This window comes from Mycobacterium sp. SMC-2 (assembly GCF_025263485.1).
Lineage (GTDB): Bacteria > Actinomycetota > Actinomycetes > Mycobacteriales > Mycobacteriaceae > Mycobacterium.
This window is the reverse complement of record NZ_CP079863.1, coordinates 5,261,872-5,374,276: the sequence shown is the minus strand read 5'-3', so window position 1 is coordinate 5,374,276 and position 112,405 is coordinate 5,261,872. Positions and strand designations below refer to the sequence as shown.

The 112,405-nt window shown below is 66.7% G+C and carries 115 protein-coding genes, 7 pseudogenes and 1 riboswitch (2 of these 123 running past the window's edge); of the genes and pseudogenes, 60 read left to right on the top strand and 62 right to left on the bottom strand.

All coding sequences use genetic code 11. The annotated features are described in order from the left end of the window. Positions 1-217, bottom strand: partial view of a Zn-ribbon domain-containing OB-fold protein gene (locus KXD96_RS25245; protein ID WP_260741329.1) — the 5' end (the start) only. 230 nt of this gene lie to the left of the window's left edge; 217 of the gene's 447 nt are visible here — the first part of the coding sequence; it begins with the start codon at positions 215-217; its stop codon lies beyond the left edge, outside the window. Positions 218-348: 131 nt separating this feature from the next. Here KXD96_RS25245 and KXD96_RS25240 point away from each other — a divergent pair, with 131 nt between their 5' ends. Next, a complete protein-coding gene (locus KXD96_RS25240; protein ID WP_260741327.1) occupies positions 349-783 on the top strand; it encodes a nuclear transport factor 2 family protein in 435 nt (144 codons plus the stop codon). Between the two features lie 6 nt (positions 784-789). On the opposite strand, the gene KXD96_RS25235 is transcribed toward KXD96_RS25240, so the two are convergent. The 4 genes and pseudogenes from KXD96_RS25235 to KXD96_RS25220 all read right to left on the bottom strand — a co-directional run. Then, positions 790-1,965: an acyl-CoA dehydrogenase family protein gene (locus KXD96_RS25235; RefSeq protein ID WP_260741323.1), complete on the bottom strand. Its 1,176-nt coding sequence runs from the start codon at positions 1,963-1,965 to the stop codon at positions 790-792. Then, the gene (locus tag KXD96_RS25230; RefSeq protein ID WP_260741321.1) at positions 1,949-2,947 is read right to left on the bottom strand and encodes an acyl-CoA dehydrogenase family protein; all 999 of its coding nucleotides are present in this window, start codon (positions 2,945-2,947) and stop codon (positions 1,949-1,951) included. The genes KXD96_RS25235 and KXD96_RS25230 overlap by 17 nt, the downstream gene beginning before the upstream one ends. Before the next feature lie 11 nt (positions 2,948-2,958). Beyond that, the gene (locus KXD96_RS25225; protein ID WP_260741319.1) at positions 2,959-4,314 is read right to left on the bottom strand and encodes a cytochrome P450; all 1,356 of its coding nucleotides are present in this window, start codon (positions 4,312-4,314) and stop codon (positions 2,959-2,961) included. Between the two features lie 53 nt (positions 4,315-4,367). Continuing rightward, positions 4,368-4,559 (bottom strand): annotated as a pseudogene (locus KXD96_RS25220) (ferredoxin); the annotation flags it as partial. Between the two features lie 204 nt (positions 4,560-4,763). Between KXD96_RS25220 and KXD96_RS25215 the strand changes: the two are divergent. From KXD96_RS25215 to KXD96_RS25205, 3 genes are all read left to right on the top strand, one after another. Then, positions 4,764-6,278, top strand: coding sequence for an aldehyde dehydrogenase family protein (locus KXD96_RS25215; protein ID WP_260741314.1), 1,515 nt, complete (start codon positions 4,764-4,766; stop codon positions 6,276-6,278). Further along, complete coding sequence (locus tag KXD96_RS25210) at positions 6,275-7,480, top strand: CaiB/BaiF CoA-transferase family protein (RefSeq protein ID WP_260741311.1); 1,206 nt, start codon at positions 6,275-6,277, stop codon at positions 7,478-7,480. Before KXD96_RS25215 ends, KXD96_RS25210 begins: the two co-directional genes overlap by 4 nt. 582 nt (positions 7,481-8,062) lie before the next feature. Beyond that, on the top strand, positions 8,063-9,241 hold the full coding sequence (locus tag KXD96_RS25205; RefSeq protein WP_260741310.1) for an amidohydrolase family protein: 1,179 nt from the start codon (positions 8,063-8,065) through the stop codon (positions 9,239-9,241). A 53-nt stretch (positions 9,242-9,294) separates the two neighbouring features. On the opposite strand, the gene KXD96_RS25200 is transcribed toward KXD96_RS25205, so the two are convergent. After that, the gene (locus KXD96_RS25200) at positions 9,295-10,560 is read right to left on the bottom strand and encodes a cytochrome P450 (protein WP_260741308.1); all 1,266 of its coding nucleotides are present in this window, start codon (positions 10,558-10,560) and stop codon (positions 9,295-9,297) included. Between the two features lie 234 nt (positions 10,561-10,794). Between KXD96_RS25200 and KXD96_RS25195 the strand changes: the two genes are divergently transcribed. Further along, positions 10,795-12,333, top strand: coding sequence for an acyl-CoA synthetase (locus KXD96_RS25195; RefSeq protein WP_260745546.1), 1,539 nt, complete (start codon positions 10,795-10,797; stop codon positions 12,331-12,333). Here the strand turns inward: KXD96_RS25195 and KXD96_RS25190 are convergent. The 5 genes from KXD96_RS25190 to KXD96_RS25170 form a co-directional block, all read right to left on the bottom strand. Next, on the bottom strand, positions 12,326-13,132 hold the full coding sequence (locus tag KXD96_RS25190; protein ID WP_260741307.1) for an NAD(P)-dependent oxidoreductase: 807 nt from the start codon (positions 13,130-13,132) through the stop codon (positions 12,326-12,328). The two genes, KXD96_RS25195 and KXD96_RS25190, sit on opposite strands and share 8 nt — an antisense overlap. Further along, entirely contained in the window at positions 13,129-13,944 is an 816-nt protein-coding gene (locus KXD96_RS25185; protein WP_260741305.1) for an NAD(P)-dependent oxidoreductase, read from the bottom strand. Before KXD96_RS25185 ends, KXD96_RS25190 begins: the two co-directional genes overlap by 4 nt. After that, positions 13,941-14,834, bottom strand: a complete 894-nt coding sequence (locus KXD96_RS25180) for an alpha/beta hydrolase (RefSeq protein ID WP_260741303.1) — start codon at positions 14,832-14,834, stop codon at positions 13,941-13,943. The genes KXD96_RS25185 and KXD96_RS25180 overlap by 4 nt, the downstream gene beginning before the upstream one ends. Further along, entirely contained in the window at positions 14,831-16,486 is a 1,656-nt protein-coding gene (locus tag KXD96_RS25175; RefSeq protein ID WP_260741298.1) for a thiolase C-terminal domain-containing protein, read from the bottom strand. Before KXD96_RS25175 ends, KXD96_RS25180 begins: the two co-directional genes overlap by 4 nt. Before the next feature lie 120 nt (positions 16,487-16,606). Further along, complete coding sequence (locus KXD96_RS25170) at positions 16,607-16,918, bottom strand: hypothetical protein (RefSeq protein WP_260741295.1); 312 nt, start codon at positions 16,916-16,918, stop codon at positions 16,607-16,609. Positions 16,919-17,109: 191 nt separating this feature from the next. Here KXD96_RS25170 and KXD96_RS25165 point away from each other — a divergent pair, with 191 nt between their 5' ends. From KXD96_RS25165 to KXD96_RS25155, 3 genes and pseudogenes are all read left to right on the top strand, one after another. Next, positions 17,110-18,030 (top strand): NAD(P)-dependent oxidoreductase, encoded by a 921-nt coding sequence (locus KXD96_RS25165; RefSeq protein WP_260741293.1) that lies wholly within the window; start codon positions 17,110-17,112, stop codon positions 18,028-18,030. Positions 18,031-18,041: 11 nt separating this feature from the next. Continuing rightward, positions 18,042-18,785 carry a hypothetical protein gene (locus KXD96_RS25160; protein WP_260741291.1) on the top strand — a complete coding sequence of 248 codons (744 nt, stop codon included), beginning with the start codon at positions 18,042-18,044 and terminating at the stop codon, positions 18,783-18,785. Between the two features lie 99 nt (positions 18,786-18,884). Continuing rightward, positions 18,885-18,998, top strand: a pseudogene (locus KXD96_RS25155) (LLM class F420-dependent oxidoreductase); the annotation flags it as partial. Here KXD96_RS25155 and KXD96_RS25150 read toward each other — a convergent pair. Both KXD96_RS25150 and KXD96_RS25145 read right to left on the bottom strand, forming a co-directional pair. Continuing rightward, a complete protein-coding gene (locus KXD96_RS25150; RefSeq protein WP_260741289.1) occupies positions 18,999-19,295 on the bottom strand; it encodes a ferredoxin in 297 nt (98 codons plus the stop codon). Next, complete coding sequence (locus KXD96_RS25145) at positions 19,292-20,599, bottom strand: NADH-ubiquinone oxidoreductase-F iron-sulfur binding region domain-containing protein (protein WP_260741287.1); 1,308 nt, start codon at positions 20,597-20,599, stop codon at positions 19,292-19,294. The genes KXD96_RS25150 and KXD96_RS25145 overlap by 4 nt, the downstream gene beginning before the upstream one ends. A 36-nt stretch (positions 20,600-20,635) precedes the next feature. On the opposite strand from KXD96_RS25145, the gene KXD96_RS25140 reads away from it, so the two are divergent. Further along, positions 20,636-21,109: a hypothetical protein gene (locus KXD96_RS25140; protein ID WP_260741286.1), complete on the top strand. Its 474-nt coding sequence runs from the start codon at positions 20,636-20,638 to the stop codon at positions 21,107-21,109. A 5-nt stretch (positions 21,110-21,114) separates the two neighbouring features. On the opposite strand, the gene KXD96_RS25135 is transcribed toward KXD96_RS25140, so the two are convergent. From KXD96_RS25135 to KXD96_RS25100, 8 genes and pseudogenes are all read right to left on the bottom strand, one after another. Further along, entirely contained in the window at positions 21,115-21,981 is an 867-nt protein-coding gene (locus KXD96_RS25135; RefSeq protein ID WP_260741282.1) for an alpha/beta fold hydrolase, read from the bottom strand. Between the two features lie 15 nt (positions 21,982-21,996). After that, positions 21,997-22,407 (bottom strand): Rieske 2Fe-2S domain-containing protein, encoded by a 411-nt coding sequence (locus KXD96_RS25130; protein WP_260741279.1) that lies wholly within the window; start codon positions 22,405-22,407, stop codon positions 21,997-21,999. Position 22,408: 1 nt separating this feature from the next. Beyond that, complete coding sequence (locus tag KXD96_RS25125) at positions 22,409-23,554, bottom strand: amidohydrolase family protein (protein ID WP_260741278.1); 1,146 nt, start codon at positions 23,552-23,554, stop codon at positions 22,409-22,411. A gap of 29 nt (positions 23,555-23,583) precedes the next feature. Further along, complete coding sequence (locus KXD96_RS25120) at positions 23,584-24,675, bottom strand: amidohydrolase family protein (protein ID WP_260741274.1); 1,092 nt, start codon at positions 24,673-24,675, stop codon at positions 23,584-23,586. 229 nt (positions 24,676-24,904) lie between these two features. Further along, positions 24,905-25,798 (bottom strand): NAD(P)-dependent oxidoreductase, encoded by an 894-nt coding sequence (locus KXD96_RS25115; RefSeq protein WP_260741273.1) that lies wholly within the window; start codon positions 25,796-25,798, stop codon positions 24,905-24,907. 3 nt (positions 25,799-25,801) lie between these two features. Continuing rightward, positions 25,802-26,182, bottom strand: a complete 381-nt coding sequence (locus tag KXD96_RS25110) for a carboxymuconolactone decarboxylase family protein (protein ID WP_260741271.1) — start codon at positions 26,180-26,182, stop codon at positions 25,802-25,804. 249 nt (positions 26,183-26,431) lie between these two features. Beyond that, a pseudogene (locus KXD96_RS25105) lies at positions 26,432-26,740 on the bottom strand (aldehyde dehydrogenase family protein); the annotation flags it as partial. Beyond that, positions 26,634-27,274 (bottom strand): annotated as a pseudogene (locus KXD96_RS25100) (aldehyde dehydrogenase family protein). The pseudogenes KXD96_RS25105 and KXD96_RS25100, both read right to left, overlap by 107 nt. Before the next feature lie 135 nt (positions 27,275-27,409). On the opposite strand from KXD96_RS25100, the gene KXD96_RS25090 reads away from it, so the two are divergent. From KXD96_RS25090 to KXD96_RS25070, 5 genes are all read left to right on the top strand, one after another. Then, a complete protein-coding gene (locus KXD96_RS25090; RefSeq protein ID WP_313901597.1) occupies positions 27,410-28,072 on the top strand; it encodes a TetR/AcrR family transcriptional regulator in 663 nt (220 codons plus the stop codon). Positions 28,073-28,154: 82 nt separating this feature from the next. After that, positions 28,155-29,501, top strand: coding sequence for a hypothetical protein (locus KXD96_RS25085; RefSeq protein WP_260741264.1), 1,347 nt, complete (start codon positions 28,155-28,157; stop codon positions 29,499-29,501). Then, positions 29,498-30,895: an acyl-CoA reductase gene (locus KXD96_RS25080; RefSeq protein ID WP_260741262.1), complete on the top strand. Its 1,398-nt coding sequence runs from the start codon at positions 29,498-29,500 to the stop codon at positions 30,893-30,895. Before KXD96_RS25085 ends, KXD96_RS25080 begins: the two co-directional genes overlap by 4 nt. A 203-nt stretch (positions 30,896-31,098) precedes the next feature. Then, positions 31,099-32,097 carry an acyl-CoA dehydrogenase family protein gene (locus tag KXD96_RS25075; protein ID WP_260741260.1) on the top strand — a complete coding sequence of 333 codons (999 nt, stop codon included), beginning with the start codon at positions 31,099-31,101 and terminating at the stop codon, positions 32,095-32,097. After that, positions 32,081-33,256, top strand: coding sequence for an acyl-CoA dehydrogenase family protein (locus KXD96_RS25070; RefSeq protein WP_260741256.1), 1,176 nt, complete (start codon positions 32,081-32,083; stop codon positions 33,254-33,256). The genes KXD96_RS25075 and KXD96_RS25070 overlap by 17 nt, the downstream gene beginning before the upstream one ends. Before the next feature lie 24 nt (positions 33,257-33,280). On the opposite strand, the gene KXD96_RS25065 is transcribed toward KXD96_RS25070, so the two are convergent. From KXD96_RS25065 to KXD96_RS25035, 7 genes are all read right to left on the bottom strand, one after another. Beyond that, a complete protein-coding gene (locus KXD96_RS25065) occupies positions 33,281-33,853 on the bottom strand; it encodes a hypothetical protein (protein WP_260741254.1) in 573 nt (190 codons plus the stop codon). Next, complete coding sequence (locus KXD96_RS25060) at positions 33,850-34,704, bottom strand: hypothetical protein (protein ID WP_260741251.1); 855 nt, start codon at positions 34,702-34,704, stop codon at positions 33,850-33,852. The genes KXD96_RS25065 and KXD96_RS25060 overlap by 4 nt, the downstream gene beginning before the upstream one ends. Positions 34,705-34,754: 50 nt before the next feature. After that, positions 34,755-35,201 (bottom strand): hypothetical protein, encoded by a 447-nt coding sequence (locus KXD96_RS25055; protein WP_260741249.1) that lies wholly within the window; start codon positions 35,199-35,201, stop codon positions 34,755-34,757. 108 nt (positions 35,202-35,309) lie between these two features. After that, a complete protein-coding gene (locus tag KXD96_RS25050; RefSeq protein ID WP_260741246.1) occupies positions 35,310-36,674 on the bottom strand; it encodes a cytochrome P450 in 1,365 nt (454 codons plus the stop codon). A gap of 21 nt (positions 36,675-36,695) precedes the next feature. Beyond that, on the bottom strand, positions 36,696-36,890 hold the full coding sequence (locus KXD96_RS25045; RefSeq protein WP_260741243.1) for a ferredoxin: 195 nt from the start codon (positions 36,888-36,890) through the stop codon (positions 36,696-36,698). Between the two features lie 37 nt (positions 36,891-36,927). Next, positions 36,928-37,803, bottom strand: coding sequence for a mycofactocin-coupled SDR family oxidoreductase (locus tag KXD96_RS25040; protein ID WP_260741240.1), 876 nt, complete (start codon positions 37,801-37,803; stop codon positions 36,928-36,930). Between the two features lie 49 nt (positions 37,804-37,852). Next, entirely contained in the window at positions 37,853-38,554 is a 702-nt protein-coding gene (locus KXD96_RS25035) for an SDR family NAD(P)-dependent oxidoreductase (protein ID WP_260741237.1), read from the bottom strand. Between the two features lie 280 nt (positions 38,555-38,834). Between KXD96_RS25035 and KXD96_RS25030 the strand changes: the two genes are divergently transcribed. The 11 genes from KXD96_RS25030 to KXD96_RS24980 all read left to right on the top strand — a co-directional run bounded on the left by KXD96_RS25030 (position 38,835) and on the right by KXD96_RS24980 (position 51,466). Then, complete coding sequence (locus tag KXD96_RS25030) at positions 38,835-40,373, top strand: aldehyde dehydrogenase family protein (RefSeq protein ID WP_260741234.1); 1,539 nt, start codon at positions 38,835-38,837, stop codon at positions 40,371-40,373. Further along, positions 40,370-41,575 carry a CaiB/BaiF CoA-transferase family protein gene (locus KXD96_RS25025; protein WP_260741232.1) on the top strand — a complete coding sequence of 402 codons (1,206 nt, stop codon included), beginning with the start codon at positions 40,370-40,372 and terminating at the stop codon, positions 41,573-41,575. The genes KXD96_RS25030 and KXD96_RS25025 overlap by 4 nt, the downstream gene beginning before the upstream one ends. 211 nt (positions 41,576-41,786) lie before the next feature. After that, complete coding sequence (locus KXD96_RS25020; RefSeq protein WP_260741230.1) at positions 41,787-41,969, top strand: hypothetical protein; 183 nt, start codon at positions 41,787-41,789, stop codon at positions 41,967-41,969. Beyond that, positions 41,959-42,777: an ABC transporter permease gene (locus KXD96_RS25015; RefSeq protein WP_260741228.1), complete on the top strand. Its 819-nt coding sequence runs from the start codon at positions 41,959-41,961 to the stop codon at positions 42,775-42,777. Before KXD96_RS25020 ends, KXD96_RS25015 begins: the two co-directional genes overlap by 11 nt. Before the next feature lie 9 nt (positions 42,778-42,786). Next, entirely contained in the window at positions 42,787-43,632 is an 846-nt protein-coding gene (locus KXD96_RS25010) for an ABC transporter permease (RefSeq protein WP_260741226.1), read from the top strand. Between the two features lie 20 nt (positions 43,633-43,652). Then, positions 43,653-44,915 (top strand): MCE family protein, encoded by a 1,263-nt coding sequence (locus KXD96_RS25005; RefSeq protein ID WP_260741223.1) that lies wholly within the window; start codon positions 43,653-43,655, stop codon positions 44,913-44,915. Then, positions 44,912-45,934, top strand: a complete 1,023-nt coding sequence (locus KXD96_RS25000) for an MCE family protein (RefSeq protein ID WP_260741220.1) — start codon at positions 44,912-44,914, stop codon at positions 45,932-45,934. The genes KXD96_RS25005 and KXD96_RS25000 overlap by 4 nt, the downstream gene beginning before the upstream one ends. Further along, the gene (locus KXD96_RS24995) at positions 45,934-47,052 is read left to right on the top strand and encodes an MCE family protein (RefSeq protein ID WP_260741218.1); all 1,119 of its coding nucleotides are present in this window, start codon (positions 45,934-45,936) and stop codon (positions 47,050-47,052) included. Before KXD96_RS25000 ends, KXD96_RS24995 begins: the two co-directional genes overlap by 1 nt. Next, entirely contained in the window at positions 47,049-48,476 is a 1,428-nt protein-coding gene (locus KXD96_RS24990) for an MCE family protein (RefSeq protein ID WP_260741216.1), read from the top strand. The genes KXD96_RS24995 and KXD96_RS24990 overlap by 4 nt, the downstream gene beginning before the upstream one ends. Beyond that, positions 48,473-49,720 (top strand): MCE family protein, encoded by a 1,248-nt coding sequence (locus KXD96_RS24985; RefSeq protein WP_260741214.1) that lies wholly within the window; start codon positions 48,473-48,475, stop codon positions 49,718-49,720. The genes KXD96_RS24990 and KXD96_RS24985 overlap by 4 nt, the downstream gene beginning before the upstream one ends. After that, a complete protein-coding gene (locus KXD96_RS24980; RefSeq protein ID WP_260741213.1) occupies positions 49,721-51,466 on the top strand; it encodes an MCE family protein in 1,746 nt (581 codons plus the stop codon). It abuts the gene before it with no gap. Between the two features lie 71 nt (positions 51,467-51,537). Here the strand turns inward: KXD96_RS24980 and KXD96_RS24975 are convergent, their stop codons facing one another. The 3 genes from KXD96_RS24975 to KXD96_RS24965 form a co-directional block, all read right to left on the bottom strand. Continuing rightward, positions 51,538-52,059, bottom strand: a complete 522-nt coding sequence (locus tag KXD96_RS24975; protein ID WP_260741211.1) for a hypothetical protein — start codon at positions 52,057-52,059, stop codon at positions 51,538-51,540. Positions 52,060-52,192: 133 nt separating this feature from the next. Next, positions 52,193-52,810, bottom strand: a complete 618-nt coding sequence (locus KXD96_RS24970; RefSeq protein WP_260741209.1) for a hypothetical protein — start codon at positions 52,808-52,810, stop codon at positions 52,193-52,195. After that, on the bottom strand, positions 52,807-53,562 hold the full coding sequence (locus KXD96_RS24965) for a hypothetical protein (protein ID WP_260741193.1): 756 nt from the start codon (positions 53,560-53,562) through the stop codon (positions 52,807-52,809). The genes KXD96_RS24970 and KXD96_RS24965 overlap by 4 nt, the downstream gene beginning before the upstream one ends. A 217-nt stretch (positions 53,563-53,779) precedes the next feature. On the opposite strand from KXD96_RS24965, the gene KXD96_RS24960 reads away from it, so the two are divergent. Then, on the top strand, positions 53,780-54,163 hold the full coding sequence (locus KXD96_RS24960) for a hypothetical protein (protein WP_260745545.1): 384 nt from the start codon (positions 53,780-53,782) through the stop codon (positions 54,161-54,163). A 44-nt stretch (positions 54,164-54,207) separates the two neighbouring features. On the opposite strand, the gene KXD96_RS24955 is transcribed toward KXD96_RS24960, so the two are convergent. Continuing rightward, the gene (locus KXD96_RS24955; protein ID WP_260741190.1) at positions 54,208-54,810 is read right to left on the bottom strand and encodes a TetR/AcrR family transcriptional regulator; all 603 of its coding nucleotides are present in this window, start codon (positions 54,808-54,810) and stop codon (positions 54,208-54,210) included. 100 nt (positions 54,811-54,910) lie between these two features. Between KXD96_RS24955 and KXD96_RS24950 the strand changes: the two genes are divergently transcribed. The 4 genes from KXD96_RS24950 to KXD96_RS24935 are packed head-to-tail and all read left to right on the top strand — an operon-like array spanning position 54,911 to position 57,370. Next, complete coding sequence (locus KXD96_RS24950) at positions 54,911-55,696, top strand: hypothetical protein (protein ID WP_260741187.1); 786 nt, start codon at positions 54,911-54,913, stop codon at positions 55,694-55,696. Then, positions 55,693-56,511 carry a hypothetical protein gene (locus KXD96_RS24945; RefSeq protein WP_260741185.1) on the top strand — a complete coding sequence of 273 codons (819 nt, stop codon included), beginning with the start codon at positions 55,693-55,695 and terminating at the stop codon, positions 56,509-56,511. Before KXD96_RS24950 ends, KXD96_RS24945 begins: the two co-directional genes overlap by 4 nt. Then, complete coding sequence (locus tag KXD96_RS24940) at positions 56,508-57,086, top strand: cytochrome c oxidase subunit 3 family protein (RefSeq protein WP_260741183.1); 579 nt, start codon at positions 56,508-56,510, stop codon at positions 57,084-57,086. Before KXD96_RS24945 ends, KXD96_RS24940 begins: the two co-directional genes overlap by 4 nt. Further along, positions 57,086-57,370 carry a cytochrome C oxidase subunit IV family protein gene (locus KXD96_RS24935; RefSeq protein WP_260745544.1) on the top strand — a complete coding sequence of 95 codons (285 nt, stop codon included), beginning with the start codon at positions 57,086-57,088 and terminating at the stop codon, positions 57,368-57,370. The genes KXD96_RS24940 and KXD96_RS24935 overlap by 1 nt, the downstream gene beginning before the upstream one ends. Position 57,371: 1 nt before the next feature. Here KXD96_RS24935 and KXD96_RS24930 read toward each other — a convergent pair whose 3' ends face one another. Beyond that, positions 57,372-58,667 carry a cytochrome P450 gene (locus KXD96_RS24930; protein ID WP_260741179.1) on the bottom strand — a complete coding sequence of 432 codons (1,296 nt, stop codon included), beginning with the start codon at positions 58,665-58,667 and terminating at the stop codon, positions 57,372-57,374. Positions 58,668-58,873: 206 nt separating this feature from the next. Here KXD96_RS24930 and KXD96_RS24925 point away from each other — a divergent pair, with 206 nt between their 5' ends. Continuing rightward, positions 58,874-59,584, top strand: a complete 711-nt coding sequence (locus KXD96_RS24925; RefSeq protein ID WP_260741176.1) for a TetR/AcrR family transcriptional regulator — start codon at positions 58,874-58,876, stop codon at positions 59,582-59,584. Here the strand turns inward: KXD96_RS24925 and KXD96_RS24920 are convergent. Next, positions 59,500-59,928: a hypothetical protein gene (locus KXD96_RS24920; protein ID WP_396877405.1), complete on the bottom strand. Its 429-nt coding sequence runs from the start codon at positions 59,926-59,928 to the stop codon at positions 59,500-59,502. The two genes, KXD96_RS24925 and KXD96_RS24920, sit on opposite strands and share 85 nt — an antisense overlap. Then, a complete protein-coding gene (locus tag KXD96_RS24915) occupies positions 59,925-60,671 on the bottom strand; it encodes an enoyl-CoA hydratase/isomerase family protein (RefSeq protein ID WP_260741175.1) in 747 nt (248 codons plus the stop codon). The genes KXD96_RS24920 and KXD96_RS24915 overlap by 4 nt, the downstream gene beginning before the upstream one ends. A 110-nt stretch (positions 60,672-60,781) precedes the next feature. Between KXD96_RS24915 and KXD96_RS24910 the strand changes: the two genes are divergently transcribed. The 5 genes and pseudogenes from KXD96_RS24910 to KXD96_RS24890 all read left to right on the top strand — a co-directional run. Further along, on the top strand, positions 60,782-61,204 hold the full coding sequence (locus tag KXD96_RS24910; protein ID WP_260741173.1) for a lipoprotein LpqH: 423 nt from the start codon (positions 60,782-60,784) through the stop codon (positions 61,202-61,204). Positions 61,205-61,289: 85 nt separating this feature from the next. Beyond that, a complete protein-coding gene (locus KXD96_RS24905; protein ID WP_260741171.1) occupies positions 61,290-62,480 on the top strand; it encodes an amidohydrolase family protein in 1,191 nt (396 codons plus the stop codon). 108 nt (positions 62,481-62,588) lie between these two features. Next, complete coding sequence (locus KXD96_RS24900; RefSeq protein ID WP_260741168.1) at positions 62,589-64,013, top strand: FadD3 family acyl-CoA ligase; 1,425 nt, start codon at positions 62,589-62,591, stop codon at positions 64,011-64,013. Further along, positions 64,010-64,636 carry a fatty-acid--CoA ligase gene (locus KXD96_RS24895; RefSeq protein ID WP_260741164.1) on the top strand — a complete coding sequence of 209 codons (627 nt, stop codon included), beginning with the start codon at positions 64,010-64,012 and terminating at the stop codon, positions 64,634-64,636. Before KXD96_RS24900 ends, KXD96_RS24895 begins: the two co-directional genes overlap by 4 nt. Positions 64,637-64,648: 12 nt before the next feature. Further along, positions 64,649-64,813, top strand: a pseudogene (locus KXD96_RS24890) (bacterioferritin-associated ferredoxin); the annotation flags it as partial. Between the two features lie 39 nt (positions 64,814-64,852). Here KXD96_RS24890 and KXD96_RS24885 read toward each other — a convergent pair. Then, positions 64,853-66,532, bottom strand: coding sequence for an alpha-keto acid decarboxylase family protein (locus KXD96_RS24885; protein ID WP_260741160.1), 1,680 nt, complete (start codon positions 66,530-66,532; stop codon positions 64,853-64,855). Positions 66,533-66,589: 57 nt separating this feature from the next. Here KXD96_RS24885 and KXD96_RS24880 point away from each other — a divergent pair, with 57 nt between their 5' ends. Genes KXD96_RS24880 through KXD96_RS24865 form a run of 4 tightly spaced genes read left to right on the top strand, consistent with a single transcriptional unit; the run spans position 66,590 to position 69,141 of the window. Further along, on the top strand, positions 66,590-67,033 hold the full coding sequence (locus tag KXD96_RS24880; RefSeq protein WP_260741157.1) for an SRPBCC family protein: 444 nt from the start codon (positions 66,590-66,592) through the stop codon (positions 67,031-67,033). A gap of 5 nt (positions 67,034-67,038) precedes the next feature. Next, a complete protein-coding gene (locus KXD96_RS24875; RefSeq protein WP_260741155.1) occupies positions 67,039-68,118 on the top strand; it encodes a CaiB/BaiF CoA-transferase family protein in 1,080 nt (359 codons plus the stop codon). A 58-nt stretch (positions 68,119-68,176) separates the two neighbouring features. Beyond that, the gene (locus tag KXD96_RS24870; RefSeq protein WP_260745542.1) at positions 68,177-68,632 is read left to right on the top strand and encodes an SRPBCC family protein; all 456 of its coding nucleotides are present in this window, start codon (positions 68,177-68,179) and stop codon (positions 68,630-68,632) included. Between the two features lie 59 nt (positions 68,633-68,691). Continuing rightward, entirely contained in the window at positions 68,692-69,141 is a 450-nt protein-coding gene (locus KXD96_RS24865; RefSeq protein ID WP_260741153.1) for an SRPBCC family protein, read from the top strand. An 8-nt stretch (positions 69,142-69,149) separates the two neighbouring features. Here KXD96_RS24865 and KXD96_RS24860 read toward each other — a convergent pair whose 3' ends face one another. Then, positions 69,150-70,316, bottom strand: coding sequence for a pyridoxal phosphate-dependent aminotransferase (locus tag KXD96_RS24860; RefSeq protein ID WP_260741151.1), 1,167 nt, complete (start codon positions 70,314-70,316; stop codon positions 69,150-69,152). Between the two features lie 193 nt (positions 70,317-70,509). Between KXD96_RS24860 and KXD96_RS24855 the strand changes: the two genes are divergently transcribed. Further along, positions 70,510-71,721, top strand: coding sequence for an acetyl-CoA C-acetyltransferase (locus KXD96_RS24855; RefSeq protein ID WP_260741150.1), 1,212 nt, complete (start codon positions 70,510-70,512; stop codon positions 71,719-71,721). A gap of 4 nt (positions 71,722-71,725) precedes the next feature. Beyond that, positions 71,726-73,870, top strand: a complete 2,145-nt coding sequence (locus KXD96_RS24850) for a 3-hydroxyacyl-CoA dehydrogenase NAD-binding domain-containing protein (protein ID WP_260741147.1) — start codon at positions 71,726-71,728, stop codon at positions 73,868-73,870. A gap of 60 nt (positions 73,871-73,930) precedes the next feature. On the opposite strand, the gene KXD96_RS24845 is transcribed toward KXD96_RS24850, so the two are convergent. The 3 genes from KXD96_RS24845 to KXD96_RS24835 are packed head-to-tail and all read right to left on the bottom strand — an operon-like array spanning position 73,931 to position 76,668. Beyond that, positions 73,931-74,554 (bottom strand): bifunctional 2-polyprenyl-6-hydroxyphenol methylase/3-demethylubiquinol 3-O-methyltransferase UbiG, encoded by a 624-nt coding sequence (locus KXD96_RS24845; RefSeq protein WP_260741146.1) that lies wholly within the window; start codon positions 74,552-74,554, stop codon positions 73,931-73,933. Positions 74,555-74,578: 24 nt separating this feature from the next. Then, the gene (locus tag KXD96_RS24840; protein WP_260741144.1) at positions 74,579-75,436 is read right to left on the bottom strand and encodes an LLM class F420-dependent oxidoreductase; all 858 of its coding nucleotides are present in this window, start codon (positions 75,434-75,436) and stop codon (positions 74,579-74,581) included. Beyond that, positions 75,427-76,668: an FAD-dependent monooxygenase gene (locus tag KXD96_RS24835; protein WP_260741140.1), complete on the bottom strand. Its 1,242-nt coding sequence runs from the start codon at positions 76,666-76,668 to the stop codon at positions 75,427-75,429. The genes KXD96_RS24840 and KXD96_RS24835 overlap by 10 nt, the downstream gene beginning before the upstream one ends. Positions 76,669-76,777: 109 nt before the next feature. Here KXD96_RS24835 and KXD96_RS24830 point away from each other — a divergent pair, with 109 nt between their 5' ends. Continuing rightward, on the top strand, positions 76,778-77,767 hold the full coding sequence (locus KXD96_RS24830) for an LLM class F420-dependent oxidoreductase (RefSeq protein WP_260741136.1): 990 nt from the start codon (positions 76,778-76,780) through the stop codon (positions 77,765-77,767). 4 nt (positions 77,768-77,771) lie between these two features. On the opposite strand, the gene KXD96_RS24825 is transcribed toward KXD96_RS24830, so the two are convergent. After that, positions 77,772-78,065 carry a putative quinol monooxygenase gene (locus KXD96_RS24825; protein ID WP_260741134.1) on the bottom strand — a complete coding sequence of 98 codons (294 nt, stop codon included), beginning with the start codon at positions 78,063-78,065 and terminating at the stop codon, positions 77,772-77,774. A 174-nt stretch (positions 78,066-78,239) separates the two neighbouring features. On the opposite strand from KXD96_RS24825, the gene KXD96_RS24820 reads away from it, so the two are divergent. Further along, positions 78,240-78,656: a Zn-ribbon domain-containing OB-fold protein gene (locus KXD96_RS24820; protein WP_260741131.1), complete on the top strand. Its 417-nt coding sequence runs from the start codon at positions 78,240-78,242 to the stop codon at positions 78,654-78,656. Between the two features lie 10 nt (positions 78,657-78,666). Next, positions 78,667-79,812 carry a thiolase family protein gene (locus tag KXD96_RS24815; RefSeq protein ID WP_260741128.1) on the top strand — a complete coding sequence of 382 codons (1,146 nt, stop codon included), beginning with the start codon at positions 78,667-78,669 and terminating at the stop codon, positions 79,810-79,812. Positions 79,813-79,882: 70 nt separating this feature from the next. On the opposite strand, the gene KXD96_RS24810 is transcribed toward KXD96_RS24815, so the two are convergent. Both KXD96_RS24810 and KXD96_RS24805 read right to left on the bottom strand, forming a co-directional pair. Then, complete coding sequence (locus KXD96_RS24810) at positions 79,883-81,532, bottom strand: DNA repair helicase XPB (RefSeq protein WP_260741127.1); 1,650 nt, start codon at positions 81,530-81,532, stop codon at positions 79,883-79,885. 54 nt (positions 81,533-81,586) lie between these two features. Next, positions 81,587-83,845 (bottom strand): helicase-associated domain-containing protein, encoded by a 2,259-nt coding sequence (locus KXD96_RS24805; protein WP_260741125.1) that lies wholly within the window; start codon positions 83,843-83,845, stop codon positions 81,587-81,589. A gap of 118 nt (positions 83,846-83,963) precedes the next feature. Between KXD96_RS24805 and KXD96_RS24800 the strand changes: the two genes are divergently transcribed. From KXD96_RS24800 to KXD96_RS24785, 4 genes are read left to right on the top strand one after another with little or no spacing between them, the layout of a single operon-like run. Further along, the gene (locus tag KXD96_RS24800; RefSeq protein ID WP_260741122.1) at positions 83,964-84,164 is read left to right on the top strand and encodes a hypothetical protein; all 201 of its coding nucleotides are present in this window, start codon (positions 83,964-83,966) and stop codon (positions 84,162-84,164) included. 8 nt (positions 84,165-84,172) lie between these two features. After that, positions 84,173-84,703 (top strand): cyclic pyranopterin monophosphate synthase MoaC, encoded by a 531-nt coding sequence (gene moaC / locus KXD96_RS24795; protein WP_260741119.1) that lies wholly within the window; start codon positions 84,173-84,175, stop codon positions 84,701-84,703. Further along, positions 84,700-85,182 carry a molybdenum cofactor biosynthesis protein B gene (locus KXD96_RS24790; protein ID WP_260741117.1) on the top strand — a complete coding sequence of 161 codons (483 nt, stop codon included), beginning with the start codon at positions 84,700-84,702 and terminating at the stop codon, positions 85,180-85,182. Before moaC ends, KXD96_RS24790 begins: the two co-directional genes overlap by 4 nt. Continuing rightward, on the top strand, positions 85,179-85,604 hold the full coding sequence (locus tag KXD96_RS24785) for a molybdenum cofactor biosynthesis protein MoaE (protein ID WP_260741115.1): 426 nt from the start codon (positions 85,179-85,181) through the stop codon (positions 85,602-85,604). Before KXD96_RS24790 ends, KXD96_RS24785 begins: the two co-directional genes overlap by 4 nt. Positions 85,605-85,681: 77 nt before the next feature. Here the strand turns inward: KXD96_RS24785 and KXD96_RS24780 are convergent, their stop codons facing one another. The 4 genes from KXD96_RS24780 to KXD96_RS24765 form a co-directional block, all read right to left on the bottom strand. Beyond that, on the bottom strand, positions 85,682-86,548 hold the full coding sequence (locus KXD96_RS24780) for a transglycosylase family protein (protein ID WP_260741112.1): 867 nt from the start codon (positions 86,546-86,548) through the stop codon (positions 85,682-85,684). Between the two features lie 12 nt (positions 86,549-86,560). Further along, a riboswitch (cyclic di-AMP (ydaO/yuaA leader) is annotated at positions 86,561-86,773 on the bottom strand. Between the two features lie 209 nt (positions 86,774-86,982). Continuing rightward, a complete protein-coding gene (locus tag KXD96_RS24775) occupies positions 86,983-87,261 on the bottom strand; it encodes a MoaD/ThiS family protein (protein ID WP_260741108.1) in 279 nt (92 codons plus the stop codon). A 4-nt stretch (positions 87,262-87,265) separates the two neighbouring features. Beyond that, complete coding sequence (gene moaA / locus KXD96_RS24770; RefSeq protein ID WP_260741103.1) at positions 87,266-88,345, bottom strand: GTP 3',8-cyclase MoaA; 1,080 nt, start codon at positions 88,343-88,345, stop codon at positions 87,266-87,268. Beyond that, a complete protein-coding gene (locus KXD96_RS24765; protein ID WP_260741100.1) occupies positions 88,342-88,746 on the bottom strand; it encodes a YccF domain-containing protein in 405 nt (134 codons plus the stop codon). The genes moaA and KXD96_RS24765 overlap by 4 nt, the downstream gene beginning before the upstream one ends. Positions 88,747-88,908: 162 nt before the next feature. Here KXD96_RS24765 and KXD96_RS24760 point away from each other — a divergent pair, with 162 nt between their 5' ends. The 3 genes from KXD96_RS24760 (at position 88,909) to KXD96_RS24750 (ending at position 92,509) form a co-directional block, all read left to right on the top strand. Then, positions 88,909-89,316: a cold-shock protein gene (locus tag KXD96_RS24760; protein WP_260741096.1), complete on the top strand. Its 408-nt coding sequence runs from the start codon at positions 88,909-88,911 to the stop codon at positions 89,314-89,316. Between the two features lie 99 nt (positions 89,317-89,415). After that, complete coding sequence (locus KXD96_RS24755; RefSeq protein ID WP_260741093.1) at positions 89,416-91,344, top strand: acyl-CoA dehydrogenase family protein; 1,929 nt, start codon at positions 89,416-89,418, stop codon at positions 91,342-91,344. A 91-nt stretch (positions 91,345-91,435) separates the two neighbouring features. Beyond that, positions 91,436-92,509: a glutathione S-transferase family protein gene (locus tag KXD96_RS24750; protein ID WP_260741089.1), complete on the top strand. Its 1,074-nt coding sequence runs from the start codon at positions 91,436-91,438 to the stop codon at positions 92,507-92,509. 18 nt (positions 92,510-92,527) lie between these two features. On the opposite strand, the gene KXD96_RS24745 is transcribed toward KXD96_RS24750, so the two are convergent. The 3 genes from KXD96_RS24745 to KXD96_RS24735 form a co-directional block, all read right to left on the bottom strand. After that, positions 92,528-93,394, bottom strand: coding sequence for an endonuclease domain-containing protein (locus KXD96_RS24745; protein ID WP_260741088.1), 867 nt, complete (start codon positions 93,392-93,394; stop codon positions 92,528-92,530). Between the two features lie 105 nt (positions 93,395-93,499). After that, a complete protein-coding gene (locus KXD96_RS24740) occupies positions 93,500-93,988 on the bottom strand; it encodes a DUF2771 domain-containing protein (protein WP_260741086.1) in 489 nt (162 codons plus the stop codon). Next, positions 93,985-95,637, bottom strand: a complete 1,653-nt coding sequence (locus KXD96_RS24735; protein ID WP_260745541.1) for an MFS transporter — start codon at positions 95,635-95,637, stop codon at positions 93,985-93,987. The genes KXD96_RS24740 and KXD96_RS24735 overlap by 4 nt, the downstream gene beginning before the upstream one ends. A 130-nt stretch (positions 95,638-95,767) precedes the next feature. Between KXD96_RS24735 and KXD96_RS24730 the strand changes: the two are divergent. Then, a pseudogene (locus KXD96_RS24730) lies at positions 95,768-96,544 on the top strand (DUF3027 domain-containing protein); the annotation flags it as partial. 182 nt (positions 96,545-96,726) lie between these two features. On the opposite strand, the gene KXD96_RS24725 reads toward KXD96_RS24730, so the two are convergent. Both KXD96_RS24725 and KXD96_RS24720 read right to left on the bottom strand, forming a co-directional pair. Then, a complete protein-coding gene (locus KXD96_RS24725; protein WP_260741083.1) occupies positions 96,727-97,182 on the bottom strand; it encodes an SRPBCC family protein in 456 nt (151 codons plus the stop codon). A 28-nt stretch (positions 97,183-97,210) separates the two neighbouring features. Continuing rightward, positions 97,211-97,486: a DUF2530 domain-containing protein gene (locus KXD96_RS24720; RefSeq protein WP_260741082.1), complete on the bottom strand. Its 276-nt coding sequence runs from the start codon at positions 97,484-97,486 to the stop codon at positions 97,211-97,213. A 188-nt stretch (positions 97,487-97,674) separates the two neighbouring features. On the opposite strand from KXD96_RS24720, the gene KXD96_RS24715 reads away from it, so the two are divergent. The 3 genes from KXD96_RS24715 to KXD96_RS24705 are packed head-to-tail and all read left to right on the top strand — an operon-like array spanning position 97,675 to position 99,205. Next, positions 97,675-98,106, top strand: a complete 432-nt coding sequence (locus KXD96_RS24715) for a MarR family transcriptional regulator (RefSeq protein ID WP_260741079.1) — start codon at positions 97,675-97,677, stop codon at positions 98,104-98,106. Beyond that, positions 98,103-98,936, top strand: a complete 834-nt coding sequence (locus KXD96_RS24710) for an RNA methyltransferase (RefSeq protein WP_260741077.1) — start codon at positions 98,103-98,105, stop codon at positions 98,934-98,936. The genes KXD96_RS24715 and KXD96_RS24710 overlap by 4 nt, the downstream gene beginning before the upstream one ends. Beyond that, positions 98,933-99,205 carry a DUF2537 domain-containing protein gene (locus KXD96_RS24705; protein ID WP_260741073.1) on the top strand — a complete coding sequence of 91 codons (273 nt, stop codon included), beginning with the start codon at positions 98,933-98,935 and terminating at the stop codon, positions 99,203-99,205. The genes KXD96_RS24710 and KXD96_RS24705 overlap by 4 nt, the downstream gene beginning before the upstream one ends. Here KXD96_RS24705 and KXD96_RS28835 read toward each other — a convergent pair. From KXD96_RS28835 to serC, 3 genes and pseudogenes are all read right to left on the bottom strand, one after another. After that, positions 99,145-99,283: pseudogene (locus tag KXD96_RS28835) on the bottom strand (gamma-glutamyl-gamma-aminobutyrate hydrolase family protein); the annotation flags it as partial. The gene KXD96_RS24705 and the pseudogene KXD96_RS28835 sit on opposite strands and share 61 nt — an antisense overlap. 39 nt (positions 99,284-99,322) lie before the next feature. Then, entirely contained in the window at positions 99,323-100,093 is a 771-nt protein-coding gene (gene sepH, locus KXD96_RS24700; protein WP_260741069.1) for a septation protein SepH, read from the bottom strand. 118 nt (positions 100,094-100,211) lie between these two features. Continuing rightward, the gene (serC, locus tag KXD96_RS24695) at positions 100,212-101,330 is read right to left on the bottom strand and encodes a phosphoserine transaminase (RefSeq protein ID WP_260741063.1); all 1,119 of its coding nucleotides are present in this window, start codon (positions 101,328-101,330) and stop codon (positions 100,212-100,214) included. A 244-nt stretch (positions 101,331-101,574) separates the two neighbouring features. Here serC and KXD96_RS24690 point away from each other — a divergent pair, with 244 nt between their 5' ends. After that, the gene (locus KXD96_RS24690) at positions 101,575-102,600 is read left to right on the top strand and encodes a diiron oxygenase (RefSeq protein WP_260741058.1); all 1,026 of its coding nucleotides are present in this window, start codon (positions 101,575-101,577) and stop codon (positions 102,598-102,600) included. Positions 102,601-102,621: 21 nt separating this feature from the next. Next, positions 102,622-104,313, top strand: a complete 1,692-nt coding sequence (locus KXD96_RS24685) for an FAD-dependent oxidoreductase (protein ID WP_260741057.1) — start codon at positions 102,622-102,624, stop codon at positions 104,311-104,313. 86 nt (positions 104,314-104,399) lie between these two features. On the opposite strand, the gene KXD96_RS24680 is transcribed toward KXD96_RS24685, so the two are convergent. After that, positions 104,400-104,849 (bottom strand): VOC family protein, encoded by a 450-nt coding sequence (locus KXD96_RS24680; protein ID WP_260741054.1) that lies wholly within the window; start codon positions 104,847-104,849, stop codon positions 104,400-104,402. Between the two features lie 130 nt (positions 104,850-104,979). Then, entirely contained in the window at positions 104,980-106,101 is a 1,122-nt protein-coding gene (locus KXD96_RS24675; RefSeq protein ID WP_260741051.1) for a citrate synthase 2, read from the bottom strand. Between the two features lie 71 nt (positions 106,102-106,172). On the opposite strand from KXD96_RS24675, the gene pdxH reads away from it, so the two are divergent. Then, positions 106,173-106,832 carry a pyridoxamine 5'-phosphate oxidase gene (pdxH, locus tag KXD96_RS24670; protein WP_260741047.1) on the top strand — a complete coding sequence of 220 codons (660 nt, stop codon included), beginning with the start codon at positions 106,173-106,175 and terminating at the stop codon, positions 106,830-106,832. Positions 106,833-106,999: 167 nt separating this feature from the next. Further along, entirely contained in the window at positions 107,000-108,292 is a 1,293-nt protein-coding gene (locus KXD96_RS24665) for a citrate synthase (protein WP_260741043.1), read from the top strand. Here KXD96_RS24665 and KXD96_RS24660 read toward each other — a convergent pair. The 5 genes from KXD96_RS24660 to KXD96_RS24640 all read right to left on the bottom strand — a co-directional run. Further along, positions 108,289-109,860 (bottom strand): NAD(P)/FAD-dependent oxidoreductase, encoded by a 1,572-nt coding sequence (locus tag KXD96_RS24660; RefSeq protein ID WP_260745540.1) that lies wholly within the window; start codon positions 109,858-109,860, stop codon positions 108,289-108,291. The genes KXD96_RS24665 and KXD96_RS24660 overlap by 4 nt on opposite strands. After that, positions 109,857-110,120 (bottom strand): DUF2630 family protein, encoded by a 264-nt coding sequence (locus KXD96_RS24655; RefSeq protein WP_260741042.1) that lies wholly within the window; start codon positions 110,118-110,120, stop codon positions 109,857-109,859. The genes KXD96_RS24660 and KXD96_RS24655 overlap by 4 nt, the downstream gene beginning before the upstream one ends. 130 nt (positions 110,121-110,250) lie before the next feature. Further along, positions 110,251-111,591 carry a HAMP domain-containing sensor histidine kinase gene (locus KXD96_RS24650; RefSeq protein ID WP_260741039.1) on the bottom strand — a complete coding sequence of 447 codons (1,341 nt, stop codon included), beginning with the start codon at positions 111,589-111,591 and terminating at the stop codon, positions 110,251-110,253. Between the two features lie 14 nt (positions 111,592-111,605). Further along, positions 111,606-112,316, bottom strand: a complete 711-nt coding sequence (gene prrA / locus KXD96_RS24645) for a two-component system response regulator PrrA (RefSeq protein ID WP_260741037.1) — start codon at positions 112,314-112,316, stop codon at positions 111,606-111,608. A gap of 16 nt (positions 112,317-112,332) precedes the next feature. After that, a protein-coding gene (locus KXD96_RS24640) for an MFS transporter (protein WP_260741035.1) crosses the window boundary here: on the bottom strand, positions 112,333-112,405 show its end. It continues 1,184 nt past the right edge of the window; 73 of the gene's 1,257 nt are visible here — the last part of the coding sequence; its start codon lies off the right edge, out of view; the stop codon is at positions 112,333-112,335.

Genomic DNA, 112,405 nt, shown 5'->3' with positions numbered 1-112,405 from the left:
AGATCACGCCTCGACCGGTGGTCTCGACCGCATCGAACTGCTCGGCCTGGCAATGCGCGCAGCAGATCTCGGGAGGGTACTGCATTTGATGGCAGGCGCGGCAGCGCTGCAGGACAAGTCGATGGTCGGCGGCCGCCGCCCAGTAGAAGCGGGTGACATCATCGGGTGCGGGCACCGGACGCGGGTCGGCTTGTGCCCGCACGACTGTCTGAGTCACAACACTTCCTCACCGCTTAGCAACTCTATGTATCGAGCTAACCGTAGACATCCTACCTAGTCAACTATATTGCTGTCTCAGTAAGTCCCGACGCAGCACCGACCAACAACGCACCGTGGAAGGCGACCGACATGCCGATGACGTTTCGACGCAAGGTCGACATTGTGACCGACTACCTGAGCAAGATCGGTTCGCTCGATTTCGACGCTGCCGGGCAGCACCTGGCCGACGATGCGGTGATGATGGTGCCGTTCGCACCGTCCGTGGAAGCGGTGCCCCCGTTGGTGGGCAAGGGGGCAATCCTCGACCAGATGCGCGGTGTGATGCAGGAGGCATTCGTGCGCATGGACTTCACGATCGACGAGTGGTACGACGTCAGCGATTCCGATGCGCTCGTCGCCGAGTACCACAGCGTCTGCCCACTAAAGGGCCCGCGAGGGCAGCGAGGGGAATACCGGAACTCCTACGTCGGCGTGTTTCGCTTCGCCGACGACAAGATCACCCTGCACAAGGAGTACTTCAACCCGATCGAGTTGACCGCCCTCGCGGCGCCCGGCGGGGAGTAGACGAACCTAACGTTGCGGCAGACCCAGCACGCGTTGGGCGATGATGTTGCGCTGGATGTCCGAGGTGCCGCCGGCAATGGTGGCCGAGAAGCTGCGCGCGTGCCGGTCGAACCAGCTGGCGAAATAATTATCGGGATTCATGTGCGCGTAGGGGCCCGAGGTCCCGGGATGGATCAGCCCGTCGACGCCGGCGGATGCCAGGGCATGCTCTGTCGCCCGCGTTTCGGCTTCCGAGCCGAGCAGTTTGAGCACCGATAGCGCGGGTGTGTCCTGTTCACCGCGCGCGGCGCGCGCCAGCGCCGCCGAACCCAGCAGCCGCAGCGCCTGATGGTCCATCAACAACGTGGCGTGCTGGTCGCGCTCGAGCGCGGTGGTCGGGCGGAAGTCGGCGATGACGTTTTCCAATCGTTCGGCCTGTGCCAGCCACATCATCGTGCGTTCGTGTCCAAGTGATCCGTTGGCCACTCGCCAGCCCTCGTTGAGCCCACCGACTAGGTTCTCGGCGGGGACCCGCACGTCGGTGAAGAACACCTCGTTGAAATCCAGATCGTCCATGGCGCAGATGTGCGGGAATGGCCGCCGCACGACGCCCGGGGTATCGGTCGGGATCACCAATGCGCTGATGCCCTTGTGCTTTGGGGCATCGGGATCGGTTCGCACGAACGTCAGTAACACATCGGCGTCGTGGGCGCCCGAGGTCCACACCTTCTGGCCATTGACCACGAAGTGGTCGCCGTCGCGCACCGCGCGGGTTCGTAGCGACGCGAGGTCGGAGCCGGCGCTGGGTTCGCTCATCCCCAGGGAGGCGGTGATTTCCGCCCGCAGAATCGGCACCGCCCAGCGGTGCTTCTGTTCATCGGTGCCGAACGAAAGCAGCGACGCCGCAACGATATCCACACCCTGCGGGTTGTGGCTGTGGTAGACCCGTCGGCGCGACAGCTCCTCGAGGTACACGAATTGCTGCAGGATGGTCGCGTTCCGTCCGCCGAACTCGGGCGGCTGGCCGGGCAGCAGCCAGCCGTTGTCGAACAACAGCCGCTGCCAGCGACGCGCCCACGACGGCATGTGCGAAACCGACCGCGGTCGCTCCTGCGTCTCGGACTCGGTGGGCAGGTGCTCGTCGAGAAAGGTTGCGAACTCGGCGCGGAATGCCTCGACGTCGGCGTCAAACGTGAGCTGCATGCCACTCCTCGGCAATCATGGCCCGATGCTCGGCCGCCCCGCCGAGCATCAACTCGCCGGCCTTGGCCCGCTTGAGCGCGAACTGCAGGTCGTTCTCCCAAGTGAAACCCATTGCGCCGAACGACTGCAGGCCGTGACGGAAAACCAGGGATTGGCATTCGCCGGCGGACGCCTTGGCCATCGCCGCTGCCAATCGTTGCCGGGGGTCGTCGGCGGAGATCGTCAGCGCGGCAAAGTAGGAAAGCACACGGGCCCGCTCGATGGCCACGTGCATGTCGGCCATCTTGTGCTGGACGGCTTGGAATGAACCGATCGGCACGCCGAACTGACGACGATCCCGGACATGCAACAGCGCTAGGTCCAGCACACGCTGGCACGCCCCGACCATTGTCATCGCCATGCCGGTCAGCGCGAGGTCATGGCAGCTCGCGGGGTCGCTGGGCAGCCGATCGGCATCGGACACGCGCACGCCCGCAAACGTCACGTCAGCCACGTGCAACACGGGATCGAAGGCGGAATTCCTTCTGGTGACGACTCTTTCGGCGGCGATCACGAACACACCGGCGGCGGTCACGACCGCCAGCTGCTGCACCCGATCACCGTCGAGAACGTGCCGCCCCGTTCCATGGAGCACCCAGCCGTCGGCGTCACGATGGGCCGTCACCCCGTCATAGACGGCCGCGCCCGGCTGCTGCGGGTCGTGCCGGTCGCCGACCAGCGGGGCGAACTGGGTCATCGTGGCCAGATACGGAGTGGGGTCCGTCGCGCGGCCGAGTTCCTCTAGCACGATGGCGAGCTCGACCGCGTTGGCCGGGTCGGTCAACTCCGTCCACCCGGCTTCGACGTAGACCTTCCAGAGCGGCATCGGATCGAGGCCCTGTTCGGCGACGGCGCGCACCAGGCTCGGAGGGCACTGCTTGGCCACCGCATCGCGCACGGTGTCCCGCCACAGCCGCTGGTCGGCATCGAACTCCAGTAGCATCCCGTTGCGCTCTAGTCGATCCGCGCGGATTCTTTGCGTTCGGTGATGGGTCGGGCCAGTTCCTGTTCGTCGCAGACCTTTTGGAGCTTGGCCAGGGTCTCGTCCAGGCGCGGGCCCAGGGGCCGGCCGGGGGTGAAGGTGGCAGGCAGGTGCCGCATACCCTGGATGACGCCGATGGTCTCGTAGTGCACGGTGCCCTCGGGATCGCAGCGGTAGTCGGGCATGCGGTCCAGCACCGCGTTGAGCATCGACTTGAACACCGTGCGCCCCAGATTGGATCCGATGCACCGGTGGATGCCGAGGCCGAAGCCGAAGTGACGGTTGCCTTTTCGGTCGAGGATGATCTTGTTGGGCTCGGTGAACACGGCCGGATCGCGGTTGGCCATGGCCCAGGAGATGTAGAGCCGTTCACCCTCCCTGAACCGGATGCCGTTGATCTCGACGTCTTCGGCGAAGGTGCGCCCGTCGCCGGGGGCGGGGGTGTAGAAGCGCAAGAACTCCTCGGTGGCCGGGTCCAGCAGGGTGTCGCGCTCGTCGATCAGGCGCTGACGCTGATCGGGGTTTTGGCCCAGCCACTCCAGCGAGTGCGCGGTCAACGCCGTCGTGGTGTCGAACCCGCCGCCGATGAGCAGCGTGAGCATGCCCAGGATCTCGATGTCGGGCGCGGGCTCGCCGTCGATGCGCAACTCGATGAGGGCGTTGATCAGCCCGGGACGGGGCGCCTGACGGATCTCGGCGACATTGGCCATCAGGTCGATCGCCATCTGTTGGTTCTGCTCGAGCACCTTGGGCGCTTCCGGGGAGTCGTCGGGGGTGTAGACCAGGGCGTGGGCGGGCTCGCTGTACATGGACCACTTGTCGAGCGGGACGCCCATCATGGCGAGGGTGATCACCGCCGGGGCGACGTTGGCCAGATCGTCGACGAAGTCGATGCGCCCGGACTCGATCTTCTCGTCGATGGCAGCGCGCACGATCTCGTCGATGAAGGGCTCCCAGCGCTTGACCGCCGCCGGGGACAGATAAGGGTTGAGCACGCTGCGGTACACGCGGTGCTCGGGTGGATCCATTTCCAGGATGCCCGCGCGGATCGGGATCGGCTTGGCCGGGATGGTGATGCCCTGGTAGCCCCGGCGTTCGTTGTTGAAGTCGTGGTCGTTAGAGATGTAGGGGCAGCGGGCCAGTTCGAACACCGCCTCGCTGCTGCTGGCCACCCAATGCCCGCCGTAGGTGTCCGACCACGCCACCGGGCACTTCTCGTGCAATTCCCGAGTGATCTTCTCGAACTCGAATCGGTACTCGGGGGTGTGCCGATCGTAGTGGTAGCTGTGTTCTTTGCTGCCGCTGTCGGTAACGATCCCGTCGGTCACGCGGTTACCTCCGTGGTCTTGGACTCGGCGCTGACGGCCGCACCGTTTTGCGACTCCTCGATCGAGATGGCCTGCTCGGGGCAGGACTGGGCCGCCTCGCGCACCAGGTCCTCCTGATCGGGCGGGACCAACTCGCAGACGGCCGAGGAACTGCCGTCGACGTCGCTGAGGACGAACATCTCCGGGGCGATCATGGCGCACAACGTATGCCCCTGGCAGCGTTGCGGGTCAACCCGAACCTTCACGGTTTCTCTCACCTTCCCTGCGGGGTGTTCGCCTAAGGCGCCTGAGTCGCTGGCCCGGCATGTACGACAGCAATCGTCGCGCCGAACAGTAGCTTTCGCGATCAGCTAACCGCAGATAGACGACCTAGTCAACTATTTTCTGTGCTACTGTCGGGCGCACCAGGTTCGGCGGGGTGAGAGGCCCTTTTTATCTCGGGAGGCTCGATGCCAGCGCAAGACACGACTGCCGCGAAGCTAACCGATGAGCATGGCACGGGCGGCGGTTCCCGGCCGGATGTCGACCGGCGGATGCTGATCGACGGGCGGTTGGTCGCCGCGGAGGGCGGCGAGAGTTTTCCGTCGTTGAACCCCGCAAACGGCAGCATCGTCGGTTATGCGCCCGACGGGACGGTGACCGACGCCCAAGCCGCGATCGCGGCGGCGCGGCGTGCGTTCGACACCACCAGCTGGTCGACCGATGTCGAGTTCCGCATCAGGTGTCTCGACCAGTTACACAAGGCGCTGCTCGAGCACAGCGAGGAGTTGCGAGAGCTGACCATCGCCGAAGTCGGGGCCACCCGCTCGCTGACCGAAGGGCCACACCTCGACGGGCCGATCAGCATCGCGCGCTACTACGCCGACTTGCTGATGACCTACCCGATGACCGAGGACCTCGGCGATATCGAATACCTGGGACAGCGGAATCTCCGCTGGGTAGAGAAAGAGGCCGCGGGGGTCGTCGGGGCGATCATCGCCTACAACTACCCGAACCAGCTGGCACTGGCCAAGCTGGTCCCGGCGCTGGCCGCCGGCTGCACCGTGGTGCTCAAAGGCGCCCCCGACACGTCGTTGATCACGCTGGCCCTCGGCGAGGTGATCGCCGAGCACACCGACATCCCGCCGGGTGTGGTAAACGTGCTCAGCTCACAGGATCCCGCCGTCGGGGCGGCGCTGACCACCAGCGCCGACGTCGACCTGGTAACCTTCACCGGCTCCACCGCAACCGGTCGCGCCATCATGGCCGCGGCCAGCGACACGGTCAAGCGGGTCTTCCTGGAGCTGGGCGGCAAGTCGGCGCTGATCGTGCTGGACGACGCGGACTTCGCCACCGCCGCGATGATGGCCGCCTTCATGATCACATCCCATGCGGGCCAAGGCTGTTCGCTTCCCACGCGGATGCTGGTGCCACGCGCGCATCACGACGAGCTGGTCGAGCTGGTCAAAGGCAACTTCGCGATGATCGCCTACGGCGACCCGGGCGATCCCGGCACCTACATGGGACCTCTGATCAGTGAGCGTCAGCGCGACAAAGTCGACGGCATGGTGCAGCGCGCCGTCGCCGCCGGCGCCACGCTGGTCACCGGTGGCAACAAGGTGGGCCCGGGCTTCTTCTATGAGCCGACTCTGCTCACCAACGTCGACCCGGACAGCGAGATCGCGCAGGACGAGGTGTTCGGTCCGGTTCTGGTCGTCATTGCCTACGACGATGACGACGACGCCGTGCGTATCGCCAACAACTCGATCTTCGGTCTGTCCGGTGCGGTGATCGGCGGCCATGACCGCGCCGTCGCAGTGGGGCGCCGCATCCGCACCGGCACACTATCGATCAACGGCGGCAACTACTCGGCACCGGACAGTCCGTTCGGCGGCTACAAGCAGTCCGGTATCGGCCGGGAGATGGGCGTCGCCGGGCTCGAGGAATTCCTGGAGCGCAAGACCTTCGCCGCGGTGGTCGGATGACGCCCCTGTCGGGAGTGCGCGTTCTCGAGGTCGCGATGTACGGCTTCGTCCCGTCGGCCGGGGCCGTTCTCGCCGAGTGGGGGGCCGACGTCATCAAGGTGGAGCATGCCGTCACGGGCGACCCGCAGCGCGGATTGCGCCAGACGGGCACGTTGGTGGTCAAGGGCGATCCCAATCCCAACGTGGACAACGCCAATCGCGGTAAGCGCAGTCTGGGCCTGGACATGTCGGTCCCGAAGGGGCGGGAGCTACTCGATGAGTTAGTCCGCCGCTCGGACGTTTTCCTGACCAGTTTCCTTCCCGCACAGCGCAAGAAGTTTCGCATCGACGTCGACGACATCCGGGCGGTCAACCCCGCCATCATCTATGCGCGCGGCAGTGCGTTCGGCCCCCGCGGCGCCGAGGCCGACAAGGGTGGCTACGACATGACCGCCTTCTGGTGCCGGGCCGGCGCCGCGGCCACCATCACCCCGCCGTCCTTGAAGGGCATGATCTCGCTGCCGGGACCGGCCTACGGGGACACCATTTCGGGCACCAACCTGGCCGGTGGGATCGTCGCCGCCCTCTACCAACGGGAGCGCACCGGAAAACCGTCCGTCGTGGACGTATCGCTGCTGGGCAGCGGGGTGTGGGCGATGGGCCACACGGTGGCGTTGACCAATCACCTCGGCGAGCGGCTGCTGGCACCCGAACCCGGCGTGCACGGTTCCCCGAACAATCCGCTGGTCGGCGTCTACGCGACTGCCGACGATCGCTATATCTCCTTCGTGATGCTGCAGCCCGCCAAGTTCTGGGCGGACGTCTGCCGGCACGTCGACCTGCCAGAACTGGCCGACGATCCGCGCTTCGACAGCGCCGAGCAGATCGCCGCCAACACGGCCGAGGCCGTCGAGGCGCTGGGCAAGGCGATCGCGACACGCACCCTCGCGGAATGGTCGGCGCGCTTTGCGACGTTGTCCGGGCCGTGGGCTCCGGTGCAGGACACCCTGCAGGTGGCGCGGGACGCGCAGGTCCGGGCCAACGAGTACATCGTGCAGGCCGGCGAGCTGGAGCTGGTCGCCAACCCGGTCCAGTTCGACGTCACCGCCCCGCACGCCGGGCCGGCACCGAGCTTCGCCGAGCAGACCGACCAGATCCTCGAGGAGCTTGGATTCGATTGGGACAAGATCATCGAGCTCAAAACGGCGGGTGCTGTCACCTAAATCGCGTGCGCGGGAGGACAGACGAGACCGCCGCGACACAGCCGTCGACAACAGCGGCATTACCGGTGCGCGGCTGAGTCTTCTGAAAACAAACCACGTCGGTGCACGGGCGCACGGCGGCGATCACAAGGTGTGGCCGCGCTGGGTGTGCTGCACCGCGCGACGAATTAAATAGTTGACTAGGTCGCCTATCTAGGGTTAGCTAGCGAGTGAGAGAGGCGGCCGTCCGGTTGGCAGGGTTGCGACGCAAACGGCAAAGAGGGCGTCGCCCTGGTGACCCCCGGCCGCCGGTCGCGGACGGAGGCCGGCCCGCCACCCCGAGTCATGGAAGGATCCCCTACCCACCACCCAATAGCTGCCCCGGGCGATCATTATCCGTTTGACGGAATTGGCAGGCGGAAAGCACCCCTCCGCTCGGAAACAACTAAATGCCCCGGAATGTGCACAGGAATATCGCGTGCGGCTTTACTGCCGCCGACATTCCTCATATTCGGCATGCAAAACTAAAAAAGCGCAGCAATAACTACGCCGTCACTCGCAGTGCCAACAAGATCGATCTCGCAAATAGAAAGGGCTATTTTCGTGACCTTTAAAGCTCTGCCGTACCCGGTGTTCGACGCCGACAATCACCTCTACGAGACCGAGGAATCGCTGACCAAGTACCTGCCCAAGCTGTATAAGGACGCGGTCCAGTATGTGCAGGTGAACGGTCGGACCAAGATCGCCGTCCGCGGGCACATCAGCGACTTCATCCCCAACCCGACCTTCGAGGTCGTCGCCCGGCCAGGGGCGATGGAGGAGTACTTCAAGCACGGCAACCCCGAGGGCAAGAGCCGCCGGGAGATTTTCGGGGAGCCGATGCGCTCGATCCCTGCGTTCCGCGAGCCCGGCCCTCGACTCGAGCTGATGAACGAGCTGGGCGTGGACCGTTCGCTGATGTTCCCGACGCTTGCGAGCCTGATCGAGGAGCGCATGCGCGACGACCCCAAGCTCATCCACGTGGTGGTTCACGCCCTCAACGAGTGGCTGGACGACGTGTGGGGCTTCAACCACCAAAACCGGATCTACACCGTGCCGGTGATCAGCCTGCCGATCGTCGAGAAGGCGATCGAGGAGCTCGATTGGGTGGTCAAGCGTGGTGCGCGGGCGATCCTGGTGCGTCCGGCACCGGTCCCCGGCTTCGGCGGGCCGCGCTCGTTCGCGGTGCCCGAGTTCGACCCGTTCTGGCAGCGCTGCGTCGAGCACGACGTGCTGGTCGCCATGCATGTCTCTGACAGCGGCTATTCGCGTTACAACGCCGAATGGGATGGCACGGATCGTGAGATGCTGCCGTTCCAGACCAACTCCTTTTACATGGTCAGCGAGTGGCGGCCGATCGAAGACGCGGTGGCTTCCTGGGTCTGCCACGGCGCCCTGTTTCGCAACCCGGGGCTGAAGGTCGCGGTCGTCGAAACCGGGGCGAGGTGGTTGCCGCCGCTGCTGGCACGCATCGCCGACACTTATAAGAAGGCACCGGAAACGTTCCTGGGCGACCCCGTGGAGGAGATCAAGAACCGCATCCACGTCAGCCCATTCCCTGAGGAGGGTGTCAACGACGTGATCGACCTCATGGGGGTGGATCGGGTGCTGTTCGGATCGGACTACCCGCATCCAGAGGGCCTGTCGCAGCCCACGCAGTACGCGAACGTGCTCGGACATCTCAACCAGGACGACCAGGCCAAGATCATGGGTGGCAACCTCGCCCGGCTCATGTCGGTCTGACCCAGGCGGGCCCACCGGCCGGCGCACACGTGGCGTCGGCCGGTGGTCACGTCCTACGTGATGGGCGTGAACTCGATGTGCAGTTCGGTGAGCCCGCGCATCATGAACGAGGGGTCGTAGCCGTAGCGCCGCGCATCGGCCGGCCCGTGGTGGGCCTCGGAGATCCTTATGTCGGCCATCCGCGCCAGAATGCGCTCGATGCTGATCAGGCCTTCGGCCCGGGACAAGGGGGCGCCGGGACAGGTATGGATACCACGCCCGAAGGCGATCTGCTCCCGGACGTTGGGACGATCGACGCGAAACTCGTCCGGGTTCTCGAAGTGGGCCGGGTCACGGTTGAACGCCCCGGGCAACAGCATGATCGTGGTTCCCGCCTGGGTGGGTACGCCGGCGATGGACACGTTCTTGCTCGCCAGGCGGAAGTGAGTCTTGATCGGGCTTTCCATCCGCAGCGTCTCCTCGATGAAGTTCGGGATCAGGCTGGGATCCTCGCGTAACTGCTGCTGCAGGTCGGGCCGCTCGCCGAGTACCTGCACCGCGAACGTCAGCATCTTGCTGGTGGTCTCCTGTCCGGCGGCGAACAGGAAGGCGGCCAACCGGACGACGTCGATGACCTCAGGTGTGGATTCGTCGGGGTACTTGGCCAGGGCCAGCGAGGTCAGCACATCGCTCCGGGGCTCGCGGCGGCGGTCCTCGATGTAGGTCACGAACTTCTGCTCGAGAAACTCCAGGGGATTGTGCGGGACCGTCTGGGTCTCGCCCATGTCGTTGTGCTGGGCCGCGAGCGCGGACAGGAAGGCCTCGTGATCCTCGGCGGGGACGCCCAGCAGGTCGGCGATGACTAGCAGAGACAGCGGCTGGGCGTACTGCCGGAAGAACTCGCAGTGGCCCGCCCCGACGAACGTGTCGATGGTGCGGTCGACCAAGGTCCACATGAACGACTCGTTCTCCTTGAGCCGCCGCGGCGTCATCAGCTTGCTGAGCAGCGCGCGAACCCGGGTGTGGTCCGGGGGGTCGAGGGTGCCCAAGAAGTCGCTGAACGGCATCTCGCTGCGATGCTCGATGATTTGCTCGGTGATGTCGTCGCCGGACGGCTGGAAGGGAAGCCCCGCGAAGGGCCCGATGACCGCGTTGCACGCGGAGAAGCTCTCCGCGTCGCGGTAGACCTCGATGGCCGCGTCGTATCCGGTGACCGCCAAGATGCCCTGCTGCTGATCGAACCGCGCCGGGCACTGAGCCCGCTGCTCCGCGTAGTAGGGATAGGGGTTGGTGACGAGCGACTCATCGGAAAAAAATTGGTTTGAATCGAAGTCACTCACCGGACGGGCCTCCTCAGTCTTGCTGACCACACGCAAGCGGTTATTGGATCGCGGAAATGCGTTTCCATCCCGAGAGTACAGAATGACGCCGACTAACATAACGGGTTCGGGCAACCAAATTCGGGGCATCTCCAGCCGCAAACTGTTAAACGCATGAGCGGCTCAGTCAAGGGCGCCGTATGTGTAGCATCATTTTCCGTGATCGAGCAAAACCAGTCCCCGCAGGCCGCTTCGATGGCACCGAGTTGGCATGCCGCGTCCGCGCCCCACCGCCCCGCCATCGTGATGGGATCCGATGGCGGCAGCGTGACGTACGCCGAGCTGGAAGAGCGGTCACGGCGCCTTGCTGCCGCGTTTCGTTCACGCGGCCTGAAAGTGGGCGATCACCTCGCCATCCTGTTAGGCAACGACCACACGTTCCTCGAGGTGGCGTGGGCCGCGCAGCGCGCGGGTCTCTACTACACCCCGATCAACGATCACCTGCGCCCCGGCGAAGTCCAATACGTGCTCGACGACTGCGGGGCGTCCGCGTTGGTATCGAGCCAGGCGCTCGCTGACGTCGTCGCCAAGCTGGACACCGCGCGCGTGCCCGTTCGCATTTCGGCTGACGGCGAGCTCCCCGGCTACGAAAACTACTACCAAGTCCTGTCCACCGCGCCGGCGGCGATCCTCGACGACGAGTGTGAGGGACGCGAGATGCTGTACTCATCGGGAACGACGGGGCGGCCCAAAGGTGTGCGTAAGCCGTTGCCCGGCAGACGATTCGGTGATCCGTCGTCCGTCCTTGCCGATATCGCCCGTGGGCTCACCGCGGGGGCCGGCGGGGATGCGGTGTATCTGTGCCCGGCGCCGCTGTATCACTCGGCGCCATTGGTCGGCTCGATGTCCTGGCAGCGGGTGGGTGGGACCGTCGTACTGATGGAGAAGTTCGATGCGCGCGAATGTCTCGGACTGATCGAGCGGTATAGAATCACCGATGCGCAGTTCGTGCCGACGATGTTTGTCCGCCTGCTCCGGTTGCCCCGCCGAGAGCGTGAGCACTACGACCTGTCGAGCCTACGTACTGTCCTGCATACCGCCGCCCCGTGCCCGGTCGCCGTCAAGCGGGAGATGATCGAGTGGTGGGGCCCAATCATTCACGAATACTATTCGGGTACAGAAGATCTCGGTGCCACATACATTTCGGCGCAGGAGTGGCTGGCTCATCCCGGTTCGGTGGGAAGGCCCATCGACGAATGCCACATCGTCGGCCCGGACGGCAACGAACTGCCGACAGGACAGGTGGGGGTGGTCTACTTCGCGGGCGGGCGCCACTTCGAATACCACGGCGATCCGGACAAGACCGCGTCGGTCACCCACGACAAGGGGTGGCGCAGCCTGGGGGACATGGGCTACCTGGACGCCGACGGTTACCTGTACCTCACCGACCGTGTCGCACACATGATCATCTCCGGCGGGGTGAACATCTACCCGCAAGAGATTGAGAACGTGCTCATCGCGCATCCGATGGTGGCCGACGTGGCGGTGATCGGCGTCCCGGATGACGAGATGGGGGAGGCGGTCAAAGCCGTTGTACAACTGACGGATTGCGTGGCTCCGGACACAGACCGCGCCGCGGAGCTGATCGGCTACTGCCGGAATGAGTTGGCGACGTACAAGTGTCCCCGCACCGTCGACTTCGTCGACGAGTTGCCGCGTGATCCCAACGGCAAACTGTACAAGCGGCTACTGCGCGACCGCTACTGGGCCGGGCACCAATCGCGGGTCATCTGACTGCTCGTCGCACATCACCGATCGCTTTGATGGCGTCGTCCAGCACACCGAGATCTGTGCCCAATTGTTCGGCGACGCCGCGGATGACGGCCACGTCTTTGCGCACGAACTCACCGGTCATCTCGATGAACGATGCGATGGAACCACTTGCGGCTACCAGGCTTAGCACGCGGCTGGTCGCGCTGCCCTCCGAAAGGGCGGTCAGCAGGGTGGACTCCGGCACGCCGAGGCGCTCGCTTAAACGCACTGCCTCCGCGAGCAGGCCGGTGTGACCCGCGAACAGGGCGTTGTTGACCAGCTTCACCTTTTGGCCGGCACCGCGGGGGCCGACGTGCAGGACCGGGTCGCCGTAGCAGCGCAGCACCGGCTGCACCCGCTCGACCGCGTCGTCGGCGCCGCCCACGAAGAGCGTGAGCTGGCCGGCCGCGATGTCGTGTGGGCCTCCGCTGACGGCCGCATCGGCGACGTCGACGCCTTCGGCGGATGCGGCGAGGGCATCGATGGTCTTCGGGCTTACGGTGGTGTGCACCACCAGCGCAGAACCGGCCGGCATGGCGGACAGCAGTCCGCCGTCCAGGCAGACCTCCCGCACTTGTTCATCGCTGAACACGCAGACCACCACGATTTCGGCCTGCGTACCCGCCTCGGCTGGGTCGCGGACCGCGTGCGCGCCGAGTTCCTCGATTTCGCACTGCGTTTCGGCTGTTCGGCCCACGACGCGAACGTCATGCCCGGCCGCTACCAGGCGGGCCACCATGGGGCGGCCCATCCGCCCCGCGCCGATGAACCCGACTTTCACCTTGGATGGCCCATGAGTGCCAGCGCGGCGTCGGCCGCATCGAGCACGGCGCCGCCGCTTGCCCCGGCGCGGTCGGCGAGGTCGGCGACGAGGCGGACGTCCTTCTGCAGCAGCGTCCCGGCCACCCCGGCGAGCCGCTCCAGCCCGCCGATGCCGCCGAGGGCGTTGAGCGCAAAGCTGTTCCCACTGCCACGGGAAACAACTTCCGCCAGACGGTCCGGGTCGACGCCCAGGGCACTTGCCAGCGACAGGGTGGTGGCCGCGGTGGCCAAGTGGGCGCTGAACAGCAAGTTGTTCAGCAGCTTGGTGGTTTGCCCGGAACCCAGCTCACCGAGGTGGACGACCGGATCGCCATAAGTTTCGAAGACCGCGCGGCAGCGTTCGACAACGTCGGCGTCGCCGCCGGTCATCACCATCAAACGGCCCTCCGCCGCCGCGGGACCCCCTCCGCTCACCGGCGCGTCGACGACCGAAACACCTTGGGCGCCAGCCCTCTTGGCGAGCTCGCGGCAGGTGTTGGGGTGCACGGTGCTGTGTATGGCGATGACGCTGCCCGGTTTCATCGCGGCGAGCACGCCACGCTCACCGCGAGTGACCTCATCGACGTCGGCGTCGGCGACGACACAGAGACAGACCAGATCACTGGCCGCGGCGAGCTCGGCCGGGGATTCGGCGACTTTTGCCGCGGTGTCAGCGAACGGCTCGAGGCTGGCGGGTCTGCGCGCCCACAGCGTCGTCTCGTAACCGCCCTCGACGATCCGCCTTGCCATGGGGCCGCCCTGACTGCCCAGGCCGATGAACCCGACTCTCATCCGGCCTCCAGGTCGTCCTCTGCGTCAACGGGATTCGCGCCGCCGGCCACGCATTCGTCGGCGAACGCAAACACCTTGGCGTGGTAGTCGGCGGCGGTGTGACCCAGGCTGATGTTGTGTCCCGCGTCGGGCTGCCGATGAACAATGAACCGCGGCGCTCCTGAGAACAGGCTCTCGATCTCGGCCATCGCGGAACTATCTTTCTCCCAAACCTTTTCGTGCTCGGCGACGCTGAATTGCACCGGAACGCGCACCGCGGGCGCGAGTGCCGGGAAGTCCTGGCGAGCCCAATTGGACACCATCTGGTCCTCGTAGGACGGCGCGGTCGGGGAGACCGTGGCCCCGTTGAGAACCTCGGGCGGATACAGGTTTTCCGGGTGCCACAGCAGCTCCCGCAGGCCGGCCGGGCGGCGTTCGCGCGTCGCGGCTTTCAGGATTTCCCGGGCCGCCGGGTGGTAGCGCCGGCCCGTACCGGCCAGTTCGATGCCCAGCAGATCGGCTCCGCGTGCGTCGGCGCCCATCCGCATCACGAGTTCGCAGCCGCCCGAATGGCCCATCAGAAACAGCCCGGCGCCGCGAGGTCGGTCTCCGAGGATGCGATCGACCGCCCCGTAGGCAAGGTTGACCCGCTGTTCGGGCAGGGCCATCGCCTCCGGATAGGGCGCGGAGCTCCCGTAGCCGGGGCGGTCGAGCGCCACCACGGTGAATCCCGCCGCCGCGCCGCTCCGCAACAGGGACAACGACGGGTGGCCCGGGCAGTCGAAATACATTGCGGTGGTTCCACCGCCGTGAACGGCCACGATCACGGCCTTGGGTTCGGGCGCTTCGGCGATCAGCGCCGACATCGGCACGCCGTCGACGATCACCAGCCTGGGCCGGGGGACGCTCATGAGTCCGCCCGCAGCAAAAGGACGCCGCTGGGGGTGAGGCCACCGCTGCTGACCACGCCGACGCGGGCGCCGGCGACCTGGCGGTCGCCGGCCTCCCCGCGCAGCTGGGTGACGGCCTCGTGGACCAGGCCCATGCCGTGGGTGCGGCCGTGGGACAGCTGGCCGCCGTGCGTGTTGAGCGGCAGCAGGCCGTCGCGGGCGATGTTCTTGCCGCCGTCGAGGAAGTCTTTGGCCTCGCCGATTCCGCAGAATCCCAGCGCCTCGATCCAGGACAAGCAGTTCATCGTGAAGCCGTCGTAGAGCTCGGCGACGTCGACGTCGGTCGGCCGCAACGAGGTGCGCGTCCACACGTGCGCGGCCTGGCCCAGCACCTGCGGCTCATGGGTGAGAGTGCTTTGGTCCCAGTCGATTCGCTCGATGATCTGCGTTCCCACCGCTTCCACCAGCACGGGCGGCTTGGCGAGGTCACGCGCAACGTCGACGGCGGAGACGATGACGGCGATCGATCCGTCGCAGGGCACGTCGCAGTCATAGAGGCCGAAGGGCGTGGTGATGGGCCGCGCGTTCAGGTAGTCGTCCATCGTCATCGGCGACCGGTAGATGGCGGTCGGGTTGAGTTCGGCGTTGGTCCGCTGGTTCAACGCGATCCAGCCCAGGGTCTCTTTGGTGGTGCCGTATCGGTGAAAGTGCCGCTGCGCGTTCATCGCCAAGGTGTGTGCCGCAGATGTCGCGCCGAATGGCATCTGCCAGCCCGACATCCGGCCCATCGACGGGCTGATCTTGCCCTGCTTCATCAACTCGCCGTGGGTGGCCTCCCACAGCGTGCGGAAACACAGCACGTGGCGGGCCAGGCCGCCGGCGACCGCGAGCATGGCAGCGATCAGCGATCCGCCCGGGCCGAACGTTTCCATGGCGCCGTTGTGCCACGTCGGCCGGATGCCGAGCGCCGCCTCCAGCGCGGTCACGCCGCCTTCTCCGAAGCCGCCGACGTTGATCGCGCCGGGATAGGTCGACAGGCCGTCGATGTCGGCATACGTCAGGCCGGCGTCGGCGATGGCCGCTTCGCATGCTTGCACCGTCAGCGCCAGCGGCAGCTGCATCAATCGGCGTCCGATCGCCGACATGCCGACCCCGGTCAGTGCGACCTTGTCTTCGAACTTCTCCGGCGTCAGCATCGGGTGCACGTGTTCGCCGAAGCGCTCCGGCGCTATTTCGTCGGCGGGCAGCGGACCGGGTTCGGCGTCGGGTACCGGTCGGAACAGCGGAAACCACACGTCCTCGACTCGCTCGAAGACGACCTCGACCTGTTGGCCGAGTTCGAGCTGGTCGGGCTGGCATTCGATGATGTTGGTCGTCAGCCGAACGCGCGGATCTTCGGCGATGGCCACCTGCGCGATCACGTAGGGCGCGGCCAACCCGGGCAGACTGAACCGCTCATTGATGGTAAAGCCGGCGAGCGTTGCCCTGCCGGAGACCGCTCGCACCCCGACATCAAGTGAGCGGCAATACCGGCATACCGGCGCCGGCGGATGAACGAGCGATCGGCAGGCCTTACATTCCTGCAGCCGCAGCGTGCCGTCGGCTCCCGAGGTCCAGAAGAACTCGTTCTCCTGCGTGATCAGGGGCAGCGGACGTCCCGGTGCTGCTGACACGTCACCTCCGCGAGTCGAACGGACCCGGGAGTGCGACGTGGTAGGCCCGTTATACGAATCGGAGAATTACGTTATCACCCGCACGCAGGTGCGATCGAGACGGTATTGGCAGGGCACCCGTCAGAGCGGCACCCAGACGCCGTTCAGGTAAATGCCCCACTGGTGAAAGCCGACGCTCCACATCGGCGGCTCCGATGTCCACCATGGCTGTGGCGGAGGGGGCGGTACATCCTGCCCGGCGAACGACGGCCCGTACGGCGGTGGGGGCGTGTACCACGCCGGTGCCGGCGGTGGCGGTTTGCACTCACGGGTCGCCGGATTGAACGACATGTTGGGATCGCACTGTGCCGAGCTGATTCCCGGCGTCGCGACCGCCATCGCGACGAAGGCGACCGCTAAGACGGCGGTCAGACGACGAAGAAACCACCTCATGGTGCGCCTCCCATCGGGGCCATGCTGGCCTGGCGGGTCTCAGCTTATTCCGTTGAGACCACCAGGACCATGCCAAGAAAACGGGGCACACCCAGCCGCCCTCCCATGGGATTTCCTTGCGGCCGGGCGTTATGCTGCCCAACGACATATCAAGTACTTCACATTTGCCTCGGTCATGATTGGAGGGCTGGTTGCTCGGCGCGGAGAAGATCCTGATCACCGGGGCGACGGGCAAGATCGCGTTTCCCATAGCGAGGGCTCTGGCGGCTTCGAACGAGGTGTGGGGCGCCGCACGCCTCAAAGACCCCGCCGACCGGGAAAGGCTTGTCGGCGCGGGCATCAAACCCTTTGCGCTGGACATCGGCGCGGGCGACTTCTCCGGTCTCCCAGAAGATTTCAGCTACGTCTTCCACGCCGCCGTGGACCCCGGCGCCGGCGACTGGAACCGCTGCGTCGAAACAAACGCGCAGATGTCCGGCGAATTGCTCCACCACTGCCGCGCCGCCAAGGGTTTCGTGTTGTGTTCAACCGGCTCGATTTACGCCTACCAGGGACAGCGCCCACTGACCGAGACCGATCCGCCCGGCGTGCCGCTGCGCGCAAACTACAGCTTCTCCAAGGTCGCGGCGGAGGCGGTGTGCACCTGGATCTCCAGGCATCATCGAATCCCGCTGACCATCATCCGGATCTGCTCGACCTATGGGCCTCAGGGCGGCGCACCCGCCGATCGCCTCGACGCGATGTTGGCGGGCAAACCCATTCGGCTGCATCCCGACAAGCCGAACAACTACAACCCGATCTACGAAGACGACTATGTCGAACTAGGCATCCGCGCCATGGAAGTCGCCGCGGTGCCGCCGGTCGTGGTTAACTGGGCGGGCAGCGAGACGGTCAGCGCCGAGGATTACTGCACCTTCATGGGCCGGTTGATCGGTGTCGAGCCCGTCTTCGAATACACGCCCCAAGCGCACACGCCGTTATGGCCGGACGTCACCCGGATGCACGAGGTGCTCGGCCGCACGAAAGTGCCTTGGCGCGAGGGCTTCAGGCGCATGATCGCTGTGCGGCACCCGGAACTCGTGTTGGGCGAACACGATTCGACGAGTTCGTGAGGGCGAACGCGATGCAGCTTTCTGGGACCCCATCGGACGAGGTCGCCGAGATCCTCGCCACCGGGCGTGGAGAGATCACCACGCTGTTCGTGTCGATGGCGACCCGCCATCCCGACGGACTGGACGCCGAGTACCTGCGTTGGCACACCCTCGACCACCGACCTGAGCAGCACCGCTTGGCCGCGGTGCGCGCCTCGCTGCGGTTGGTGTCGACGCCGGCCTGCCGCTCCGCGCGGGCGCTCCGCGGTGGGCCGTTGGACGCGGTCGACCACGTGATGACGTACTTCTTCACCGACCCGGCCGGGCTGCGCGGGTTCAACGAGCTGTCCACGGCGCTCGGAAACGCCGGCCGCAAAATCCCTCTGCTCCCGCCGGTGGAGCGCGGCGTCTACGAGGTGCAGGCCAAGGTGGCCGCGCCGCGGGTCAAGGTGGGATCGGACGTCCTGCCCTGGCTGCCCGTGCGGGGCGGGTTCCTGTTGGTCGAGCGGGGATCGGCAGCGACGGACCCACTCGTGGAAGTGGCCGGCGTCGCCGGCGTCTGGTCGGCGGCGTCGCGCCAGGTCGACGCGAACCTGGCGAGCGCTCGAGGGGGTCAATCGATCACGTATTGCTTCCTCGACGAGGACCCGGTCGCGACCGCGGAGCGGCTGCGGCCGGTGCTGTCAGCCCGCTGGGACGAGTCGGGTGTCGAACCGCTGTTCGCCGCACCGTTTTTCGCGGTGGTGCCGTTCGAGTGGGACCGCTACGTGCCATAGCTGTGGGGCCGCAGACGCGTCGGCATGATGGTTGGCTCCGACAAGGAGCGCTCGCGGGCCGACCGGCTGGCCGGGGTGGTCGCCGACGCGCCGCGATGCGGGTGCACGGATCTCGCGGCGCGAATCGTCCCCCTGGGCAAGGACGCAACCGAACGCGCCGCGTCGCGACGTCGGGCCCAGGAGTTCCTCTCGTCGCTCAGTGCCGCTTTGTGATCAGCGGGTGAATCCCCACTCCGCCTCGTTCTCTTCGGTTTTGAGGTGCTCGGCCGGGTCCTCCACGTCGGTGAGCGGCGGGTGGGGGGCCGGGGAGGTGCGTTCCCCGATCTCCGCGATGGCGTGCACCGGACAGTCCATCAGCGCGCGCATGACCGCGTCGCGATCCGACTCCGCCACGGTGCCGTCGCCGATGAGGGACGCATAGCCCCAGTCGTCCAGCGAGAAGTATCCGGGCGCGTACTTGGCGCAGATACCGAAGCCGTCGCAAATAGTGCGGTCCAAGCGAATTTTCATGCGAGCCTCACCGTTTCCGCCTCGTAGGGACGGTCGGCGCGGAACGCTCCGCGGGCGCAGTCCGGGCACGTGCCATCGAGATGCGCGGTGACTTCGCCCGGGAACTGAGCGAGCAAGCTGGCGGCCACATTCGTGGCGGCGTCCAGCGTCGCACAGGCGCCGCGCCCCCGCAGCAGCACCGACCAACGGCGCAGCCGTTGGACGTCTTCAGCCGTCGCGGCGTCGTCGCGCAGCGCACACGCGACGGCCGCCATCGCCGCCGTCCCGTTGAAGCACGAGCCGCATTGCCCGGCGTTTTCACGGTCGAAGTAGGCCAGCACCGACGCCGCGACGGCGACGGGGCAGTCGTCGGTGATCACCGAGATCGCGCCGCAGCCCAAACCACTGCCGAGTCGCCGCATCGTCTCGTGGTCCAGAGTTGTCTCCAGCACGGAGCGGTTGAGCAGACCGGCGAAATAGCCGCCCATCAGCGCTCCACGCACATGGTCCGGCGAAACACCATGCAGGGCAAGAAGTTCAGTGAATGGCAAGCCGAGCGGGAGTTCGTAGAGGACGGGTGTCCGGCCCGCCCCGGTGATGGTGGCCAGGAAGGTGCCCGGGGACAGCGACGTACCCTGCGAGCGGAACGCCGCCGAGCCGTGGCGCTGCAGGAAAGGCAGATTGGCCAGCGTCTCGACATTGCTCACCAACGTCGGCCGCTCATCCACACCGGATTCGAACGGGCGTGGGGGCTTGTCCGTCGGCTTGGCCGGGCCGCCGTTGATGGCGCGGACGGCGGCGGTTTCCTCGCCGGCCACATATCCGGGCTGCACGGTTGACATTTCGACCGTCACATTGCCGAGGGCGGCGGGATCGAGTTCGCCGAGCGCGGCCCCGACACTGTGTGCCGCTTCCGGGTCGGACACATAGACGTATGCGCGCTCGGCGCCCACCATCGCCGCGGCCAACCTGAGCCCGTCCAGGATCAGGTGGGGGCGGTTGCGCAGCAGCCATCGGTCCTTGACCGAAGCCGGTTCTCCCTCTTCGCCATTCGCGACGACCACGGCCCCGTCGGCGAGGCGCCCGTTATCGCGCACCGTACGCAACTTGACCGCGAGCGGGAAGGCCGCACCGCCGCGGCCGACCAGCCCGCTGGTTTCCACCTCGCTGAGCAATCCATCGGAGTCGGCAAGCGGGCGGTATCCGCCGAGGTTCCGATACGCCGCGAGGTCCTCGCGCCCCTGCCCGGCTCGTTCGAACAGCAGCCGGGTTTCATGGCCGGGGAAGCTGGCGGTGGTGATGGTGGTGGATTGCGCGGTGCTCACGGTTGGCCTGCCATCGTCTTGGTTAGGCTTGCGCACATGCGAACTGCGGTGGTGCGCGTCAATGTCGACCCGGAGCGCGTGTCCACGCCGGCGCGGCTACGAGACGGCATGGCAGCGCTCCTCGAGCTCGCCGCACAGGCGGGCGCCGGCGTGGTCGAGAACGACCTCGCGGCCATGCCCGTCGCCCGCCGTGAAGTCGAATTGCTGATCGCCGCCGAAAGCGGCGACGCGGCCAGGAGCGTCGCGATAGACCTCTGCGCCAAAGCGTTCGGCGGCTCCCCGGTTCCGGGCGTCGTCACCTTCATCAGCCGGGGAACCGACGATGACGCTCACGGTGTGCTGTCCGGGTTCGGGCTCACCGGCGACATCGAGCGGACCCCGGGCGACGACGGTTTCGACATCGTGCACGTGACACTCCGGGAGAAGGACCTCGAACGCATTCCGGAGAGTCGAATCCATACCGCGCTGGAGGCGTCGCTTAACTGCGAGGTTCACATTCGCACCGTGTAGGGACATCACGAGCCCAGGAACTCGAGAATCGCGGGCGCGGCCTGCACCCACGTGTCGAACATGTTGAAGTGCTGAACCCGCCCCGCCGCGCGGTCCTCGGCGGCACGCTCCCACGCGTCCTCCGGCCACGGCGGATCGATGAGCTTCGATCCCTTGATCAGGCAGCTGACCTCGAGCGACGTCCGCTTCGGGTGATCCATGTCGTTCTCGCCGCCCCGAATGATCAACGTGGGAACCTTGATCCGGTCGAACATCTCGTCCTCCACGCCGGGGATCGTCTGCCCCGGCTTGGACACGAACGCGTTGAGCCAGCGCAGCATGACCTTGAGGAACTCGTCTTTGTCGAAGTCGAGGAACCGCTGCTTGTTGTTCGGGTTCTCCTCGATGCGGTCGCGCCATTCCTGCACCTTCACCACACCCTCCATGCCGGTGCCCCGCACCGCGAGAATGCTGGGGATGATGTAGAAGGAGCCCAGCACAAAGGTGCCGTAGATGCCGCCGACGATGTTCCACACCACGAGCTTGGTGACCATCTCGGGGTAGAGCATCGTGGTGAGCATGGAATCCCTTGCGCCGCCGGAGCCGCCGGCAAGGATGCAACGCTCGAAGCCCAGCCCGGTCACCAGCTTGTGCAGCGTCTCGGCGCGCATGTGGGATTCGCTCTGCCCGTAGAACTGCACATCGGAGGCGCCGCAATTGGGCCGGTCCCACAGCAAGACGCGGTAGCCGCCGGCGGCGAGCGCATCGGCCAGTGGGCGCAGGCCCTCGATCTCCTTGCTGAACCGGCCACCCGGCGTCAACGCGATGAGATCGCCCGACTCACCGAGGATTTCGTAGACAACGTTTCCCCCGTTGATCTCGATAGAAGGCACCCGATTCTCCTGTGACTAGGCCTGCACCAGAACGTCGTTGCCGACGACGCGCACCGGATAGGTGCGGATGCTCCATTCCGGCTTGACCGCGGTCGTCCCGGTCGCCAGCTCGAAACCCCATTGGTGCCAGGGGCAATAGATGAACTCCAGGTCGCGCACCATCACCGAGTCACCCGCAGCCGTCTCGTCGACGATCGTGCGCCCCCTCGCGCGGCCCGAGCACAGCGGACCGCCTTGGTGCGGGCAGTAATTCGCGATCGCATAAAAGCTGCCGTTGACGTTGTAGACCCCAACACCATGCCGCCCGATGGGGACCAGCTTGTGCTTGCCGGGAGGTATCTCATCCACGGTTGCAACGACATGCTCGCGGCCCTGGGCGAGACGGGGTTCGGGCAGCTTGGCTGCCCCATTGTCTTCGCGGGTCAACTCAGAGCACCCGGGTCTGACCCTCGAGGACCGGAACGGTCTCGGGCAGGTGGTAGGTCGCGATGCCGTTCTTGTACATCACCGCGTCGCGGGCCGCCTTGGGAAGGTGCTTCACCAGCCAGCGCGGGTCGTCGAACGTCCAGTGCGGGTAGTCCGACGAGAAGAGCAGGATCTTCTCGCACTCCATCCATTCCAGCGCCCGGGTCAGCTCGGTCTTGTCCTCGGGGTAGTCCAGCGGCTGGGTGGTGAACTTGATGTGGTCCTTGACGTACTCCGACGGCTTGCGCTTGATGTCCACCCAGGACTTGCGCGCCTCGTAGATCGCATCCATGCGCCACATCAGCGGCAGGATCCAGGTGAACGCGTGCTCGACGAACACGATCCGCAGCGTCGGGAACCGGTCGAACACGCCGTCGAAGATCAGGCTCATCACCTGATTGGCCGCCAGCAGCGAGTAGGTGACCATGAAGTCGTGGTTGTAGCTGGGGAATCCCACCGGCGGGATCGGCAGCTCCTCGAAATGGCTGCGTGACAGGTGGCAGCTGACGGTGATGTCGTGCTTGGTCGCCGCGGCCCAGATCGGGTCGTACTTCGGGTGGCCCCACGACGGCCGCGGCTCGGCCTTGATCAGAATCTGGGCCATGTAGGGGTGCCCGGCCCAGCGTTCGATCTCGCGCACGGACGCTTCCGGCTCCTCGATGGCGGCGCAGATCGAACCACGCCACCGCTCGTGCCAGTTGTTGTGGCTGTCCAGCCAGTGATTGGCCTGCCAGTCGTTCAACGCGACCGCCATCGCGTGCTGCGCTTCGGGCAGGCGAGCCGGGTAGGCGGCGGGTTCCAGGATCGCGATGTCGGAGCCCGCCTCCATGATCAGCTGGCGAAATGCCATATCCGGGTCGCTGCAGGGGAATTCGCCGTTGGGGGGGAAGGTGTCCACCCGCATCGCGTAACTGTGCGCGTAGTCCGGGGCGTCGTAGTAGATCTGCTCACCGATATGGCGAGTGAGGAAGTACTTGCTGCGCCAGGGTTCGGGGATGTACGGGACAAGCTCGCCGCGCTTGGGCGACGGGTGGACATCCGAGTCGACGCACCGGACGGCTATGCGCTCGGCAGCGGGAAGCCGCTCCTGCGAATGAGTCAACGTCATCTGAAACTCCTCAGTCTCACGTCGTACTTCTACTGTGCGCCCACCCCGGCGGGGATGTCTATGCCGTAGAGCTGCGCCGCATTGCGCCAGCACACCTTCTCGCGCTGCTCGGCGGAGAGCGCGCTGGGCAGCTTCCTGATATCGCCGCACTGCCAGTGCGGATAGCTGGAGCCGAACATCACCATGTCGTCCTTGCCGGTGAAGCCGAACCATTCGCCGGCGAACTCGACATCACCGGGGCCGTCCAGGCTGCCCTGAACGAAATAGACGTGACCGGGCAGGTAGTCGCTGGGGATCCGCGGCGCCCACGGCGTCTGCTCCAGGTGCGGCCGGCCGAACGTGTCCATGCGCCAGATGAACGGCGTCACGAAGTCCGCGGCGCCGTCGCCCCAGACGAACTTCAGGCCGTCGAAGCGCTCGAACACCCCCTCGGCGATCATGTTCATCAGGTGATAGATGTAGTTCAGCGCCATGAAGCTGACGTACTGCTCGTAGGTGCGGGTGTTCCCGGACGGCGTGGGCGCAAATGCGATGCCCGAGCCGACCTCGATGTGCGGGGCGACGGGCAGGCCCGCGTCGACTGCGGCCTCCCACAGCGGCCAGAACTGCGGTTTGCCATAGAGCTCGCGGGTTTGCAGCGGTACGCCGATCTGGACCACGCGCGGATGCCCACGCCACTTCTCGATCTCCCGAAGCGCGCCGGCGATGTCGTCCGGGTTCACCCGGATGGTGCCGCGAAATCGCTCACCGAACTCGCGGGACTCCAGCCAGTCCGACACCATCATCTCGTTGTGCGCCGCGTGCAGCGCGCTGCCCAGGTGCCGGTCGGGCATGATCCCGCGGCCCATCGGGTGCAGGACCGCCACATCCACCCCGCGCTTGGAAAAGAGTTCGTGGGCAACGAATTCCGGATCGGATCCGGGATACTGGCCGTCCGGGCCCTCGGTGTTGGGCGCGTACTCACCGCCCGGGGCGCCGTACCAGTCCATCTCGTAGTCGGGGAACCCGCGGCTCTTGAACGGCTCCCGCAGGACGCTCCGCAACGCTTTGTTGGACGGGAAGAAGATATGCACGCTCGCGTCGATCAGCGGTGTGCTTGTCCCGTCAGCGTGTTCGATCACGGTTGCCGTCCTTCGGCTCCAGCGGCCGGAGCGAGCCGTCCGAGCTCATATGATAGCCAATCTAACATTTTGTTCAACGGGTTTCCGGTAAGCGTATCGATTATTCATCCATGCTGGTAGGCGACTTATTGCGGGCCTAGCCGCCAGTATCGTTCTTAAAACTGGATAATACCATTCTCCGGCCTGTGGATAAGTGCCATCGGCCCCTATCGGGGAGGGCGGCGACCGGCTAGGCGGGGGATCGGCCGACCGTCACGCCCGCGGCGTTCTCCAGCGGTTTGATCACCGCGGTGAAGTCCGAATCGGGGCCCTGATCCGCCGCGGTGGCCTCCCAGATTCGGCCGATGGTTGCGGCGACCTCCGTCGGCACGCCGAGCGCTTCCGCTTCGTCGAGGTACAGGCGCACGTCTTTGACCATTAGCCCGGTGGCGAACCCGTAATCGAACGTCCGGGGGAGGATCGCGCGGGGGAACTTGTCCCGGCTGGCGCTCGTCGCGCCGGAGCCGGCGTTGAGCACCTCGATCATCACGCCTGGGTCCAGTCCGGCCTTGACGCCCATCACGACGACCTCGGCGGTCGCGGCCAGGACATTGGCCGCCAGGATGTTGTTGGCCAGCTTCATGGTCTGCGCCGAGCCGGGTTTGGCTCCGACGTAGAAGGGCCGGCCGATGGTTTCGAGCGCGGGTCGAATGACGTCGAACTCAGCGCGCGGGCCGGACACCATGACCGCGAGCGCGCCCCGCTCGGCCCCGCCGACCCCGCCGCTGACCGGGCTGTCGATTGCCGCGATGTCCCGATCGGCGAGTCGGTCATGGATCTGGGTCGCCGTACGACTGCCGACGGTGGACAAGTCGACATAGCGCTTGACCCGCGCGCCCTCGATCACCCCCGCCGGACCGGTCGCCACCTCGAGCGAGGCGGTCGGCGTTGGCAGGCTGGCCATGACCGTTTCGGTACGGTCGGCGACCTCTTTCGGCGATGACGCGGGCCGCGCCCCCAGGGCGACGATGCGCTCGAGCGCCGCGTCGCGCGTGTCGAAGGCGACGACGTCATGGTGTTGGTGAATCAGGCGGCGCGCCATGGGGAAACCCATGTTCCCCAAGCCGATGAATCCGACCTCCATGCCCTAGTCCCGCTCCGGTTCGGCGAATGCCTCGCGCGCGACGCGGAAGCTGTCGACGGCGGCCGGCACGCCCGCGTAGATGGCCACCTGCAGAAAGATCTCGCGGATCTCCTCGCGGGTGACGCCGTTGGTCAGCGCCGCCTTGACGTGCGTGCGCAATTCGTTCGGCCGGTCCAGCACCGAGATCATCGCCAGGTTGAGCATGCTGCGCGTCTTCCGCGGAAGCTCCTCGCGCCCCCACACGGCTCCCCAGCAGTATTCGGTGACGAGGTCCTGCAGGGGCCGGGTGAAGTCGTCCGCGTCGGCCAGCGCCCGGTTGACGTACTCTTCACCCAGTACGGCGGAACGGATTTGCAGGCCCCGCTGATATGTTTCGCGATCCAATGCTGTTCTCCTTCAAAGGCGTACGACGACCGTTTTGTGGGGCCGATTGTGTCGAGAGCTTCATACCCTTTCTCGCGGCCATAGCCGGATCTCTTGAAACCGCCGAACGGCAATTCCACTCCACCCCCGGCCCCATAAGTGTTCACGTAGACCTGGCCGGCGCGGATCCGTGCCGCCAGTCGGTGCGCGCATGGATCGCACCCTGTGCTGCTGCTTCCGGGAGATCAGCGGCCCTAGGTCGTGGTCCTCGACTCCTGGCCCGATCGTGGCCGACGACAGAAGCCGACGGACGCGCTCGACCAGGGTGTCATGAATCGCGTCGTGCACCAGTAGGCGCGAGCCGGCCGAGCATGTTTGACCGGCCTTCTGCAGGATCGCCTTCGCGATCGACTCCGCGGCACGGGCCAGATCCGCATCGGGGAAAACGACTTGCGGAGATTTGCCGCCCAGCTCAAGCGTCGCGGGCACCACCCGATCGGCCGCGGCATGGGCAACCACCGACCCGATCTGAGTCGAACCCACAAAGCCCAAGTGGTCGACACCGGGATGCGCCGCCAGGGCCGCACCGGCTTCGGCGCCGATTCCGGTCACCACGTTGAAGACCCCGGGGGGTAGGCCCGGCCTGCGCCGCGATGGCGGCCAATTCGACTGCCGTCCTGGGGGTTTCGTCTGCGGGTTTCGCCATCGCACAGTTGCCCACCGCGATGGCGGGAGCGGCGGCGCGGGCGAGCAGCTGCTGCATCGGGTAATTCCAGGCGATGATGTGGCCGGTGACCCCGAACGGCTCCCGTCGGGTGTACGCATGCAGATCCGTTGTGAGCGGAATGGTTTGGCCGCCGTACGAGTCAATGGCGTGGCCGTAGAAGCGGAAGTAACGCGCGGCCACGGTGGGATCGGCGCGCGCCTGGGTGAGGGGTTACCGGTGTCCTCGCTCTCCAGCCGGGCCAACCGCTCGCGATTGTGCTCGATAAGATCGGCGATCCGCGTCAACAGGGTCGCCCGCGCTTCCGGCGACGCCTCCCGCCACCGTTTGGACGCCGCTCGGGCCGCCTCGACGGCACGATCCACCTCGTTGTCGCCGCCGCGCGCCACCGCCCCGAGGACGCGTCCAGTGGCCGGGTCGATGTTGTCGTACGTGTCCGCGGAGGCCACCGATTCGCCGTCGATGAATGACTGTGTGATGGTCACGGTGCCTCTTCCGTCGCCCCGGCCGTTATCTACACGCTAATGTATATTTCTGCTGTCATACTCTATGCCGTGGTCACCACAAGCCGGCGCGGACGGCCGACGCAGGCCCAGGCGAAGAAACTGCAGCAAAAGCTGCGCAAGGCGGCCGTCGCGACGTTCGTCAAGTATGGCTATGACGGCACCAGCATGGACGCCATCGCCAAAGCGGCCGGCATCACCCGGCGCACCCTCTACGCCCGCTATCCCGACAAACGTGCGGTCTTCCTCGACGTCATTCCCTGGGCGCTCACCCGTAGGGCCGAACGTGATGTCACCAGCGAACCGCAGGATGGTGACTTGCGGGCCTCGTTGGTCACCATCGGCCGGGCGGGTCTCGCCCGCGCGACCGACCCCGACATCGTGCGCCTGAAGCGGATCGCGATGAACGAATCGGCCCGGTTTCCCGAATTCGCCGTCAGCGCACACTCGATGACCTGGTCGCCACGTCACCGGCAGGTGATGGACCTACTTCGTCGCCACCGAGAGGCCGGGACGATCGAGGTCGCTGATCTCGAAATGGCCGCCGGTCACTTCATCGCGCTGGTCGAGCATCTACCCGCTCGACTCGCGGACTGCGGAATCTACCGCAGTCCGGAGGAGGAAGAGCGCCACTTGCAGCACGCTGTCGACCTTTTCCTGCACGGCGTACTCGTCCGCGGCTGAACCGGCCGTCCTGTCTAGACCATTTAATATACGGTGGTGTTTACTTAGCTGGCGGACCCGCATCAATCCAAAGGAGTGCCGGATGCCATCTGCGGTAGAGCGACTGGTTGGGTTGGTGGGTGCCGATGACTGCTTCGATATTGCGCCCGCCGAACTGCTTCCCGTGCAGCTGCAGGCGGCCAACGAGCGGCTGCAGGCCCAGGCGCAAGGTATTCCGCTGTTGGCCAACCGCGCGCAAGCGGGCGGGATCAAAAAGATCAAACAGCCCGCTGATTTGATACCGCTGCTGTTCGCCCACACCACCTACAAGACGTACGCGGAAGGTTGGCTGAACGAGGGCCAGTGGGACCGGATGGGCAAGTGGCTGGCGGCCGTCTCCACCCGCAATGTGGACGGCCTGGACACCGTCGGGCTGCACACGCTCGATGACTGGATCAAGCGACTGGAGGCCGTCGGTCATTACCTGTCGTGTTCGAGCGGAACCACCGGAAAGCCGGCCATGCTGTCATGCACCGAGGGCGATATCGAACTGTCGGCGCGGATCAACATCGAGGCACTGCTGTGGGCCACCGGCCTCACCCGGGGGGAGGACCGCAAATTCCTGGGCCTTGGGCCGCAATTCGCCGCCCCGCGCGAAGATGCGATCCGTCAGGCCATGGTCGATTGCTTCTCCTCGCGATACCCGCCGTACCAATTCGGCGAGGGCGAGCCGATCACTGTCGGGTCGATGGTCGACATGATCACACTGCGGCGCAAGCTGGCGGACGGCACCGCGCGTCCCAGTGAAATCGCGGAGTTCGAACGCGTCGCCAGTCAGCGAGTCGCCGACATGGACGCCTCGGCGAAGAAGGCGATCGACGCGGTGATCGAAGCGCGTACGCTGCCGCTGCTGGCAACCGGCATGTTCGCCACCCTGTATCAGATCGCGGAAGGCATCCGGGCCAAGGGGCACGGCGGTGCGGATTTCAGCCCAAACAATGCCATGATGGTTGCGGGTGGGCTCAAAGGTGCTGTGCTGCCGGATAACTACCGCGAATATGTGCTCGAGACGTTCAACGTCGCCGAAGAGCGGCTCTATCACGCGTACAGCATGCGCGAGATCAACGCGACGTTCCCGCTCTGCCACGGTGGTCGATACCACGTTTCGCCTTGGGTGATCATGTTGCCCCTCGATAGCACCGGCGAACAATTGCTGGACCTGGGCTCCGGCGAGATCGAAGCGCGGGCAGCGTTTTTCGACGCGTCGATCGAAGGCCGCTGGGGCGGGGTGATCAGTGGGGACCAAGTCAGCGTCAGCTTCGGTCCGTGTGAGTGCGGCCATCAGGGTCCGACGGTGGGCCGCGAGATCGCGCGCTATGCCGACCTGCCGGGAGGCGACAAAATCACCTGCGCCGGCAGCATCGACGCCTACGTGCGAGGCGTTTCGTGACGTCCGCCGACACACTGAAGGCACCCCATTTCGTCCATGGGGCATTGGTGGAAGGCGAGGCCACCCGTCACCGCTCACGTGATCTCGGTGCCGACTTCGTCACTCCCGCAATTGATCTCGATGCGCTAATTATGCCGCGATCGCAGCTGCCACCGCTGCTGGACGTCAAGCTCACGGAGATCATCGACTTCCTGGCCGAAACGGGCGAGCGCCTGCACCTTGATCGCAACCCGCATCTGCAGCAATGCCTGGAGCTGATCGCGGCAACCAATCCGCTGCCGCGGCGCGTGGTGGAAAACCTGTATCGCCAGGCCCCGATGTACCTGACGAGGCCACTGCTGGAGAGCATGGTCGATTCGAACTTCGCCAGTCGTGACGCTTTGGACCGATGGGTCGAGCGCGTCGACGTATACGGCAACAAGGTTGCGGTGCGGGCCTTTCCGTCGCGCATCGTGCACATGCTGGCGGGCAATGCGCCGTCGGGATGCGTGGCGTCGATCGCCCAGGGCGCCCTGGTGAAGGCGGTCAACCTTTTCAAGATGCCGTCGAGTGACCCGTTCACCACGGTGGCGGTGCTGCGCACCATGGCGGAGATCGACCCGAAACATCCTGTGGTACGGTCGATGTCGGCAGTCTACTGGCAGGGCGGCGACACCGCGATCGAGCGCACCCTTTACCGGCCGCAGTATGTCGACAAGATCGTCGCCTGGGGTGGCGGCGATGCGATCAACAACGTGATCCAATATCTCGGACCCGGAATCCAGTTGATATCGTTCGACCCCAAATCCTCGATCTCGATGATCGGGCGCGAGGCGTTCGAGTCCGAGGACCGCATCGCCGAAGTCGCCGATCTGCTTGCGGCCGACACCACGGTCTTCAACCAGGAGGCCTGCCTGGCCAGCCGCTTCGCATTCGTGGAAGGCGAACGGGCGCAGGTCGAATCGTTGTGCGCCGCACTGGCCGAGCGGCTGGCCGTGGACCGGGAATTCGCCTCCGCGGTGGGCCCGCCGCCGCCGGCGGAAATGCGCGAAGAGATCCAGGTGATGGAAGCCATGGGTGACCTTATGGTCTGGGGTGGTTTCGACGGCCGCGGCTTGGTGATCTTGTCGGATCGGCCGGTGGAGTTCCAGCCCACCAATAAGACGTCCAACGTCGTGATGGTCGAATCCCTGGACGATGCGGTGCGCTATGTCAACGTCGCTACCCAAACCGTTGGCGTCTATACATCCGAGCGCAAGGAGCAACTACGGGACCGGTTGGCCAGCCACGGGGCACAACGGCTGTGCCGCCTGGGGACCGCGAACGCGCATGTCCTGGGGAGCCCGCACGACGCGATGTATCCGCTGCAACGATTCGTGCAGTGGATGGGCGACGACGACATCGTCCTTCGATAGCTAGATCCGTCAGGCCACCCGCAGCGCGCTGGGTCGCATCAGAAGGCTGGGATCGGCCCGGCGACGAACGGGTGGCGATCGTTCAGCCACCCTGGGAGCCCGTGTGTTCCCTTGGGTCACCCGATAGCCAGTTTCTGAGATTATTACTTCCGTATGCGAGAATGATATTCTCGCGTCGGCGGTGATGACAGGAGGCGGCCTTCATGCTGTTGGAGTTCGATGCCGATCAGAGGCTTTGGCAGAAGACCGTTCGCGACGCCGTCGCCAAGCAGTGCCCGGCCTCGCTGGTGCGCAGCGTTGCCGAGGACGGCGTCGATCCCAGCCCACTGTGGAAGTCGTACGTGGATCAGGGCTGGACGGAGCTGAACGATCCCGACAGCGCCGTCGAGCTGGCCATTGTGCTCGAAGAGTTGGGGCGCGCGACCGACCCCACCCCATTCCTGGCGACGATGAGCCAGTTCGCCCCGCTGGCGGGCGAGCACTTCGACCCGCACGAGTCGGGGACCGCCGTGTACACCGGGGTCGTGGCGCACCGGGACGCCGAGGGTTGGCTGTTGGACGGTACGGCCCGCTATGTCCTCGACGGCGACCGTGTCGACCGCCTGGCCGTGGTGACCGACGCCGGGGTGTTCCTCGTCGCGGCCAACCAGGTGTCGGCCCGACGCGCCGCGGTGTTCGACCCCGTGCTGCACGTCGCGGATCTGTCGTTCGCGGAGGTCCGGGTGCCCGACAGCGGCCGGCTGACCGTTGACGCCGAACGCGCGCACCACATGGCGCTGACCGGCATGGCCATCACGATGGTCGGCGCCTGCCAGCGCATTCTCGATCTGGTGCTCGAACACGTCCGCAGCCGCCAGCAATTCGGGGTGCCGATCGGCTCGTTCCAGGCCGTCCAGCACAAGGCCGCCGACGTGCACGTCGCGGTGGAGCGGGCCCGGGCGCTGGGGTACTTCGCCGCGCTGACGATCGCCGCCGACGATCCCCGGCGCCGGCTGGCGGCGGCGATGGCCAAGGCGTCGGCGGGGGAGTGTCAGTCGCTGGCGTTCCGGCACGGCCTACAGCTCCATGGCGCCATGGGATTCACGTGGGAGAACGATCTGCAGTTCGCGCTGAAACGGGCCAAGGCGGGTGAGCTGATGCTGGGGGGCGCCGCCGAGCACCGGGCGCGGATCGCGGAGGAATACCGTGCAGCTGACTTTTGATTCCGACGTCGAGGAGTTCCGGGCCGAGTTCTCGGCGTTCCTCGACGAGAATCTGCCTGCCGCAAGCGAAACGCTCGAGCGCCCGCGATCGGTTTCGCACATGCCGCAGTGGGCCCGCGACTGGCAGCGGCTGCTGTTCGACAACGGCTGGCTGCTGCCGAGCCAGCCACCGGAATTCGGCGGCCGCAACGCGACGGTCATTCAGCAGTTCGTCTATCTCGAGGAACTCAGCCGTCGTCGGATCTACCACAGCTTCAACCCGCAGGGCGTGAATATCGTTGCGGCGTCGCTGTTGTCGTTTGGCAGCGACGAACAGAAGCGGCGCTGGGCGGTGCCGATCCTGCGGGCCGAGATCACCGCTTCACTGGGAATGAGCGAGCCGAGCGCGGGTTCCGACCTGGCGTCCCTGCGCACTCGGGCGGTGCGGGACGGCGATCACTTCGTGGTCAACGGGCAGAAGGTATGGACGTCGGGCGCCCACGATGCCGACGTCTTGCTGACCTTCGTGCGCACCAACCCAGATGCGCCGAAGCACAAGGGAATCAGCGCGCTGATCATCCCCACCGACACCCCGGGCCTCGTGCGCCGGCCGTTCCCGTCGATCTGCGGCGCCGACGACCTGGATTTCAACGAGGTGTTCTTCACCGACGTGCGGGTGCCGGCGGCGAACCTGGTCGGGGAGCTTGACCAGGGCTGGCGGGTGGCCAACGGATCGCTCGGGCACGAACGCACGATGATGTGGCTGGGTTTCGCCGATCGACTCGACAACCTGATCGACGACTTCCGCCCCAGCAACGAGGTCGAGCGCGACCAGTACGCCAGCACGATCATGGACAAGCAGGCGCTGCGCCTGCTGGGTTCGGCGGCCTTGGCCCGCGCCTCGCGCGGCGAGGATGACGTCGCGGCGATTTCCGTGCTCAAGCTGCTCGGGTCCGAGGCCGAGCTGCGTGGCATGGAGCTCGCGCTGACGTCGGCGGGCTCCGGCGGCCTGGTTCACCCGGGCTTGACCGGGCCGTACGCGCACATGAATCTCGACCACTATTTCGCCAGTTGGTTCGAGCGCTACGCCCGCAGCTTCTCCGGGACGATCGCCGGGGGCACCTCGGAAATCCAGCGCAACATCATCGCCCAGCGGGTGCTCGGTCTCCCACGCGGCTGAGGCCCGCGGCGTCAGCGCGAGTCGCTAGACCGGGTCGAATTTGGTGATGAGCCACTGGCCGTTGACTCGGGTCACGCTCACCAGCACGCTGCTGGAAGCCATCATGGGGTCGGGGTTGTCCTTGCTCGTGGTGCTCTGGTCGACCAGCACCAGCACGACAGCCGAACCCGGACGCAACTCCGAGACCGCGGCCCCCAACACCCGAGCGTTGGTTTTCAGCGACTTTTGTTTGGCCGCCGGAGCGACGATCTGCTCGGTGAACTGGTTGTAGTACGACAGGAAATCTCCAGAAAGGTGCGACTTTGCGGCGGCGAAGTCCTTGTCGAGCGAATCTGGCGAGTAGGACAGCAACGCGACCGTTCCTTCGGACGCCGCATTGATGACCGCGCTGGCGACGCTGGCGTCGGTTTGTTTGTCCGGCCGGTACTGCTTGAAGTACAGCCACGTCGCCGCGCCAGCGGAAATCAGCAGCAGCAAGATCAGAACAATGGGAACGACTTTCACCTTGCGCCGGGTGCGAGCCGCGCTGGGCGCGGCGTGTTCGGTCTGTTCGGGAGAGTCGTCGACGACGTCGGTGCCGCGGTTGTCCTCGCTCATGGAACGAACTCCAGTTTGGACATCTTGTATTGCCCGCCGTCGTTTGTGACGGTCACCTTGAGCCGCCAGTTGCGTGGTTCGTCTTTGGCGCCCGCGGCGTTGGAGATCCGTGACGACGCCGCGACGAGTACCAACGCGGAATTCCCATCGATGGATTGCACGGCCGCCGCATTCACGGATCCCTGGGTGACCACCTTGGACTGCTCAACAACGGTCGTGAAGTCTTTCGCGCGTTGCTGGAAGTCGTCCCTGAACTGGCCGGTCGAGCTGTCGATCACGCGCTGGACGTCTTCCTTGGCTCTGTTGAAGTCCAAGGAAAACATGTTGATGACACCCTGTCTGGCCCCCGCGACGAAGTTCGCGACGCGCTCGTTGCGCTCGGTGGTTTCGTGATGTTGCCAGACCATGTATCCGCTGGCCCCGGCGAAGGCGCAGATGAGGATGATGACGGCCGCCTTCCACGTCACGGACAACGACGGCAACCGCAGGCGCCGCCGGGAGCGGCCCGGCTCGGATTCCGACTCCGCGTCTTCGGGGGCTTCTTCCTCGGTCTCCGCTTCGTCGGCTGCTTCGACGGTTTCGGTGACGTCGGCGTCGGTCGCTTCCTCGTCGGCGTCGGTCGTCGCCTCGTCGGCGTCCGGGGCTTCTTCAGCGGCTTTCGCCTCGGCCCCAGCCTCTGCCTCAGCTTGGGCCTGTGCCTCCCGCCGGAGCCGGGCGGCACGGGCTCGGGCGCGCGCCGCGGCGGCCAGCGCTTCGGCCTCGGCCGCCTCGGCCTCGGCTTCGGCGATCAGGGCCATCGTGTCGGCTTTCGATGGAGCCGAATCCTGCGTCGGTTCCTTCGCCTCAGCCATCGCGCTTACTGCCCGTCGCTTTCATGATCGGTTGACTCTGCGTCACGCGGTTACCATCGCACGAGCGAGAACGGGTAAGTATCGGTGCCCCCGGGTCCGCCCCCGCAGCCAGTGTCGTATGTGGAGTCGACCTGACCCGCCATTGTCGCCGGATCCCACGAGTAAACGTCGTGCGATGGAAAGAACTGGACCACGCAGCGCACACCGTCGGGCACGTCGACGGCCATGGTGTAGCGGCCGTTGGACAGGTGGGCGTCTGCAGTCCAGAATGCCGCTTGCCCGTTGGGTTGCGGAATCGCTTGGATGGTTAGGCATTCCGGCCCCCTGTCATATCTGCACGGCCGAATCGCCCAAATCCAGCTGTGGCCAGGGTCGCGGTTGGTGTCCAGCCGGTAGTTGCCAACCTGAATGTCCGCGTGGGCGGTCGGCTCAAGAGTCAGCGCGGCCATGGCAAGCGCAAGGCTCACTGCGAAAGTCTTCACCGATGCCTCTCCCATCTCTGGCCCAAATATAGGGCGCCGTCACGCTGAACGGGCCTACTCGTAAAAATTGCGGCAGTCAACGGCCCGCTTCAGGTACGTGGCGCGACCCCGGCCCGGCGCCCCTCACTCGATAACGGCGGATTCCTTGCGTTCGGTGATGGGCCGGGCGAGCTCCTGCTCGTCACAGATGCGTTGCAGTTTCTCCAGCGTCTCGTCCAGACCGGCCCCGATCTTTCGGCCGGGGGTGAAGGTGGCCGGCAGCTTGCGCATGCCCTGAATGACGCCGATGGTCTCGTAGTGGACGGTGCCCTCGGGATCGCATACGTAGTCGGGCATCCGGTCAAGCACCGCGGTCAGCATCGATTTGAACACCGTGCGTGCCACGTTCGATCCGATGCACCGGTGGACACCCAGGCCAAAGCTGAAGTGCCGGTTCCCTTTACGGTCGAGGATGATCTCATCCGGGTCCTGGAACACCGACGGGTCTCGGTTGGCCATGGCCCACGAAATCCACAACCGCTCACCCTCTTTGAACTGGGTGCCATCGAGTTCGACGTCGTCGGAGAAGGTCCTGCCATCGCCGGGTGCCGGGGTGAAGTACCGCAGGAATTCCTCCGTCGCGGGGTCGAGCATGGTGTCGCGTTGCTTGCTGAGCAGCTCGCGTTGATCGGGGTGCTGCGAAAGCCATTCCAGTGAGTGGGCGGTCAGGGCTGTGGTGGTGTCGAAGCCACCACCGATGACCAATCCAAGGTTCCCCAGAATTTCCAGATCGGGAGCGGGCTCACCGTCGATCCGCATCTCGAGCAGGGCATTGACGAGGCCAGGCCGTGGGTTGTTGCGGATCTCGATCATGTTGTTGACGAGGTCGAGCCCCATCTGCCGGTGCATCTCGGTGACGCGCTGGATGTCGGGGGAGTGCTCGGGTGTGTAGATGGCCGCATGGGTTGGCTCGCTGTACATCTGCCAGTTCTTCAGCGGAATGCCCATGAGTGCCAGCGTCAGGACGGCCGGCACGACGTTGGCCAGATCGTCGACAAAGTCGATCTTGCCTGTCTCGATCTTCTCGTCGAGGCAGGCGCGCGTCACGTCGGCGACGAACGGCTCCCACCGTTTGACCGCGGCCGGCGACAGGTAGGGGTTGAGCACGTTGCGGTAAATACGGTGCTCGGGGTCGTCCATCTCCAGGATGCCGCCGCGCACACCGTTGATGCGGCTGGCCGTCGGGATCGAAATGCCCTTGTAGCCACGGCGTTCGTTGTTGACGTCGTGATCGTTCGACACGGCCGGGCAGCGGGCGAGCTCGAACACCTCGTGGCTGCCCGCGGCGACCCAATGGCCGCCGTAGGTATCGCTCCACGCCATGGGGCACTTGGCGTGCATCTCCTGAGTGATCGCGTTGAACCGCGTGCGGTACTCGGCGGTGTGCCGGTCGAAGTGATACCGATGCTTTTTACGATCACTGTCGCTGATGGCGTCGTCGACACTCAAAGTACTGTCTCCTTTGGTGTTTCACTCGGTGATGATGATGGCTTGCTCCGGACAGGACCGTGCGGCCTCGCGAACCTGGTCCTCCTTATCGGCCGGCACCACTTCGTCGATGGCCGACGACGTCCCGTCGATGTCGCTGAGCTCGAACGAATCCGGCGCGATCATCGAGCACAGAGTGTGACCCTGGCAGCGTTCTGGATCGACCCAGACCTTCACGGTTGTCTCCTTGCGACGGTTCCTTGCGGGCTGAAAGTTAGTTGCCGTAGTCGTACCACTTCAGATAGCCGCCGGCGTCGACACGCAACTGCATGCCGGTGACATACCTGGCCTCGTCGGAGGCCAGCCACAGCACGGCGTTGCTGATGTCTTCCGGTTCGACATAGGGAATCTTCATCGCCTGTTGCACGCCGAAGACCGGCTCGGCGTCCACCCGGGTGGGCTGTTCGAGGTCCGGCCGGAACGAGCGATACATCGGCTCGCTTTGCAGCATCGGGGTGTTCGTATTGGTCGGATGGATGACATTGGCGCGGACACCCAGCGGGGCGAGTTCGGTTGCCAAGTCGTGGACGTAGTGCGACAACGCCCGCTTGGAGTGGATGTAGGCCATGCCTCCGGGGTCGTTGCCGGGGTTGTCTTTCTTGGCGGTGTCCATCAGCGCAGCAGTGGATCCGGTGGCGATGATCGAGGCGCCGGCGCCCAGGTGCGGCAGTGCGACCTGAATGGCGTTGATGGTGCCGATCAGGTTGGTGTTGATGACGTCGCACCACGCCCGCAGCGGCGGCTGGCCCTTCATGCCGGCGACGCCGGCCTGGGCGACCACGATGTCGAGCTTGCCGAATTCGGCGAGCCCCGTGTCGAGCGCGGCTTGCAGTTGCGCGGCGTCGCGCACATCGGCTCGGGCGGTGACCACGGCTTGACCGGTCTTCTCGACGAGCCGGGCCGTCTCGTCGAGATCCTCGGGCGCGGCCATCGGGTAGCCGATGGTGTCGACGTCGCAGCACAGGTCGACGGCGATGATGTCGGCGCCTTCCTCGGCCAGTCGCACCGCGTGGCTGCGGCCCTGGCCGCGTGCCGCGCCGGTGACGAAGGCGACCTTGCCCGCAACGCGCCCGTGTGCGCCGTCTCCCACCGCTTCCCCTTCCGATTGGTTGCCGTAGACCACCGAGCGTCGTGACGGCTCAGGTGTTGCGACCGCCATTGACGCCCAATATCTGACCGGTGATGTAGCCGGCCTCTTCGGACACCAGGAAGGCGCATGCCGCCGCGATGTCTTCCGGCTTACCCATCCGTCGCACCGGCGTCCGCGCGATGGTCTCGTCGATGTCGCCCAGGAATCCGTTCTTCTCCGCTGCGCGCAACATCGGGGTGTCGATGAACCCCGGCGGCACCGCGTTGACGGTGATGCCGGCGGGGCCGTACTCGAGTGCCAGGGATTTGGTGAGCCCGTTGACCGCGGACTTGGCCGCCACGTAATGACTCATATAGGGCGCGCCGGAATGCGTGCTCGACGAAGAGATGTTGACGATGCGTCCCCACTGCGCCTCGATCATGTCGGGCAACACCGCCTGGATGGTGTGGAAGACCCCGTTGAGATTGACGTCGATCACCCGCTGCCAATCCTCGAACGTGATGTTGTTGAAGCGCTTGAATCCGTCCAGGCCCGCGGCGTTGACGAGAACGGTGACCGGTCCGAGCTTCGTGCGGATGGCCGCGAAGGCGTCATCCACCTGCGATCGGTCGGTGACGTCCGCGGTGAACGAGTAATCGTCGTCGGACGGTCGGAGGTCGATGGTGGCGACGTCCAGGCCGTCGGCGCGCAGGCGTTGCGCGACGGCAAGACCGATGCCGGACCCGCCACCGGTGACCACCGCAGTCTTCACGTTGAGGCCTCTACTCCAAAGGTGACCGTCTCAGCCACAAAGAATCTCGCTTGCAATTATGAGAACCTTACTCTCACCGGAGAGTGCGTTGCAACACACCCGGGAAACCCTGCTCGGCCTGCGTGGAGGCGTCCGGCGAGGCGACGGATCGGCGTTGGAGCCGCTGGTCAGCGGCGCGGCCGCATTCCTGAGAGCTTCTTGAATTATCGAGACTCGAATGTAAGATTCGCCCGGGAAGAGAATGAAATTATCGTGACCGTCACCACTTCAGGGGGCCCGAATGCCTGCCCAGGACACGGCAGAACCCGCCGCTGGGACCACAGCGACCATCGCGGACGCCGCCCCTGAGTCACACGTCGACCGCCGGCTCTTGATCGGTGGCCGGCTGGTCACCACCGACAAGACCTTCCCGTCGATCAATCCCGCCACCGGTGCCGTCATCGGCCATGCGCCGGACGCCGGTGTCGGACAGGCCCAGGCGGCGATCGCGGCGGCCCGCCGTGCCTTCGATACCACCGGTTGGCCCACCGACGTCGAGTTGCGGATCCGCTGCCTCGACCAACTGCATCAGGCGCTGATCGACCACGCCGAAGAGTTGCGTGAGCTGACCATCGCCGAAGTCGGCGCCACCCGAGCGCTGACGCAGGGCGCCCAGCTCGACGAGCCGATCGGCATCGTGCGCTTCTACGCCGACCTGCTTCGCCGCTACCAGTTCTCCGAGGACCTCGGCGAGAAAGAATCGCGCGGCATGCGCCATCACCGCTGGGTGGAAAAGGAAGCCGCCGGGGTGGTCGCCGCGATCATCGCGTACAACTACCCGAACCAGCTGGCGCTGGCCAAGCTGGCCCCCGCGCTCGCCGCCGGATGCACCGTGGTCCTCAAGGGCGCGCCGGACACACCGTTGGTCACGCTGGCGCTCGGCGAGCTGATCGCCAACCACACCGACATACCGGACGGCGTGGTGAACGTGCTCAGCTCCTCGGGTCCCGAGGCGGGCGAGGCGCTGACCACCAGTCCCGACGTCGACGTCGTCACCTTCACCGGATCGACGGCGGTGGGGCGCAAGATCATGGCCGCCGCGAGCGAGACGGTCAAGCGCGTCTTCCTGGAACTGGGCGGCAAGTCGGCGGCCATCGTGCTCGATGACGCCGACTTCGCCGGCGCGGCCATGTTCGCGGCGTTCAGCATGGTGACCCACGCGGGCCAGGGGTGTGCGTTGACGTCGCGGCTGCTGGTGCCGAGGTCGCACCAGGACGAGATCGTCGAGTTGATCGCGCAGAATTTCGCCAAGGTCCGCCACGGTGACCCGGCGGATCCGAAAACCTACATGGGCCCTCTGATCAACGAGCGCCAGCGGGACAAGGTCGACGGCATGGTCCGGCGGGCGGTGGTGGCGGGAGCGACCCTGGTCACCGGCGGCAAGCGGTTGGATCCCGGCTACTTCTACGCGCCGACGCTGCTCACAGGCGTCGATCCCGACAGCGAGATCGCGCAGGAGGAGATCTTCGGGCCGGTGCTCGTCGTCATCGCGTTCGACGATGACGACGACGCGGTGCGCATCGCCAACAACTCAATCTACGGACTGGCGGGCGCCGTCTTCAGCCGCGACCAGGACCGTGCGCTCGCCGTGGCGCGCCGGATCCGGACCGGATCCTTTTCGATCAACGGCGGCAACTACTTCGGCGCGGACAGCCCGTTCGGGGGCTTCAAGCAGTCGGGGGTGGGCCGCGAGATGGGTGTGGCCGGGCCGGAGGAGTTCTTGGAACGCAAGACTTATGCGGTTCCGGCGGTGCCGGCCTCGGCGGGGGCCTCGGCGTGAGGCCACTCGAGGGCATCCGGGTCCTGGAAGTCGCCATGTACGGGTTCGTCCCGTCGGCGGGCGCCGTGCTCGCCGAGTGGGGCGCGGACGTCGTCAAGGTCGAGCACGCGGTGACCGGCGACCCACAACGCGGCCTGCGGCAGACCGGCATGCTGCGCGTCGAAGGCGACCCGAATCCCAACATCGAACACGCGAACCGCGGCAAGCGCAGCATCGGACTCGACATGTCGGTGCCCGAGGGCAAGGAAGTCCTCTACGAGCTGTCCCGCCGGTCGGATGTGTTTCTGACCAGCTTCTTACCCGGCGCGCGCCAGAAGTTCGGGATCGACGTCGACGACATCCGCGCGGTGAACCCGACGATCATCTACGCGCGCGGCAGCGCGCTCGGCCCGCGCGGCGAGGAGGCCACGAAGGGCGGGTACGACATGACCGCCTTCTGGTGCCGGGCCGGAACCGCCGCGACCATCACCCCGGCGGGGATGCCGGGGATGATCGCGCCGCCCGGTCCGGCCTACGGTGACACCATCTCCGGCACCAACCTTGCCGGGGGAATCGCGGCGGCCCTGCTCAAGCGGGAACGCACCGGCGAACCGTCCATCGTCGACGTGTCACTGCTCGGCAGCGGGCTGTGGTCGATGGGTCACACCGTCGCGCTGACAAAGCATTTGGGCCAGCGATTGGAAGCGCCGCCGCCCGGCGTGCACGGCGCCCCGAATAACCCGTTGGTGGGCCTGTACACGACGTCCGACGGACGCTACATCTCCTTCGTGATGATGCAGCCCACCAAGTTCTGGGCCGACGTGTGCCGCCACGTCGACCTGCCGGAGCTGGCCGACGATCCTCGCTTCGCGACCGTTGAATCGATCGCCGCCAACACGGCAGACGCGGTGGAGCTCCTGACCAAGGCCATCGCGACCCGCACGCTTGCCGAGTGGAGCGAGCGCTTCGCCACGCTGGCGGGGCCGTGGGCGCCCGTGCAGGACACGCTGCAAGCCGTCGAGGATGCACAGGTTCGGGCGAACGAGTACATGGTGCACGCGGGCGAGCTCGACCTGGTCGCCAACCCGGTCCAGTTCAATGTGGCGGCGCCACACACGGGCCCGGCGCCCGGGTTCGCCGAGCAGACCGACGAGATCTTGATGGAGCTCGGACTCGACTGGGACCGCATCATCGAACTCAAGACGGCTGGCGCCGTCACTTAGGACCGGAGGTGTCCTTGATGTTTGAGCCGACCGTCGCGTCCGTTGCGACTCGGTCGCTGCGGCTGAGCGGCGTGCTGATGGGTTGTCCGATAACGGTTATGCAGTTTCCGTTCCGCTCGGAGGCGGCATGAGTCATAATCGCCGGACGCTTCAAGACACGCGGCTCCACGTTTTGAAGCGCCTACTCACGCAACAGAACGGAGGTCCCGGCGTGAGGATGGGAAGCGCCGCCATGCTGGCGATAGACGCCGAATTCCGGCCGTTCGCCAGGCATTTCGTGGGCGGCAGCATCCACTCCGGACCGTTGGTTGAGCCGAATCTACCGCAGCCGGTGCGCAACAACAAGACTGTCGGTCTCGTAGCGTGGGAAGGGGCCGCCGCCGATGGCGACTAGAGGTGCAGACCACTGGTCAGCGGGATTGCCGCAGCTGAAACTGAAGTGGGACATGTCGGGGGCGATGCAGGCCGTCGGAGCTCTGTTCGCAATGTCGGCCGACGCGGTCAAGTTCCTGTTCCGCCGGCCCTTCCAGTGGCGGGAGTTCTTGGAGCAGTCCTGGTTCGTCGCGCGGGTGTCGCTGGCTCCCACCCTGCTGGTGGCGATCCCATTCACCGTCCTTGTCAGCTTCACGCTCAACATCCTCCTGCGCGAACTGGGCGCGGCGGATCTGTCCGGCGCGGGTGCCGCGTTCGGTGCAGTCACCCAGCTCGGGCCGCTGGTCACGGTTTTGATCGTGGCCGGCGCGGGTGCCACGGCAATGTGTGCGGACCTGGGGGCGCGAACAATTCGTGAAGAAATCGACGCGATGGAGGTGCTGGGCATCAACCCGGTGCAACGGCTGGTCACACCGCGCATGCTGGCTTCCGGATTGGTCGCGTTTTTGCTCAACAGCCTCGTCGTCATCATCGGCGTACTTGGCGGCTACGTCTTTTCGGTGTTTGTGCAAGACGTCAATCCCGGCGCGTTCGCCGCCGGTATCACCTTGCTCACCGGCGTGCCCGAGGTGATCATTTCGTGCGTCAAGGCAGCGCTTTTCGGCCTCATCGCGGGCTTGGTCGCCTGCTATCGGGGCCTGTCGATCACCGGCGGGGGCGCCAAGGCCGTTGGCAACGCGGTGAACGAAACCGTGGTTTATGCCTTCATGTCCCTGTTTGTGGTCAACGTGGTCGTCACCGCGATCGGCATCAAGATGACGGCGAAGTAGGGGCTGCGCATGGCGCTGAGGGCGGCATATCCGCGATTGATCCGCGAACTCGAGAGGCCGGTCGCCTGGCTGGGCGGGATCGGCGACCACGCCCTGTTCTACGGTAAAGCGCTCGCCGGAGTGCCCTTCGCAGCTACCCGTTACACGCGCGAGGTCGTTCGACTCGTTGCCGAGATCAGCATGGGCGCGGGCACTTTGGCGATGATCGGCGGAACCGTTGTGATCGTCGGGTTTCTGACGCTCGCGGCGGGCGGCACACTGGCGATTCAGGGTTACACGTCGCTGGGCAATATCGGCATCGAGGCACTGACGGGCTTCCTGGCCGCGTTCATCAACGTGCGTATCGCGGCACCGGTGGTCGCGGGGATCGGTCTGGCGGCCACGTTCGGCGCCGGGGTGACCGCGCAGCTGGGCGCCATGCGGATCAACGAGGAAGTCGATGCGTTGGAGAGCATGGCTATTCGGCCAGTCGCCTACTTGGTGAGCACCAGGATCTTGGCGGGAATGCTGGCCATCACGCCGTTGTACAGCATCGCCGTCATCCTGTCGTTCGTGGCCAGTCAGTTCACCACGACGTTCTTGCTCGGACAGTCGCAGGGTTTGTACCAGCACTACTTCAACACGTTCCTGAACCCGATCGACTTGTTGTGGTCGTTCCTGCAGGCCATCTTGATGGCGCTCACCATCCTGCTGATCCACACGTATTACGGCTATTTCGCTTCGGGGGGGCCTGCCGGTGTGGGCAACGCGACCGGTAACGCGGTGCGCACCTCGCTCATCGTCGTGGTATCGGTAACGCTGTTGGTCTCGCTGTCTATCTACGGTACGAACGGCAACTTCAACCTGTCCGGTTAGCTCCAGGAGGTGGAACGGCAGTGACGCAGAGTGTGCCAGCGGGTCGCGGCGCGGTCGCCGGCCAACTCGTGCGCACCGGCCACGCGCGTCCACCGGCCGGGCGGAACTACCTGCCACCCCTGCTCGGACTGATCACCATCGTCATCATTGGCTTGATTTTCGCCGTGGCAGTGGGTCTGTTTCAGGGCTCGTTCACCGAAACCGTGCCGGTGACGGTGATCTCGCAACGAGCCGGCCTGGTCATGAACCCGGATGCCAAGGTCAAGATGCGCGGCGTGCAGGTGGGTAAAGTCGCCTCCGTCGAACCGCTGCCCGACGGCCAAGCGGCCATTCACTTGGCGATGGACCCGTCGCAGTTGCGCTTCATTCCCAGCAACGTGCTCGTCGAGATTGCGTCGTCGACGGTATTCGGCGCGAAGTCGGTGCTGCTGGTCGAACCCGACCAACCCTCGGCCAAGCGGCTACGCGGTGGGCAGACGCTGCAGGGCCAGCACGTGATGGTCGAGATCAACACGGTGTTCCAGCAACTGGTGTCGGTTCTGTCGGCCATCGACCCGCCGAAGCTCAACGAGTCACTGGGTGCGCTGGCACAAGCGTTCAGCGGTCGGGGCCCACAGCTCGGCCAGGCGCTGAGCGACCTGGATTCCTTTTTGGCCAGGCTGGAGCCGAGCCTTCCCGCATTCAGGCACGACCTCACCGTCTTACCGGTGGTGTCCAACGCTTATGCCGACGCGGCACCGAACCTGGTGAAGACCGCGGCGAACGCGACCCGGATCAGCAAGACGCTCGTCGATGAGCAGCGCAACCTGGATGCCTTGCTGATCAGCGCGATCGGCTTGGCCGACATCGGCAACAACGTCTTGTCGACCAACCGCCAACCGCTGACGAATGTGTTGCATCTGCTGGTGCCGACCACCGATCTGACCAACGAGTATCACGAGGTGTTCACCTGCGGTTTCGGCGGGCTGCTCAACATCGCGCACGGTCCGCCGCTGTCGGAACCGAGCATCAACATCTCGGCGAGCCTCACCTGGGGCGGGGAACGCTATCGGTATCCGACGAACCTGCCCAAGGTTGCGGCGACGGGCGGTCCCCAGTGCATGGGTCTGCCGAACCTGCCGTTCGACACGCACCCGAAGCAACTCATCGCCGATATCGGTGCCAACCCGGTGGGCTACGGAAACCCGCAGCTGCTGATCAACTCCGATCTCCTCAAACAGCTGTTGTACGGACCGATCGCCGGCCCGCCACGCAACTCCGCCATGGTTGGAATGCCCGGATGAGAACGCGTGCCACGCTGATCAAGTTCACGATCTTTGCGGTCGTGATGGCGATACTGACCGCCTTCCTGTTCTTCATCTTCGGCGAGTACCGGACCGGTGCGACAACGGGGTATTCGGCGGTGTTCACCGACGTGTCGCGTCTCAAGGTGGGGCAGTCGGTGCGGGTAGCCGGTATCCGGGTCGGCACTGTCAATAGCGTTGCGCTGCAGCCGGACAAGAAAGTTGTGGTGAAGTTCGACGCCGACCGCAGCGTCGTCCTCACTGAGGGCACCAGGGCGGCTGTCCGCTACCTGAACTTGGTGGGCGATCGCTACCTCGAACTCGTCGATGGCCCGGGCCCGACCAAGCGCCTGCCGGCCGGCGGTCAGATTCCCGTAAACCGCACCGCGCCGGCGCTCGACCTCGATCTGCTGCTCGGCGGTCTGAAACCCGTTACCCAGGGCCTGAATGCGCGTGACGTCAACGCCCTGACCGCAGGATTGCTGCAGGTCTTCCAGGGGCAAGGCGGGACTCTCGAGTCGCTGTTCGCCAAGACGACATCGTTTTCAAACGCCTTGGCCGACAACGATCAAACCGTGCAGCAACTGATCGACAACCTCAACATCGTGATCGGCACGATCTCCAAGGACGGCACCAAGTTCTCCGGCGCAATCGATCGCCTCGAGCGGCTCGTCAGCGGGCTGTCGGACGACCGCAACACCATCGGCTCCGCCATCGACGCCCTGGACAGGGGAACCGCATCGCTGGCGGATCTGCTGAGCAGCGCGCGGCCGCCGCTGTCCGGCACCATAGATCAGTTGAATCGGCTGGCGCCGATTATCGATAACGACAAGGACCGCCTCGACGCCGCAATCGGCAAGGCGCCGAAAAACTACCGCAAGCTGGTCCGACTCGGCGCGAACGGTGCCACCATCCCGTACTACCTATGCCAGTTGGAGCTCCGCGGCACGGATCTTCAGGGCAGGACCGTCAAAGCCCCCATATTTAGGTCAGATGCTGGAAGGTGCACGGAACCCTGATGCTCAAGTATCGCGGAACTGGGCTCGTCAAGGCCGGACTCATCGGCGTGGTTCTGGCGGTGATGGTCATCCTCGTAGGCCTGTCGCCCGACCGGTTCATCGCGTGGGCGACGATGGTCAGGTACCAGGCGCTGTTCACCGAAGCCGGCGGCCTTGCGACGGGCAACCCCGTGATCGTGTCGGGCGTCAAGGTCGGCACGGTGTCGGACGTGAAGCTGCGTCACGGCGATGCGCTGGTGACGTTCGTGATGAAGGGCAACGTCCTGCTCGGGTCGGAGACTTCCGCGCACATCCGCACCGGCACGCTGTTGGGCGAGCGGATGCTGGCGCTGGAGTCCGCCGGCAGCGGCACGATGCATCCGATGGCTCTCATCCCCGTTTCGCGCACGTCTTCGCCCTACTCACTGACGGAAGCGGTCAGCGACCTGACGACCGACACTGCCGGAACGAACACCACGGCGCTGAACCAGTCATTGGACACGCTGTCGGCGACGCTCGACCAGATCGCGCCCCAAATGGGGCCGGCCTTCGACGCACTCACCCGGTTGTCGCGCAGCCTCAACAGCCGCAATAAGAACCTGGGCGAGCTGTTCAAGAGCGCCGGCGACGTCACCGGGGTCCTCTCCGAACGCAGCCAACAGGTCAACAAACTCATCCTGAACTCCGACTCGCTGCTGCAAGTGCTGGTGGCGCGGCGACAAGAGATCGTGGACCTGCTGGCGAACACGTCGGCGGTGGCCAAACAGCTGACGGCATTGGTACACGACAACGAAAGCAAACTGGCACCGACGCTTCAGAGGCTGAATTCGGTGACCGCGATGCTGCAAAAGAACCGCGACAACATAAGCAAGGCGCTGCCGGGCCTCAAGAAATTCCAGATCACCGTCGGTGAGGGCATCTCCAGCATGTACGCCTATCAGGCGTTCGTCCCCAACTTCCTTGCCCCGCAACTCTTCCAACCGATCATCGACTACCTCTGGGGATTCCGCACGTTCGACACCAGCCGCGGTCCTGGCTACCCGTCGCCGCTGCCCCGGTCGCTGACTCCCTGGCCGTACAACGGTATTCCGGTGTGCCCGGGCTGCACGTTGGGCGGCAGGGTCGGAGGATCGCAGTGATCGCCCGGATCCCCCGCACGAGGCTGACGGTCGTGACGGCGATTGTCCTGGTCGGGCTCGTCGTCGCCGGAGCTGCCGTGCTCGTCCGCAACACGTTGCTTCGCCCCCAGACGATTACGGCCTACTTCACCACCGCCACCGCAATCTATCCCAACGATGAGGTGCGGGTATCGGGCGTCAAAGTCGGCAACATCAAATCCATTCAGCCGCAGGGCACGCGGGCCAAGATGATCCTCGAGGTCGACCGCAGTGTGCCTATTCCGGCGGACGCGAAGGCGGTGATCGTCGCCTCGAATCTGGTGTCCGCCCGTTACGTCCAACTCTCGCCGGCCTACCGAGACAGTGGGCCCGTCATGCGCGACGGGGCAGTCATACCGGTCGAACGGACCGCAGTGCCGGTCGAGTGGGACGAGGTCAAAACCCAGTTGATGCGCCTGGCAACGGATTTGGGACCCAAGAGTGGTGTATCGGGCACGTCGGTGGGCCGGTTCATCGACAGCGCCGCCAACGCGCTGGACGGCAACGGCGACAAGCTGCGGCAAACACTCGGTCAACTGTCAGGGGTAGGCCGCATCCTCGCCAACGGTAGCGGCAACATCGTCGACATCATCAAGAACCTGCAGACCTTCGTTGCCGCGCTGCGGGACAGCAACGTCCAGATCGTGCAGTTCAACGACCGCCTGGCCACGCTCACCAGCGTGGTCAACGACAGCAAGTCCGAGCTGGACGCGGCGTTGACCGACCTGTCGACGGCGGTCGGCGAGGTGCAGCGCTTCATCGCCGGGACGCGCAACCAGACCAGCGAGCAGATCGCCCGGTTGGCCGATGTCACGCAGGTCCTGGTCGATCAGCACATGGATCTGGAAAACATTTTGCACGCAGCGCCGAACGCGCTCGGCAACTTCTTCAACGACTACAACGCCGACACCGGAACCATCGTGGGGGGATTCGGAATCATGAACTTCGCGAACCCCACGTTTTCGGGTTTGATGGTTCCGCTGCCCGTGCCCGGCTGTACGGCACTCGGCGCCATCGAGAACGTCACCGCAGTGGAATCGGGCAAGCTGTGCTCCCTGTTCCTCGGGCCCGGGTTGCGGGTGCTCAACTTCAACAACCTGCCGATCCCCATCAACATTTTCCTGCAGAAATCGATGGACCCTTCCAACATCCTCTACACCGAACCGCGCCTGGCGCCCGGCGGCGAGGGCCCGAAACCCGGCCCGCCCGAGATCCCGCCCGCGGTGTCGGCTTACACCGGCTTGCCCGGTGATCCGGTCGGACCGCCGGGGGCGGTGCCGCCGGCGCGGATACCGGGCGCGGCGATGCCGCTGCCGCCCCCGCCGTCGACACCGATGCCACCCCCACCGCCCCCAGCGCAGAGCGCGTCAGACATGCTGCTGCCGGCCGACGGGCCACAACAATGATCGCCCGGGCTGCGGCGCGGCGGGTGTTCGCGGTCGGCTGTTGCGTGGTGGTGACGGCGACGGGATGCGCGTTCCACGGCATGAATTCGCTACCGCTGCCCGGCGCGGTCGGACGCGGGCCGGGGGCCAACATCTACCACGTCGAGCTCCCGAATGTCGGCACGATGGAGTCGAATTCGCCGGTGATGATCGACGATGTGGTAGTCGGCAGCGTCGGCACGATGAGGGTCAAGGGGTGGCACGCCGACGTCGAGATCTCGGTCAAGCGCGACGTCGTCGTCCCGGCCAATGTGGTTGCCACCGTCGGCCAGACCAGCCTGCTGGGGTCGATGCATGTGGAGCTCAATACGCCGCTCGGCCAGCAGGGAAGCGGACGCCTGCAGCCGGGCGCAACCATCCCGCTCAGTCGATCATCGGCCTACCCGTCGACAGAGCAGACGCTGTCGTCGCTGGGAGCCGTCGTCAATGGCGGGGGGCTGGGACAGATCGGCGAGATCATCCACAATTTCTCCGCCGCATTGTCCGGGCGTGAGGGCGCGGTACGTGATCTGATCACCCGCCTCGACACGTTCGTCGGAACGCTCGACGATCAGCGGGACAACCTCGTCGACTCGATCCAGGCGCTGAACCGGCTGGCCAGCACGTTCGCCGACCAACGCGACGTTCTCACCCAGGCGCTACAGAAGATCCCGCCCGCGCTCGACGTGCTTGTCAGGGAGCGGCCACGGCTAACGGCCGCCCTGGACAAGCTTCGCGTCTTCAGCAACACCGCCAACCGGTTGATCAACGACAGTCAGGCCGACCTGGTCAAGAACCTCAAGAACTTGGAGCCGACCATCCGCGCGATCGCCGACGTCGGACCCGAACTCGGCACGGCTCTCGCGGCCACGTTCGTGTTCCCGTTCACCCAGAACTTCGTCGACCGAGCGGTCCGGGGCGACTACTTCAACCTGCACGTCGATTTGGACTTGTCGATTCCACGGCTCAAGCGAGGACTGATGCTGGGGACCCACTGGGGGCAGCTGGACCAGCCGTTGGTGCCGGCCCCCGGGGACCCGTATTACCTGCAATACACACACGATCCGATGCATGACCCCCTGCGGCCACCGTGGGTCGATCCGGCGAGCCTCCCTCCGCTGCCCGGGCCTCCGCCTGCCGCGGCCCCGCTGCCCGGGCCCCCGCCGGCTACCGCACCGCCACCCGGGCCCGCGCCGGATACGGCACCGACGGAAGGTGGCGGATAGATGCTGACGCGTTTCGTTCGGATCCAGCTGGCCGTTTTCGCGATCGCCGGGACCATTGGCGTGATCGCGATGGTCCTCTACTACATCCAAGCGCCGACCCTGCTGGGGATCGGTCGGATGACGGTGACGCTGGAGCTGCCGGCCACCGGCGGCCTGTACCGGTTTTCCAACGTGACCTATCGGGGGGTCCAGCTCGGTAAGGTCACCTCGGTCGGCCTGACGCCGACCGGCGCGAAAGCGACTCTGTCGCTTAGCACTTCACCGAAGGTGCCCGCGGACCTGACAGCGGAGGTGCTCAGTGTTTCCGCGGTGGGTGAACAGTACGTGGACTTGCGGCCCAAGACCGATTCGCCGCCCTACCTGCACGACGGGTCGGTAATCGCCGCGCGCGACACGACGATTCCGCAGGCGGTCGGGCCGATGCTCGACCAGCTCAACGCCTTGGTCCAAAGCATCCCGAAGACCAAACTCGGCCAACTGCTCGATGAATCCTTCCAGGGCTTCAACGGTTCCGGTTACGACCTGGGATCACTGATCGATTCCTCACAGACGATATCCCGCGACGCCAACGGCGTCGTCGATCGCACCAGAGCCCTCACCGAAGACACCGGGCCGCTATTGGACACCCAGGCGCACACCACCGATTCGATCAGGACGTGGGCACGTAGTTTGGCCGGCATCTCGGATGTGTTGGTGAACAACGATTCCCACTTCCGGACCATCCTGCAGAACGGTCCCGAGGCGGCCAACGAAGCGTCCCGGCTGCTCGAACAAGTCAAACCCACGCTGCCGGTGTTGTTGGCCAACCTGACCACCATCGGGCAGATCGGCGTCACCTACCACCCTTCGCTGGAGCAGCTGCTGGTGTTGCTGCCGTCTGCGGTTGCCATCGAGCAGGCCGCCGCGGCGCCAAACCATCCCGAGGGAACGGCCCAAGGCGACTTCGCACTCACGATCGACGATCCGCCAATCTGCACGGTCGGTTTCATGCCACCCAACACGTGGCGATCCCCAGATGACCTGACCGACATCGACACGCCGGACGGCTTGTATTGCAAACTCCCGCAGGATTCACCGATCGGGGTTCGCGGTGCCCGCAACTATCCGTGCATGGGGCACCCGGGCAAGCGCGCGCCCACCGTCGAAATCTGCAACAGCGACAAGCCATTCATGCCGCTGGCGATGAAACAGCACGTCCTCGGCCCCTACCCGCTTGACCCCAACCTGCTCGCCCAGGGCGTCCCGCCCGATGACCGGGTTACCGTCAACGACAGGATCTTCGGCCCGGTGGAGGGAACTCCGCTGCCGCCGGGGGCGGTGCCGCGTGGCACACCCGCGGGGCCCCGGGGAGAGAATCCCCCACCGGGGACGGTCGGAGCGGCTGTACCGCCCGTGCCGTCGTCGGGACCACCTCCGCTGGCGCCCATGTCGAGAATGTCGGCCGACCTTCCGCCCATAGCGCCCCTCGACGTCCCTGCGCCCGGCGAACTTCCCCCGCCGCCCGCCGCGCCCGCCGCGCCCGCTCCTCCCGATGCCGCACCGCCCGACACGGCCGGCGCCGGAGATCCGCAGGCTGCGCCAAGCTCATTCGGTGGCGGGACCGGTAAGCCGGCGCCATCCGTCACCATCGCCCAGTACGACCCACGCACGGGTCGCTATGTCGGTCCGGACGGGAAGTTGTACCAGCAGTCGGATCTCGTTGCCCCGAAGGCGCCCAAGACGTGGCAGGACATGCTTCCCACCTGAAACCGCCGCGCAGCGATCCGGCACCCCCAGCGCCCGAAGGTGGGGCGAGGTAAGTCAGTGGGAACGCCCGGTCAGCCTATTTTGTCCAGGCGCAACGGCATCGCGATGTCAAGCCACTGGTTTTGCCCGCAGGCACCAGACGGGCCGACCGTCTTGTCCTTTCCGGCGTAGGTCGACGACCCGAGTTGATATCCGCCGTATTGGTTCACCGGATAGAAATAGTAGGTCTGCTGTCCCGGGTACGCGGTGCCGTCCTCGCAGCGCTCCCAGTCCCGCACCTCGCGCTTAACTTTCCACATCTCCCCGTCATTCATATATAGGGGAGCGCTCCATCCCTGGTCGCTGGTCACTGTGCCGTGGCATTCCTGGAACGTGATGCACGTCGAACTGATCGTCCATGTCTGGACGACCGTCGGCTCGCCGAAGTACTGATCGTTTCGTTGGGCCCAATCGCCGATGGAGGTGGCGCGGAACGTCCCGTTGACGGCCACTTCTTCCTTGGTCGTCGCCCGGGCTATGGATGCCGTGCCCAAACCGCCGAATACGGTGGCAGCGACCAGCGTTGCGGTGGTGAGTGATCGAACTGAACGCATCAGGTGCTCCTCGACGCGAATAACCCGATAGTGCCTACGGCAGCTTTTCGGCATCGGTTGCGGCGTTCTCGCGCGATGAGAATAACACCGGCGTCCCCGGTCGGGTACCGATTGAACCGAAAATGGCAAGCGGTCACGTCAATGGGTCCAATTTCGATATCAGCCAGGAACCCTTGACCTTCGTCAACGTCACCCGGGCGCTGTTGGCGGTTGTCTGCGGTTGTGGCTTGTCCTTGCTTGTGGCGGTCTGGTTGATGAATACCAGCACGACCGCTGAATCGGAGTGCAACTCTGAAACGGCGGCCCGAACCACCTGGGCCGTCTCCGTGACGTGCTTCTGCTGTGCCAGCACGGCGATCTGTTCGGTGAATTTGGTGTAGTAGGCGAGGAAATTACCCGTGAGATATGACTTCGCCTTGGAGAAATCGCGGTCCAGGTTGTCGGGGTCGTACGACAACACCGCCACCGAACCTTCCGACGCCGCCTGGATTGCCCGGTGTGCCGCCGCGTCGCCGACTTGCTGATCGGGCCGGTACAGAACGAAATACAGACCGCCAGCGACGCCCATCGCGGTAACGACCAACAGTGTCGCGACTACTGAACGCCACCGCCTCACACACCGGCGGATCCAGCGCTTGATCGTGGCCAGTGCTTCGGCGCGAGCCGGTCCCGCCGAAGGGGGTGAGGACGCCATCTCGTCGGACGGCGTGGTTTCCCTGCCGTCCAGCGACGAACCTTGCTCGACAGTCATCGCAGGAAATCGACTTTCGACATTTTGAGCTGGCCGCCGTCCCGCGTGAGGCCAACGCTGATCCGCCACACGACAGGTGGCCGATGTGTGTTGTCCGCATTGATGACATCGGATCTCGCCGCGACAAGCACGACCGCCGAATTGTCGCTCATCGACTCGACCGCGACGGCTTCGACGGTGGCCTTGCTGCTGACCTTCGATTCCTCCGTCTGCTTGGCCATAATTGCTGACATCGCCGACATTTGGGCCTTGAAGTCGCCCGTGGAGTCGTCGATGATGCGCTGGTAGTCGTCCCTGGCATGGTTGGCGTCAATCGACATCAGCTCCGTGGCACGTTGCGCGGCTGCTGCAGTGAACTCCGCCGCGAGGCGTTGTTTGTGCACGGTAATGCGGTGCTGCCACACCATGTAACCGCTCGCCGCGAGCGAGGCGGAGGCGAGCATGATGCCCACCCCGGCGGCGATTGTTTTCCGCCCCGGGCGTCGAAGCCACCGCGGTCGCCTGGGCCGCCGCGGCAGCCGCAGTCGCGCCCGGGGCGACTCGGCCGGGCGCTGCCCGGCATCTTGGGAAGCGGCGCCGTCGTCCGCGTCCCCGGTCTCGGCTATCCCGCGCAGTCTTGCGAGGCGTGCCCGAGCTGCCGCCGCGCGCGCTTCAGCCTCGGCAACTTCGTCTTCTGCTTCGGCTTCCGAGACGGCCGCTCCGGCGCCGGGGTCGGCCCCGTGGCTGGTGTCAGGTCCCTCCGGGTCGTGCACGGAGAATGAGCTTATCACTTCGGCACGGCCTCAACGGCGTCGTCGTACGGCCGCAATCGTGGCTCTCACGTGCGGAAATGCTTACCCGCCAGGGAGCGAGGCGGTGTGGGTTGGGGTGGCCCGGCGCCGACGGCCGTTCGGTTCGGGTGATCTTCTCCAAGGAGGAGAATTTTCTTTTCGGGTGTGGCAAAGTAATCGGGTGCGATTCTTCGTGGCAATGGCTGCCGCGTTGCTCGGCGTCGGCGTGCTGGCCGCGCCGCCATCGTCGGCCGGGCCGACCGTCTGCGACTACCCCGCCTGCACCCCGGGCATCATGCCGCATCAGGTTTTGGGCGCCCCGTGTGAAAACACCACCTACTACGCCTTCGGCGTCGCCGACGGTTACGTTTCGTTCGCCTCGGAGCCCGGACGGCTGATGTTCTGTGGTTCGCCGAGGAGATACCAGCCGCGCTGGTTCCGGTCGCCGCCGATGGCCGGCGTCAAGGAGGAAGGCGCCAGCTGCCAGAACTACCAGAACTACGTCGCGCAGGCGCCCGATGGCCTGTTCCTGGTCTGTTTCGCCCACGACGGAATGTTGACCTGGGTCCGCGCCGACACGTAGCCGCACCGGTTGCGTTCAGCCGGATGCCACACGGACCGGGATGGTCAGCCGCGGTCTTCCCGCGGGAGACCTAGCAGGCGCCGGCTCAAATCGGTGACCCTGGCGAGCAATGTGTCGTCGTCGATGTCGGCAACCAGCGGATGCATGACGGCGGTGCTCAGCGCGCCGGAGAACATGGCCGCCTCGATCCGCCCGTCCAGCCCCGCATCGCTCAGCAGCACCCGGTACAGACGGTCCATGAAAAGCTGAAACGGCTTGTGCTCGGCCAGCAATCGGACGACGACGGGATCGAATTGCAGCGTGCGCACCAATCGGCGGTCGCGCACGGCCATCTCGATCACGCGCACCAACAAGGCATCTCGTGCTTGGGGGCCGTCGTCGTATGCCTCGGCCTCCTCGAGCGCCGGCTCGAGCCGGCCGAGTTCGCGCTCGGTCACGGCGATCACGATCTGCTCTTTGGTCCGGAATTGATGGTAGACAGCAGCTTTCGTTACACCGACCGCGTCAGCGATCATCTGCAGCGATGTGCCGCTGACACCGTGTGTGGCGAACAGATCCAGCGCGGCGTCGAGCACCCGCGTCCGTGCCGCGCTGTGCTCGATCAGCCAGAATTGCGTGTCGGCGACCGGTTGTCGTGCTGTTCCCACGCACCGAGACTAGACGATGCTATTGACCCAAGCTAGCCGATCGGCTAGCTTCGCTGACTAGCCGTGTTTAGCTAGCCGATCTCGTAGGGGAGGGGTGCTGATGTCGGACGTCGACGGTGGTGATGCGCGAGGTCGGCGGTCGACGCGGGCTGCGGTGCGGCGGACCGACGGTGAGCTGATACTGCTGTGGACTCTGCCCGCTGCCTTGATCCTCTGGACCGCCTCGTTCTTTCTCTTCCCGGGTTTCAATCCGCCGATGTCACCGACGATGCCGGCAGAACAGGTTGCCGCGTTCTATCGCGATCCGGCGCACCTCCCCGAGATCCGGTACAGCATGATCCTGTTCAACTGGTTCGGCGTCTGCCTGGTGCCGGTCCTTGCCCTGATCGTCCTGCAGATCGGCAGGATGGCGCATCGGACGCCGATCTTCTCCTACGCGATGCTGGGCTGCGCCGCCGGCGGTCCGACGCTTTTCCTCGTCGCGAACGTGTGCTGGCTGCTGGCTGCCTTTCGTCCCGAACGCAGCCCCGAGCTGACCCAGTTGCTCAACGATTTCGGCTGGGTCACCTTCACGATCCTGGTTCCGTTCCTGATCGGCCAAAGCGTGATCCTTGCCCTGGCAATCTATTTCGATGATCAGCCGCGTCCGGTCTTCCACCGCTGGGTGGCCCACTTCAACCTGCTCGTTGCGGCCGCGCTGGTACCCGCCGCGTTCGTGGGCGCGACGCTGACCGGCCCGCTGGCCTGGGACGGCTTCTTGTCATTCTGGGTCAAGAACGTTGCCATAGCCGTCTGGATCGTCGTGATGGGCGTCGTGTTGGGCCGGGCTGTTTATCGTGAGCGAGCCGAGATCCCCAGGCGCGGAAGCGAGTTGGTCGACGCATGAGCGCGGTGATCACGCCGCCGGCCACGCCCCCTGCAGGGCCGCTGCATCACCGAATCGGTTGGCACCTGCGGCGTGGCCCCAAGCGCGAACTGTGGCTGGCGTGGACGATACTCGTCGTCTTCTACAACATCTTCTTCCCGGTGTTCTTCATCGTGGCCCAAGTCCAGCCCCCGCCGCAGCCAACCTGGGACCTCGCGACGCAGGTCCACTGGTTCCACGAGCGCCACCTCGGGATACCCGTCGGCTTCGGCGTGATCTTCGCGATCAGCGGGATGATCGCGATCAACAATGCCCTGATCGCGTATTCGATGCGGCGAATGTCGGTCAGCCCGGCGTTCGCTTATTCATATCTGATCATCTACTCGCTCAGCGCGATTCCCGGCATGCTCCTGCTCAACATCGCGCTGATCGTGGGGACGCTGCGGCCCGAGCGTGACCCCGAAGCGGTCGGCTGGCTCTACGACTTCGCCTTCCTGTCTTTCGACGGAACCATGGGGGTCTTTCTGATCGGCTCGCTGATCTGGATGGCCGCGATCCTGCTCGACAAGAATCGCGTCTTCCCCAAGTGGTTCGGCTATCTCAACCTGTGCAACGCGCTCACCGAGGTCGTCGTGGCACCCTGCTGGATCTTCCGGCGGGGCGTGTTGGCATGGGACGGTCAGATCGCCTGGTGGCTGGACATGGTGGTGTTTGGTGTCTACCAAATCACTTTCATCGTGATGCTGTTTCGGATGATTCAGCGTGAAGATTTCGGTGCCGGGCCCCTCCCAGAGCTCAAGCCGGACCCCGCGCCCACAGCGGTGGCTGCGCAATGACCGACCTGGCCGACAAGAACGGTCGTGCCCGGTTCGTGCCCGGCCAGCCCGACATGTGGGCATTCGTTCTGTTCGAAACCCTGGTCTTCACAGGGTATTTCGGCTTCTATCTGTTCTATCGCGCCCGCAGCCCCGAGCTCTTTCTGCACTCTCAGGCCCAACTCGACCTGCGCATCGGAGTTCTCAACACCCTCGTCTTGCTGCTGAGTTCCTGGTCGGTGGCGCGGTGTGTCCAGTCGGCCCGCGCGGGCGCCTACCGTGCGGCGCTGCGGGACGTATTCATCACGGCCGCGTTCGCCACGGTGTTCCTCCTCTTCAAGGTGTTCGAGTGGGTCCGGTTGGTCCGCATGGGAAATGGCCTGGACAGCAACGACTTCTTCACCTACTACTTCTTTCTCACCGGCATCCACTTCGTGCACCTGCTGATCGGCTTCGTCGCGTTGGGCATTGTGGTGTATCAGCTTCGGAGCCCCGCGAGGCGATCTCAAGAGCTGGTCGAAACGTGTGCCACCTACTGGCACACGGTCGACTTCTTGTGGGTGCTCATCTTCGCGCTGCTCTACGTGGTGAGGTGATCGAGATCAAATTCAACAAGAGGCTCTTGGCGGTGTGGGTGATCCTGGCGTCGCTCACGCTGGGCTACCTCTGGATCGACCACTGGGCCGCGGGTTCGCTCAAGTCCAGCGCGGTCGTCACGTCGAGCGTCATCGTGATCGCACTCATCAAGGTGCGCATCATTTTTCGCGAGTTCATGGAGGTCCGGAACGCTCCGGTCCTGCTGTGCCGGCTGACCGACGCCTGGGTGGTGGTGATGGCCGCCGCCCTGCTCGGCTGCTACTTCGTCGGCATGAACCTGTGATTCAGCCCGCGATCGCGACCGCGTCCGCGGTGCTGAACGTGAGGTGGAGTTCGCTCAGGCCGCGCAGGATGTACGTCGGCTCGTAGGTGTAGTGACGCTCCCCGGCCGGCCCGTGGTGGGCTTCGTCGATCTCGATGTGCGACATCCGATCCAGCAGGCGCTCGATCGAGACGCGGCCCTCCACGCGTGCGAGCGGCCCGCCGGGGCACGAGTGGACGCCGCGGGCAAACGCCATGTGTTCCCGCACGTTCTTGCGGTGCAGGTCGAACTCGTGCGGGTTCTCGAACCGGCGCGGGTCGCGATTGGCGGCGCCCGGCAGCACCATCACGACGGTGCCCACCGGGATGTCGACACCGCCGATGGTGGTGGCCCTGCGGGCCAGCCGCGAGTCGCTCTTAACCGGGCTATCCATCCGGAGCGACTCCTCGATGAAGGCGGGGATCAGGCTGCGGTCCTCACGCAGCTCCTGCTGGATGTCCTGCCGGTCACCGAGCACCTGCAGGGCGGCGCTGAGCAGCTTCGCCGTGGTCTCCTGGCCGGCGGCGAAAAGGAACGTCGCCGAGCGAACCACCTCGATGACGGGCGGCGTCGAGCCATCGGGGTACTTCGCCGACGCCAGCGAGGTCAGCACGTCGTTGCGCGGTTCGCGCCGCCGGTCCTCGATGTAGTTGCAGAACTTGTCGTCGAGCCACTCCAGCGGGTTGATGCCGACCGACTCGTGATCCAGTGCCCCGACCCGGGCGCCCGGACGGTCGGCGCCCAGGACGGTGCGGAACTCCTTGTGGTCCTCCTCCGGCACGCCGAGCAGGTCGGCGATCACCAAGGTGGCGAACGGCTTTGAGTATTCGGCGATGAACTCGCACTCACCGATGCCGAGGAACTCATCGAGCTGACGGTCGGCAAGGCGCCACATGAACTCCTCGTTCTGCTTCAGCCGGCTGGGGGTCAGCAGTTTCGCGAGCACCGACCTGGCCTTGGTGTGTTCCGGCGGGTCCATCGTGACCATGTGCTCGTTCATCGGGAAGTAGCTGCGGTGCTGGTCGATCTGTGGGCTGATGTCGTCGCCTTCGGGCACAAAAGGCAGCGGGGGGAAGGGGCCGCCGAGCGCGACGATGTTGGAGAAGGTGTCGGGGTCCTTGTAGACCTCGGTGGCTTCTTCGTAGCCGGTGACGGCGACAACGCCGTGGTGGGGCAGACGCAACACCGGGTTCTGACTGCGCAGGTAGTCGAAGTACGGGTGCGGGTCGGGTACCAGAGACGGGTCGGTGAAGAAGTCGATCGACTCGTAGTCACTCATCGGATTGCGTCTCCCTGGGCTTGGATTACCGGCTGTGTTCGGCGGCAGGCTGTGGCGCCCCCGATTTCGAAAATCGCAAATATGCTGAGCACCTGCTTAGCATGGCGGTAATGTCGGGGTCAAGATCGCCGCGCCAAGGCAGCGCGATGACCTGGCTACGATCTGACTAGGTCGACAGCGTTATTTCGAGAGCGTGGGGTGAGGGCATGACATCTGCTTCCGGGGCCCGCAGGATCGGAGCGCCGGATGCGAAGAATCGCGGCCTGCTGCTCGACGCGGCCGAGCAGCTGATGCTCGAAGATGGCTATGCCGCCGTGACGTCGCGCCGTCTCGCGCACAAGGCGGGGCTGAAACCGCAGTTGGTGCACTACTACTTCCGCACCATGGAGGACCTGTTCCTCGAAGTCTTCCGGCGCCGTGCCGAGGAGGGGCTGCAGGCGCAGGCCCAGTTGCTGCAATCGGCGCAGCCGTTGTGGGCGCTGTGGAGGTTCGGCACCGATCCGGCCTTCACCCGCATCTCGATGGAATTCATGGCGCTGGCCAATCACCGCAAGGAGATGCGGGCCGAAATCGCTTACTACGCCGAACGTTTTCGCGAGGAGCAGCGCCAAGCGGTGTCGGCCGCGCTGCAACGCTACGGCGCGGAGAACGAGGACGTACCGCCGGTGGTGTGGACGGTCCTGATGACGAGCTTGTCGCGGTTCCTCGTGCTCGAGCAGGCGATCGGCATGTCTGGCGGCCACGCCGAAACCGTGGAGTTGGTCGAAAAATATCTGCGTCGGCTGGAAGGCGAGCCGCGACCCATCGAAGGTATCCCGCCGGCCTGGGTGGTTCACCAGTTGCGCAGCGAGCAAAGCACGCCTTTGGGCCCATCCTTGGATACGACGACGGCTCCGTCTACCGCCAACTCACAGTGAAGCCCCGGCGTGCCGGGCTCCGTGCCTGTGCTCGCCACGACCATCGCGTAATCATCGGGGTCCGACATGTCCAGCTCGAAGCTCCACGGTTTGCCCGGTCCGAGATCGACATCGACGTGCGGTGTGAACGAGTAGGGGTTGTGGCTGTAATCGGAGAACTTTTCCGGCTGGTGATCCAGATAGTAGATGTCGGTATAAATCGGATTCTGCGCGGTGACGGTGTACTTGACATGATGCATGGCCGGGTCGGCCATGGCGTGTCCGGCGCTCACGACTGAACCGCTCGCACCCACCAGCAGTGCCGACAAAGTCGCGGCGCCCACGCCCAACCGCCGGCCCGTCATTTCGCTCCTCCGGCCACCCGTTGCGCACTCGTGGTGCGGTTCATCACCCGCTCCGCGGCCCGCCAGTGTGCGTCGGCCACCCACAGCCGCGCGAAGGACGCTATGGCTTCGTCTGCCGAAACGCCGCTGATTACACGCTTTATCTCCGTGGCCGGGTGGCGAGCCAGCGACCTGGCGACCGATTGCCATCCTTCGTCGAACGAGGCGCGGGGGAACACCCGATCCACCAAGCCGACTCGTTCGGCCTCGTCCGCCGTGAGCGCAGTTCCGGTGCCCGCCAACAACAGCGCCCGGCTCTTTCCGACGAGCGCGGCCAGCCGCTCCGCGCCGCCCCAGGCCGGCATGATTTCCAGCTCCACCTGATTGAAGGCGATCTTGATGTCGTCGGCCGCCAGCCGGATGTCGGCGGCGACGGCGACTTCGGCGCCGCCGCCGAAGGCGTGGCCGTTCAGCGCGGCGATCACCGGTGCCGGGAAGCTGGCAAGTTGGTCGCAGATCGCCCGCATTCGCTTGGCCATCGCCGCGGCATCCTCTTCGGTGCGCAGCACGCGCAATTCCTTGAGGTCGCCACCGGACACGAAGGCACGATCACCGGCGCCCTTGATCACCAGGGCTTTGGCGCCCGCTGCCGCATCGAGCGCCTTTTCCAGCTGCTGCATGGTGTCCAGCGCGATGGCATTGCGCGCTTGTGGGCGATCGATGGTCAGCACCGCCAACCCGTCGTCGATCTCCAGGTCCACCATGCTTTATCGCTCCTCTGATGAGAACACACGATATTGGCATTCTCTCGGTGCGAGAATAACATCGTCGCTCCAGGCCGAAGGGCCATCGTCAGCGAAGACAGGGGTGCTCGGTGCGGGATCGAATCGCGGCCACGGTCGCGGCGGCACTGGCCGTTGCCCTGTTGGCGGCATGCGCGTCGCGACCACCAACCCAGATCTCCGGCACGGCATCAGTGACCGTCGACGGTAAGGACCGGACGCTGCACATCGTGAAGTGCGGTCAGTTGCAGTGGACCCGGACGATCGACATCGGCGGCAATTTTGCCGGGGCCAAGGTCGTCATCGACGAGGACGTGCAACCGGCGACGGTCGAGTCCGTGCGCATCCAGAACCTGGGCGGGTTCAGCGGGATGTATTCGCGGGGTGACGGCGGCAACGCCGACATGAGCGTGACCGGTGACAAATTCACCATCAGTGGCACCGCCAACGGCTACAAGACGGACAAACCCAGTGAACCGGCCACCGCCGCGTTCAAGATCGTCGTGACGTGCTGACCGCTTAGGAGTGCGATCCGGGGGCCACGTTGCGGTTTGGCGCCCGTAGAGAATAGTATTCTCGTAAATTGCGAAGGAGGATTCCATGGGCCAGTTGTCGCACCGGGAGGACGTCCCGTTTCCGCTGTTCGACGCCGATAATCACCTCTACGAGCCGCCGGAGGCGCTGACCAAGTTCCTGCCCAAGGAGTACAAGGACTTCGTCCAGTACGTGCAGATCAATGGGCGCACCAAGATCGCGTTGCGAGGCGTGATCAGCAACTACATCCCCAACCCGACGTTCGAAGTCGTCGCCCGGCCGGGGGCCTGGGAGGAGTACTTCAAGTACGGCAACCCGGATGGCAAGAGCAAGCGCGAGCTCTTCGGCGAGCCGATGCGCGCGATCCCGGCGTTCTTCGAGCCCGGTCCGCGCCTGGAGAAGATGAACGAGCTGGGCCTGGACCGCACCCTGATGTTCCCGACGCTGGCCAGCCTCATCGAGGAGCGGCTGCGCGACGACCCGGTCGCCATCCACGTCCTGATCCATGCGCTGAACCAGTGGCTCGACGAGGTCTGGGGATTCAACTACCAGAACCGCATCTTCACCACGCCGGTCATCACTCTCCCGATTGTCGAGAAGGCGATCGAGGAGCTGGAGTGGGTGGTCAAGCGCGGCGCGCGTTGCATCCTGATCCGCCCGGCGCCGGTCCCCGGCTTCCGCGGCCCCCGGTCGTTCGCGCTGCCCGAGTTCGACCCGTTCTGGGAGCGCGTTGTCGAGCACGACCTGCTGGTCGGTATGCACTCGTCCGACAGTGGCTATTCCCGGTACACCTCCGAGTGGGACGGTGCCGACCAGGAGATGCTGCCGTTCCAAACAAATGCGATGGGCATCCTCAACGAGTGGCGGCCGATCCAGGACGCGGTGGGCTCTTGGGTTATCCACGGTGCGCTCTACCGCCATCCCAAGCTGAAGGTCGCGATCGTCGAGGCCGGTTCGAAGTGGATGACCCCGCTGCTCGAGGGCCTGGCCGAGGTCTACCGGAAGGCCCCGGAAGTTTTCCCGAGCGACCCCGTCGAGATGGTCAAGAACCGCATCCACGTGAGCCCGTTCTTCGAGGAGGGCATCGACGATCTGATCAACCTCGTCGGTGTGGACCAGGTGTTGTACGGCTCGGACTGGCCGCACCCGGAAGGGCTGGCGGAGCCGACCTACTACATCAACGCGCTGTCGCACCTGCCCGTCGAGGATCAGGCAAAGATCATGGGCGGCAACCTCTCCCGGCTCGTCTCGGTGTAACGCCCGAGCCAGATGACGCCCGCCCCGCCGCGGTCGGCGACGATGGTGGGGCACCCCAGCCGCGAAGCGGCTGGGGACGTGGCGCGATGAGGAGGAGCTGGCCAGCGAATGTGGGACACCATCCCTGAGATGGTCTTGAGCGCGGCGGACCGTTTCGGCGACGCGGAAGCGATCGTGGACGGTCCGCTGCGCTTCACCTTCACTGAGATCGTCGACCGAATCCGTTGCGCGGCAGGCGCTTTCACCGACCTGGGCGTCGACAAAGGTGATCGCGTCGCCGTCTGGGCGCCCAACTCGGCGGAGTGGATAATCGCGGCTTTTGGGCTGCTCACCGCGGGCGGCGTGCTGGTCCCGGTCAATACGCGGTTCAAGGCCGACGAAGCGGGCGACATCATCACCCGCAGTAAAGTCAAGGCCGTCCTGGTGCAGAAGGGTTTTCTGGGACAGGATTACACCGCGCCCGCGGGCGTGCCGGTCATCGACCTGAAGTCCGACTTCCTTTCCAGCGGTTCACCGTTCGAGCGGGCGGTGAGCGGCGGCGACATCTCGGACATCATCTTCACCTCGGGCACGACCGGCCGCCCAAAGGGCGCGATGATGAACCATCGCCAGACGCTGCGGATGTACGAGGAGTGGGCGACGCTCGCCGATCTGCGCCGGGGCGATCGCTACCTGCAGATCAACCCGTACTTCCACACGTTCGGGCTGAAGGCGGGACTGATCACGTCGTTCCTTCGGGGCGCGACCATGCTGCCGGTGGCGGTGTTCGACGTCGACACGGTGGTGGACCTTATTGCGCGCGAACGCATCACGATGCTTCCCGGGCCGCCGACGCTATACCATTCGCTGCTGACGGTCGCCGACAAGTCCAAGCTGTCGACACTGCGGGCAGGTGTGACCGGCGCCGCCGACATCCCCGTCGAACTGGTCCGCCGCATCCACGACGAATTGCCCTTCCAGACGTTGATGACCGGATACGGCCTCACCGAGGCGGGCAACGTCACCTTGTCCCGGCCCGGCGATTCGTTCGAGGACGTGGCCACCACCGCGGGCCTGCCCTGCGACGGGGTCGAGGTGCGCATCGCCGACGACGGCGAGGTGCTCGTCCGCGGCTACGGCGTGATGCAGGGGTACCTGGACGACCCGGAGGGCACCGCGGCGGCGATCGACACGGACGGCTGGTTGCACACCGGCGACCTGGGCAACTTCGACGAGGCGGGCCGGCTGCGCATCGTCGGCCGCAAGAAGGACATGTTCATCGTCGGCGGCTTCAACGCGTACCCGGCCGAGATCGAGGACTACCTGCTGGAGCATCCGGCGGTGGCGCAGGCCGCCGTCATCGGTGTTCCCGATGAACGCCTCGGCCAGGTGGGCAAGGCCTTCGTGGTGGTGAAAACGCCGGTGACCGAGGGTGACCTGCTGATATGGTGCCAACAGCGGATGGCTGGATTCAAAGCGCCGAGATTCATCGAGTTTCTCGACGAGCTGCCGCTCAATGCCACCGGGAAAGTGATGAAGGACCAACTCCGTTGAGTGACGGCGACATTCATTCGATGGTCATCGCTTCGGACTATCGTGTTCCGGATCCCAGCCGGGTGTGGCCGCTGCTCGAGCGCAGGAAGGCGGCCCTGGCCGACATCGGCGCCCACCACGTCCTGGTCTACACCTCGACCCATGACTACGGCCGCGTGCTGGTGATGATCGGGGTCCACAGCCGCGAGCCGATCGTGGAACTGCTGCGTTCGCGGGTGTTCTTCGACTGGTTCGACGCGGCCGGCGTCGACGACATTCCCGCGGTGTTCGCCGGCGAGATCGTCGACAGGTTCGTCACGGCGCCCACGGCGACTCCCGAGGCGCCCGGCGTCGTGGTCGCCACCATCGCCTCCGTGCACGACGTGCCGGCCCTCGCCGCCGAAGTCGCTTCCGCCACTGAGAGATTCGTCGCGGCCGGCATCCGCAAGACCTGGATCTTCCAGGCCTTCGACGATGAGCACGAGGTGCTGATCATGTCGGAGTTGCCCGACGAAGAGAGCGCGCGGCGGTGGATCGAGCATCCCGACGCTGTGGCCGAGTGGATGTCGGGCGCCGGGGTGGGGCCCTACCCGCCGGTTTTCGTCGGCCAATTCACCAACATGATGCGCATCGAGGCGGACTGAGCGGCCAGCTCCATGTTTGTGTGCCTGTGCAACGGGATCACCAGCCAAACGGTGAGCGAGGCGGTAGCAGCCGGGGCCTGCACGACCAAGGATGTCGCCCAGGCCTGCGGGGCAGGCGCCGACTGCGGGCGCTGCCGGCGAACCGTGCAGGCGATGCTGCGATCAACGGATCCAAACGGTGTGCACACTGGCTCCCGGCCCGCTGACGCGGCGCCCCTAGCGGCGGACGCTGCCGTCCGGCGACGTTGGCTGGACGAGTTCGACCAGCAGGGGCGGGATTTCGAGCCGCGGTAAGACCACCTCGACGAACACCATGCGGTCGCGGTGCTGAGCGGCGGCGGTCAAGGCGTCGTCGAGCTCACCGTAGGTCTGCACCCGGAACGCCAGGTGGTCGGCGACTCCCAGCGCCTCGGGGACGGCCGTCCACTTCCAATTCACGATGTCGTTGTAGGGTGCCGCCTCACCGTGGATCGCCCGCTCGACTGTGTAGCCATCGTTGTTGACCACCACGATGACCGGTGCGAGGCCTTCCCGCGAGAAGTTGCCGAGCTCTTGGACGGTCAGCTGCGCGGCGCCGTCACCGATCAGCAATACCGTCCGGCGGTCCGGATGCGCCACCCCGGCCCCCAGCGCCGCAGGCAGCGTGTAACCGATTGAGCCCCAGAGCGGTTGGCCGATGAAGGTCACGCCCCGGGGTAGGCGGTGGTCGGCCATGCCGTAGAACGAGGTGCCCTGGTCGGCGAGGACGACGTTGCCCGGGGTGAGTGCTACGCACAGGCGGTCCCACAGCATCTCTTGCGTCAGCGGTTGGTCGCGCGGCGGGGGCGGGGGCAGCGCGTCGGCGGGCGGCGACGCTACGGGCGGTGACGTGATCGCGCGCCGGGTCAGGATGGTGGCCAACGCCTCCAACGCGGCGCCCATCTCCAGCGGCGCGAAGACCTCGCCGGCCACGCTGCTCTGGTACTGCCCGACGTCGATGGTCCGCGCCGGGTCGATCCGCTGGCTGAAGAAACCGCTGACCATGTCGGTGAACACCACGCCGGCGGTCACCAGTACCGGTGCCTCTTCGATCGCGGTGCGCACCGCTGGGGCGCTCGCCGAGCCGGCGTAGATGCCCAGGTAGTTGGGTGAGCTTTCGTCAAGCAGGCTCTTACCCCACATCAGCGTCGCGTAGGGCACCACATCGGCCGCCAGCAGCGCCTCCAGTTCCTTGACCACCTGCAACCGATGCACCAGCAGGTCGGCCAGCACGGTCAGCTGACGGTCGTCGATGAGTTCGGAGGCGGCCTCGACGAACAGCGACAACGCGCGCGGACTGGTGCCGCCGGTGTAGCGGGGCAGTGGGTCAGCGGGCGGTTCGGTGGGGAAGCGGGCCACGTCGGTGGACAGCAGGATGTATCCGGGCCGCTTCTGTTCGCGCACCTCGGACAGCACCCGGTCGATCTCCCGGCGGGCCGTCGCGGGCATGAGGTTGGTTTGGGCGCAGGTGATCTCGCGGCTGACGCGCAAGAAGTGCTCGAAGTCTCCGTCGCCCAGCGAGTGGTGCAGCGCGCGCCGGGTGCCCTGCGCGTCCTTGGACGGCCCGCCGACGATATGCACGACGGGCACCTGTTCGGCATAGCTGCCCGCGATCGCGTTGGCCGCCGACAGTTCACCGACGCCGAAAGTGGTTACCACCGCTGACATTCCGCGCAGCCGGCCGTACCCGTCGGCGGCGTAGCCGGCGTTCAGCTCGTTGGCGTTGCCCACCCAACGGATGGTGGGGTGGGCGACGATGTGGTCGAGGAATTCCAGGTTGTAGTCGCCGGGAACCCCGAAGATCTCGGTGACGCCGAGTTCGGCGAGGCGGTCCAACAGGTAGTCACCTACGGTGTAGACGGGATCAGTCACAAGCACGACGGTACCTGGGCCGAAACCATCCGGCCGGGACGTCGTTTCGCTATGGTGCGGGCCATGGCAATCAGCGAATCACGCGAAGTAGTCATCGAGGCGACGCCCCAGGAGATCCTGGACGTCATCGCAGATTTCGATTCCCTGAAGGATTGGTCGTCGGCCCATCAGAGCGCCGAAGTGCTCAACACCGGAGACGACGGGCTGCCCAGGGAAGTGAAGATGAAGGTCAAGACGGCGGGCATCACCGATGAGCAGGTGGTGGCCTATACCTGGGGGGACAACACGGTGAGCTGGACGTTGGTCAGCTCCGGTGCGCAGCGTGCCCAGGACGGGAAGTACGTGCTGACGCCCGAGGGTGACAAGACTCGGGTGAAATTCGACTTCACCGTCGACCCGACGGTCCCGCTACCGGGCTTCGTGCTGAAGCGGGTCGTGAAGGGCTCGATGGAGACGGCGACCGACGGCCTGCGCAAGCAGGTACTGAAAGTGAAGAAGGGCAACTGATCGTCGTGGGCGACGCTGGGCCCCTGGCCGGGGTGAAGGTCATCGAGCTCGGCGGGATCGGACCGGGGCCGCACGCGGGGATGATGCTCGCCGATCTGGGGGCCGACGTGGTGCGGGTGCGGCGGCCCGGCGGCCTCACCATGCCGCCCGAGGACCGCGACCTGCTGCATCGCGGGAAGCGGATCGTCGACCTGGACGTCAAGGCGCAGCCTGCGGCGCTGCTCGATCTCGCCGGCAAGGCCGACGTGCTGCTGGATTGTTTCCGGCCCGGCACCTGCGAACGACTCGGCATCGGTCCCGACGAATGCGCCGCGGTCAATCCGCGCCTGATCTTCGCCCGGATCACCGGCTGGGGACAGGACGGGCCGCTGGCCCACACGGCCGGCCACGACATCAACTACCTGTCGCAGACCGGCGCGCTCTCCGCGCTGGGCTACGCCGACCGGCCCCCGATGCCGCCGCTGAACCTCGTCGCCGACTTCGGCGGCGGTTCGATGCTGGTGCTGCTCGGCATCGCGGTCGCGCTGTACGAACGGGAACGATCGGGCAAGGGGCAGGTCATCGACGCGGCGATGGTGGACGGCGTCAGCCTGCTCGCCCAGATGATGTGGACCATGAAGTCGACTGGGGCGCTGCGCGACCGGCGCGAATCGTTTCTGCTCGACGGCGGCGCCCCGTTCTATCGCTGCTACGAGACCGCGGACGGCAAGTACATGGCCGTCGGCGCCATCGAGCCGCAGTTCTTCGCCGCGCTGCTGACCGGACTCGGCCTGTCGGCCGACGAGGTGCCCGGCCAGCTCGACATCGGCTCCTACCCGCAGATGTACGACGTTTTCGCGACACGATTCGCCAGCCGGACCCGTGACGAGTGGACGACCGTTTTCGCCGGCACCGATGCGTGCGTCACCCCGGTGCTGACGTGGAGCGAAGCGGCGGCCGACGAGCACTTGCGGACACGGTCCACGGTGATCACCGCCCACGGCGTCGACCAGGCCGCACCCGGACCGCGCTTCTCGCGCACCCCGGCGGCACCCGTCGGCCGGCCGCCCGCGGCCACCACACTCCTTACCGAAATCGACTGGTAGCCAGCCTTTTACGCCGTTTCAATTCCGCGGGCGACCCGACGTTGCTAGGTTGAACTCAGTGGCCGTAAAAGCATCACGGGAATTTGTCGTCGACGCGCCGCCAGAAGTGGTCATGGAGGCGCTGACAGATGTCGCGGTCCTAGCGTCGTGGTCGCCGCTACACAAGCACATCGAAGTGATCGACCGTTATCCCGACGGCCGCCCACACCACGTCAAGACCACCATCAAGATTCTGGGGCTCGTCGACAAAGAGATCCTCGAATATCACTGGGGTCCCGATTGGGTGGTCTATGACGCCAAAGGGACTTCCCAGCAGCACGGTCAGCATGTCGAGTACAACCTGAAACCCGAGGGCGTCGACAAGACCCGGGTGCGCTTCGATGTCACGGTCGAACCCGGCCGGCCCATGCCCGCCTTCATCGTCCGGCGGGCCAGCGAAAGCGTTCTCGACTCAGCGGTAAAGGGATTGTGCGAATTGGTAAAGCGTGTCAACGGTTCGGCCGAAGCGGAATAGTCAGCGGCTCGGACTTTTTTACCTTCGGGACTGCCTGAGCGGTTGCTAACTTAATAGCAGTGGCCATTCAAGCGTCGTCGGAAATCGTCATCGACGCGCCTCCGGAAGTGATCCTGGAGGCGCTGGCCGATATCGACGCCGTGCCGTCGTGGTCGTCGGTGCACAAGCGGGTGGAGGTCGTCGACAAATATCCCGACGGGCGGCCGCACCACGTGAAGGTCACGATCGCGGTGACCGGCATTCACGACACCGAGCTGCTCGAATACCACTGGGGTCCGGATTGGATGGTGTGGGACGCCGCCAAGACCGCCCAGCAACGAGGTCAGCACGGGGAGTACAACCTGAGCCGATTGAGCGACGACAAGACCCTGGTGCGATTCACCATCACGGTCGAACCGTTTGCGCCGCTGCCGGAGTTCTGGGTCGGCCGGGCCCGCAAGAAAATCCTCCACGCCGCGCTGGAGGGTCTGCGTAAGCGCGTGATCGAGGGCTACGGCGCGGCGGGATAACCGGCCGGTCAGCGCAGGACGGCCAGCCGCCTGATCGCCTCGTCCAGGGTGTCCTCGTGTTTGCAAAAGGTGAAGCGCACCAAGTGATTCCACACGTCGGGATGTGAGCCCGCCGAATCGCAGAATGGCGACAGCGGAATGGCGGCCACCCCCGCCTTTTCCGGTAGGGCCGCGCAGAACGCGGTGCTGTCGTCGTAACCCAGGGGGCGCGGGTCGGCGCACAGGAAGTAAGTGCCGGCGCTGTCGTGCACCTCGAAGCCGATCTCGGACAACCCGGCCGACAGCCGATCGCGGCGGGACCGCAACGAGCCGCGAAGCTTCGCCACCCACGCGTCCTCGGTGTCGAGTGCGAGCGCCACCGCCGGCTGGAACGGCGCGCCGCCGACGTAGCTCAGATACTGTTTGGCCGCGCGCACCCCCGCGATGAGATGCGCTGGGCCGCAGGCCCATCCGATCTTCCATCCGGTGCAGTTGAACATCTTGGCCGCGCTGGAGATGGTGACCGTGCGCTCGGCCATACCGTCGAAGCCGGCCAACGGCAGATGCCGATGGTCGTCAAACACCAGGTGCTCGTAAACCTCGTCGGTAATCACCAACAGGTCGGCGGCGACCGCGACCTCCGCGATCGCGGCCAATTCGGCCGCGCTGAGCACCGTGCCGGTCGGGTTGTGCGGTGTGTTGACGATCAACGCGCGGGTGCGCGGCGTCACCGCCCGGCGCAGGGCGTCGGCGTCCAAGGCGAAGCCGCGGCCATGGGGGACCAGGGGCACGGCCACCCGGTGCGCGCCGGCCATCGCCACCACCGGCGAGTAGGAGTCGTAGAACGGCTCGATGAGCAGCACCTCCGAGCCGGGTTCGACCAGGCCGATCACCGCGGACGCGACGGCCTCGGTCGCCCCGACCGTCACCAGCACCTCGGTGTCGGGGTCGTAGTCGATGCCGAAGTGCCGCCGGCGCTGGGCGGCGATGGCGTGCCGCAGCGCCGCCACGCCGATGCCGGGCGGGTACTGGTTGTTCCCCTCGGCGATGGCGTCTTGGGCGGCCTTGAGCATGGCCGCCGGCCCGTCCTCGTCGGGGAAACCCTGGCCGAGGTTGACCGCGCCGACCCGCGCGGCCAGCGCCGACATCTCGGCGAACACCGTCGTCGCGTACGGACGCAGCCGCGACACCGTCATGCTGGTCGAGCTTAGGGTGCGTGACTGCCCGGGCGTGCGGCCGGCCATACAGTCGCGCGCGAGCCGGGGTATAGGCGCTGACGAGCGGAGCGATCGGCCCAACCAACAGGTTGGCCGGGCACTTTGTTAGGGTGCGGTATCTGGACCTACCTTTAATACGGATCCGAAACCCACTTTCGAAGAGGAACTCGACATGTCCGAAGAAGCCTTCATCTATGAGGCCATCCGCACGCCGCGGGGCAAGCAAAGAAACGGCTCACTGAACGAGGTCAAGCCGGTGAACCTGGTCGTCGGGCTGGTCGAGGAGCTGCGCAGGCGCAACCCCGACCTCGACGAGAACCTGATCAGCGACATGATCCTCGGCGTGGTGTCGCCGGTCGGTGACCAGGGCGGCGACATCGCCCGGACCGCGGCATTGGTGGCGGGGCTGCCCGAGACCACCGGCGGCGTCCAGCTCAACCGGTTCTGCGCCTCGGGCCTGGAGGCCGTCAACATCGCCGCACAGAAGGTCCGCTCCGGCTGGGACGACCTGGTGCTGGCCGGCGGCGTCGAGTCGATGAGCCGCGTCCCGATGGGCTCCGACGGCGGCGCCTGGGCGCTCGACCCCGAGACCAACTACCGGATCGGCTTCGTGCCGCAGGGCATCGGCGCCGACCTGATCGCGACCATCGAGGGCTTCTCCCGCGAGGACGTCGACGCCTACGCGCTGCGGTCGCAGCAGAAGGCGGCCGAGGCGTGGTCGGGCGGCTACTTCGCCAAGTCGGTGGTGCCGGTGCGCGACCAGAACGGTCTGGTCATCCTCGACCACGACGAGCACATGCGGCCCGACACCACGATGGAGGGCCTGGCCAAGCTGAAGACCGCGTTCGACGGGATCGGCGAGATGGGTGGCTTCGACGACGTGGCGCTGCAGAAGTACCACTACGTCGAGAAGATCAACCACGTCCACACCGGCGGTAACAGCTCGGGCATTGTCGACGGGGCCGCGCTGGTGCTCGTGGGCTCCGAGGCCGCCGGCAAGTCGCAGGGGCTGACCCCGCGGGCGCGCATCGTGGCCACCGCCACCAGCGGCTCGGACCCGGTCATCATGCTCACCGGCCCGACCCCGGCCACCCGGAAGGTCCTCGACCGCGCGGGCATGACGATCGATGACATCGACCTGTTCGAGCTGAACGAGGCGTTCGCGTCGGTGGTGCTGAAGTTCCAGAAGGACCTCAACATTCCCGACGAGAAGCTGAACGTCAACGGTGGCGCTATCGCGATGGGCCACCCGCTGGGCGCCACCGGCGCCATGATCACCGGCACCATGGTCGACGAGCTCGAGCGCCGCAACGCGCGTCGCGCGCTGATCACGCTGTGCATCGGCGGCGGCATGGGTGTCGCCACCATCATCGAGAGGGTTTAAGACCATGGCAGAGAACACCATTCAGTGGGACAAGGATGCCGACGGCATCGTCACCCTGACGCTCGACGACCCGACCGGTTCGGCGAACGTGATGAACGAGCACTACAAGGAGTCGATGCACAAGGCCGTCGAACGCCTTGTCGCGGAGAAGGATTCGGTCACCGGCGTGGTGATCACGAGCGCGAAGAAGACGTTCTTCGCCGGCGGCGATCTCAAGAGCATGATCAACGCCGGCCCGGAGAATGCCGGGGACGTCTTCACCGAGGTCGAGGAGATCAAGCGCGACCTGCGGGCCCTGGAGACCCTGGGCAAGCCGGTGGTGGCCGCCATCAACGGCGCCGCGCTCGGCGGCGGCCTGGAGATCGCGCTGGCCTGTCACCACCGCATCGCCGCGGATGTCAAGGGCCTCGTCGTCGGGTTCCCCGAAGTCACGCTGGGCTTGTTGCCCGGCGGGGGCGGGGTGGCCCGCAGCGTGCGGATGTTCGGCATCCAGAACGCATTCATGAACGTGCTGTCTCAGGGCACCCGGTTCAAGCCGGACAAGGCCAAGGAGATCGGGCTCGTCGATGAGCTCGTCGGCTCGGTCGAGGAGTTGGTGCCCGCCGCCAAGGCGTGGATCAAGGCCAACCCCGACTCGCACACCCAGCCGTGGGATGCCAAGGGTTACAAGATGCCCGGCGGCACCCCGTCCAGCCCGGCGCTGGCCGGCATCCTGCCGTCGTTCCCCGCGCTGCTGCGCAAGCAGCTCAAGGGTGCGCCGATGCCGGCGCCGCGGGCCATCCTGGACGCGGCCGTCGAGGGCGCGCAGGTGGACTTCGACACCGCCAGCCGCATCGAGAGCCGCTACTTCACCCAGCTGGTCACCGGCCAGGTCGCCAAGAACATGATCCAGGCGTTCTTTTTCGACCTGCAGCACATCAACGGCGGCGGCTCGCGCCCCGACGGCATCGAGCCGGTCAAGATCAACAAGATCGGCGTGCTGGGCGCGGGCATGATGGGCGCCGGCATCGCGTACGTGTCGGCTAAGGCCGGGTTCGACGTGGTGCTCAAGGACGTCAGCATCGAGGCCGCCCAGAAGGGCAAGGGTTACTCGGAAAAGCTTGAGGCCAAGGCGCTTCAGCGGGGCAAGACCACCGAGGAGAAGAGCAAGGCGCTGCTGGACCGCATCACGCCGACAGCCGACCCCGCCGACTTCAAGGGCGTCGACTTCGTGATCGAGGCGGTGTTCGAGAACCAGGAACTCAAGCACAAGGTGTTCCAGGAGATCCAGGACATCGTCGAGCCGAACGCGCTGCTCGGGTCCAACACCTCGACGCTGCCGATCACCGGTCTGGCGACCGGCGTCAAGCGGCAGGAGGACTTCATCGGGATCCACTTCTTCTCGCCGGTCGACAAGATGCCGCTGGTCGAGATCATCAAGGGCGAGAAGACCTCTGACGAGGCGCTGGCCCGGGTGTTCGACTACACGCTGGCCATCGGCAAGACCCCGATCGTGGTCAACGACAGCCGCGGCTTCTTCACCAGCCGCGTCATCGGCACGTTTGTCAACGAGGCCCTGGCGATGCTCGGTGAGGGCGTCGAGCCGGCGTCCATCGAGCACGCCGGGTCGCAGGCCGGCTACCCGGCGCCGCCGCTGCAGCTGTCCGACGAGCTCAACCTGGAGCTGATGCACAAGATCGCGGTCGCCACCCGCAAGGGTGTCGAGGACGCCGGCGGCACCTATGAGCCGCACCCGGCGGAAGCGGTCGTGGAGAAGATGATAGAGATCGGCCGCCCCTCACGGCTGAAGGGCGCGGGCTTCTATGAGTACGTCGACGGCAAGCGCACCGGCCTGTGGCCGGGCCTGCGGGAGACGTTCAAGTCCGGTTCGTCGCAGCCGCCGCTGCAGGACATGATCGACCGGATGCTGTTCGCCGAGGCGCTGGAAACGCAGAAGTGCCTCGACGAGGGCGTGTTGACGTCGACCGCCGACGCCAACATCGGGTCGATCATGGGCATCGGCTTCCCTCCGTACACCGGTGGTAGCGCGCAGTTCATCGTCGGCTACTCCGGTCCGGGCGGTACGGGCAAGGAAGCCTTCGTGGCCCGGGCCCGCGAGCTGGCCGCCAAGTACGGCGACCGCTTCCTGCCGCCGAAGTCGCTGACGTAACATCTCTACGCGCAAAGCCCCCGAAAAGCGTTGCCTTCGGGGGCTTTCGCGCTTTGGGACTCAGCCGCGGCGCGCAAAGAGGTAGTACCGCGCCGGGGTCTGCTCGCGCGCATTTCCCCGACTCAGCCGTGCTTCATCGAGGTCCCCCTCGTCACCGGCGGACAACAGCGTCCATGCGGCTGAGAATCGTGATTCCATCTCGGCGGGCTCGACACCCCGCACGCCGAACCTCCCACCGGGACGGAACGCGACGACGAACAGCCGTGCGTCGGGCGCGGCCACCGCGCTGACCTCCCGGACGTACGCGTCGCGATCTGCGTCGCTCATGTTGTGCAGGCAGCCGTTGTCGACGATCAGTTGGAAGCCCGTGCCGATCCCGGTCTGACTCAGCCGCGTGACGTCGGCCCGGACGAAGTCGACCGGCAAGTTGCCGGCCTTGGCCCGGGCCTTGTCGAGAGGTTTCGCTACGAAGTCGACGCCGGTGACTTTCCACCCGTGTTGTGCCAGGTAGATCGCCGAGTCCCCGGTGCCGCAGCCGAGATCGAGGGCCGATCCGACCGGCAACGCGGGCGCGTCAGTGGTCCCCTCGACCAGGTCCCGCAGCTTTTGTGCGATCGGATGACCGTCCCACGGGGTGAAGCCGATGCGGTAGAAGATCCGAAAGAGGGTGTGCTTGGAGGCCATATCCCAACGGTATGCCTAAAACCACTACAGCGCGGCGGCGATTCGGCGCCATTGCTCGCGGGGGAACGCCTTGGGGTCGTCCAGCAGCACCTGCACGCACACGTGGTCGGCGCCGGCCGCACGATGCTCGCCGACCCTGCGCATGATCGCCGATTCGTCGCCCCACGCGATGATCGCATCGAAGAGCCGATCGCTCACCTGTGTCAGGTCGTCTTCGGAGAAGCCACTGCGCAGCAGGTTGTTGGCGTAGTTCGGCAACGCCAAATACGCACGCAGCCAATCGGTTCCGATGCGCCGCGCCTCGTCGCCGCTGTCGGTCAGGATCACCGTCTGCTCGGGCAGCAGCAGGGGCCCGTCACCCAAAGTCGCACGGGCAAAGGCGGTGTGGTCGGGCGTGACCAGGTAGGGATGCGCCCCGCGGGCGCGGGACGCGGCTAGGGCCAACATCTTCGGGCCGAGAGCGGCGAGCACCCGATTCTCGGCGGGTACTGGTTGTGCGGCTTCGTCCAGCCCGTCCAGGAACGACGCCGTGGCCGCCAGCGGTTTGCGGTAGCGGCCGGGTTGGCCGGCGTCGATCAGCGGGGCGTGGCTGACGCCGATGCCCAGCAGGAAGCGGTCCCCGTGCTCGGCGGTCAGCGTCGCATAGGAATCGGCGACGTCGGCGGGCGAATGCATCCACAGGTTGAGGATCCCGGTGGCGATCACGGTCCGCTGCGTCGCCGCGAGCAGGTTGCCGACCGCGTCGAACACCGGCCCGCCGACGTCGGGGATCCACAGTGCTGGGAAGCCCAGTTCATCCAATTCCGCTGCCGCCTCGGCGGATTCGGACGGATCGCCGTAGCGCAGTTGACTGCTCCAGATTCCGACACCGGTCAATTCCATCGGCGGGCTTTCCTTTCGTTCGCTTGGAGGTCGGTCGCACTGTAGTCGGGCACCGCCATCGAGTCGTGCATCCGGATGCCCTTGGCATTCAGCTTCGCCAGCGACCGCGACAACGACCCGGGCATCAGCGACACCAGCTGGGCGCCACGCGTCAACGCCCACACCCCGAGTCGCGAGCCGGGGATGATGCCCTTGGCGGCGCCGCGGGCGAAGGCCCGGCTGCGGCGCACCGGTTCGCGCATCTGCAATTCGTAGGCGGCGAACGCGCGCAGGTGGTCCCCGTCTGCTTGGGCGAGCTCTCCGGCCAGCACGTAGGCGCCGAGCACCGCAAGGCTGGTGCTGCCGCCCACCGCGGGCCCGGGGCAGTATCCGGCATCGCCGACGAGGGTGACCCGCCGCCGCGACCATCGGTCCAGCCGAAGCTGGCTGATCGAATCGAAGTAGAACGCGGGCGTGCGGTCGATTTCCTTTAGCCACCCGTCCACCTGCTCGTGCATGCCCGCAAGCGCGTCGCGCAACAAGGCCTTCTGCCGCAACGTATCCCGGTGGTCGTAATCGAGCTCCCGATCGCTGCGGAACAGGAAGACCGCCCGTGCGTCGTCGAGGTGTTCGGCGGTGTAGATGGCCGCGACGCGGCCCATGCCGACATGGCAGGTCACCTCGCCCCGCCTGGCCAGCGCCTTGGGGGCCGACACCACCGCCAGGTAGCCGCCGAGGAACCGGGTGAGGTCGGCTTCCTCGCCGAAGGTCAGGCGCCGAACGTTGGAGTGCAGGCCGTCGGCGCCGACGATGACGTCGAACCGGCGGGCGGGGGCATGCTCGAACGTCACTTCGCCGTCGTGCTCGATCGCGGTGACGGAGTCGCCGAACAGGTACTCGACTTCGTCGCGGCCGGCGGAGTAGTAGATGTCGCTCAGGTCGTCACGCATGATCTCCACGTGCCGGTCCGACGTGGCGGCGTAGATCTTGGTGAGGTCGATCTCGAAGGGGCGCGCCCGGCCTTCCCGATGCATGGTCATGCGGTTCGTTCCGGTGGCGAGTGCCTCGATCTGGGACAGGACGCCCATCTTCGCCGAAATCTCCATCGCGGGACGGAAAAGGTCGACGGCGTGGCCGCCGGTTTTACGCAAGGTGGGCGCGCGCTCGACGACGGTGACGTCGAAGCCGTGGCGGGTCAGCCAGTACGCCAGCACCGGGCCTGCGATGCTGGCACCGGACACGAGAATCCGCATGGCGACCTCCCGCTTGGTGGACGATGGGTAAGCCTAGCGGCGGCCCGCCGGACCGCTGCCCGCGACTTATCCATCTGCGGTGGGCCCCGCGGGGCTAGAGTCCGTTGCTATGCGCTTCGGTCTCTTCATCCCGCAGGGCTGGCGAATGGATCTGGTCGACATCGAACCGGACAAGCACTGGGCGGTGATGCGCGACCTGGCCACCTATGCCGACAACGGCGCCTGGGACTCGCTGTGGGTCTACGACCACTTCCACACGGTCCCGATGCCGACCGGCGAAGCCACCCACGAGGCGTGGTCGCTGATGGCCGCCTACGGGGCGGTCACGTCGCGGATCAAACTCGGCCAGATGTGCACCGCGATGAGCTACCGCAATCCGGTGTACCTGGCCAAGGTCGCGGCGACCGCCGACATCATCTCCGGCGGTCGGATCCAGATGGGCATCGGCGGCGGCTGGTACGAACATGAATGGCGCGCTTACGGTTACGGTTTCCCGTCGGCCGGCGTGCGGCTGGGTCGGCTGGACGAGGGCGTACAGATCATGCGCGATGCCTGGCGCGACGGCAAGGTCAGCTTCGACGGCAAGCACTACCAGGTCGACGGCGCCATCATTTCCCCCAAGCCTTTGCAGGACAACGGGATTCCACTCTGGATCGCCGGCGGCGGTGAGAAGGTTACCCTGCGCATCGCCGCGAAATACGCGCAGTACACCAACTTCACCCCGGAACCCGAGGCGTTCGCGCACAAGTCGGAAGTGCTGGCGCAGCACTGTCGGCAGGTTGGGACCGACTTCGACGCCATCGTCCGTTCGGCCAACTTCAACGCCGTCGTCGGCACGTCGGAGGCCGACGTCAACGACCGGCTGCGGCGGGTCCGCGACCGTATCGTCCGCTACGTGCCCGAGGCGGCCGCGGATGCGATGCTCGCCGCCGGCAGCGGACCCGATTCGGCGACGGGCACACCGGAACAGGTGATCGAGCGGATCGCCAAGCTCCGCGACCTCGGGTGCGACTACGCCATCTGCTATTTCCCGGAGGCCGCGTATGACCGCTCAGGCGTCGAGCTGTTCGAGCGCGAGGTGATTCCCGCGTTGAGCTAAACCGTCAGATGTCGGAAGTGACGTACCGCTTCTTGACGGGCGGCTCGGCCAGCAGCGGCGGCAAATCGGTCAGCCGGCCTTCGCCGGCACGAAACGCGCGGTATGCCTCGTCGTGCTCGACCGTGTCCCACAGTTCATAGATCAGCCAGTGGGCGTCGTCGTCCTCATCGACGAGCACGTCGGTGCGGAGGTTCCCGGCGAACGCCCGGGTGTCCCGCAACGCCCGGCCCATGACGTCGCGCGCCTGCGGCACCGCGTCGGGCTTGAAGTTCAGTTCGAGTATCACGGTGACTGGCATGGGGAGTCTCCTCGGTTGCGACGGCGATCCCAAGATAGCCGCCCGGTTGCCGCACCCCGCACCGGGCGGGCCACCACAATGAGAATGCGGTTTCCACTTTTCGGAAAGCTGTTATACGGTTTCAGTCAGCAACAATCTGTTGGCGCACCGCGGACGCTTTTGGAGGATCGCCCGATGCAGAAGGCACTCGCCCCCGAGATCTCTACCTGGCCCGATGAGAACCCACAGCTGATCGGCAGCCGGTGCGGCAGTTGCGGCGCCACCACCTTTCCCGTGCAGCAGTGGTGTCCGCGTTGCAGCCTCGGTGACATGTCCGAGGTGTTGCTGCCGCGCCGCGGAACCCTCGTCGCGTGGACCACTCAGGGCTTCCCGCCCGGGGCTCCGTACGCCGGCCCGGCCGGCAAGGACTTCGTCCCGTTCGGCGTGGGGCTGGTCCAGCTCGACGACGTGATCCGAGTCGAGGGGCGGCTGACCGAGAACGACCCGGCCAAGCTGCAATTCGGTCAGGAGGTCGAGCTGACCATGGTCCCGCTCACCACTGACGAAGAGGGCACCGAAATCATGACGTTCGCGTTCCAGCCGGTCGCGTAGGAGAGCTGAGATGACCAACGACGTCGCCATCATCGGCGTGGGCCTGCACCCGTTCGGCCGCTTCGAGAAGACCGCGATGCAGATGGGCGCCGAGGCCATCCAATCCGCGCTCGCCGACGCCGGGGTGTCGTGGAAGGACATTCAGTTCGGCTTCGGCGGTAGTCACGAGGTGTCCAACCCCGACGCGGTCACCCGCCTGGTTGGGTTGACCGGCATCACGTTCACCAACGTGTTCAACGCGTGCGCCACCGCAGCCAGTGCCATTCAGCAGACCGCCGACACCATCCGGTTGGGCAAGTACGACATCGGCATCGCCATCGGCCTGGACAAGCACCCGCGCGGCGCGTTCACCGACGACCCCGCCAAGCTGGCGCTGCCGCAGTGGTACGCCCAGAACGGGCAGTTCGTCACCACCAAGTTCTTCGGGATGAAGGCCAACAAGTACCTGCACGACCACAACATCTCGCAGGCCACTTTGGCCAAGGTGGCCGCCAAGAACTTCCGCAACGGCGCGCTGAACCCGAATGCGTTCCGCCGCAAGCCGATTTCCGAGGAAGAGATCCTCAACTCCCCGGTGCTCAACTACCCGCTGACGCAGTACATGTTCTGCGCGCCCGACGAGGGCGCCGCCGCGGTGATCATGTGCCGGGGCGACATCGCGCACAAGTACACCGACAAGCCGGTGTACGTGCGCGCCTGCGAAATCCGCACCCGCCGTTACGGCGCCTACGAGGTGCACGCCACGTTCGCTCCGTTGGACGGCGACGTCTCCCCGACGGTGTACGCGGCCAAGGCGGCCTACGAGGCCGCCGGCATCGGCCCCGAGGATGTCGACGTGGCGCAACTTCAGGACACCGACGCCGGCAACGAGGTGATCCACATGGCCGAGACGGGCCTGTGCGCCGACGGCGAGCAGGAGAAGCTACTGGCCGACGGCGCGACCGAGATCCACGGCTCGATGCCGGTCAACACCGACGGCGGGTTGATCGCCAACGGCGAGCCGATCGGCGCGTCCGGGCTGCGGCAGATGCACGAACTTGTGCGTCAGCTCCGCGGTGAGGCGGGCGAGCGTCAGGTGCCCGGCAACCCGCGCGTCGGCCTGGCCCAGGTGTACGGCGCACCCGGCACCGCGTCGGCGACCATCCTGTCGCTCTAGTTAGCGGCGCGGGCAGACGCAAACTCGTGTTAGTTCAGCGCTTTTCGTGCGAGTTTGGGTCTGCTCGCGGCTAGATGGCCGGCCCCAGCAGGTCGTCCGCGTCGCGGATGATGTAGCCGTAACCCTGCTCGGCGAGGAAACGCTGCCGGTGTGCAGCGTACTCGGCGTCCAGGCTGTCGCGCGCGACTACGGAGTAGAAGATGGCGCCGCCACCGTCGGCCTTGGGCCGCAGTAACCGCCCCAGCCGCTGCGCCTCCTCCTGGCGGGAGCCGAAGGTACCCGAAACCTGAACGGCCACAGACGCTTCCGGTAAGTCGATGGAGAAATTGGCCACCTTGGATACCACCAGCGTGGACACGTCACCGCGGCGGAACGCGTCGAACAGCTCCTCGCGTTCCTTGGTCCGGGTCGACCCCTGGATGACCGGGGCGTTGAGCTCGGCGCCCAGCTCGTCGAGCTGGTCGAGGTAGGCGCCGATCACCAGCGTCTGTTCGCCGGGGTGCTTGTCCAGAATCGACTTGACCACAGCCATTTTGGTGTGCGCCGTCGAACAAACCCGATAGCGCTCTTCGGGTTCGGCGGTCGCGTACATCATTCGCTCGTTGTCGGTCATGGTGACCCGCACTTCGACGCACTCCGCCGGCGCGATCCAGCCCTGGGCCTCGATGTCCTTCCACGGCGCGTCATAGCGCTTCGGGCCGATCAGGGAGAAGACATCGCCCTCGCGGCCGTCTTCGCGGACCAGTGTGGCGGTCAGGCCTAGCCGCCGCTTGGATTGCAGGTCGGCGGTCATCCGGAACACCGGCGCCGGCAGCAGGTGAACCTCGTCGTAGATGATCAGCCCCCAGTCGCGGCTGTCGAAGAGCTCGAGATGCCGGTACTCGCCCTTGGTGCGGCGGGTGATCATCTGATACGTCGAGATGGTGACGGGCCGAATCTCCTTGCGCTCCCCGGAATATTCGCCGATCTCGTCCTCGGTCAGCGAGGTGCGCGCCACCAGCTCGCGCTTCCATTGCCGCGCCGCGACGATGTTGGTGACCAAAATGAGCGTCGTCGCGCTGGCCTTCGCCATCGCGGCAGCACCGACCAGCGTCTTGCCGGCCCCGCACGGAAGGACCACCACTCCCGAGCCGCCGGACCAGAACGAATCGGTGGCCATCTGCTGGTAATCGCGCAGGTGCCAGCCCTCCTGAGCCAGGCTGATCGGGTGTGCCTCGCCGTCGACATAACCCGCGAGATCCTCCGCGGGCCAACCGATTTTGAGCAGCATCTGTTTTACGCGGCCGCGCTCGCTGGGGTGGACGACGACCGTATCGTCGTCGATCCGGGCGCCGAGCATGGGTGCGATCTTCTTGTTGCGCAGCACCTCCTCGAGCACCGCCCGGTCCAGGCTGACCAACGTGAGGCCGTGTGCCGGGTGTTTGACCAGTTGCAGGCGGCCGTAGCGGGCCATGGTGTCGACGATGTCGACCAGCAGCGGCTGGGGCACCGCGTAGCGCGAGTAGCTGACCAGTGCGTCGACGACCTGCTCGGCGTCGTGGCCGGCGGCGCGGGCGTTCCACAGCGCCAGCGGGGTGACGCGGTAGGTGTGCACGTGCTCGGGCGCGCGCTCGAGTTCGGCGAACGGCGCAATGGCGGCGCGCGCCGCGCCGGCCTGCTCGTGGTCGACTTCGAGCAGCACCGTCTTGTCGGACTGCACAATCAACGGGCCGTCAGTCAATGGCGCCGCTCCTTTTCATTCTCTGCATCGTCGCCGCGAGTCATCGCCCATCCATTATCGGCCGGCGGCCGACACCACCGACGTGATGCGGTGGATGGCGAACTCGCGCAGACGCCCAGACGCCGAGTCGAATGCGGTGAGCTGACCGCCCCGAACGGTGATCGGCGCCACAACCCGCTGGGTCGCGACACCCGCGGCATCCAAATAACCAATTACCAACGTGTCTTGTTCCTTGGCCGCGCGCTGTAACAACGACATGGTGACCGCCGGATCGACGCGATTGTTGCCGAACGGTGCGGCGGTCACCTTTCGCAGCACCGCCACCACCGCGTTCAGGTTCTCGGCGTTCGGGCGCGGCATCGGGCGGTAGGGCCGCCGCTGCGCGGGCGTGGGCACCCGGGCCCCACGAGGCCGGACGTCGACGATGGCGCCGGTGGAGTCCTCGGCCGCCGGGGCGAAGCCCGCCGCCCGCAGCGCGGCCAGCACCTCGCCGATCGGAGCCGGAGACACCGCGACCGTCGGGGCCAGGGCGCGCAGTTGCACCCCTTCCGTCGCGGGGGCGGCCACGGCTTGCGCCAGCAGCGCCGGGTCCTCGCATCGCACAAACGAAGCCGCCATGCCGATCCGCAGCTGGCCATGCCGGCGCGCGACGTCGTCGATGAGGTAGGTAAGCCCTTGCGGCACAGGAGTTTTGGAATGGTTGGCGAACAGGGCATGCATCCAGTCGCTGGTCTTTCCCACGTCGAGCGCATGCCGGATCGACTGCTCGCTGATCCGGTACACCATCGCGGTGCCGGCCGATTCGACGGTGGCCACCGCGGCCAGCTGCTCGGCGAGGTCGCGCTGCAGCGGGCCCGGCACCACCACGGTCAGGTCGGCCTGGACCAGGAAGTAGTCGATCGGTTTGGGCAGGACCCGCGCCATGGCATCGATCGCGGCCTGGGCGTCGGCGCTGTCGTCGATCAGGGCACGGCCGGGGGTGCTGAGCGCACCCCGCCCCACCAGCCCCAGCGCCTGGCTCTCGGCCAGCAGGTCACCCACGGGTCCGGGCTGCAGCCGCTTGGCCCAGCGGGGGCGTCGCCAGATGAGTGCCGCGGAGGCTTCGACCGCATTCACACCCGCACCCGGCGGCAAGTGGGCCAGCATCCCCAGCAGCAGCCGGCGATCCAGCGGTGCGGCCGTGGAGTACAGCGCATCGGTAAGGGCGCCATAGGGTTTGGCGTCGGGTCCCCGAGTCCCGACCAAGGCCGGCCGGCTCGGCAGGTCCAGCCAGCTGGTCGCCAGCAGCTGCCAGCGCTCGGCGGCGGGCAGCGCCGCGAACCGTTCGGTGGCCACGGTCGGCGCCCAGTACGGGCCCTCGCCGCTTGCCGGTTCCGGGTCGGGCATCCCGCTCGCGATCAAGCCGGCCGCGGCCGCCACCTCGAGGACCAGACCCAGCCGCGACTCGTCGATGCCGGTCACCTTGCTGAGCCGTTTGACGTCCCGAATTCCCAGTCCGCCGCTGCGCAGCTCGGAAACCGGTGCGGCGGCTAGCGTTTCGATCAGGACGTCGAGTTCTCGCAGCAGGTCGATGGTGGCGCCGGCCGCCGCCGCGTCGACGTCGCCGGTGGTGGTGGTCGAGACCACCGGGTCCGGTGCGGTCAATCGCATGGGGCCGGGCTGTTCGCCGCGCAGCACCTGCCCGACGTGGCGGGGCAGGATCACCGTCTCGGCGTCGATGCGGCGCAGCAGGCCCATCGCCAGCAGCTGGGGCACCGGCCGGTCCGGGGGGGCGCCGGGCGCGGCGTCACGGGTGCGGCCCATCGGGGAACCCTCCAGAAGCCTTTCCAGCACGTCCAGCTGCGCCTCGCTGAGGTCGTCGATGAGGCCGGCGATCTCTTCGCCACTGCGGGAGGCGTCCTCGAGGGTGACCTGGCCCGGATACCAGGGGAGTGCCGTCCCGGCGTCGGGTGCGACACGAAGCGCGGCGTCACCCCAGACCAGGGCGCGCTCCCGCAGATCGTCCAGCGCGCCGACCACGTCCGCCTCGGGGGCGCGCTCGCCGATCAGCGCCAGCAGTTTGGCCGTCGGGACCGGCGTGGCATCGGCTTGCAGCACCAACAGCGCGTCGAGCACCGCCAGCCGCAGGAAGTCGAGCTCGTCGGTGGCGGCCTTGACCGACTGGCGGGCCTGCGCGCGCGCGGCCAGCGCGGCGATGCTGCCGGGCGGGGGCTGGGCGAGGTCCGGCCGCAGCTCCAGCAGTCGGATCAGCCGCTCGTCGGGCAAGCCGGCCAGCCACGACCCCAGCGGGATATCCGGGGTGTTGTCGGTCATTGCTGACCAGCGTAAAGCAGCCGGCGGGTTCCAAGCGGGCAACGGATGCCGGAGGCTCGTCCGGCGAACTGACGGTCTTGCACGACGGGCGCGAGAGCGACCTGTCAGAATGGACGGCGTGGCTGACACTGCTGAGGGCAAAGCCCGCAAAACCAGGTATGTCGACAACGGGTGGCCGACGACGGACGCCGACGACCACGCGGTGAGCGAACTCGCGACCGACCGGACGGGCGCATTGTCGCCCTTCGGCGAGCTGGTGTTCCCGCTGCCCTCCACTGACCTGCCCTACCTGCATCCGGTCACCGTCGTTAACAGGTAGGCGCCAGGATGGCTAAGGCCTCCGAGGCCGCCAAGCCCCCGGCGACCTGGACAGCGGGGGAACCCCCCTCGGGTGCCTTGTCACATGTGGACGACCGTGGGGCAGCGCACATGGTCGACGTCAGCGGCAAGGGAGCCACCAAGCGCACCGCCGTCGCCGCGGGTACCTTGCATACGTCGCCGCACGTCGTGGAGCTCATCTCGGCCGGGGGCCTGCCCAAGGGCGACGCGCTGGCTACCGCCCGGGTGGCGGGGATTCTGGCGGCGAAGCGCACCAGTGACCTGATCCCGCTCTGCCATCAGTTGGCGCTCACCGGTGTCGACGTGGATTTCACCGTGGGGCCCGCCGACATCGAGATCATCGCGACGGTGCGCAGCACCGACCGAACGGGTGTGGAGATGGAGGCGCTGACCGCCGTCAGTGTGGCCGGTCTGACGCTCTACGACATGATCAAAGCGGTGGACCCCGCCGCGCGGCTCGATGAAATTCGGGTGCTGCGCAAGGAAGGCGGGAAAACCGGAACGTGGGTGCGGCGATGAGCGCCCGATCCGCCCGTATCATCATCGCCTCGACCCGTGCGTCGACCGGAGTGTACGACGACCGATGCGGGCCGATCATCGCCGAATGGCTTGGACAGCGGGGGTTTTCGTTCACCGAGCCGCAGGTGGTCGCCGACGGTGAGCCGGTCGGCGAGGCCTTGCGCAAGGCGATCGACGAGGGCGTCGACGTCATCATCACCTCGGGCGGCACCGGCATCTCGCCCAGCGACACCACGCCCGACCAGACCGTCGCGGTGCTCGATTCCATGATCCCGGGGCTGGCCGACGCCATCCGCCGGTCGGGCTTGCCGAAGGTGCCGACGTCGGTGTTGTCCCGCGGCGTGTGTGGCGTGGCTGGACGGACCCTGATCGTCAACCTGCCGGGTTCGCCCGGCGGGGTGCGCGACGGCTTGGGCGTGCTCGCCGATGTGCTCGACCACGCGCTCGATCAGCTCGCCGGTGGAGATCACCAGCGATGACGGTCGTCGTCCGCGCGGCCGTGACCGATCACCCGATCTTCCTGGCCGAGCACGAGGAACTCGTGGGGCATCAGTCGGCCGGGGCCGTCGTCGGCTTCGTCGGCATGATCCGCGACCACGACGGCGGGCGACGGGTGGTGCGGCTGGAGTACTCCGCGCATCCGTCGGCCGACCAGGTGTTGGCCGCAGTGGTCTCCGAGGTCGCGGAGCAGTCGAGCGGGGTGCGCGCCGTGGCGGCGAGCCACCGGATCGGGGTGCTGCACATCGGGGAGGCGGCGCTGGTGGCGGCGGTGGCCGCGGACCATCGTCAGGCGGCGTTCGCCACCTGCGCGCTTCTGGTCGACACCATCAAGGCCCGGCTACCGGTGTGGAAGCACCAGTTCTTCGACGACGGAGCCGAAGAATGGGTCGGCTCGGCGTAACGCGGTAGCCATTGGAATGCCGGCACGCCCCGAAGCGCGAACGTTCGAGGCGTGCCGGGCAGTCTGGCGGGCGGGCCTCAGGTGGTCGGCGCCGGCTGGGCAATCGCGTCCAGCGCGTCGTTGCCCTGGATGTCCTGAGCCCGAATGGCATCCCACAGCTGCTTCGTGTAGCCGACCGAGGAAACCGCCAGCGGCATGTTGGCCGGCACGAAACCGTGGAAGTCGGTGTCGACGACGGGCGCGTCCGCCGGCGGTGCCGGCGGAAGGTCGACCGGGGGCGCCGGGGGCATGGCGTCAGCCGGCGGAAGGTCGGCCGGAGGCGCCGGGGGCACGTCGGCCGGTGGCGCGGGGGGCATGGCGTCAGCCGGCGGAAGGTCGACCGGGGGCGCCGGGGGCACGTCGGCCGGAGGCGCGGGCGGCAGGTCTGCCGGGGGCGCCGGCTGGTCGAAGGAGGCCAGCTGCACCGGCGCGGGGGGAGGAGGGGCGTCCGGCGGGGGAGCCAGCGGTGCCGGCTGACCGTTGATTCCGGGCGCGTCCAGCGGAGCGTCCAGGGCGGCCGGCGCAGGAACCTCGCGCGGCGTCGGGCCCGACAGCGGACCACCGCACACCGGCCACGCGCCGCGGCCCTGGGTCGCCAGCACGCGCTCGGCCACGGCGATCTGCTGGTCCCTGGTGGCCAACTCGGCCGACGGGGCGTACTGGCCACCGCCGTGCGAGGCCCAGGTGCTCGCGCTGAACTGCACGCCGCCGTGATAGCCGTTGCCGGTGTTGATTGCCCAGTTGCCGCCCGACTCGCAACGGGCTACCTGGTCCCATTCGCCATCGGTGGCCGCGGCCGCTTGGCCGGCTAGGGCGATGCTGCCGCCACCGAGGACGGCGCCGGTGACGGCGATCTTGGCGACGCTGATGTTTGACGTGCTGGGCTTGCGGTGACGTCCACTCATGGGCCGTGAAAAATCCTCTCTCGTCACGCGCCTGCGAGGTCAGCTGTCGGGTTCGGGTTGGAGAGGCCACCCGGCCGCCATCGTTCACTGTGAACGACTCCGGCTTCACCCCAAGGGGCCGCGCGCGGCCCCAGTCCGATCACGGTGGACCGGTGGGTCCCCCGTCTCCATCCACGAAGGTCGGTGGGCCCCTGCCTATTGGATGGAGTTCGGCGCGATAGGGAGGGGAGGTCCGCCAATTCGGTTGTCTTGGCGAGCCTTCGGAGAAACGTAGCGGTTTATGTTGGTCCCGTCACGTTCTGCGAAACCCGGCGTTTCCCTCTCGTCCACTTGCGAAAAGCCGAGGAACACGCGCCATTCACCCAGGTCATAGCACCCGATATCGCAGCGTGATTGCGTCGTTATCGTTCCGTTACGTGACATATTTCACAGTTTCAGCCGCCGGCGAAGGGCGGCAGAACGTCGATCGTGTTGCCGGCGTGCAACGGTGCGGTTTCGTCGCGGACCGCGACCCCGTCACAGAGGTAGGAGCACCTGCTCAACACCGTGGCGAGTCGAGAGCCGCGCGTGGCGAGGCGCTCGACCAGATCGGCCACCGTGGTCCCGGGCCGCACCACCACCGTCTCCGACTCGGCTCCGGCCGCCGCCCGTGCGGCCGCGAAATAGCGCACCGTCACCTGAATCCCGTCTTGCTGGACGGAGGCTTGACCCATGGGGCTAGCCACCGATCGCGCTCATCGGACGGTCGGGCTGGATGAAGTTCGGGTCGTTGATGCCGTGACCCGCCGGCTTGCCCCACATCGCGACGCGCCAGGCGGTCTCGATCGCGTCGTCGGACGCGCCGGTACGCAGCAGGGTCCGCAAGTCGGTTTCCTCCGCGGAAAACAAGCAGCTGCGGACTTGGCCATCGGCGGTCAGGCGGGTGCGATCACAGGCCGAGCAGAAAGCGTGCGAGACCGACGCGATGACGCCGAACTTCCCGCTCGGCGTACCCGGGCCCGTGTCGACGAGCCAGAGTTCGGCGGGCGCCGATCCGCGCGGCGCCGGGTCCGGGCGTAGCCGGAAGTGTGGGCGCAGCGTCTCGAGCACATCGTCGGCGCTCAGCGCGACGCCCCGGCGCCATTGGTGCCCCGCATCCAGCGGCATCTGCTCGATGACGCGCAATTGGTGGCCGCGCTCAAGACAGAACCGCAGCAGCTCGACGACGTCCTCGCGGCCGGTGGTGGGGTCGAGCACGGCGTTCACCTTGACCGGTGTCAGGCCCGCGTCGTGGGCGGCGGCCAAGCCGGCGAGCACGTCGTCGAGCCGGTCCCGGCGAGTGATCGCCGCGAAGTGGTCACGGTCCACGCTGTCCATGGACACATTGACCCGGTCCAGGCCCGCCCGGGCGAGCGCCGCGGCGCGGCGCGCCAGTCCGATGCCATTGGTGGTCAGGGAGATCTCCGGGCGCGGCCGCAGGGCCGCCGCCGCCGCGACCACCTCTTCGAGGTGTCGCGCCAACAGGGGCTCGCCACCGGTGAAGCGCACGCTGGTGATACCCAACCTGGTGACGGCGATGTGCATCAGCCGTGCCAGCTCGTCGGGGCGCAGCAGTTGCTCGCCGGGCAGCCAGTCCAGCCCCTCGGCCGGCATGCAGTAAGTGCACCGCAGGTTGCAGCGGTCGGTCAGCGAGACCCGCAGGTCGGTGGCGACCCGCCCGTAGGTGTCCACCAACGGGCCGGTGCCCGGGGCGTTCCGCGCGGCGGCGCCGTCGGTGCGGCCCGGCACCGTCGGCACACCCAGCGCGGTCAGCGTCATGCGCCCACCGGCGAATAGTGGGACGGTGAACTGACCGGCACGATCTCCTTGCCCAGCGGCATCAACGACACGGGGATCAGCTTGAGGTTGGCCAGCGCCAGCGGAATGCCGACGATGGTGATCGCCATCGCCAGCGCACTGGCCAAGTGACCGATCGCCAGCCAAATCCCGAACAACAGCACCCAGATGACGTTTCCGATGAGGGCCGCCGTCCCGGCGGTCGGCTTGTCGACGATCGTGCGGCCGAACGGCCACAACGCGTAGGAGGCGATGCGCAGCGACGCGAAACCAAAGGGGATGGTGACGATCAGCACGAAGCTGAGGAGCGCCGCGACGAGGTATCCGACGGCCATCCATAGGCCGCCGAACACGAGCCAGATGATGTTCAGGATCAGGCGCATATCTCCTCCACCGTCGATGCCCAGCGTACCGAGTGGGCAAAAACAGGGGTGCTCGTCAGGCAAGCATCCGAGTAGGATCAAGGACCAAACGGCGTCCTGCGCAGGCGGGACGCTTATTGTGTTTTCCATCCTATTGATCCGTGAGACAAGCAGGTGAGACCAGTGCCGACCGGCAAGGTTAAGTGGTACGACGCCGACAAGGGGTTTGGCTTCCTGTCGCAAGAGGACGGCGAAGACGTGTACGTCCGCTCGTCGGCGTTGCCCGCTGGGGTCGAGGGACTCAAAGCGGGCCAGCGCGTGGAGTTCGGCATCGCCTCCGGGCGGCGCGGGCCTCAGGCGCTGAGCCTCAAACTGATTGAGCCGCCGCCCAGCCTCACCAAGCCGCGCCGCGAGGTTCCCGCCGAGCACAAGCACAGCCCGGACGAACTGCACGGCATGGTCGAGGACATGATCACGCTGCTGGAGAGCGCCGTGCAGCCCGAGCTGCGCAAGGGACGCTACCCGGACCGCAAGACGGCTCGGCGGGTTTCCGAGGTGGTCCGGGCGGTCGCCCGGGAGCTAGACGCCTAGCTCCTCGCCACGGCGTGCGCCGTCTGCGCGGAAGGGGTGAGGAAGTGCCGGTCACGGGGTACTCCCACCTCGCCACAGTCGTCGAGCAAGGAGGCTGCGATGGCACAGCAAGCGCACGTCACCGAGGAGCAAGCCAGGGCACTGGCCGAGGAGTCTCGCGAAACCGGTTGGGACAAACCATCCTTCGCGAAGGAACTGTTCCTCGGTCGTTTCCCGCTCGAGCTAATCCACCCGTTTCCCAAACCGTCCGACGCCGACGAGGCGCGCACACGCGCGTTTCTGGACAAATTGCGCGACTTCCTTGACGGCGTTGATGGCAGCGTCATCGAACGCGACGCGCAAATTCCCGACGAGTATGTGAAGGGTCTAGCCGAACTGGGCTGTTTCGGCATGAAAATTCCGTCGGAATACGGCGGCCTGAACATGTCGCAAGTGGCCTACAACCGGGCGCTGATGATGGTTTCCTCCGTTCATCCCAGCCTCGGTGCGCTGTTGTCGGCCCATCAGTCGATCGGGGTGCCGGAGCCGCTCAAACTCGCCGGCACCCCGGAGCAGAAGAAGAAGTTCTTGCCCCGGTGTGCCGCGGGCGCCATATCGGCGTTTCTGTTGACCGAACCGGACGTGGGCTCCGATCCGGCCCGGCTGGCCTCCACGGCAACACCCGTCGAAGACGGGACGGCCTACGAGCTCGACGGCGTGAAGTTGTGGACCACCAACGGCGTGGTCGCCGAACTGCTGGTCGTCATGGCTCGGGTGCCCCGCAGTGATGGGCACCGTGGGGGCATCAGCGCTTTCGTCGTCGAGGCCGACTCACCCGGGATCACCGTGGAGCGGCGCAACAAGTTCATGGGGTTGCGCGGCATCGAGAACGGGGTGACCAGGCTGCACCGCGTTCGGGTGCCCGGCGAAAACCTGATCGGCCGCGAGGGCGACGGTTTGAAGATCGCGCTGACCACGCTTAACGCCGGGCGGCTGTCGATTCCCGCGAACGCGGCGGGTTCGTCGAAGTGGGGCTTGAAGGTGGCGCGCGACTGGTCCAGGGAGCGTGTGCAATGGGGCAAGCCGCTGGCCGAGCACGAAGCGGTGGCCCGCAAGATCTCGTTCATCGCGGCGACCAACTACGCGCTCGACGCGGTGCTCGAGCTGTCCGGCCAGATGGCCGACGAAGGGCGCAACGACATCCGGATCGAGGCGGCGTTGGCCAAGCTGTGGTCCAGCGAGATGGCGTGCATCATTGCCGACGAGGTCATGCAGATCCGCGGTGGCCGGGGCTATGAGACGGCGGAGTCGCTGGCCGCGCGCGGCGAACGCGCGGTGCCGGTCGAACAGGTATTGCGGGACTTGCGGATCAACCGCATCTTCGAAGGATCCAGCGAGATCATGAGGCTGCTCATCGCCCGGGAGGCGGTCGATGCCCACCTGTCCGCGGCCGGTGACCTCGCGAAGCCCGACGCTGGTTTGCGGCAGAAGGCCGCGGCGGCGGTCGGCGCCAGCGGGTTCTATGCAAAGTGGTTGCCCCAGCTCGTTTTTGGAGAAGGCCAGCGACCCAGGGCATACAGCGAATTCGGACCGCTGGCGTCGCATCTGCGTTTCGTCGAGCGCTCCAGCCGCAAGCTGGCCCGCAACACCTTCTACGGGATGGCGCGCTGGCAGGCCAAATTGGAGCAGCGCCAGGGGTTCCTCGGGCGCATCGTCGACATCGGCGCCGAGCTGTTCGCGATGTCCGCGGCCTGCGTGCGGGCCGAGGCCCAGCGCGCCGCGGACCCGGCGGCCGGTCGACAGGCCTACGAGTTGGCCGATACGTTTTGCCGGCAGGCCACCTTGCGGGTCGAGGCGTTGTTCGATGCGTTGTGGACCAATACCGACGGCTGGGATGTCCGGCTGACCCGGGAGGTGGTGCGAGGCCGTTACGTCTGGCTCGAAGACGGCATCATCGACCAGTCGGAGGGCACCGGCCCGTGGATCGCCCACTGGGAGCAGGGCGCATCAACCGAGACGAATCTGGCTCGGCGATTCCTGAGTTCTTGAGCCCGTGGCGCCGAGCGTCGACTTGTTGAGCGAGATTCTGCGATTTGGCGCCAACAAGTCGACGTTGGGGCCGTGAGGCAGAATTGTCGCCATGGCCACCTACGTCGCCGGGACGGGTGAATTCACCCGCGACACCAACTACATCACCACCCGCGTCACCGCCGACGGGCGCGACGGCTACCCGGTGGAGCCCGGCAGGTACCGGCTCATCGTCGCCCGCGCATGTCCGTGGGCTAACCGCGCCATCATCGTGCGGCGGTTGCTGGGCCTGGAACGCGTTCTCTCCATTGGGTTTTGCGGGCCCACCCACGGCGAACGCAGCTGGACGTTCGATCTCGATCCCGGGGGCGTCGACCCCGTGCTGAAGATCCCGCGGCTACAAGATGCCTATTTCAAGCGCTATCCCGACTATCCGAAAGGCATCACGGTTCCCGCGATCGTCGATGTCCCGTCCGGTGCTGTGGTGACGAATGATTTCGCGCAGATGACCCTGGACTTCTCGACGGAATGGACCGCTCACCACCGCGAGGGTGCCCCGGAGCTGTACCCGGAGCGGTTGCGCGCCGAGATCGACGAGGTGAACAAGCGGGTCTACACCGAGATCAACAACGGTGTGTACCGCTGTGGCTTCGCCGGCTCACAGCAGGCCTACGAGGCGGCCTACGACCGGCTGTTCGCCGCGTTGGACTGGGTGAGCGACCGCCTGGCCAACCAGCGATACCTGGTGGGCGACACCATAACTGAGGCCGACGTGCGGCTGTTCACCACACTGGCCCGCTTCGACCCCGTCTACCACGGTCACTTCAAGTGCAACCGAAGCAAATTGAGCGAGATACCAGTGTTGTGGGCGTACGCGCGTGACCTGTTCCAGACACCCGGGTTCGGCGACACCGTCGACTTCGTGCAGATCAAGCAGCACTACTACATCGTGCACGCCGACATCAACCCCACCGGCATCGTGCCCAAGGGGCCGGACCTCGCGGGCTGGCTGTCGCCGCATGGTCGGGAGGCCTTGGGCGGCAGGCCCTTCGGCGGCGGAACTCCTCCGGGGCCACCGGTCGAGGGGGAGCGGGTGCCCGACGGGCACGGCGCCCAGCGCAGCGTGCCGAACTTTGCCCGCGAGCGTCGACTTGTCGGGCGGAATGGCCCGAATCTGCCACGATAAGTCGACGTTCGGCGCCGATCAAAGCCGGTAGCCGGCGGCGAGCAGTGCCCTTCGGGCGCGTGCCACCACGACGTCGGGCCGGTGCCGCAGCACGTCGGCGCTGACCCGGACAACCGTCCACCCTAGCGCCTCGAGTTCGGCCAGCCGATCGATGTCTCGGGTTCGCTGGACGGGGTCCGTCCAGTGTTGCGCGCCGTCGAATTCCAGACCGACCTTGCAGTCTTCCCAGCCCATATCTACGCGCGCAATCACTGCGCCCCACTCGTTGAGTACTTCGATCTGGGTCTGTGGCCGTGGTAAGCCGCCGCCGACAAGCACAAGACGAGTTCTGGATTCCCACGGCGATTCGGCGCCTGCGTCGGCCAGGAGCAACGCCCGTCGCAACTGCACCAAACCGCGCGCCCCGCGATGACGTTCGACCAGCAGCTCGACGTCAGCCGTCTTCACCTCGGTGGCACGCATAAGCGCGTCCAACCGAATCACCGCCGCGGTCAGGCCTTTTCGTCGTCCTAAGTCGAACGCCGTGCGAGCCGGCGTGGTAAGGCAAATTCCATCTCGGACGCACGTTTCGTCGTCGGCCAAAGTGTCGCTGTGGAGAACAATGTCACGCGCCTTATCGCGGCTGGTCCGGTTGAGCTCGGCCGGCAACCAATCGTCGATCCATGCCGTGCGATGTAGCGCCGCCGCGGATAGGCCCGCCACGGTCGCGGTCCGGCCCGACCACAGCCAGGCCGCCACCGCCCGGGTCACGGGCGTCAACTTCTGGCCGCGGGGGATGTACACATTGCGGTGGACCATCTCGAAGTTGGTTCGCAATTGGTGCGGCGTGACAATGCCGGCTGCCAGCGCTTCGGTTCCTCTGAATGGCCACCCCAGGTTTCCCATGCCGACACACTGCCCGGTGACACCGACACCCTCGGCCCAACGTGGACTTGTCGTGCCGGAACGGCCTGAATTCGCCCAACAACTCGACGTTCGGCGCCCTAGCGCTCAATAGGTAAGGCGCACCGACCATTCCGCGTGCGGGACATCGCGCAACTCGCCGCCGGGATCCATGACGAGCGTCAGCAATTGCACGACTATCCCGACCAGGCGCCCGCGCTGTGGGTCGACCGGGGGGATGGTGACCGCGAACCGCGTGCCCGGCCGAAAGATGGTGCTGGTGGTGTTCGTCGGGTCCTCGTACACCTGCAGCAGCCGCCATGGCGCCCGGGATATCGCGTCGGGCACCGAGAGCTGGACCGGATAGCGCTCGCTGACCTTCAGCTCGCCCTGTGCTTGGGGCGTGTCGCAGTCGGCGAGGTTGAGCACGTTGCAGTACAGGTACGGCCCCACCCTCGTGAGGTGGCCGTGCGAATACGCGCTGATCTCCGGGCGCTGGGGACCGGACGGGCGTACCAGCAGCCAGGTGCCGACCCCAACGGCCACGCACGCCAGAGCCATCAGGCCGGCAAGGAGCACGACCACACCGCGTTTCACTCGGGCACCACCGCGGCGCTGCCGCGGCGCACGCCCTCCTGCTCGACCATGACGGGCCGGTTACCTCCGAGGCCGGGAATCAGCGAATTCCCTTGATAGCTCACAAGCGTCTGCGCCAACCCGAGGATGAGTAGCGCCGTGACCGCGGTGAAGCCGACCCAGAGTTCGGTGTAGACCAACACGCCTACGGCGCCGCCCAGCACCCAGGCCAGCTGCAGCGTCGACTCCGAGCGCCCGAAGCCCGACGCCCGCGACTCCTCAGGCAGGTCGTGCTGCAACGAGGCGTCCAGCGACGCCTTCGCGATCGCGCTGGAGCCCGACGTGACGAGGGTGGCAATCACGGCCGCCACGAGGGTGCCCGCCACCGACGCCGCCAGCGCGACCGCCGAGACCGCCAGCGTGCAGCGCACCACCAGGACGGCCGGCCGGCCCAGCCGCAGGCGTGCGGCGGCGAAGTTGCCGGCGAAGTTGCCGATGCCGGCCGCCGCGCCGATCATCCCGAGCATGCCCAGCTGAACCCAGCCGTTGGCTTCGTGCGCCTTGGCGACGAACGCGGGGTACAAGAACAGGAAGCCGACCATCACCTTGATGGTGCAGTTGCCCCACAACGACGTGATGATGTTGCGGCCCAGCGGTTGTCGCAGCGTTCCGCCGACCTTCTTGACCTCTTTGTGCCAATTGCGGCGCTGCGGTTCGCTGTCCTGGCGGTAGCTCAAGGTGGCGGGCACCTCGCCGGCCGTCACCTCGACCCAGCGTGGGATCCGCATCGACAGCGATGCGCCGGCGACCGTGACCGCGATGACGACGAACAACGCGCCGGGCAACTTGAACAGGTGGGTGCAGACGAACTCGACACCGGCCGCGACGGCCCCGCCGGCGATGGTGCCGCCGAGCAGACCGAACACGGTCAGCCGGGAGTTCACCCGCACCAGGTCGATGGTCGGCGGCATGACCCGCGGGGTCACGGCGCTGCGCAGCACGCTGAAGGACTTGGAGAACACCATCATGGCCAGCGCGCACGGATAGAGCACCCAGGACGGGTAGCTTCCGGTGGCGCCGTCGTAATTCATGATCAGCACCAACGCCAATGCCGTGCGCAAGACGAACGACCCGGCGAGTGCGACCCGTCGGCCGTGCTGCAACCGGTCCAGTGCCGGGCCGATGAGGGGCGCGACGACCGCGAACGGCGCGATGGTGATCAGCAGGTACAACGCGACCCGGCCCTTGCTCTCCCCGGTGGCCGCCGCGAAGAACAGGGTGTTGGCCAGCGCCACCGCCATCGCGGCGTCCACCGCGAAGTTGGCCATCACCGGCCACGTCAGCGCGGTCAGACCGGATTTGTCGGCGCCGTCGGCGGTGGCGGCGCGCTGCACCATCCAGTACATCCGCGAACCCATCTCGCGGCTTCGCTGCGCGGCGGCGCGGGTGACGGTGATCCGTTCGCCCCCAGGGGCCCCGCGTGGGGGTGCACTGTCGTCTGGTTCCGGCTCCGAGCGGTGGCCGATGGGCGGTAGATAGCGATTGGCGCTGGGCATCGGCGGTGGCCGGCGCGCCCGGCGATAGTCAGCATCGTCAGCGGGGTAATTGGCCATGCCCGGATGCTGATTGGCAGCTCCGTTGCGGGGCCGGCGACCCGGGGAAGAGGCCACGCGGCCCGGATCGTCACGCCGCCGTCCAGACACGTTCCGATTCTCCCCTATGCCGCCGACAAGCGTCTGCAGGTAACGGGGCGTGGCTCGTCAACCTAGTATTGGAACCGCAATGCAGGAAGGGGACAGTGTGACCGGGTCCATGGAGGAATCCGCCGTGGCGAGCGTGGCCGAGTGGCCCGAGGAGCTGGCGGCGGTGCTCACGGGCGCGGTCGACCAGGCCAGAGCCGCCGTCGTGGAGTTCAGCGGCGCGGAAACGGTCGGCGATTACCTGGGCGCCAGCTACGAGGATCCGACCGCGGCCACCCACCGGTTCCTGGCGCACCTGCCCGGTTACCAGGGCTGGCAATGGGCCGTCGTCGTCGCCGCGTACCCCGGCGCCGACCACGCCACCGTCAGCGAAGTGGTGCTGATTCCGGGCCCGACGGCCCTGCTCGCGCCGGAGTGGGTTCCGTGGGACCGGCGGGTGCGCCCCGGAGACTTGAGCCCCGGGGACCTGCTGGCGCCCGCCGCCGACGATCCGCGATTGGTCCCCGGCTACGTCGCCAGCGGTGACCCCGAGGTCGACGAGACCGCCGCCGAAATCGGGCTGGGCCGGCGCTGGGTGATGAGTGCCTGGGGCCGCGCGGAGGCCGCCGAGCGATGGCACACCGGCGAGCACGGTCCCGACTCGCCGATGGCGCGCTCCACAAAACGGGTGTGCCGTGACTGCGGATTCTTCCTGCCGTTGGCGGGGTCGCTCGGCACGATGTTCGGCGTCTGCGGAAACGAACTGTCGGCCGACGGGCAGATCGTCGACAAGCAGTACGGTTGCGGCGCGCATTCGGACACCCCGGCTCCGGCGGGCACCGGTTCGCCCGCGTACGAGCCATACGACGACGGCGTACTCGACGTCGTGGCGGCGCCGCCCGTGCCGCCCGAGCCGGCACAGGCCCCCGAGACTCCGCCGGAATCTTCGGAGCCGACGACTCCGCCGGAACCTTCGGAGTCGGCCGAGCCGCCCCAGGACGGCGAACCGGAGTTGTCGGCATCAGGGCCCGAGGCGCCGGAGCCGGAGCCCGAAGCGCCGGAGTCGGAGCCCGAGGCGGACTAGCCCTTCTCGGCGGCGGCCTTGATCTTGGCCAACGAGGCGTTCATGCCGTCGAGCAATTCCCGTTCGAAGTTGGTGGTCCCCCCGAACAGCGCGTTCACGGTCAAGTTGGAGACCGCTGTCACGCCGTTCTCGGCGTGGCGGCTTTCGATGACTCGCGTGCCCTCACCGGTCGGTTGCAGCTCGTAACTCCAGATCGTCCGGTTGGCGTCGACTCGGAACGCAAGCTTGGTCTCCGGGATGACCTCGACGACCGTGGACGTGGTCGGCCAGAACATTCGGTTACGACGATTGATATTGAGGGTGCGCATGCCCTGGCGCAGCGGGCCGAAGGTCTTCATCCAACGACATTGCGGGCTCCACTCCGGCATCCGCCGAAGGTCCGATATCAATCCCCACACCGTGGAAACCGGTGCGTTGATATCGATTTGCGCTTGCAGTAGTGGGGCTACCATCGATCCTCCCGGGTTCGTGATTGCGAAACTAGCCGTGGTCGAAATAGTTCTCGAGTCCCTCTTGTGCCCCTCGCGCGCCGCGGCGGGCCGCCACGAGTTGTGAGACGAAGATGGTCGTGCCGAGCGCCCCCACTCCCAGCCCGGCCAGCGTCAGCGGGCGCCAGCTCTGCAGGGACGGCACGAAGAAGGCGGCGGCCGCAGCGACCAGCCAGCCGAGCGCGCCAAGGGCGATGAACGGCCACGCGTTGAGCAGCGCGGGCGGCAGGGGCGGCGCCTCGCGCTTCGGGCCGGGTTCAACGGGCATCGCGACTAACATAGCGGCCCGCCGTACCGCCCACTTGCGCGGCCGGGTGCCCGAAATCGCCTGGCCTGCGCGGGTTAGTGCCCACCCAAGCGGCTCGGCGCTACCCGGCCCGCGCAGCGTTGAGGACCAAAGCCCATCGTTCGCCGGTTCGTGTCCCGCTTTCTTGAGGTTGCGTGTAACCTCGCGCCATGCCTGACAGCGATGCCCGGCTGGCCAGTGACCTGTCGCTGGCGGTCATGCGGCTGGCCCGCCAATTGCGGTTCCGCAACCCGTCATCGCCGGTGTCGTTGTCTCAGCTGTCGGCGCTGGCCACGCTGGCCAATGAGGGCCCGATGACGCCCGGCGCGCTGGCTATTCGCGAACGGGTCCGGCCGCCGTCGATGACCCGGGTGATTGCGTCGCTGGCCGAGATGGGCCTGGTGGACCGAGCCCCGCATCCGATCGACGGCCGGCAGGTGCTGGTCTCGGTTTCCGCGTCCGGCGCCGAGTTGGTCAAGGCGACCCGGCGTGCCCGTCAGGAGTGGCTGGCCAAGCGGCTGGCGACGCTGGACGACGCGCAACGTGACACTCTGCGCAACGCGGCTGACCTGATGGTGGCCCTGGTCGACGAAGGCCCGTGAGCGAGAAAACCGATGGCCCAAACGTTCAGGACGTTGACGATCCCGACGACCCGCGGCTCGACGATTTCCGCGACCTGAACAGCGTAGATCGTCGTCCCGATTTGCCGTCCGGCAAAGGCCTGGTGATCGCCGAAGGGGTGCTGGTCGTCCAGCGCATGCTCGCGTCCCGGTTCACCCCGCACGCCCTATTGGGGACCGAGCGCCGGCTCGCCGAGCTGGCAGACGACCTCGCGGGTAGCGGCGTGCCGTTCTACCGGACCTCCGCCGACGTCATGGCGCGAGTGGTGGGCTTTCACCTCAATCGTGGCGTGTTGGCCGCCGCCCGCAGGGTGCCGGAGCCGGGCGTGGCCGAGCTGGTCGAGCGCGCCCGGACCGTCGCGGTGCTCGAGGGCGTCAACGACCACGAGAACCTGGGCTCGATCTTTCGCAACGCCGCCGGATTGGGCGTGGACGCGGTGGTGTTCGGCAGCGGCTGCGCTGACCCGCTATACCGGCGCGCCGTCCGGGTCTCCATGGGCCACGCCTTGCTGGTCCCGTACGCACGAGCGACGGACTGGCCCGCCGAGCTGTTCACGCTGAAAGAGAACGGATTTCGGCTGCTGGCGATGACCCCGCAGGGCTCGGCCTGCGCGCTGCCGGAGGCCATGGCGGCGGTGCGCGGCGAACGCGTCGCGGTGCTGGTGGGCGCCGAGGGACCCGGGCTAACGCCGGCCACCCTGCGCTTGAGCGATGTGCGGGTGCGCATCCCGATGGCGCGCGGCACGGACTCCCTGAACGTCGCCACTGCGGCCGCTTTGGCGTTCTACGAGCGGGCTAGGCTCGGGCCGTGACCGACGATTCCGTGCCCTGGGCAACGGGTTTGACGGTTGCCGGGTTCGTCGCCGCAGTGACCGGGGCCGCGATCGTGGTGCTCAGTTTGGGGCTGATCCGGGTGCATCCACTGCTGGCGGTCGGGCTCAACATCGTCGCGGCCGGCGGGCTGGCGCCGACGCTCTGGGGTTGGCGGCACAAGTTGGTGCTGCGCTGGTTTTTGCTGGGCGCCGGAATCGGGGTTGCGGGAGCGTGGCTGACGCTGCTCGCGCTGACGGTGACGCGGTAGCGGCTAGCTATTGGCGATCGCAAGCGCGGCGTAGCCGGGCGCTGCGGGTCGCCACCGTCGGCCTATTGGCGATCGCAAGCGCGGCGTAGCCGGGCGCTGCGGGTCGCCACCGTCGGCCTAGCGCTGTCCGGCCGAGCGCACGCCGAGCAGCACATCCTCCCAAGCCGGGATGACCGGCTTGCCCCGTCGGGTGTGCACCGGCTGCTCTTGCGCAGCGGGCTCCTCTTGCGGAGCGGCGGCGGGCTTCACCGGCTCATCGAAGTCGACGTGGGACACCCGCGCGAGCGGCCGCAGCGGACGGTCGAAGTTCGGGTCGACCAGCTCCTTGGCCGCATCGTCGATAGCCGTGACGGTTCCGCCGTGCGCCCCGGGAGCAAAGCAGAAGTGCGCGATGTTGTCGGACCGGCCGGCCTTCCAGGCCAGTTGCACGGTCCAGCGGCTGTCCTCGTTGCGCCAGGCATCCCAGCTGAGCCTGTCGGGTTCCAGGCCACGCGTCACCAGGGCGGTGCTCACGGTTTCCAGCAGGGTGAGCACCGCGGGGCCGTCGGCGAGCACCGGATGCGCGGCCGTCGCCAGCTCTGCGGCCCGAGCACGTTCCAGCAACACCGGGTGCGCGAACCGGCGGACGCGCGCGACGTCGGAGCCCGACGCCGCGGCCACCTGCTCGACGGACGCGCCGGCCCGGATCTTGGCCTGAATCTCCTTGGGGCTCAACATGTTGGTGACCTGGATGTCGAGCTGTGGCTGTTCCAGCGGCACGAGGTCGCCGCGCACCGCGGCCTTCAGCTGATCGTCGACGGCGAGCCTGAACGGTTCCCCAGGATCGCCGGCCTCACAGATGATGTGTTTGCCCTCGGCATCGACCCCAACCATTTTGAGTTCCCGCATGGCTTCTCCTCGCAGGCTCCGTGCAGGTCGACGGACCCGTCTCGTGCGCACTCTAGTGCAGCTAACGCCCATAACCTGTGCTGACACGCTGGGCGGTTGCGCTTGGATTGCGAGGCGGTTACAGGCGCTCGACCACCCAGTCGACGCATTGCGTGAGGGCGCTGACGTCGTCGGGGTCAACCGCCGGGAACATCCCGACCCGCAACTGGTTGCGGCCGAGTTTGCGGTACGGCTCGACGTCGACGATGCCGTTCGCCCGCAAAACCTTCGCGACCGCCGCGGCGTCGACCTCGTCCGCGAAATCGACGGTGCCGACCACCTGAGACCGCAAGCCGGGGTCGGCGACGAACGGCGTGGTGTACGACCGCTCTTCAGCCCAGGAGTACAACCGCCGCGACGAATCGGCCGTGCGCTTGACGGCCCACTCGAGCCCGCCGTTGCCCAGCATCCAGTCGACCTGCTCGGCCATCAGCGCCAGGGTGCCGATCGCCGGGGTGTTGTATGTCTGGTTTTTCAGGCTGTTGTCCACCGCGATCGGCAGCGACAGGAAGTCGGGGACCCAGCGGCCGGAGCCGGCGATGGACTCGACCCGCGCCAACGCCGCCGGGCTCATGATGGCCAGCCACAGGCCGCCATCGCTGGCGAAATTCTTCTGCGGCGAGAAGTAGTAGGCATCGGTCTGGGTGATCTCGACCGGCAGGCCACCGGCGCCGGAGGTCGCGTCGATGACGACCAGGGCGTCGCCGGAGTCGGCGGGACGGCGGATGGGCACCGCCACCCCGGTCGACGTCTCGTTGTGCGCCCAGGCGATCACGTCGACCGAGGGGTCGCTCTGCGGCTCGGGCGCGCTGCCGGCATCCGCCTTGATGACGATGGGATCGCCGATGAACGGGTTCTTGGCGACCGCCGAGGCGAATTTCGAGCTGAACTCACCGAAGGACAGGTGCAGCGAGCGCTTGTCGATCAACCCGAACGCCGCCGCGTCCCAGAACGCCGTCGCGCCGCCGTTGCCCAGGATGACCTCGTAACCGTCTGGCACGGAGAACAGCTCGGCCAGCCCCGACCGGACCCGGCCCACCAGGTTCTTGACGGGCGCCTGCCGGTGCGACGTGCCGAACAGCGGTGCCGCGGTGGTCGTCAGCGCCTGCAACTGTTCGGGCCGGACCTTGGAAGGGCCGCATCCGAAGCGGCCGTCGCGGGGTTTGATGTCAGAGGGGACCTCGAGCTGATCAGCCATGCTCATCAGGTTAGTGAGCGGGCGTGACTGACGACGCAGCGGTCCGACTGCCGACGGCCCGGGCGGGCGCAAAGGGCCTGGTTGCGCGGCACGCGGTGCTGCACGCGCTGTGAGGCAGGGCACACTTAAACCCTGACCACCGGTCAGGTCACAGCCCCGCAAGGGGTCTAGAAGATATCCGGTACCTGCGGTACTGTCTGGACATAGCACGTCCAAATGTAAACCTCGTTGGGGAGGCTTGGATATGGCCAGGACACGACTGGTTCGGCGTTGGCGCCGCAACATGGAGGTGCGCGACGACGCCGAGTACGTCAACACGCTCGCCACGCTGTCCGAGGGGTCGGTGCGTCGAAACTTCAACCCGTACACCGACATCGATTGGGACTCACCCGAATTCGCCGTCACGGAGAATGACCCTCGGTGGATCCTGCCGACGACCGACCCGTTGGGGCGCCATCCCTGGTACCAGGCGCAGCCCGAAGAGCGCAAGATCAAGATCGGCATGTGGCGCCAGGCCAACGTCGCCAAGGTCGGGCTGCACTTCGAGTCGATCCTCATTCGCGGCCTGATGAACTACACGTTCTGGGTGCCGAACGGGTCCCCGGAATATCGGTACTGCCTGCACGAGTCGGTCGAAGAGTGCAATCACACGATGATGTTCCAGGAGATGGTCAACCGCGTCGGTGCCGACGTCCCGGGCATGCCCAGGATGCTCAAGTGGCTCTCGCCGCTGGTGCCGCTGGTAGCCGGCCCGCTGCCGGTGGCGTTCTTCATCGGGGTGCTCGCCGGCGAGGAGCCGATCGATCACACGCAGAAAAACGTTCTGCGCGAAGGTAAGTCGCTGCACCCGATCATGGAGCGGGTGATGGCCATTCACGTCGCCGAGGAAGCGCGGCACATCTCCTTCGCTCACGAGTTCTTGCGCAGGCGGGTGCCGCAATTGACGCGCCGTCAGCGATTCTGGACGGCGCTGTACCTGCCCCTGACGATGAAGGTTTTGTGCCGGGCGATCGTGGTGCCGCCCAAGGCGTTCTGGCAGGAGTTCGATATCCCGCGCGAGGTGAAAAAGGAGCTCTTCTTCCGGTCGCCGGAATCGCGAAAGTGGCTCAGCGACATGTTCGGTGACGTACGGATGCTCGCCCACGACACCGGGCTGATGGAGACGCGGTCCGCGCGGCTCATGTGGCGGCTCTGCAAGATCGACGGCAAGCCGTCGCGCTACCGTAGCGAGCCGCAGCGCCAGCACCTGGCCACCGCCCCGGCCGCATAGGGGCCGAACGGGTAATCGCCTATGCCGCACGTTATTACCCAGTCGTGCTGCAACGACGGGTCCTGTGTTTTCGCGTGCCCGGTGAACTGCATTCACCCCACGCCCGATGAGCCGGGCTTCGCCACATCGGAGATGCTCTACATCGATCCGGTGGCGTGCGTGGACTGCGGCGCGTGCGTGAGCGCCTGTCCCGTCGGCGCGATCGCTCCGGACACCCGGCTGGACATCAAGCAGCTGCCGTTCGTCGAGATCAACGCATCCTTCTACCCGGACCGGCCCGAGGGGAAGAAATTACCCCCGACGTCCAAGCTGGCCCCGGTGATCCCGGCCGCCCAGGTGCGTGCCCGGCGCCGGCCGCTGACCGTGGCCATCGTCGGCTCCGGGCCAGCGGCGATGTATGCCGCCGACGAACTGCTCACGCAGCATGGCGTGCGGGTCAACGTCTTTGAGAAGCTGCCCACGCCCTACGGGTTGGTGCGCGCCGGCGTGGCGCCCGATCACCAGAACACCAAAAGGGTCACCCGGTTGTTCGACCGAGTCGCCGGTGATCGCCGCTTCCGGTTCTACCTCAACGTCGAGGTCGGCCGGCACGTGAGTCACGCCGATCTGCTGGCTCACCATCACGCGGTGTTGTACGCCGTCGGCGCCCCCGACGACCGTCGCCTAAGGATCGAGGGCATGGGCCTACCGGGCACCGGAACCGCCACCGAACTGGTCGCGTGGATCAACGGGCACCCCGACTTCGCCGAGCTGCCAGTCGATCTCGGCCACGAGCGGGTGGTGATCGTCGGCAACGGGAACGTCGCCCTGGACGTGGCCCGGGTGCTCACGGCCGACCCGAACGACCTGGCCCGTACCGACATCTCCGATGGCGCACTGGCCGCGCTTCGCGCCTCCGCGGTCCGCGAAGTGGTGGTCGCCGCCCGGCGCGGCCCCGCCCAGTCTGCGTTCACCCTGCCCGAACTGATCGGACTCACCGGCTCGTCCGAGGTCGTGCTCAGCGCGGCCGACCACCAACTGGTGGCGGCCGACCTCGCGACCGTCACCGATCCCTTGGCGAAGCGCAAGCTGGAAATCCTGGCCAGCCTCGGCGACGACTCGGCGCAAAAAAACGTGCGTCCGCGAGTCAGGCTGACCTATCGGCTCACGCCGAACCGCGTCCTGGGGGACGGGCGCGCCACCGGCGTGGAGTTCGCGGTCACCGGCACCGACGAGTTGCACCGACTGGACGCGGGCCTGGTGCTGACGTCAATTGGCTATCGCGGCAAGCCGATTCGCGATCTGCCATTCGACGAGTCGGCGGCCGTCGTGCCCAACGACGGTGGCCGTGTGGTGGACCCCGACTCCGGGGCGCCGGTTAACGGAGCGTATGTCGCGGGCTGGATCAAACGCGGTCCGAGCGGGTTCATCGGCACGAACAAGTCGTGTTCCTTGCAGACCGTGCAGGCCCTGGTGGCCGATTTCAACGCCGGCAGGCTCAGCGACCCGGTGGCCTCACCGGGGGCGCTGGCCAAGCTGGTGCGGGCCCGGCAGCCCGACGCCGTCGATGCCCGCGGCTGGCGGGCGATCGACGCCGCCGAGATCGCCCGTGGCAGCGGCGACGGTCGGCCGCGGAACAAGTTCACCCGCGTCGCCGACATGCTCGCCGCCGCTGCCACCGCCGAGCCGGCGCCACCGCCGCGACGCGGGCTGCTGGACCGGCTGCTTGGCTGACCGGTAGTCGCCGAACGTCGAGTTGTTGGGTGGAACGTCCGCGTTCTGGCGTATCAAGCCGACGTTCGGCGCGGTCAGCGGGCGCGCTACATGGCAGACATCGCCGCCTGGATCTCCTCGTGGCCGACCTCGCGGACCGGCTGCCCCAACGACCAGTGGTGGCCGAACGGGTCGGCGACCACGCCGTAGCGGTCGCCCCAGAACTGATCGTCCAGCGCAGTGACCACGGTGGCGCCCGCGTCCAGCGCCCGCTGGAACTTGGCGTCGACGTCGGTGACCGTCAGGTGGATGGTGACCGGGGTGCCGCCCAACGACTTGGGCGTCATCGACTTGCCGCCACACATCTCGGGGAAGTCGTCGTTGAGCATGACCAGAAAGCCGTTGATGCGCACCGCGGCGTGGACGAGCTTTCCGTCTGGACGAGGCACACGCCCCAGCTCCTCGGCGCCGAAAGCCTTGACGTAGAAGTCAATCGCGGCGGCGGCGTCGTCCACCACCAGGTGCGGGGACAGTGCGGGTTCGATGTTGAGCGCCATTGTGTTCTCCTTGCTGTCGGTTCCCAGGCCGGCCCCCAACGGGCAGGCTCGCGAGTTATGACTGCGCCCGCGACGAAAACTCATCGCGGCGACACCCATTTAATCGCCGGGCACCGACAGCCGGGCCCGCTCAGGCGTGGGTGAAGACGCGGTCCCAACCTTGGACGGATTGCGGGCTGCGCGGCCCGGGTCCCACATAGATGGCCGACGGGCGCACCAGCTTGGCGAGCCGCTTCTGCTCGAGGATGTGCGCGCACCAGCCCGCGGTGCGCCCGCAGGTGAACATCGCCGGCATCATGTTGGCCGGCACCTGGGCAAAGTCCAAGATCACCGCCGCCCAGAACTCGACGTTGGTCTCGATCGCCCGGTCCGGGCGGCGCTCCCGCAGCTCGGCCAGGGCGGCCTGCTCCAGCGCGACCGCAACCTCGTGGCGGGGCGCACCCAACCGCTCGGCGGTCGCGCGCAGCACCCGTGCCCGCGGGTCCTCCGCGCGGTAGACCCGGTGCCCGAAGCCCATCAGCTTGTCGCCGCTGTCGAGGATCTTCTTGACCAGCCCGCGGGCGTCGCCGGTGCGCTCGACCTCTTCGATCATCGGCAGCACCCGCGCCGGCGCTCCGCCGTGCAGCGGCCCGCTCATCGCGCCGATCGCGCCGGACAATGCCGCCGCCACGTCGGCCCCGGTCGAGGCGATCACCCGCGCGGTGAACGTCGATGCGTTCATGCCGTGTTCGGCGGCCGACACCCAATAGGCGTCAATCGCCTCGACATGCCGTGGGTCCGGCTCACCCTGCCAACGCGTCATGAAACGGGCTGTGACCGTTGAGCATTCGTCGATGACCCGCTGCGGAACCGCGGGCTGATAGATGCCGCGCGCGGACTGCGCGACGTAGGAGAGCGCCATCACCGACGCCCGGGCCAGCTGGTCGCGGGCGGTGTCGTCGTCGGTATCGAGCAGGGGTCGATACCCCCAGATCGGGGCCAGCATCGCCAGGCCCGCCTGCACGTCGACGCGCACGTCGCCGGTGTGGATCGGCAGCGGGAACGGCTCGGCGGGCGGCAGTCCGTGGCCGAACTTGCCGTCGACTAGCAGGGCCCACACGTCGCCGAACGTGACCTGCTGATCCACCAGGTCTTGGATGTCGACGCCGCGGTAGCGCAGCGCTCCGCCGTCTTTATCCGGTTCGGCGATCTCGGTAGTGAAGGCGACGACGCCTTCGAGGCCGGGGACAAAGTTTTCGGGGACCACAGTCATACGAAAATTCTCGCACCCCACCTTCGGGTGGGCGCTACCGGCCGGTAGCAGGCCCCGGTAGCGTTGGCGCGATGGTAGGACCAGACTCCGAGCGCCTGCAAAGGATGCGCGTGGAATACGGATCGGTGGAAAAGGACGGCAGCCCCGATCTGGACGCGGATTGGCTGGACGACGGGTGGGTTGCCTTGTTGCGCAAATGGATCGCCGACGCCGAGCGGTCCGGCGTCGCCGAGCCGAACGCCATGGTGCTGGCCACCGTTGCCGACGGCAGGCCGGCGAGCCGCTCGGTCTTGTGCAAGAGCGTGGACGAGTGCGGGATCACATTTTTCACCAACTATGACTCGGCCAAGGGTGCCGATCTCGTGGCGACGCCGTACGCATCGGCGACATTTCCCTGGTACCAGCTGGGCCGGCAGGTCCACCTGCGCGGCCCGGTGAGCAAGGTCACCGCCGAGGAGACCGCGGACTACTGGTCCAAGCGGCCGCGCGGCTCGCAACTGGGCGCGTGGGCATCGCGTCAGTCCCGTCCGATCGCGTCGCGCGCGGCGCTGCTCGACCAGCTCGCAGAGGTGACCGCCCGCTTCGCCGGGCAGGAAGAGATTCCGGTGCCGCCGGGCTGGGGTGGCTATCTGCTCGCCCCCGAGTCGGTTGAATTCTGGCAGGGGCGGGAGAACCGGCTGCATAACCGGATCCGGGTCACCGGCGCTCACGTGGAGCGCCTCCAGCCCTAACCCGGGCCGGGCGTGCGGTGTGACGCGCGAGAGGCCACCTGACACGGATTGTCGCTGCGGCCTCCGCCGACCGACCCCGGGCAGGCACGCGAGCGCGACAACGACTACCTTCACCTATAAGCACCTAGTCAGGGCAGCCATACCAGCCAGAGCGCAAAGGGGTTCTCGTGGCCGACACCGACGACACCGCAACTCTGAAGTACCCGGGGGGCGAGATCGACCTGGAGATCGTTCGCGCCACCGAGGGTCCTGACGGGATTGCGCTCGGTTCCCTGTTGTCCAAAACGGGGCACACCACCTTCGACAACGGCTTCGTGAACACCGCCGCCTGCAAGAGCGCCATCACCTATATCGACGGCGACGCGGGGATTCTGCGTTACCGCGGTTACCCCATCGAGCAGCTCGCCGAGAAGTCGACCTTCATCGAGGTGAGCTACCTGCTGATCTACGGTGAGCTGCCGGACAAGAACCAGCTCGCGGAATTCACCAAGCGGATCCAGCTGCACACCATGCTGCACGAGGACCTGAAGCGCTTCTTCGACGGCTTCCCGCGTAATGCGCACCCCATGCCGGTGCTGTCCAGCGTCGTGAACGCGCTGAGCGCCTACTATCCCGACGCGCTCGACCCGATGGACAACAACCAGGTCGAACTGTCGACCATCCGGCTGCTCGCGAAATTGCCGACCATCGCCGCCTACGCCTACAAGAAGTCCGTCGGCCAGCCGTTCCTCTACCCGGACAATTCGCTGTCGTTGGTGGAGAACTTCCTGCGCATGACGTTCGGGCTGCCCGCAGAGCCCTACCAGGCCGACCCCGAGGTCGTGCGGGCCCTCGACATGCTGCTCATCCTGCACGCCGACCACGAGCAGAACTGCTCGACGTCGACGGTTCGGCTGGTCGGCTCGTCACGGGCCAACCTGTTCACCTCGATCTCCGGGGGCATCAACGCGCTGTGGGGGCCGCTGCACGGCGGCGCCAACCAGGCTGTGCTCGAGATGCTCGACCAGATCCGTGAAAGTGGCGACGACGTCAGCGAGTTCGTCCGCAAGGTGAAGAACCGCGAAGAGGGCGTCAAGCTGATGGGCTTCGGGCACCGCGTCTACAAGAACTACGACCCGCGCGCGCGAATCGTCAAGGAACAGGCCGACAAGATCCTGGCCAAGCTCGGCGGCGACCCGTTGCTGGACATCGCCAAGGAACTGGAAGAGGCGGCGCTGACCGACGACTACTTCATCGAGCGCAAGCTGTACCCGAACGTCGACTTCTACACCGGGCTGATCTACCGGGCCCTCGGCTTCCCGGTCCGGATGTTCACCGTGCTGTTCGCGCTGGGCCGGCTGCCGGGCTGGATCGCGCACTGGCGCGAGATGCACGACGAGGGTGACAGCAAGATCGGCCGTCCGCGCCAGATCTACACCGGCTACACCGAGCGCGACTACACGACCATCGACGCTCGCTAGCTCTCGCGGCAAGAAGCCAGCACCGCCATGGCGGCGTTGTGCCCGCCGATGCCCGAGACAGCACCGCCGCGGCGGGCGCCGGAGCCGCACAGCATGATCCGCTCGTGCGCGGTGGCCACCCCCCATTGCCGCGCCGGCGTGTCCAGCGGGTCGTCGTCGTCCGCGAACGGCCACGCCAAGCCGCCGTGGAAGATGTTGCCGGCAGTCATCCGCAGTGTGCGGTGCAAGTCCAGGGTGGTCGTCGTCTCGATGCACGGCCGGCCCTCCGCGTCGCTCATCAACACCTCCTGAATCGGCTCGGCCAGAACGGAATTCAGTGACGCCAGCACCGCCTCGGTCAGCCGGTCGCGCAGGGCGCCGGAGTAGGTGCCGTCGAACAGCGAGTGCGGGGTGTGCAGGCCGAACACCGTCATCGTGTGGGCACCGGACTCCCGCAGGTCGTCCGACAGGATGCTCGGGTCGGTCAACGAATGGCAATAAGCTTCGCAGGGAAGGGGATTCGGGATATGCCCGGCGGCCGCGCGCGAATACCCGCTGTCCAGTTGGGTCCAGGTCTCGTTCACATGCAAGGTCCCGGCGAAGGCCTGTTCGGGTGTGACGGCGTCGTCACGCAGCCGGGGCAGGCGCCGCAACACCATGTTCACCTTGACCTGCGCACCCTGGGCGGGGGCCGGCGGTCGTTCGCCGAGCAGGCCGGCCAGTACCGCCGGCGTGACGCCCGCGAGGACGAAGCGGGCCCGGATCAGGCGCTCGGCGTCGCCAGCGCGATACCGCACCAGGCCGTCCGGTTCGACGGCGTAAACCTCTGCGCCGGTGGTGATTTCGGCACCGTGGCCGACGGCGGCCGCCGCCAGGGCCTCGGTCAACGCGCCCATCCCGCCGACGGGAACGTCCCAGTCCCCGGTGCCGCCGCCGAGGACGTGATACAGGAAGCAGACATTCTGGATCAGCGACGGGTCGCCGAGGCGAGCGAACGTTCCGATCAGCGCGTCGGTCGCGATCACCCCGCGGACCACGTCGTTGCCGACGGCGGCGGTGATGGCATGCCCGATCGGCTCGTCGATCATCGCGTGCCACGCGGCCGCCGCTTCGCCGTTTTCCGCGACATGCCGGCGGGCCTGCTCGCGGGTGCGCAGCGGTTCCAGCAGCGTCGGCCACAGCCGCCGGGTGACCAGCCCGCAGCGTCGGTAAAAGGCGGCGAACCCGTCCTTGTCCTGGGCGGCGCCGATCGCGGCGAACGTGTCGCCGGCCGCCCCGATCAGCAGTCCGCGGCGGCCATCGGCGGCAGGGTCGGGCGTGTACGAGGAATGCCGCCGCCGGGCCAGCCGCACCGCGGCGCCCAGGTCGTCGACGATGCGGGGCGGCAGCAGGCTGACCAGGTAGGAGTACCGCGACAGCCGAACCCCGACGCCGTCGAACGCCTCAACCGAGACGGCGGCCCCGCCGACGTGTCGCAGCCGCTCCAGCAACCGCACCCGGAGGCCCGCCCGGGCGAGATACCCCGCCGCGACCAGGCCGTTGTGGCCGCCACCAATGACGACGGCGTCGACGTCTGCGGGGCGGCTCAGTTCAGGTAACCCTCGACCTCGTCGGGTGGACGCACCTCGGCCTCGCGCGGGTCACCGCCGGTGTCGCGCAGCGCACGACGCTGCCGCAGCAGGTCCCAACACTGGTCGAGCTCGACCTCCAGCCGGCGCAAGCGGTCATGCTCCTCCGATTCGGAGATGTCGCGCTGTTGCAGCTGCGCCCGCAGGGCTTTCTCCTCGGCGACCAGCTCACGGATGTGTGCCAGGGTTTCGTTGTCGGTCGGTTTCTTGCCGTTGGCCATCGCTCCAGTGTGCCCGACCCGGCAGGGGTCGAATCGAGTTGACCCTCGCGCTAATCGTCAACCGGGTCAAAAACCGTGCGCCATCAACGAATTCGGAGATGGCCATGACCGCGCCGCGGCGCAACAGCAGTTAGGTCGGGCCGGGGAGGCGGAGCACCAACCGCGCGCCGCCCAGCGGGCTGCTTTCCAGTGCGGCTGTCCCGCGGTGCAAGTGGGCCTGCTGGGCCACCAGCGCCAGCCCCAGCCCCGATCCGGAATGCGAGGCGGTCGACCCGCGGGAGAACCGCTCGAACACCACGTCGCGCTCGTCTTCGGGGACGCCGCTGCCGTTGTCGTCGATGGCGATCTCCACCCCGGCGCGCGAGCTGACCGCTGAGAGCTGGACGCGGGTGGCGCCGCCGTGCTTGACGGCATTGGCGATCGCGTTGTCCACCGCCAGGCGCAATCCGGCCGGCAGGCCGACGATGATGCAGGTCGGCGACGGCACCAGTGACACGTCGAGGTTGGGATAGATGCGCATCGCGTCGTGGGCGGCCCGGTCCAGCAGCTCGGTGATGTCGACCGGCACGTGGTCGTCGGAAGTCGACAGTTCGCCCTGGGCCAACCGCTCGAGCGCGCTCAAAGTGGCCTCGATCCGCGACTGGGTGCGAATGACGTCGCTCAACACCTCTTTGCGTTGGTCGTCGGACATGTCCAGGGTGGACAGCACCTCGAGGTTGGTGCGCATCGCGGTCAGGGGGGTGCGCAGCTCGTGCGACGACACGGCGGCGAAGTCGCGGGCCGACGCCAGTGCCTCCTTGGTCCGGTTCTGCTCGTTCCAGATCCGCTGCAGCATGCCGCGCATGGCCTCGGCGATCTCGACGGCCTCGGTGGCGCCGTGCACTTCGACCCGCGGTGCCTCGTCGCCCGCGTCGATCGAACGGGTCTGCTGCGCGAGCTGTTTGAAGGGCCGCACCGCGAACGCCGCCAGCAACCAGGCGAACACCGCCGCCGAGACGATGGCGAAGCCACAGATCAACAGCACCCGCCGGTGCAGGTTGTTGGTCTCGGCGATGGTCGCGTCATACGTCGCGCCCACGGCCAGCGACGTGGGCTCCGGCCCCGGAATCTCGACCGTCCGCACCCGATACCGCACGCCATTGACATAAACGTCGGCGTAGTCGACGTCCAACTTGGGCAGCGTCACGTCGGAATTCGACTTGACCAGGTCGTTACGCCGGATCGTCATGATGGCGTCGTTGTCGTTGGGGGAGCGCGGAATTTCGTCGAGACCGCGCGGCAGGAAAGGTATGGCGAAGCCCGCGGCCTCGTCGAGGCGGCGGTCCAGCCGCTCCTTGCGGTCGTTGGTGATGCCGACCCAGACGACGATGCCGACGATGAGGACGGGAATCGCCGCGCCGATGACCGTCGCAACCACGACCCGGGCGCGTAGCGATGGCGTACGGGTCAGGATGCGGGACAGGAAATTCATGGCCGCTCGCCGGGTTACTGCATGCGCAGGACGAACCCTACTCCGCGGACGGTGTGCAGCAGGCGAGGGCCGCCATGGGCCTCCAGCTTGCGGCGCAGGTAACCGATGAACACGTCGACGACGTTGGTGTCGGCGGCGAAGTCGTAACCCCACACCAGTTCCAACAGCTGCGCGCGCGACAACACCGCGGTCTTGTGCTCGGCCAGCACCGCCAGCAGGTCGAACTCACGCTTGGTCAGGTCGACGTCGACGCCATTGACCCGGGCGCGCCGGCCGGGGATGTCCACTTCCAGCGGGCCCACGGTGATGGTTTCCGAGGACGACGTGGCGGTCGCGCCGCGGCGGCGCAGCAGCGCCTTGACCCGCGCGACCAGCTCGGCCAGCACGAACGGTTTGACCAGGTAATCGTCGGCGCCGGCCTCGAGCCCGGCCACCCGGTCGTCGACCGAGCTGCGGGCGGACAGCACGCAGACCGGCACGTCGTTGTCCATCGCCCGGAGCGCCGTGACGACGCTGACGCCGTCCAGCACGGGCATGTTGATGTCCAGCACGATGGCGTCCGGCCGCGTCTCGGTGGCGCTGCGCAGGGCTTCGGCGCCGTCGACCGCAGTCGACACCTCGAATCCGGACAGGCGCAGGCCACGTTCCAGCGAGGCGAGCACGTCGGAGTCGTCGTCGACGACCAACACGCGAGGTGATGTCCCACCGGTGTCCATGCCGCCCATTGTGCCGGACTGTTGCCTACTGCTGGGGGAGGCCGGCGACCGGCACGGCGGCGTCGTCACCGAAGTGGCGGAGAATGGGCGCGAATGTC

Bases quoted from the DNA above. Each gene is read 5' to 3' on its own strand.
- KXD96_RS25065 (WP_260741254.1), bottom strand. From the start codon at position 33,853: ATGAGCGAGGACAACCGCGGCACCGACGTCGTCGACGACTCTCCCGAA.
- KXD96_RS24775 (WP_260741108.1), bottom strand. From the start codon at position 87,261: ATGGGTCAAGCCTCCGTCCAGCAAGACGGGATTCAGGTGACGGTGCGC.
- KXD96_RS25230 (WP_260741321.1), bottom strand. From the start codon at position 2,947: ATGCTACTGGAGTTCGATGCCGACCAGCGGCTGTGGCGGGACACCGTG.
- KXD96_RS24765 (WP_260741100.1), bottom strand. From the start codon at position 88,746: ATGCGCCTGATCCTGAACATCATCTGGCTCGTGTTCGGCGGCCTATGG.
- KXD96_RS24780 (WP_260741112.1), bottom strand. From the start codon at position 86,548: ATGAGTGGACGTCACCGCAAGCCCAGCACGTCAAACATCAGCGTCGCC.
- KXD96_RS24970 (WP_260741209.1), bottom strand. From the start codon at position 52,810: ATGACTGTCGAGCAAGGTTCGTCGCTGGACGGCAGGGAAACCACGCCG.
- KXD96_RS24785 (WP_260741115.1), top strand. From the start codon at position 85,179: ATGACGGTCGTCGTCCGCGCGGCCGTGACCGATCACCCGATCTTCCTG.
- KXD96_RS24860 (WP_260741151.1), bottom strand. From the start codon at position 70,316: ATGACGGTGTCGCGGCTGCGTCCGTACGCGACGACGGTGTTCGCCGAG.
- KXD96_RS24905 (WP_260741171.1), top strand. From the start codon at position 61,290: ATGGGCCAGTTGTCGCACCGGGAGGACGTCCCGTTTCCGCTGTTCGAC.
- KXD96_RS24845 (WP_260741146.1), bottom strand. From the start codon at position 74,554: ATGGCCTCCAAGCACACCCTCTTTCGGATCTTCTACCGCATCGGCTTC.
- KXD96_RS25000 (WP_260741220.1), top strand. From the start codon at position 44,912: ATGAGAACGCGTGCCACGCTGATCAAGTTCACGATCTTTGCGGTCGTG.
- KXD96_RS24685 (WP_260741057.1), top strand. From the start codon at position 102,622: ATGCCGCACGTTATTACCCAGTCGTGCTGCAACGACGGGTCCTGTGTT.
- KXD96_RS24825 (WP_260741134.1), bottom strand. From the start codon at position 78,065: ATGCCAGTCACCGTGATACTCGAACTGAACTTCAAGCCCGACGCGGTG.
- KXD96_RS24940 (WP_260741183.1), top strand. From the start codon at position 56,508: ATGACCGACCTGGCCGACAAGAACGGTCGTGCCCGGTTCGTGCCCGGC.
- prrA (WP_260741037.1), bottom strand. From the start codon at position 112,316: ATGGGCGGCATGGACACCGGTGGGACATCACCTCGCGTGTTGGTCGTC.
- KXD96_RS25215 (WP_260741314.1), top strand. From the start codon at position 4,764: ATGCCAGCGCAAGACACGACTGCCGCGAAGCTAACCGATGAGCATGGC.
- KXD96_RS24925 (WP_260741176.1), top strand. From the start codon at position 58,874: ATGACATCTGCTTCCGGGGCCCGCAGGATCGGAGCGCCGGATGCGAAG.
- KXD96_RS24820 (WP_260741131.1), top strand. From the start codon at position 78,240: ATGCAGAAGGCACTCGCCCCCGAGATCTCTACCTGGCCCGATGAGAAC.
- KXD96_RS25030 (WP_260741234.1), top strand. From the start codon at position 38,835: ATGCCTGCCCAGGACACGGCAGAACCCGCCGCTGGGACCACAGCGACC.
- KXD96_RS25235 (WP_260741323.1), bottom strand. From the start codon at position 1,965: ATGCAGCTCACGTTTGACGCCGACGTCGAGGCATTCCGCGCCGAGTTC.
- KXD96_RS24980 (WP_260741213.1), top strand. From the start codon at position 49,721: ATGCTGACGCGTTTCGTTCGGATCCAGCTGGCCGTTTTCGCGATCGCC.
- sepH (WP_260741069.1), bottom strand. From the start codon at position 100,093: ATGCGGGAACTCAAAATGGTTGGGGTCGATGCCGAGGGCAAACACATC.
- KXD96_RS24985 (WP_260741214.1), top strand. From the start codon at position 48,473: ATGATCGCCCGGGCTGCGGCGCGGCGGGTGTTCGCGGTCGGCTGTTGC.
- KXD96_RS24725 (WP_260741083.1), bottom strand. From the start codon at position 97,182: ATGGTAGCCCCACTACTGCAAGCGCAAATCGATATCAACGCACCGGTT.
- KXD96_RS25150 (WP_260741289.1), bottom strand. From the start codon at position 19,295: ATGAAAATTCGCTTGGACCGCACTATTTGCGACGGCTTCGGTATCTGC.
- moaA (WP_260741103.1), bottom strand. From the start codon at position 88,345: ATGACGCTGACCGCGCTGGGTGTGCCGACGGTGCCGGGCCGCACCGAC.
- KXD96_RS25185 (WP_260741305.1), bottom strand. From the start codon at position 13,944: ATGAGAGTCGGGTTCATCGGCCTGGGCAGTCAGGGCGGCCCCATGGCA.
- KXD96_RS24680 (WP_260741054.1), bottom strand. From the start codon at position 104,849: ATGGCGCTCAACATCGAACCCGCACTGTCCCCGCACCTGGTGGTGGAC.
- KXD96_RS24975 (WP_260741211.1), bottom strand. From the start codon at position 52,059: ATGCGTTCAGTTCGATCACTCACCACCGCAACGCTGGTCGCTGCCACC.
- KXD96_RS24945 (WP_260741185.1), top strand. From the start codon at position 55,693: ATGAGCGCGGTGATCACGCCGCCGGCCACGCCCCCTGCAGGGCCGCTG.
- KXD96_RS24805 (WP_260741125.1), bottom strand. From the start codon at position 83,845: ATGACCGACAACACCCCGGATATCCCGCTGGGGTCGTGGCTGGCCGGC.
- KXD96_RS24755 (WP_260741093.1), top strand. From the start codon at position 89,416: ATGGCACAGCAAGCGCACGTCACCGAGGAGCAAGCCAGGGCACTGGCC.
- KXD96_RS24790 (WP_260741117.1), top strand. From the start codon at position 84,700: ATGAGCGCCCGATCCGCCCGTATCATCATCGCCTCGACCCGTGCGTCG.
- KXD96_RS24690 (WP_260741058.1), top strand. From the start codon at position 101,575: ATGGCCAGGACACGACTGGTTCGGCGTTGGCGCCGCAACATGGAGGTG.
- KXD96_RS24745 (WP_260741088.1), bottom strand. From the start codon at position 93,394: ATGGGAAACCTGGGGTGGCCATTCAGAGGAACCGAAGCGCTGGCAGCC.
- KXD96_RS24850 (WP_260741147.1), top strand. From the start codon at position 71,726: ATGGCAGAGAACACCATTCAGTGGGACAAGGATGCCGACGGCATCGTC.
- KXD96_RS24880 (WP_260741157.1), top strand. From the start codon at position 66,590: ATGGCAATCAGCGAATCACGCGAAGTAGTCATCGAGGCGACGCCCCAG.
- KXD96_RS24920 (WP_396877405.1), bottom strand. From the start codon at position 59,928: ATGACGGGCCGGCGGTTGGGCGTGGGCGCCGCGACTTTGTCGGCACTG.
- KXD96_RS25010 (WP_260741226.1), top strand. From the start codon at position 42,787: ATGGCGCTGAGGGCGGCATATCCGCGATTGATCCGCGAACTCGAGAGG.
- KXD96_RS24960 (WP_260745545.1), top strand. From the start codon at position 53,780: ATGGCTGCCGCGTTGCTCGGCGTCGGCGTGCTGGCCGCGCCGCCATCG.
- KXD96_RS24715 (WP_260741079.1), top strand. From the start codon at position 97,675: ATGCCTGACAGCGATGCCCGGCTGGCCAGTGACCTGTCGCTGGCGGTC.
- KXD96_RS25060 (WP_260741251.1), bottom strand. From the start codon at position 34,704: ATGGCTGAGGCGAAGGAACCGACGCAGGATTCGGCTCCATCGAAAGCC.
- KXD96_RS25160 (WP_260741291.1), top strand. From the start codon at position 18,042: ATGCAGCTTTCTGGGACCCCATCGGACGAGGTCGCCGAGATCCTCGCC.
- KXD96_RS25055 (WP_260741249.1), bottom strand. From the start codon at position 35,201: ATGGGAGAGGCATCGGTGAAGACTTTCGCAGTGAGCCTTGCGCTTGCC.
- serC (WP_260741063.1), bottom strand. From the start codon at position 101,330: ATGGCTGATCAGCTCGAGGTCCCCTCTGACATCAAACCCCGCGACGGC.
- KXD96_RS25125 (WP_260741278.1), bottom strand. From the start codon at position 23,554: ATGACGTTGACTCATTCGCAGGAGCGGCTTCCCGCTGCCGAGCGCATA.
- KXD96_RS24995 (WP_260741218.1), top strand. From the start codon at position 45,934: ATGCTCAAGTATCGCGGAACTGGGCTCGTCAAGGCCGGACTCATCGGC.
- KXD96_RS24750 (WP_260741089.1), top strand. From the start codon at position 91,436: ATGGCCACCTACGTCGCCGGGACGGGTGAATTCACCCGCGACACCAAC.
- KXD96_RS24915 (WP_260741175.1), bottom strand. From the start codon at position 60,671: ATGGTGGACCTGGAGATCGACGACGGGTTGGCGGTGCTGACCATCGAT.
- KXD96_RS24655 (WP_260741042.1), bottom strand. From the start codon at position 110,120: ATGGCCAACGGCAAGAAACCGACCGACAACGAAACCCTGGCACACATC.
- KXD96_RS24930 (WP_260741179.1), bottom strand. From the start codon at position 58,667: ATGAGTGACTACGAGTCGATCGACTTCTTCACCGACCCGTCTCTGGTA.
- KXD96_RS24950 (WP_260741187.1), top strand. From the start codon at position 54,911: ATGTCGGACGTCGACGGTGGTGATGCGCGAGGTCGGCGGTCGACGCGG.
- KXD96_RS25180 (WP_260741303.1), bottom strand. From the start codon at position 14,834: ATGAGCGTCCCCCGGCCCAGGCTGGTGATCGTCGACGGCGTGCCGATG.
- KXD96_RS24840 (WP_260741144.1), bottom strand. From the start codon at position 75,436: ATGGAATTGACCGGTGTCGGAATCTGGAGCAGTCAACTGCGCTACGGC.
- KXD96_RS25115 (WP_260741273.1), bottom strand. From the start codon at position 25,798: ATGGAGGTCGGATTCATCGGCTTGGGGAACATGGGTTTCCCCATGGCG.
- pdxH (WP_260741047.1), top strand. From the start codon at position 106,173: ATGGTAGGACCAGACTCCGAGCGCCTGCAAAGGATGCGCGTGGAATAC.
- KXD96_RS24675 (WP_260741051.1), bottom strand. From the start codon at position 106,101: ATGACTGTGGTCCCCGAAAACTTTGTCCCCGGCCTCGAAGGCGTCGTC.
- KXD96_RS24830 (WP_260741136.1), top strand. From the start codon at position 76,778: ATGCGCTTCGGTCTCTTCATCCCGCAGGGCTGGCGAATGGATCTGGTC.
- KXD96_RS25085 (WP_260741264.1), top strand. From the start codon at position 28,155: ATGCCATCTGCGGTAGAGCGACTGGTTGGGTTGGTGGGTGCCGATGAC.
- KXD96_RS25170 (WP_260741295.1), bottom strand. From the start codon at position 16,918: ATGAGGTGGTTTCTTCGTCGTCTGACCGCCGTCTTAGCGGTCGCCTTC.
- KXD96_RS24855 (WP_260741150.1), top strand. From the start codon at position 70,510: ATGTCCGAAGAAGCCTTCATCTATGAGGCCATCCGCACGCCGCGGGGC.
- KXD96_RS25015 (WP_260741228.1), top strand. From the start codon at position 41,959: ATGGCGACTAGAGGTGCAGACCACTGGTCAGCGGGATTGCCGCAGCTG.
- KXD96_RS24835 (WP_260741140.1), bottom strand. From the start codon at position 76,668: ATGCGGATTCTCGTGTCCGGTGCCAGCATCGCAGGCCCGGTGCTGGCG.
- moaC (WP_260741119.1), top strand. From the start codon at position 84,173: ATGGCTAAGGCCTCCGAGGCCGCCAAGCCCCCGGCGACCTGGACAGCG.
- KXD96_RS25090 (WP_313901597.1), top strand. From the start codon at position 27,410: ATGTATATTTCTGCTGTCATACTCTATGCCGTGGTCACCACAAGCCGG.
- KXD96_RS25210 (WP_260741311.1), top strand. From the start codon at position 6,275: ATGACGCCCCTGTCGGGAGTGCGCGTTCTCGAGGTCGCGATGTACGGC.
- KXD96_RS25195 (WP_260745546.1), top strand. From the start codon at position 10,795: ATGGCACCGAGTTGGCATGCCGCGTCCGCGCCCCACCGCCCCGCCATC.
- KXD96_RS25075 (WP_260741260.1), top strand. From the start codon at position 31,099: ATGCTGTTGGAGTTCGATGCCGATCAGAGGCTTTGGCAGAAGACCGTT.
- KXD96_RS24650 (WP_260741039.1), bottom strand. From the start codon at position 111,591: ATGAATTTCCTGTCCCGCATCCTGACCCGTACGCCATCGCTACGCGCC.
- KXD96_RS24900 (WP_260741168.1), top strand. From the start codon at position 62,589: ATGTGGGACACCATCCCTGAGATGGTCTTGAGCGCGGCGGACCGTTTC.
- KXD96_RS24815 (WP_260741128.1), top strand. From the start codon at position 78,667: ATGACCAACGACGTCGCCATCATCGGCGTGGGCCTGCACCCGTTCGGC.
- KXD96_RS24720 (WP_260741082.1), bottom strand. From the start codon at position 97,486: ATGCCCGTTGAACCCGGCCCGAAGCGCGAGGCGCCGCCCCTGCCGCCC.
- KXD96_RS25240 (WP_260741327.1), top strand. From the start codon at position 349: ATGCCGATGACGTTTCGACGCAAGGTCGACATTGTGACCGACTACCTG.
- KXD96_RS25140 (WP_260741286.1), top strand. From the start codon at position 20,636: ATGCGAACTGCGGTGGTGCGCGTCAATGTCGACCCGGAGCGCGTGTCC.